This window comes from Aestuariimicrobium ganziense, assembly GCF_015352975.1.
Classification (GTDB): domain Bacteria; phylum Actinomycetota; class Actinomycetes; order Propionibacteriales; family Propionibacteriaceae; genus Aestuariimicrobium; species Aestuariimicrobium ganziense.
Window position 1 is genome coordinate 229,061 of sequence record NZ_JACYIZ010000002.1, and the last position, 113,235, is coordinate 342,295.

A 113,235-nucleotide genomic window follows, 5' to 3' on the forward strand; every position below is an offset into this window, starting at 1 on the left:
CGTCGACGTCGCTGAGCAGGACGAGTGCGTCGGCGCGCACCAGTTGGGCGACCAGGGCGGCCAGTCGGTCGTTGTCGCCGAAACGAATCTCGTGGGTGGCGACGGCGTCGTTCTCGTTGACGATCGGCACCACGCGCAGTTGCAGCAGCCGCCCCAGCGAACGCACCGCGTTGCGGTAGCTGGACTGGCGGGTCATGTCGTCGACGGTGAGCAGCACCTGCCCGACCAGGTGGCCGTGCATGGCGAACTGCTCGGTGTAGGTGGTCATCAGCAGGCCCTGGCCGACCGAGGCGGCGGCCTGCTGGTTGGCCAGGTCGCGGGGACGCCGGCTCATGCCCAGCGGGGCAAGACCGGCCGCGATCGCGCCCGAACTGACCAGCACGACCTGCTTGCCCGAGGCCCGGACGTCGACGATGGCCTTGACGAGGCGGGCGACCCGTTCGGGGTCGATGCCCCCCTCAGCGCTGGTCAGCGAGGACGACCCGATCTTGACGACGATCCGCCCGGCCTTGTGCAGCGCGCTGCGTTCGGAGGCTGCCCCGGATGCGCTGGCTTCAGTCACGCTCGTCATTGTCGCCGACGTCGTCGGAGAAGTCCTCGTCGAAGTCGCCGAAGTCCAGAGCGTGGGAAGCCTGGTGGGCGGGCTCGGGTTGGTCGAGGCCTTCGATGGCGGCGTGGACGCTGCGCCAGGCCTGGCCGCGCGGGTCTCGTCCGACCACGCCGTGCTCGGCACGGGCCGCGTGGTAGGCGGCGTCCTCGGCGCGCCGGCGGGTGGCCGAGGGGCGCTCGGTCTCGAGGCGCTGGTCCTCGCCACGGCGGGCGAGCAACTCGGCTCCGGTCTCGATCTGCGGGGCGAAGTCGAACACCACCGCGTCCTCGCCACCGACGGCGACGGCCTCGCCGGGTTCGGCACCCAGCTTGGCCAGTTCCTCCTCGACGCCGAGCCGGTTGAGCCGGTCGGCCAGGTAGCCGACGGCCTCGGCGTTGGAGAAGTCGGTCTGGCGGATCCAACGCTCGGGCTTGGCGCCGCGCACCCGCCACAGGAAGCCACCCTCACCGTCGCCCTGGCGCTTGATGGTGAACTCGGGCCCGCCACTACCCCTGACCGGCACGGGGCGGACCACCACCCGCGGTGCGGCCGGCGGTGGCAGGGTGTCGCGGCGCTCCTGCACCACCCTGGCCATGGCGTGGACGAGCTGGTTGAGTCCAGCGCCCGACATGGCCGAGACCTTGAACACCGAAAGACCACGGGCTTCGATGTCAGCAGCCACCATGTCGGCGATCTCGGCACCATCAGGCACGTCGACCTTGTTGAGCGCCACCAGACGGGGACGATCCTCCAGCCCGCCGTGGGCGGCCAGTTCGGCCTCGATGATGTCGAGGTCGGCCAGCGGGTCACGCCCGGGTTCGAAGGTAGCGGTGTCGATCACGTGCACCAGTGCCTGGCAGCGCTCGATGTGGCGCAGGAAGTCGTGGCCGAGGCCTCGTCCCTCAGAAGCCCCCTCGATCAGGCCGGGCACGTCGGCCACGGTGAAGGTGATCTCGCCGGCGACCACCACGCCCAGGTTGGGGACCAGGGTGGTGAACGGGTAGTCGGCGATCTTGGGCCGCGCCCTGCTGATCGCGGCGATCAGCGACGACTTGCCGGCGCTGGGAAAGCCGACCAGGCCGACGTCGGCGACCACCTTGAGTTCGAGTTGGACGAGTCGGGTCTCCCCCTCCTCGCCGAGCAGCGCGAAACCGGGGGCCTTGCGGGTGGACGAGGCCAAGGCTGCGTTACCGAGCCCACCGCGTCCGCCCTGGGCGATGACCAGCTCGGCACCGTCACCAGTCAGGTCGGCCAGCACCTCGCCGCTGTCGGCGTCACTGACCACCGTGCCCTCGGGCACGGCCAGCACCACATCGGTGCCGGCGCCACCGTTCTGGTGGTCGCCCTTGCCGGGCTCACCGTTGGGCGCCTTGCGCACCGACTGGCGGTGGTAGTCGACCAGGGTGGTGAGCTGGCGATCGACGCGCAGGATGATCGAGCCACCATCACCGCCGTTGCCGCCGTCGGGACCGCCGAGTGGCTTGAACTTCTCACGGTGCACCGAGGCGCAGCCGTGCCCGCCCTTGCCCGCGCGCCCCTCGAGGGTGACGCGGTCGACGAAGCTGGGGATGGCCATGGGGTCTCGTTCCGGTGAGGGGCTCAGATCGGGCGATCCGGGCGATCACCTCCGGGTGATTCTACCCGGGGTGCGTGGGGGGCGGGTTGGGGCGAAATGCCGATCGGGGGCCGCCCTGGTGGGCGACCCCCGGTCGGGATGCTCGGGGTGCAGCTGCTGGGCTCAGGCCTCGGGCTGCACGTTGACGACCTTGCGGCCGCGCTTGGTGCGGAACTCCACGTTGCCCTCACGCAGGGCGAACAGGGTGTCGTCGCCACCACGTCCCACGCCCTCACCGGGGTGGAAGTGGGTGCCACGCTGGCGGACGATGATCTCGCCCGCGTTGACGAGCTCGCCGCCGAAGCGCTTCACGCCGAGGCGCTGCGAGTTCGAGTCACGACCGTTCTTGGACGACGAGGCGCCCTTCTTGTGTGCCATGGGTCAGCTCCTTCAGCTCTCGATCCCGGTAACCTTGACCTGGGTGTACCGCTGGCGGTGACCCTGGCGCTTCTTGTAGCCGGTCTTGTTCTTGTACTTGAGGATCCGGATCTTGGGACCCTTGGTCTCGGCCAGCACCTCGGCGGTCACCGAGGCCTTGTCGAGCGCACCCTTGTCGGAGGTGACGGTGTCACCGTCGACCAGGAGCAGCGGCTGCAGCTTGACGCTGCTGCCGACCTCGTCGCCGACCTTGTCGATCTCGACGACATCGCCCACTGCAACCTTGTGCTGGCGGCCGCCACTGCGCACGATCGCGTACACGCTGACCTCTTCCATTCGAAACTGTGTGTGGTCGCGCCGACTGGCGCCAGACCCGTTCGCTGATGTGCACCGCCCGGACGAACCGTGGCCACACGACGAACACCGAGGGTCAAGACTACGTGTTCTGCCTCCGCAGGGTCAAACCGACCGGCCCTCCCCTGTGGCGACCGGTTCAGTCGTCCTGACCCGCCTGGGTGGCGTGGTTGGACGAGCCGTTCCCGTCACTGCCGTTGTCGCCGCCCTGGCCGTTGCCGGAGCTGTCGCCTCGACGACCACGACGAGACCTCGACGAGCCCGATCCGCCTCCGTTGGACGATCGCGACGAGCCCGAGGACGACCGCGACGACCCGTTGCCGCCACGACCCCCACCCGAGCGGCGGTCACCGCCGTCGGAGGGCGCCTGTGACTCCACCGGCTCCTCGGAGCGGTGGTAACCGCGGCCACCACAGTGCTCACAGGTCTCGGTGAACGCCTCGGCCAGACCGGTGCCGATCTTCTTGCGGGTCATCTGCACCAGGCCCAGACTCGAGACCTCGGCCACCTGGTGGCGGGTGCGGTCTCGTCCCAGGCACTCCACCAAGCGGCGGATCAGCAGCTCACGGTTGCTGGGCAGCACCATGTCGATGAAGTCAACGACGATGATGCCGCCGATGTCGCGAAGCCTGAGCTGGCGCACGACCTCTTCGGCCGCCTCCAGGTTGTTGCTGGTGACGGTCGCCTCGAGGTTGCCAGCGGTGCCGGTGAAGCGTCCGGTGTTGACGTCGATGACGGTCATCGCCTCGGTGCGGTCGATCACCAGCGAACCACCCGACGGCAGGAACACCTTGCGCTCCAGCGCCTTGGCGATCTGCTCGTCCAGCTTGTGGCTGGCGAAGATGTCACCGGAGCTGTCGTCCCAGCGCTTGAGCCGCTCGGCCAGGTGCGGGGCGACGTGGTCGACATAGCCCTTGATGGCGTCGTGCACGTCTTCGGGGCCACCGTTGCCCTGCACCACGAGCTCGGTGAAGTCCTCGGTGAACAGGTCACGCACGATCCGCACGGTCAGGTCGGGCTCGCCGTACAGCAACTGCGGCGCCGAACCCTGCTTGACCTTCTTCTCGATGACCTCCCACTGGGCCTTCAGGCGGTTCACGTCGCGGACGAGTTCGTCCTCGGACGCCCCTTCGGCCGCGGTGCGCACGATCACCGACGCCTTCTCGTCGATCAGTCCGCCCAGGATGTCCTTGAGCCGGTTGCGCTCGGTGTCGGCCAGCTTGCGGCTGATGCCGGACAGGTGGCCACCCGGTGAGTAGACGACGTAGCGGCCGGGGATGGCGACGTGGCTGGTCAGACGGGCACCCTTGGCGCCGACCGGGTCCTTCGAGACCTGGACGAGCACGGTCTGGCCCGACTTGAGCACCTGCTCGACCTTGCGCTGCTCGCCGGTGACACCGAAGGCGTCCCAGTCGACCTCGCCGGCGTAGAGCACGGCGTTGCGGCCGCGACCGATGTCGATGAAGGCGGCCTCCATGCTGGGCAGCACGTTCTGCACGCGGCCCAGGTAGACGTTGCCGATCATCGAGGCCGAGGCCTTGCGGTCGACGTAGTGCTCGACCAGGATCCCGTCCTCGAGCACGGCCAGCTGGGTGTAGTCGTCCTTCTGGCGAATGACCATGCGGCGCTCGACGCTCTCGCGACGGGCCAGGAACTCCGACTCCGACAGGATCGGCGAACGCCTGCGGCCGGCGGCGCGTCCCTCACGGCGACGCTGACGCTTGGCCTCCATGCGGGTCGAGCCCTCGATGCCGGTCACCTCGTCCGAGGACGAACTGCGGCTGCTGCGGCGCGGCTCACGGACGCGGACGACGACCTCGCTCGGGTCGTCCTCGGCGCCGCTGGTGTCCTCGCCACGGCGGCGACGACGGCGGCGACGCCTGCGCGACGAGGTGCCGGAGTCGGAGCCGTCAGCGTCGTCGGAGTCATCGCCGTCGCTGTCGTCGGCGTCGTCGGAGGAGTCCTCGGAGTCGCTGTCGTCGCTGGACTCGGAGTCAGTGCTGGACTCGGAGTCGTCGGAGTCACCGCTGCCCCCGCGACGACGGCGGCGTCCGCCACGGCGGCGGCGACGCCGGCGGGACGAGCCGGACGACCCGCTGTCGTCGGAGTCCCCGTCCTCGCTGTCATCGGAGTCATCGTCAGCGGAGTCGTCATCCTCGCTGTCGGAGGTGTCCTGCTCCTCGGCGGAATCCTCGGCCTGGTCGTCGGTGTCGGCCTCGTCGGTCTCGACCTCGTCCTCGGAGTCGACCTGCTCGGCCTCCTCCTCGTCCAGTGCGGCCTCAGGCTGCTCGGGAGCGACGCCTGCGATCGAGGCTGCCAGCGACTGCAGCACGTCGTCGGTGTTGACCTCGGCGGGCGGCTGGAAGGGGTTGGCCACCGACGACGCCACCCGACGGCGACGCGCAGGCCGGGTGGCGGCCTCGGCCTCGGCGGCGGCGAGCAGGGTCTGGACCTCGTCGGCGCCCTGGGTCGACGACTCCTCGGGTGCGGTCTGCTCGGAAGCGACCTGCTCGGCCTTCGCCTTGGCAGTGCTGCGGCGGCTGCGGGTGCGCTTGGGCTTCTCGTCGGCAGCCGGCTCGGCCTGGGCTGGCTCGGTCTGCGTGGGCTCGGCCTGGGCGGGCTCGGCCTGGGCGGGCTCGGCCTGGGCGGGCACGGGCTGGGCGGGCTCGACCGCGGGCGCCTCCCCTGGGGTGGGCGCGGCCTGGCCGCGGGTGGCACGGCGGCGGGTGGCACGCTTGGGGGCCTGTTCGGCCGCTGCTTCGGTCGGGGACTCGGCGACCGGCTGGAGCGCCTGCTCCACCGGCGCGGGCTCGGCCGGTGCCGGTGCGGCCTGGGTCACCTCGGGAGCGGGCGGGGGGCTCACTGGGGCGGGCGGACCAGCGGGCCTCGAGACAGCGCGACGCCCGCGCGGGGCCTTGGCGGTGGGCTGGTCGGGGTTGGACTGGTCGGCAGTCTGCGAGGTCGACTCCGAGCCGCTGGTTGACGATTCGACGATGTCGTCACTGAGCATGTGCTCTCCTGGCACCATGAAGGTGCGGTTGTCAGCAGCACCCGCAGGTGCCACAGAAGTTGGCGGGGGGCAGTGGTGGACCCCTGCGGCCCCCGCGGTCGATCCCTCGTCGCGGTGAGGCCATGCGGATCCATCTCCACCTGGCAGGACACCCATGGGTGGTGCCCAATCCCTAGGGTCAGTATGGCACAGCCGTCACCGGCGCCGCCGGATCACCAGGGTGCGGTCGGCTCCTGGCTGAACGGGTCGAGCAGCACCCCTGTGGCAGCGGTCCCCTCGTCCCCGTCGACCACGCGTCCCTGCAGCAGTCGCGTCAACATCGCCGGACGAGTCGAAGCCAGGGCCGGTTCGGCGGCACGCAGCGCAGAGACCACGTCGTCCGGACGCACCAACGGCGTGCCCTGCAGCGACACCAACCTCAGCTGCCCGGGACCCGACACCTGCAGCAGCACCACGGCGTGTCGCACGTCGAAGGTGCGAAGGCCCGACTTGGTCATCCGCTGCACCTCCCACGACTGCGAGCCGAGCAGCTGCCCCACGGCCTTCTCGAGGGCCGACTGGTCGACCTCGCCGGCTTCTGGGTCGCCGAGGTCGACGATCCACGCCGAGGCCGGCAGGGCGTCAGCGATGCTCGCGGTCTGGTCCTCGACCACCTCGAGCATCTGCATGCCCGGGGGCAGGACCTCGTTGAGTGTCGCCATCACCTTGGCGGGGTCGCAGACCTCGCTCAAGCCGATCTCCAAGTACTCCGCCTCGGTCGCCGCCGACGTCGGCGAGGCGTTCGCGTACGAGATGCGCGGGTGCGGCGAGAAGCCCGAGGAGTAGGCCATCGGCACCTCGGCACGCCGCAGCGCCCGCTCGAAGGCCCGGGTGAAGTCGCGGTGGCTGGTGAAGCGAGCAGCTCCGCGCTTGGCGTAGCGCAGCCGCAACCGCTGCACGGGCGGGGCCTGCTGGATGGGTTGGCGACGGCTGCTCGACACGCAGCAGAGCGTACCGGTTCGCCACCGCCCACTAAGCTGCGGTGATCGTGAGCACCCCGCACACCCCCTCGACCGACCACGGCCGCCCCACCACCCACTGGTGGCAGGGCGGCACCTTCATGCTGGTCGCCATCGGCCTGCTCGCCTTCAACCTGCGACCGGTCGCCATCGAGGTCGGGCCTGTGCTGCCCGACCTGCAGCGCGACCTCGGCCTCACCGGCCTCACCGCAGGCCTGCTCACCTCGCTGCCCACGATCTGCTTCGGCGCCTTCGGGGCGGTGGCCGCCGGGCTCGCCGGACGACTCGGCACCCACCGCACGGTCACGCTCGCCCTGGTCGCGGTGCTGGTGGGCAGCGTGCTGCGCACCCAGACGAGCAACTCGTGGCTGTTCCTGGCCGCCTCGACCTTGGCCCTGGCCGGCATGGCGGTCGGCAACGTGCTGATTCCCAGCGTCGTCCGCCAGCACTTCGCCGGACACATCGGGTTGGTCACCGCGGTCTACTCGCTGAGCCTGTCGATCGGGGTGACCCTGGCCAGCGTGGTCACCGTGCCGGTGGCCCAGGCCCTGGGTGGCTGGCCTCCCAGCTTCCTGGTCAACGCGTCGGTGGTGGTGCTCGCGCTGCTGCCCTGGCTGGTGGCCCTGCGCCACGACCGCGGCCACACCACCGAGAACCGTCCGCGAGCCATCTCGCTGGCCCGAGTGGCACGCACCCGGTTGGGCTGGATGATGGCGATCTTCTTCGGCTTCCAGTCAGCCCAGGCCTACTCGGTGTTCGGCTGGCTGCCCTCGATCTACCAGGACGCCGGACTGAGCGCCGAGCGGGCGGGACTGATGCTGGGCATCGCCACAGGCCTGGGCATCCCGTTGGCCTTCCTGTGGCCGGCGTGGATGATGCGCAGGCCTCGTCCGGTCGGACTGCTGCTGGTGGTCACCGCAGCCGCCTGGGTCGGGTACACCGGGCTGCTGGTCGCGCCCGGACGATGGCCCTGGCTGTGGGCGGCGGTGATCGCGCTGGGCACCTCAGCGTTCCCGATGATCCTGGCCATGTTCGGCATGCGCGCCCGCACCAGTGAGGGCACCGCGGCGCTCAGTGGATTCGCCCAGAGCGTCGGTTACGCGATCGCGTTGGCCGGGCCGTTCCTGATGGGTGCCCTGCACGAGGCCACCGGCGGCTGGACCTGGTCGATCGTGCTGCTGCTGTCGATGACGGTGCCGATGGTGGTCAGTGGGGTGGTCAGTGCCCGCGCGGGCTGGATCGAGGACGAACTGCACTGAAGCCGACGGTGGGAACAGAACCCTCGTCCGGTGTGTTGCAGCCCGGTACACCCCACCACTGAAGGAAGTCGACGTGTTCACCCTGCTGACCCTCGAGATGGCGATCCATGCCTTCGAGAACAAGGACTACAAGGCTGCGGTCGAGCGCTTCGAGCAGGTGCTCGAGGCCGATCCGACACACCGCAACGCCCGCGAGTACCTGGCCAGGGCTCACTTCCACCGCGCCTCGCTGGGCAAGGCCGAGCAGGAGCTGCGCCGGATCCTGGCCGACGACCCCACCAACGACTACTGCCTGTTGCTGCTGGCCCGCACGCTCGAGCGCCAGAGCCGCGGGGACGATGCTGCCGGCGTGCGACGTCAGTTGGCCGCACTCACCGGGGACGAGTCACACCTGCGTTCGCAGTCGCACCGCCGCCAGGACGACGCACAGAGCCGAGAGGACGACGCACAGAACTGACGCCGGTCCCGAACGCCTCAGCGAGCCAGGTCGCGTCCGACCACGGTCAACGGCAACAGCGACCGTCCGGTCGGACCGATCTGGATCTCGGTGTCGAGCTGCGGGCACACCCCGCAGTCGTAGCACGGCGTCCAGCGGCAGTCGTCGACCTCGTTCTCGTCGAGGGCGTCCTGCCAGTCCTCCCACAGCCAGTCACGATCAAGACCGGCGTCCAGGTGGTCCCAGGGCAGCACCTCGTCGTAGCCGCGTTCGCGGGTGGTGTACCAGGCCAGGTCGACACCGGTGCCCTGGAGCGCGGCCGCAGCAGCCTCGACCCAGCGCTCGTAGGAGAAGTGCTCGCTCCACCCGTCGAACTTGCCACCCCGACGCCAGACCTCTTCGATCACCGAGCCCACCCGTCGGTCTCCGCGTGACAACAGGCCCTCGACCTGACCCGGCTTGCCGTCGTGGTAGCGCAGCCCGATCGCCTTGCCGTACTGGCGGTTGGCCCGGATCTTGTCGCGCAGCGCCATCAGGCGTCGGTCGATGGTCTCGGGATCAGCCTGGGCGGCCCACTGGAACGGGGTGTGCGCCTTAGGCACGAACCCGCCGATGCTGACGGTGCAACGGATGTCTCGGGTGCCGGCGGCCTTACGGCCGGTCTCGATCACCCGGGCGGCCATGTCGGCGATCGCCAGCACGTCGTCGTCGGTCTCGGTGGGCAGCCCGCACATGAAGTAGAGCTTGACCTGGCGCCAGCCGTTGCCGAAGGCGGTGGCGACGGTTTCGATCAGGTCGTCCTCGCTGACCATCTTGTTGATCACCTTGCGCATCCGCTCCGAGCCGCCCTCGGGAGCGAAGGTGAGCCCGGAGCGTCGTCCGTTGCGGCTCAACTCGTTGGCCAGGTCGATGTTGAACGCGTCGACCCGGGTGCTGGGCAACGACAACGAGACGTTGGTGCCCTCGTAGCGGTCGGCCAACTGCTTGGTGACGTCACCGATCTCGGAGTGGTCGGCGCTCGACAAGCTGAGCAGGCCGACCTCCTCCAACCCGGTGTTGCGCAGGCCCTCGGCGACCATGGTGCCGATGGTCTCGATCGAGCGTTCGCGCACCGGGCGGGTGATCATGCCGGCCTGGCAGAACCGGCAGCCACGCGTGCATCCCCGGAAGATCTCGACCGAGTACCGCTCGTGCACGGTCTCGGCCAGCGGCACCAGCGGCTTCTTCGGGTAGGGCCACTGGTCGAGGTCCATCAGGGTGTGCTTGTGCACCTGGAAGGGCACCTCGGCCCGGTTGGGCGCGACCCGCTGGATGCGTCCGTCGGGCAGGTAGGTCACGTCGTAGAACTTCGGCACGTAGACCCCACCGGTGGCAGCCAGCGCGACCAGCAGTCCGTCGCGACCCCCCGGACGACCGTTGGCCTTCCAGTCGCGGATCGTGTCTGAGATGGTGAGCGCGGCCTGCTCGCCGTCACCGATCACGGCGGCGTCGATGAAGTCGGCGATCGGCTCGGGGTTGAACGCGGCGTGCCCGCCTGCCAGCACCAACGGGTGGTCGTCGCCGCGGTCGCCTGCGTGCAGCGGCAACCCGGCCAGGTCGATCGCGTTGAGCATGTTGGTGTAGCCGAGTTCGGTCGAGAAGCTGATGCCGAACACGTCGAAGGCGGCCACCGGACGATGGCTGTCGAGGGTGAACTGCGGCACCTGCTGCTCGCGCATCAGCGCCTCGAGGTCGGGCCACACCGAGTACGTGCGCTCGGCCAGAATCCAGTCACGCTCGTTGAGGATCTCGTAGAGGATCGCCACGCCCTGGTTGGGCTGGCCCACCTCGTAGGCGTCGGGGTACATCAGGCACCAACGCACAGTCTGGCCGTGGTCGGTGTCGCGGCCACAGCCCCAGTCCTTGACGACCGAGTTGTGCTCGCCACCGACGTACTGGATCGGCTTGCTGACCCGGGCCAGCAGTGGTTCCAGCCGGGTGAACAGGGACGCGGGTTCGTGTGTGACGCTCATCACCGCAGGAGTCTACGTGGCCAGACCCTGACGACCCAGCTCAGCGGGCGCGCCGGGAGCAGGTGGCGGTCCCAGGCGAACGGGACGACGCCAGCGGGTGAGCACCTCGACCACGACCACGCCCAGCACCAGGGGTACCAACATCGGCACCACGTCTGTCAGCGCGATCACGCCGGCGCTGCGGTCCATCACCTCGGTGAGGTCGCTGAACGGCAGCGTCGAGGCGCTGGTGAGGTTGTTGACCACGTGCAGGGCGATGGCCGCCTCGAGGCCGCCGGTGCGCCAGGTCATCCAGGCCGCAGCCAGACCGAAGAGCAGGTAGAACAGGTTGAGCCAGGGATCGCCGGCGCTGTGGGCGAGCATGAAGCCCAGCGAGGGAATGATCGCGGCGACCGCCAGCGCGACCCGACTGTTGCGGAAGAAGCTGCCCACACCGCGGGCGAACAGCCCCCGGAACAGGTACTCCTCCCCCGCTGCCTGGAACGGCTGGGTGAGCAGCACCCCAATGGCCAGCACCAGCGTGTCGGGACCGGGGGTGAGGTCGCGCCACGAGCTCGCCAGACCCAGCGCCAGCATCACCAGCCAGATCGGCGCCAGCGCGGCGGCCACGGTCAGCATCCAGCGCCAGCGCAGTCCACCGACCACGCTCGACAACCAGCGCGGCCGTTGCCCGGTGACTGCCCAGGTGAGCAGCATCGTCGCCGGGATCAGCAGGCCCAGGCCGACGTTGTTGGCCAGGAACATCGCCGGCGTCATCCGCAGGGCGCCACCCTCGAGTTGGCCGGTGAGTTCGTCGACGGTGGTCCGTCCGGTGGTGAGGTCGTAGCCCCAGGCCAACAGCAGCGCGATCGTGCTCAGCGCCACCAGGGCGAGCACCCCGGCACCGATCAGGACCACCGACCGCCATGGCTTCCAGCGCGGTGAGCGCAGGAACTGGGTGTGGTCGGTTGGCTCGACCGGCAGCGCGGGCGCCACCGGCGGCGGCATCCAGACCACCGGCCACGGGGGCGGGTAGGACTGGTACGGCTGGGGTGCGGGCCCCTGCTGTGGCTGGGGCGCAGGACCCTGCTGTGGCTGCGTCACGTGCTCGCCCGGGGCGCCACCTCGTCCGGCTGGAACCAGAGCGCGATCTCGCGGGCGGCGTTCTCAGGGGAGTCGGAGGCGTGCACGATGTTGCGCTGGTAGTACAGCGAGTAGTCGCCGCGGATCGTGCCGGGCGCGGCCACACCGGCGTCGGTGGACCCATTCATCAACCGGACGACCTCGATCGCCCGCTCGCCCTCGAGCACGAGCGAGACCACCGGGCCCGAGGTGATGAACTCGACCAAGGTGTCGTAGTAGGGGCGACCGTGGTGCTCCTCGTAGTGCTTGGCAGCCAGGTCGGGGGTGACCATCCGCTGGCGCAGCGCGACGATCCGCAGGCCCTTGGCCTCGTAGCGGGCAAGGATCAGCCCGGTCAGGCCGCGCGAGACGGCATCGGGCTTGAGCAGCACGAGGGTGCGGTCGTCGGTCATGGCTGAAGCGTACTGGGATCGGCTGGGCCACCGAACCACCGGCCTGTCAGCGCACCCTGCCGTTGGGGGAGGTCTCGATCCGGCGTCCGAGCACGAAGCTGCCCAGGAAGATCAGGGCGAACAGGCCTCCGACGGCGTACATCATCGGGGTCAGCAGCCCGAGCAGCACCCCAGCGATCTGGGCCAGCCACGCCACCGGGTAACCCCACGAGCGGCGCAGGCCGGCGATCCCTGCCACGGCCAGCAGGGCGGCCACGCCGACGCTGGCCAGAGCCACCGGGGTGCGCACCTGGTCGACCAGCAGCATGCCGGGTACGGCCAGCCCGAACACGATCACCTCGAAGGCCAGCACCGAGATGATCGCCCGGTTCATCGGGTTGGTCGGTTGCAGCCTCACCAGTCGTCCTCGTCATCGTCCTCGAGGGCGGCGGTGCCCAGGGCGCCCGAGTGCTCGGGGGCCCCGAGGATGTCGCGTGCCTCGCCGGCTGCCATCAGCGAGCCGATCACCAGCACGCCGGCTGCAGGGCCAGCCTCGTCAGCGACCTGCATCGCCCGGTCGAGGGCTTCGGCCATCGTCGCGGCCCGGTCGACCCGCTCGACACCCATCGCTCCCTCGGCGATGTCGGCCAGGTCGTCCACGCTCAACGCCCGCGAGGTGGAGGAGATCGTGGTCACCACCACGTGCGACAGTTGGTCGGCCAGCAGGCCGAACACCTCGTCAACCGCCTTGTCGCCCATCATCGCCACCACCCCGACCAGAGGCTGGAAGGTGAAGGCCTCGTGCACCGCCTCGAGGGTCGCCCGCACCCCGTGCGGGTTGTGGGCGGTGTCGAGCACCACCGTGGGCGAACGGCGAACGACCTCGAGCCGGGCCGGGGCCACCACGTCGGCAAGGCCGTCGCTGATCACCTCCGGCGGCAGGGCTCGTCCACCCAGGAACGACTCGACCGCGGCGACCGCGAGGGCGGCGTTCTCGGCCATGTGGCGTCCGTGCAGCGGCAGGTGCAGGTCACCGATCGGTCCCTCGGCGCCATTGATCCGCAACACCTGCCCGCCCACGGCGAGCTCACGCGACAGCAGGCCGAAGCCCGGGCCCTCGAGCACCGGGTCGGCACCGACCTCGGCGCAGCGGGCGAGCAGCACCTCGGCAGCCTCGCGGGTCTGGCCGGCGATCACCGCGGTGGCACCGGGCTTGATGATGCCGGCCTTCTCGGCGGCGATCTCGGCCACGGTCGATCCGAGGATGTGGGTGTGGTCGAGGTCGATCGGGCAGATCACGGCCACGTCGGCGTCGGCCACGTTGGTGGCGTCCCAGGTGCCGCCGAGTCCGACCTCGAGCACCATCACGTCGACCGGTGCGTCGGCAAAGGCGGCGAAGGCGAGCCCGGTCATCACCTCGAAGAAGGTCATCTGGACACCGTCGATGGCCTGGGCATCGACCAGGTCGATGAACGGCTTGACCTCGTCGTAGAGGTCGGCGAAGGCGGCCCGGCTGATCGGGTGCCCGTCGATGCAGATCCGCTCGGTCAGGTCCTGCAGGTGGGGGCTGGCCACACGGCCGGTGCGCAAGCCCTCCGACCGCAGCAGAGCGTCGATCATCAGCGCCGTGCTGCCCTTGCCGTTGGTGCCGGCCACCTGGATCACCGGGGCGCTGCGCTCGGGGTTGCCGAGCAGGTCGCACAAGGCCTGCACCCGGCCGAGGCTGGGTGCGATCCGGTGCTCGGGCCAGCGGGCCTGCAACTCAGCGACCAGGGTCGCGTGACGGGCGGCGTCGTGGGCGGTGCTGATCGCAGGGGAGTCCATGGTTGGGCCAGAATAGCGAGGTTGGTCGCTCTGGATATGCTGTGGCCCGTGAGCGTGCCCTCGTCCGACAGCCCTGCCCGCGTGGCGTCGTCGTCCCGGGTCAAGGACGTCATCGGCCTGGTGGCGCGCCTGATCCTCGGTGGGGTGCTGCTCTACGCCGGCCTGTCGAAGGTCGGCAACCTCGAGCAGAGCGTGCTCGCCGTCCGCGCCTACCAGTTGCTGCCGTGGGACCTCGCCGCGTGGGTGGGCTACGGCCTGCCGGTCTTCGAGATCATCCTCGGGCTGCTGATCCTGGTCGGACTGTTCACCCGCTGGACCGCGCTGATGGGTGCGCTGGTGATGGTGGCGTTCATCTTCGGTATCTCCTGGGCCTGGGCCAAGGGGCTGTCGATCGACTGCGGCTGCTTCGGCGACGGCGGCACCGTCGATCCCGGGCAGACCCAGTACCCGCAAGACATCGTCCGCGACCTGTTCTTCGTCCTGGCCGGGGCTTGGCTGGTGGTTCGTCCGCGCAGCCTGTTCGCCGCCGACAAGTGGCTGTTCGGCTGGGACGATCCCCTGACCACAGACGGGTTCAACGACCTCGACGAGGACGACGACCTGGCCGCAACGGCCGCCCACGACCATGACGACACGAAGGACCCAGTGCGTTGAGCAAAGCCTCCAACCAGCGTTCCGGCAAGCAGCGGGCGAACTCGCAGCGCGCAGCATCGACCCGGCGTGAGCAACTGCGCGCCCAGCAACTGGCCGAGGCCAAGAAGCGCCAGCGCACGATGCGCATCTTCACCGTTCTCGGTGCGGTCGTGGCCCTGGCCGTGATCGCGATCGTCGCGGTGGTCGTGGTCAACGACCGCAACGCCAAGAAGGAGCAGGCCGCCCAGGAGGCCGCCTCGCAGATCACCCCGCCGAGCGCGCTGGCCGACGGCACCGGCTACGCGTGGAAGGTGGGCAACCCCGCGGCCGACGCGCCGACGATCACCATCTACGAGGACTTCCAGTGCCCGGCGTGCAAGAGCACCGAGGAGTACTTCGGCCCGACCCTGGCCAAGCTCGCCGAGGACGGCAAGATCAAGGTCGAGTACCGGATCCTGACCTTCATGGACACCAACCTGCGCAACGACTCCTCGGAGCGCTCGGCGCGCGCAGCTGCCTGCGCTGACGTGTCGGGCAAGTTCAAGGAGTACCACGACGTCGTCTACAAGAACCAGCCGCAGGGCGAGGGATCTGGCTACACCGACCAGCAGCTGCGCGTGGACTTCCCCGCCGCCGCGGGCATCACCGGAGACGACCTGACCAAGTTCCAGTCCTGCTACGACAGCAAGTCCACCTCGCAGTGGGTGCGCGAGGCGTTCCAGAAGGGCTCGGCAGGGTGGGAGGGCAGCACCCCCCAGATCAACATCAACGGCAAGAACCCCCAGGTCAAGAACTCCCAGGACCAGGACACCGACTGGTGGCGCGTGCTTGAGCCGACCGAGGAGTCGTGGCTGAAGGCGATCGCCGACCACGGGTGAGCTGACACCCGCACCAACGGATGAGGTGAGCAATGGCCAGCGCGAAGAAGTCCCGTCCACAGCAGCCTGCCAAGCAGGGCGGCAGGACCGGACAGAAGCCAAGCAAGCAGCAGCGCTCGGCCGCGGCCGCCACCCGACGTGAGCAACTGCGTGCCCAGCAGGAGGCCGAACGCCGGGCGGCGCAGCGCAAGATGCGGATCATCTACGTGGTCAGCGCCGTCGTGGCGCTCGCCGTGATCGCCGTGATCAGCGTCGTGGTCATCAACGACCGCAACGCCAAGCGCGAACAGGCCGAACGGGAGCGCCTCGCCCAGATCGACCCGCCGAGCGCGACCAGCGCCCGCAACGCCTTCACCTACAACCCGACCAAGGCCAGCGGCGTGCCGACGGTCACGGTCTACGCCGACTTCCAGTGCTCGGCCTGCAAGAGCTTCGACGAGACCCACGGTCGGGTTCTGGGCAAGCTGGCCGACCAGGGCAAGGTCAACCTCGAGTTCCGGGTGTTGACCTTCCTCGACCAGAACTATGGCAACACCTACTCGACCCAGACCGCACAGGCGGCTGCCTGCGCCGACACCGTGGGCAAGTTCAAGGCGTACCACGACAACCTGTTCGCCACCCAGTCCGGTGAGGGCTGGTCGTCCGAGGCACTGCGGGTGAAGCTGCCCGAGCTGTCGGGCATCACCGGTGAGAACCTGACCAAGTTCCAGTCGTGCATCGACCAGAACGCCACCGCCAAGTGGGTGCGCGAGTCGAACCAGAACGCTCGTGCGGGCTGGAAGGGTTCCACCCCGCAGGTCGACATCAACGGCAAGAACCCGCTGGTCGAGGCCGACGGCAAGCAGATCCAGTTCTTCTACCCGATGAAGCCCACCGAGGCTGCGTGGCTGGCTGCCCTCGAGCAGTACGCCTGAGCCGAATCGCGCTCACCCCGGGCTCGTCACTAAGATCGGGCCCCATGAACACCACACCCAGCACCGGCATCCCTGCGACCCAGAACTCCGGGTCCGCGGTACCGGCCAAGCCGGCGCTGGAAGGCCTGGAGGCCAAGTGGGCCGAGCTGTGGAAGCAGCGCGACACCTATGCCTTCGTCCGCCCCGAGTCTCGCGAGCAGGTCTACTCGATCGACACCCCACCGCCCACGGTGTCGGGCTCGCTGCACGTCGGGCACGTGTTCAGCTACTCCCACACCGACCTGGTCGCCCGCTACCAGCGCATGCGCGGCAAACACGTCTTCTACCCGATGGGTTGGGACGACAACGGCCTGCCCACCGAGCGGCGTGTGCAGAACTACTTCGGGGTGCGCTGCGACCCGTCGCTGCCCTACGACCCTGACTACACTCCCCCGGCCAACCCAGACCCCAAGCGTCAGGTGCCGGTGAGCCGGCGCAACTTCGTCGAGTTGTGCGAGCAGTTGGTCGAGGCCGATGAGCAGGTGTTCGAGTCGCTGTGGCGCACGCTCGGCCTCTCGGTGGACTGGGAGCAGAGCTACACCACCATCGGACGCAAGGCCCAGTTGGTCTCGCAGACCGCCTTCCTGCGCAACCTCGCCCGTGGCGAGGCCTACCTGCAGGAAGCGCCGACGCTGTGGGACGTGACCTTCCAGACTGCGGTCGCCCAGGCCGAGCTCGAGGCCCGAGAGTACCCGGGTGCCTACCACCGGGTGGCCTTCCACCGTGACGGCGCCGAGCCGGTCTACATCGAGACCACCCGGCCGGAGCTGATCTGCTCGGTGGTGGCGCTGATCGCCCATCCCGACGACGAGCGCTACCAGCCGCTGTTCGGGACGACGGTCAGCTCGCCGGTGTTCGGGGTCGAGGTGCCGGTGCTGGCGCACCCGGCCGCCGAGCCCGACAAGGGTGCCGGCATCGCCATGTGCTGCACCTTCGGTGACCTTACCGACGTGCAGTGGTGGCGTGAGCTCAACCTGCCGGTGCGCACCGTGATCGGCCGCGACGGCCGCCTGCACCGCGAGGTGCCGGAGTGGATCTCCGGTGGCGAGGGCGAGGGGTTCTGGGACGAGCTGGCCGGCAAGACCACCTTCTCGGCCCGAGAGGCGATCGTGGCCAGGCTGCGTGAGCGCGGTGAACTCGAAGGCGACCCCAAGCCCACCCAGCGGATGGCCAACTTCTACGAGAAGGGTGACAAGCCGCTCGAGATCGTGGCCACCCGGCAGTGGTACCTGAGCAACGGCGGACGCGACGCGGCGACCCGTGAGCAGATGCTCGAACGGGGCGCGGAGTTGAGCTGGATCCCCAGCCACATGAAGCACCGCTACGACAACTGGGTCAACGGCCTCAACGGCGACTGGCTGATCAGCCGCCAGCGGTTCTTCGGCATCCCCTTCCCGGTCTGGTACGCCCTCGACACCGAAGGTGAGCCCGACTACGCCAACCCGCTGCTGCCCAGCGAGGCCCAGCTGCCGGTCGACCCGTCGTCCCAGGCCCCCGAGGGCTACGACGAGACGCAGCGCGGTGAGCCCGGAGGCTTCATCGGCGACCCCGACGTGATGGACACCTGGGCCACCAGTTCGCTCACCCCGCAGTTGGCCGGTGGCTGGCTGACCGACGAGGAGCTGTTCGGGCTCACCTTCCCGATGGACCTGTGCACCCATGCCCACGACATCATTCGCACCTGGCTGTTCAGCCGGGTGGTGCGTGCCCACTTCGAGCAGCACACCGCTCCGTGGCACACCGCGATGATCTCGGGCTTCATCGTCGACCCCGACCGCAAGAAGATGAGCAAGTCGAAGGGCAACGTGGTGGTGCCCAACGAGATCCTCGACAAGTACGGTGCTGACGCGGTGCGCTGGCGCGCAGCGATCGCTCGTCCGGGTCTGGACTCACCGTTCGACGAGTCGCAGATGAAGGTCGGACGACGCCTGGCGATGAAGGTGCTCAACGCCTCGAACTTCGTGCTCGGGTCGCTGGCCGGCGCCGGCGAGGGAGCCACCCCGGATGCGTCGGCGATCACCCACCCGGCCGACCGGGCCATGCTCGCCGGGTTGGCCGAGGTGGTCGAACAGGCCACCGCCGCCTTCGAGCGCTACGACTACACCGGGGCGCTCGAAGCCACCGAAACCTTCTTCTGGAGCTTCTGCGACGACCACGTCGAGCTGGTCAAGGAGCGGGCCTACGGCGCCCAGGGTGCCGAGGCAGCGGCGTCGGCCCACGCGTCGCTGACGCTGGCGCTGTCGGTGATGCTGCGGCTGTTCGCACCGTTCATGCCGTTCGTCACCGAAGAGGTCTGGTCGTGGACCCACGGCGAGGAGTCGATCCACCACCAGTCCTGGCCCAGCGCCGACGAGCTGGCGGGGTCGACCGGTGATGCTGCGCTGGTCGCCGACGTGGCGGCCGCACTGATGGCGGTGCGCGGCGCGAAGTCGAACGCCAAGGTCTCGATGAAGACCGAGGTGCTCCGTGCCGGGTTCATCGGCCCGGAGGCCTCGCTGGAGCGCCTGCGCACCATCGAGGACGACCTGCGCGCCGTCGGCCGGATCACCGGTGAGGTGGCCTGGAGCAGCACCGATGCCCCGATCGGGGTCGAGGTGGAGTTGGCCCATCCCCAGGCCTGAGCCGGCGGGATCCGGGACTTTTCAGGGTTCACGTCGCGCACTGGCCGACCTAGGCTGGCAGCCATGAGCCAGCCGACCGCGCCCTCGAGCCAGAACCCACCCGGCCCAGGCGGGCTGCCCGGGCGCACCGACTACGAATCGGTGCTGGCCACCCGCCAGGAGTTGGGCAGCCAGATGGAGCCGGCCCTGGTCGACTCCTTCGCCAGCCAGGTCACCGACGAGATCCGGCGCCAGTTGGCGGTGCGTCCCGAGGCGCCGACACCTGCCCCGACCAATGCCCTGGGCATGGTGGTGGCCCTGGTGTCGGTGGTGATGCTGATCCCGATCACCGCGATCGTGCTGCACTCCCCCGCGCCGTGGATGATGTGGCTGATCCTGCCCACGATCCTGGGCATCAACGCCGCCTACAACTGGAGCCGCAAGCCGCGCTGAGTCAGCTTCCGACCGGCGGCACACCGATCGGGACGCGGGCACGCACCTCGTCCACCTCACCGAGGTCGATGGCGCGCACCAGCACGCCCGGCTGGTCGTCCAACTCACCCACCACCTCGCCCAGCGGCCCAGTGACCGCACTGTGGCCCACTCCCAGAGGGTCGGCGGTGGGTTGCGGGCCGCCGGACTGGTCGGCCACCACCACGAACGACTGAGCATCCATCGCCCTGGCCCGGGTCAGCACCTGCAACTGCTCGATCTTGCCCGGTCCCACGCCCCAGGCCGTCGGCACACAGACCAGTGCGCAGCCGGCTCGTCCGAACGCAGTGAACTGGTCGGCGAACCGCAGGTCGTAACAGATCGCCAACCCGACCCGCACTCCCCCGGCCAGCGGCAGGTCGGCGTGGACGAGATCGGTACCCGGCTCGACCAGATCGGACTCACGAGCCCCGAAGGCGTCGTAGAGGTGGATCTTGGCGTAGTGGTGCAGGGCGTCACCGTTGGTCAGCACCGCGGTGTTGCGCACCCGATCGCCAGCTGGGACGAACGTGCCCGCCACCAGCCAGGTGCCCAGGTCGGAGGCCAGCTCCCGCAGCCCGGTGACGAAGGGTCCGTCGAGGGGTTGGGCGAGTGCGCGAAGGTCACTGCCGTAGCAGGCCAGCGCCGCTTCGGGAGCGACGGCGATCTGCGCGCCCTGATCGACGGCCACCCTGGCACGCGCGGTGAGTGCGGCCAGGTTGACGGTGGGGTCGTCGGTCGTCCGCCACTGCAGCGCGGCGACGCTCAACGTCCGCGTCACGGGCGCACCAAGCTCTCGGTGACCGCCGGACCCCCGGTCGGATCGATCCGGAAGACCTCACTGCCCGGGTGCAACCGGTCGTCGGTGCGGTACAGCTGGTCGAGTTCGGCCTCGGCGGCCTCGTCCCCAGCGTCGGCGGCCACCAACAGCCGCGCCACCCGGTCGACCAGGTCGTCGGTGTCGGACGATGCGTTCGGACCCTCCATCGCGCCCCATGATTCCCACAGCAGCAGTTCGTCCCCGTAGCGGTGGGCGACCTCGAAGATCACGTACTCGCGGACGAACCAGACCCCACCGACTTCGGGCGCCTCCTTGGCCACCCCGAAGGTCGACAGGTCGAGGCCGTGGTCGCGATGGGCGAGCCAGACCTGGGCCGCAGTCGCGAAACCGATGTCAGTCGCAGGGTCAACGTCCTGGCGCAGATCGAGCGGGTCAGGCACCAGGTCGCCGACGTCGAGCATCGGCTCGAACCTGATCCACCGGGTGCCGTCGTGGTACTCGGGCACGACGTGGTCGTGGTGCCAGGTCGGGTCGAAGTAGTTGGTGAACCCGACCCGGCTGCGAGCGGGCACCATGTGGTGGCGCAGCACTCCCACGGCCAGCAGGGCATGGTCGCGGCAGCAGCCCTGCACCCGATCCGACGGCGCACGCTCGGCATCCAGGGGTCCTGCCTGCCGCTCGACGGCGCGGTCAAGGATCACATCGAGCCAGCGGGAGTGGATGTCGCCGATCGTCTCGCGCGGCAACTCGTCCTCGTGCGCCCGGTAGTGCCCGATCAGGCGCCGGCACAGCTGCGACAGCGCTTCGGGCGACGGGTCGAGCGCGTCGACCAGGCCGGAGTGACGCCCGGGGTCGGAGTAGGCGGAGTGTGCGCGATGGTCCATGACGCAAGCGTGGCCGAATTCCGGCCTCTACGCCAGTAAGGGTGGGTCCTCAGCGCGCGCGAGTAACGTCGACACATGAGACGACTCTCCAGCCTCGCCGCAGCTGCGACCGCCGTCGTACTGGTTGCCTGCTCCGCCCCTGCCGACGACGCGGGCCCCACCGGTGCCGGGAGCGCACCCAGCAGCAGCGCCACCACGGCAGCCAGCAGCGCCGCTCCGGCCACCAGCGCCAGCAGCGACCCCGCCTCGTCGCCTGCCAGTTCGGCCACGTCGGCGGCGCTGCCCACCGGCGACCCCCACTCCAGCGGAGCATTCGCGGTGCGTGAGGTGGCTGAGTTCTCAAGCCCGTGGGCGATGACCTTCCTGCCCGACGGCAAGCTGCTGATCACGCAGAAGTCGGGCGAACTGCTGCTCCGCGACCAGTCCTCGGGCGACGTGGTCGAGGTCGAGGGCGTGCCCGATGTGGTCGACGCAGGTCAGGGCGGACTGGGCGATGTGGTGCTGGCCCCGACCTTCGCCGACGACAACGTGGTCTACCTGAGCTGGGTCGAATCCGGCGACGGCGGCAACGGTGCGGTGATCGGACGAGCGACCCTGGTCGTCGACGGTGGCTCGGCCAGGCTCGACGACCTGAGCGTGATCTGGCGCCAGGACCCCAAGGTCAGCGGCAACGGCCACTTCTCCCACCGGATGGCGTTCAGCCCTGACGGGCAGTACCTGTTCGTCACCTCCGGCGACCGGCAGAAGATGGACCCGGCGCAGGACCTGAACGTGGCCCTGGGCAAGGTGCTCAGGCTCAAGCTCGACGGGACGCCCGCCGACGGCAACCCGTTCGCCGACCGGGGCGGGGTCTCGGCCCAGATCTGGACCTACGGCCACCGCAACCCGCTGGGGATCGCCTTCGACGCCGACGGCAACCTGTGGTCGTCCGAGATGGGCCCCGAGGGTGGGGACGAGGTCAACCTGATCGTCGAGGGCAAGAACTACGGCTGGCCCAAGGCGTCGAACGGCTCCCACTACGGCGGCGCCGAGATCCCTGACCACGCCGACGGTGACGGCTTCGAGGCACCCAAGGTGTGGTGGACGCCCTCGATCTCTCCCGGCGGGCTGACCGTCTACAACGGTGACGTGTTCGCCGACTGGAAGGGCGACGCCTTCATCCCGGCGCTGTCGGGTCAGGCCCTGCTGCGCGTCGACCTCGATGGCACCAACGCCACCAAGGGCGACCAGTGGGACATGGGCACCCGAATCCGCGAGGTCGAGCAGGGGCCCGACGGCACGCTGTGGCTGCTCACCGACGGCGGCAGCGGCAAGTTGCTGCAGATCGTGCCGGCCTGAGGACGACTGCTGACGCTGGTTGGGGCGGCGTGAAGCGCTTGGCGTAGGCTCGTCCATTGTGCGTGCGACCTGGGAGCTGACAGCCGGAGGCTTCCGGCGCCACTCCCGTTACCGCATGGGCATCCTGGCGGCGATGGTCGCCAACATCATGTTCGGCATGATCCGAGCGTCGCTGCTGGTGGCCACCATCGAGGCGGCCGGCGCACCCGTCGCCGGGTACGACCGGCTCACCGCCATCACCTATGTCTGGATCGGCCAGGCCCTGCTCGGCCCGATCGACCTGTGGGGCGGATCCGGGTGGGAGATGAACAACCGGGTCAAGCAGGGTGACCTGGTCACCGACCTGCTGCGCCCGGTGCACCCGCTGCTCCAGTGGACCGCCCAGGAGGTGGGTCGCGCCGCGTCCCAGGTGTTGCCCAGGTTCGTCCCGATGCTGGTCGTCGGAGCCCTGCTGACCGGCCTGCGGCTACCCACCGAGCCGCTGTCGTACCTGCTGTTCCTGTGGGCCCTGCTGGTGGCGGTCGTGCTCAGCCACACCGCGTGGCTGTTGGTCGGGCTGCTCGCCCTGTGGGTGGTCGAGGTGCGCGGGTACCTGGTGGCCATGATGGTGGTGGCCAACCTGTTCTCGGGTTTGCTGATCCCCGTGCAGTGGTTCCCGACCTGGGCCCGAGGCGTGATCGACCACTCCCCCTTCCGGCACATGTTCCAGACCCCGATCGACCTGCTCACCGGGCTGGCCGACGGACGACGGCTCGTCCTGCTCGCCGAGCAACTGGCCTGGGCACTGACCCTGCTGGCGCTGGCGGCGTTGGTGCTTCGCCGAGGCGGACGCAAGCTGGAGGTGCAGGGTGGCTGAACTCGCACAGGACCGTCCGGTGAGCTGGCTTCGGATGATGGCCACCCTGCTGGCGTCCAGGTGGCGCTCGCAGATGGTCTACCGCGGCTCGATGATCGCCGAGATGGCCACCCAGGGGTTCTTGATCCTCACCGAGTTCCTCGAGCTGTGGGTGCTGCTGACCCATGCACCGGCGCTCGGCGGCTTCAGTCTGGCCGAAGTGGCCCTGGTCTACTTCTGCGCCAACCTGGGCTTCGCGATCGCCGACCTCACTGGAGGCTCCCTCGACGCCACCGAGGCACTGGTGCGCGAGGGTCGCCTCGAGGCGCTTCTCGTGCGCCCCACCAGCCTGCTGGTGCAGATGATCACCCAGGAGCTGCAACTGCGGCGGATCGGACGCGTGGTGGTCGGTCTGGTCGGCTACCCGCTCGGTCTGGCACTGGTCGGCATCGACTGGACGGCGGCCAAGGTCCTGCTGGCCGTGCTGGCCCCACTCGGCGGTGCCCTGGTCTACTTCAGCTTCCTGATGGGCGCCGGCGGGTTCCAGATGATCGTGGTCGGCGCGCGGCAGGCGGCCAACGCGATCACCTACGGTGGCAAGTACGCCGGAGGCGTGCCCGGCGGTGCGCTGTTCACCCCGATCCGGGTGTTCTTCACCTTCGTCGCGCCGGCGTTGTTCACCGCCTGGCTGCCGATGGCCTGGATCCTCGGCATCGACACACCGGCAGGGACGCCGTCCTGGCTGGGCTGGTTCGGTGTGCCCGCAGGGCTGCTGGCGCTCGGGGCGGCCACCATCTGGTGGCGCGCCGGCCTTCGTCACTACACCGGGGCAGGAGGCTGACATGGCGTCGAACCACGTTGTCGAGGCCCGCGGACTCAGCCGCGACTACATCGTCCACGAAGGTGGACTGGTGCGTCGTACCCGTCGGGTGGTGCCGGCCCTGGTCGACCTCGACCTGGTGATCACCGCCGGCGAGGCGGTCGGCTACCTGGGCGCCAACGGCTCGGGCAAGTCGACCACGATCAAGATGCTGTCGGGCATCCTGGTGCCGACCCGCGGCTCGGTGCGCGTGCTGGGCCATGACCCGGTGCCCGAGCGGCGCCACCTGACTCGCCGGATCGGGGTGGTGTTCGGGCAGCGGTCACAGCTGTGGTGGGACCTGCCGTTGAAGGAGACCTACCCGATCCTGGCGGCGATGCACCGGCTACCGGGTTCGGTCTGGCGTCCCCGCTGGGACGAACTGGTGGCCGGCCTCGAACTGGAGGGGTTCCTCGACACTCCGGTGCGCCAGCTGTCTCTGGGCCAGCGGATGCGCGGCGAGGTGGCGGCCGCCCTGCTGCACTCGCCTGAGTTGGTGATCCTGGACGAACCGACCATCGGGCTCGACATGATCAGCAAGGAGAACCTGCGCCGCCACCTCGACGAGGAACGCCGAACCCGCGGGACGACCATCCTGCTCACCACCCACGACCTGGGCGACGTGCAGCGGCTGTGCGACCGGATGGTGATCATCGACCACGGCAAGCTCGCCTTCGACGGCACCGAGGCCCAGTTGGCTGAGCTCACCGGGGCCCGGCGGATGATGACCATCGACCTCGACACCCCCGCCGACGGGCTCGTCCTGCCTCGCGGGGTCGAACTGATCGACACCGAGGCAGACGGCCTGCGGCTCAACCTTCGCTTCGAGCGCGGTGTGTCTGCCGCCCAGGTGCTGTCGGCGGTGCAGGCCCGCGCCGAGGTGCGCGACCTGTCGATCGAGGAGCCCGCCATCGAAGACCTGGTGCGCCACATCTACCGACGGGGGTAGAAGCGGCTCGCACTTGGCGACGACCGGCTCGACGCCGCTAACGTCGACTGCATGCCCCTACCCACGCTCCTCGTCGTCATCTGCAGCACCCGCCCCGGCCGTGTCGGTCGGGCCATTGGTGACTGGTTCATCGAGCAGGCCGAGGCCCACGGCAGCTTCAAGGTGGCCGTCGCCGACCTCGCGACGATCAACCTGCCCTTCCTGGACGAGCCCAACCACCCGCGGATGCACAACTACACCAAGGACCACACCAAGCAGTGGAGTGCGACCGTGGCCGCCGCCGACGCTGTCGTGTTCGTCACGCCGGAGTACAACTTCTCTGCGCCGGCGACCCTGATCAACGCCGTCGACTTCCTCTACGTCGAGTGGTCGAAGCTGGCCGTGGGCTGGGTGTCGTACGGCGGCGCCTCGGGTGGCATGCGGTCGGTGCAGCACGCCAAGAACGTCACCTCGACCGTCGGCATGGTCAGCGCGGGTGCAGCGGTGGCCCTGGCCAGTGCCCCGCCGAAGGTGAAGGACGGGGTGTTCGCCAACACCGAGGACAACGACAAGGCGGCCGCAGGGCTGCTGGACGAGTTGGTCACCCTGAGTGAGCTGCTCGCCCCGGCCCGCAAAGAGGCGCTCAAGGAGCTGGACGAGTCCTGAGGCGCCCTCTCGCCCTGCCCGGCCCGGGGCTTCCCCTGCACCACAATCGAGTTCCCGCACCCACGTTGGGTGCGGGAACTCGAATTTGGTGCGGGGGAAGGGCGCGAGAAGGGTTCGAGGGGGCCGATCTCGACACGCGGCTCGTACCTCGCCGCTACTCGATCAACATGGGGCCCCAACGGGCAACTCGCTACTCGATCGACGCCGAAGAGGGCTCAGGCGGAGAGTTCGCCACGCGGGGCCAGCTTCGCCCGGGGCAGGAACTCGGGCTCGTCCTCACCACGGACGACGGCCCCGGTGACCACGACGCCGGCCACATCCTCAAGGCTGGGCACGTCGTACATCACCTCGAGCAGGGTCTCCTCGAGGATGGCGCGCAGGCCACGGGCGCCGGTGCCGCGGGTGAGGGCCCTGTCGGCGACCGCGTCGATGGCGTCGTCGGTGAGCTCCAACTGCACGCCGTCGAGTTCGAACAGCTTGCGGAACTGCTTGACCAACGCGTTGCGCGGCTCGACCAGGATGCGCACCAGGGCGTCCTTGTCGAGCGGGCTGACCGAACTGATCATCGGCAACCGGCCGATGAACTCCGGAATCAGGCCGAACGAGTGCAGGTCTTCGGGGCTGACCTGGGCGAACAGGTCGTCGTTGGTCGACCTGCGCACCGCCTCGTCGTTGTTGAAGCCCAGCGGACGCTTGCCAACCCGCTGGCCGATGATGTGCTCGAGGCCGGCGAAGGCCCCCCCGACGATGAACAGCACGTTGGTGGTGTCGATCTGCAGGAACTCCTGATGGGGGTGCTTGCGCCCACCCTGAGGGGGCACCGAGGCGGTCGTTCCCTCGAGGATCTTCAGCAGCGCCTGCTGCACGCCCTCGCCCGAGACGTCGCGGGTGATCGAGGGGTTCTCACTCTTGCGGGCGACCTTGTCGATCTCGTCGATGTAGATGATGCCGGTCTCGGCCTTCTTGACGTCGAAGTCCGCGGCCTGGATCAACTTCAGCAGGATGTTCTCGACGTCCTCACCGACGTAGCCAGCCTCGGTCAACGCAGTCGCATCAGCCATCGCGAACGGCACGTTGAGCATCTTGGCCAGGGTCTGGGCGAGGTAGGTCTTGCCGCAACCGGTGGGGCCGATCAGCAGGATGTTCGACTTGCCGAGTTCGACCCCGTCGTCCTCGGCGCGCCGGGCCGGGCTGGCCGCCTGGGCCTGCACCCGCTTGTAGTGGTTGTAGACGGCGACCGCGAGGGTCTTCTTGGCCGCCTCCTGGCCGATCACATAGGAGTCGAGGAAGGTGCGGATCTCCCGCGGCTTGGGCAGTTCGTCCAGCAGACCGACGTCGGTGGTCTCCGAGAACTCCTCCTCGATGATCTCGTTGCACAGGTCGATGCACTCGTCACAGATGTAGACGCCCGGGCCGGCGATCAGCTTCTTGACCTGCTTCTGGCTCTTGCCACAGAACGAGCACTTGAACAGGTCGCCGCTCTCTCCGATGCGTGCCATCGCCACCCTCCTCTCCCGGGCGTTCGGACGATGCCTCGTCCGCCATGTATTCGACCCACCCTAGCCCGGCACGGGAGCCAGACAAGGCGCTTACCGGAGTTGCCCCCAGCGTGTCGTCAGTCGAGATCCTTCAGCGAGGTCAGGATGTCGTCGATGATCCCGTACTCCTTGGCCTCCTCGGCCGTGAGGTACTTGTCACGCTCGATGTCCTTGCTGACCTTCTCGAGGTCCTGACCGGTGTTCTCGGCCAGCATCTGCTCCATCAGCGAACGGATCCGCATGATCTCCTTGGCCTGGATCTCCAGGTCGGAGCTCTGCCCGTAGCCGCCCTCGGTGGCCGGCTGGTGGATCAGGATCCGCGAGTTCGGCAGGGCGAGCCGGCGGCCCTTGGTGCCGGCGGCCAGCAGCACCGCGGCAGCCGAGGCGGCCTGGCCCAGGCACACGGTCTGCACGTCGGGCTTGATGTAGCGCATCGTGTCGTAGATCGCGGTCAGCGCGGTGAACGAGCCACCGGGCGAGTTGAGGTAGATCGAGATCGGACGCTCGGGGTCCATCGACTGCAGGCACAGCAGTTGGGCCATCACGGCGTTGGCGATGTCGTCGCTGATCGGGGTGCCCAGGAAGATGATCCGGTCCTCGAACAGCTTGGTGTAGGGATCGACGCGACGCATGCCGTAGCTGGTGCGCTCCTCCCACTGCGGGATGTAGTAGTCCATCGACGGGCTGGCCGGGGCGAGTCCGCCGGGCAGGGCGAAGTTCTGGGTCATCTGGCTCGGCCTCACTGGTTCGGTGCGTCGGTCTTGATCTGGCTGGCGCGCTCGTAGACGTGGTCGATGAACCCGTACTCGAGGGCCTGTTCGGCGGTGAACCAGCGGTCACGGTCGGAGTCGGCCTCGATCTGCTCGATCGACTGGCCGGTGTGCTGGGCGATCAGGCTGGCCATCGTCCGCTTGATGTGCAGCGACTGCTCGGCCTGGATGCGGATGTCGGAGGCGGTGCCACCCAGGCCGCCCGAGGGCTGGTGCATCATGATCCGGCTGTGCGGCAGCGCGAACCGCTTGCCCGGCGTGCCGGCCGACAGCAGGAACTGCCCCATCGAGGCCGCCAGGCCCATCGCCACCGTGGCCACGTCGTTGCTGATCCACTGCATGGTGTCGAAGATCGCCATGCCGGAGTCGACCGAGCCGCCCGGGGAGTTGATGTAGAGGTAGATGTCCTTGTGGGGATCCTCGGCGTTGAGCAGCAGCATCTGGGCGCAGATCGCGTTGGCGTTCTCGTCGCGCACCTCGGAGCCAAGGAAGATGATCCGGTTGGCGAGCAGCGCCTGGTAGACGTTGTCGTTCATGCCCAAGCCGGACGCGCCCGCAGCGGCGCGAATGGTCTGATCGTGGTTCACGCAGTCGAACCTACCAACCCACGAGGTGAAACCGGAGTGGGCCCGCGGTGCGTTCGCTGAGGGACGACAGCCTCAGCGTCTGTCGGGTTCGACCGCGATGGCGTCTGCTGGTCTGGACGAGATCAGCGCGTTCACCCAGCGCGCCCGGGGGTCGGCGTCGATCAGCAAAGCCTTGACGAGCAGCGAGCTGGGCAGCGCCAGCAGCGCACCGAGCGCACCGAGGATCGAGGTCCACAGCAGCAGCGAGATGAACGACAGGGTGGGGCTGAGCCCGACCGCGTCTCCGGCGAACTTCGGCTGGATGATCGACTGCACGACGAAGTTGAGCACCGAGTAGGCCACCAGCACCGCGATCGCGGTCTTGGGGCCCTTCTCGAACAGGGCCAGCAGCGCCGGCGGGATGACACCGATGACGAAGCCGATGTTGGGGATGTAGTTGGTCAGGAAGCTGAACAGCGCCCAGATCAGCGCCAGCGGCACCCCCAGGCCGATCAGCACGGCCAGGTCGAGGATGGCGACGATCAGGCCGAAGATGGTGGTGACCACCCAGTACTTGCGGATGCCGGTGGCAAAGTGCTCCAGGGCGCCGATGAACACACCGTGGCTCGACCGGGCGATCGCCATCCGCTCCTCGAAGCCAGGGGTGTCCATCACCATGAAGATCAGTGCGGTCACCAGCACCAGCAGCAGCGAGGCGATGCCGCGGGTCTCCGACAGCACCGAGGTGAGCACCCCGACCAGGCTCTGCGGGTCGATGCCCTTGAGCCGGTCGAGCAGCATGTCCTCACTGAAGCCCAGCCGGGACAGCGACTCGATGGTGCGCACGTAGAGCGAGGTGAACTGGTCGGTGTAGCGGGGCAGGTAGTTCACCATCGCGGTCACCGAGTACGACAACCCGAGGATGAACCCGGTCAGCACGGCGAACACGATCAGACCGGCGACCGTCGAGGCGATGCCTGCCGGGATGCGCTTGCGGCGAAGCCAGCGGTAGACGGGGTGCACCGTGATCATCAGGTTCAGCCCGAAGAACAGCGGCGCGATCACGCTGGCCAGTTCGCGGATGAAGGTCAGCGACAGTCCCATGGCGGCGATGCCGACCACGACCATCAGGAACCTGGGGGTCATGAACCCCGAGGCCGCTGACGACGGCGGCTGCACGACCGGTGTGTCGGGCGCGACGACCTCAGCGACTTCTGGCTGCTCCTGCTCCGCCACGACGGGCTCGGCCCGGCGCGCGGCTCGGGCGTCGTCGGTCGCGTCCACCAGTTCCGGCGAGACGGACGAGGCCCCCTCCTCGGGCGGTTGGTCGGTGGGGCTGGGGTCTGGTCGTCGTGACCGGATCAGCGCACCGAGCCGCTCGCGCAGGGAGGGGGCCATCGTGTCTGTCTCTCGTGCTCGAGGGGGTTGGCTCAGGCCTCGGCGTCCTCGTCGGACTTCTCGGCAGCCTTCTTCTTGGACGAGCGCTTGGCCTTGGGCTTGGCCTCATCAGCGGGAGCCTCCTCGGCTGCGGGCTCGTCGGCGCCCTCCTCGACCTCCTTGATGGTGCCGTCGGGGTTGATCGCCGACAGGTCGACCGACGCTCCGGCGGTGTCGGTGACCTTGGCGTTCTCGACCAGGGCACCCAGGGCCTTGGTGCGACGCACCTCCTGCATCCACTCGGGCAGGTGGTTGTGCTCCATCATGTGCTGGGCCTCCTGCTCCGGCGAGGTGCCGGCCTGGGCGGCCTTGCGGACGATCAGCTGCGACAGCTCGGCCTGCTCGACGCCGATGTCGTTCTCGTCGGCGTACTTGTCCAGCAGCAGCTGGGCCTTGAGCGCGTCGAAGGTCCGGTTCTCGATGTCGGCCCAGAAGCCCTCTTCGTCATCGGTCTCCTCGTCGGAGTCGGCCAGGTACTGCTCCAGGGTCAGGCCGGCCTGGGCGAGCTGGGCGTTCACCTGCGAGCGGCGGGCGTCGAGCTCGGCTGCGGCGAGGGCCTCGGGCAGCGGGATCTCGGTCTTGGCGATGATCGCCTCGAGCACCTTGTCGCGGGCGCTGGTGGCCTGGTCGAGCCGGGCCATCCGGGTCAGGCCGTCACGCAGGTCGGCGCGCATCTGGTCGACGGTGTCGAACTCCGAGACCATCTGGGCGAACTCGTCGTCGACCTCGGGCAGTTCCTGCTCCGAGACCTTCTGCAGGGTGACCTCGATGTCGCACTCGGTGCCCTTGAGCGCGCCGCCCACCAGGGTGGAACGGAACTGCTTCGACTCCCCTGACTTGAGGCCGACGACGGCCTCGTCCAGACCGTCGAGCATGCCGCCGTTGCCGATCTGGTAGGTGATGCCCTCGGCGGTGGCGTCCTCCAGCGGCTCGCCGTCGAGGCTGCCCTTGAGGTCGACGACGACGACGTCGCCATCGGCGGCCGCACGGTCGACCTCGTTGGTGGTGGCGAAGCGCTGCCGCAGCAGGTTGACCCGCTCCTCGACCTGCTCGTCGTTGACCTCGACCGGGTCGACCTCGACCGCGATGTCGGAGGTGTCGGGCAGGTCGAACTCGGGACGCACGTCAACCTCGGCGGTGAACTCGACCACGTCGCCGTCCTCGAGCTTGGTGACCTCGACCTCGGGCTGACCCAGCACGCTGATCTGGTGCTCATTGAGGGCCCGCTGGTAGGCGTCAGGCAGGGCGGCGTTGATCGCCTCCTGCAGGACGACTCCGCGTCCGAACCGGACGTCGATCACGTTCGGGGGCACCTTGCCCTTGCGGAAGCCGGGGATGGTCACCTGCTCGGCGATGCTCTTGTACGCCTGGTCCAGATGCGGCTGGAGGGTGTGGAACGGGATCTCGACGGTCAGCTTGGCCCGAGTGGGGCTGAGCTTCTCAACGGTGCTGGGCACGAGTTTCTTCTCCTGGGTCACGGGAACTGGTGCGCACCGGCTTGGGCCGCAGCGCACACGCTCGGCAATCCTAGCGGGGCGGGGCGCCGCCCCACCAACACAGAGCGGATGACGGGAATCGAACCCGCGTAGCTAGTTTGGAAGACTAGGGCTCTACCATTGAGCTACATCCGCGTGGAGCCACCTCGGCATTGGCCGTGGTCAGCGCGCACCAGCATAGCGGCGCGGTCGCCACGGGAACGAATCACACGTCGACTCCCTGTCGGCCCAGGCGTGGACCGAGCCCTACAATCAGTTCGTGCACAAGCGTCTGGGGAGGCCACTGCGCGTGGCCCTGGTCAATGACCACGAGCTCGTGGTCAAGGGCCTTGCTGCCATGTTCGTCCACTACGCCCAACAGGTGCGCGTGGTCGACCTGCAGGATCAGCCGACGGTCGACACCGAGGTCGACATTGCGCTCTACGACTCGTTCGGGCCGCTGGCTCCCCCACCGGACGCGATCGCTGCCCTGTGCCGCAACCGCCTGATCGGCAAGGTCGCCGTCTACACCTGGCGGATGAGTACCGAGGCGGTGCAGACCGCTGCAGCGCTCGGCGTGTCGGGCTACCTGTCGAAGGGCCTGCCCGCCCGTGACCTGGTCGATGCGCTGGTGCGCATCCACCGCGGCGAGAAGGTGCTCGCCCCCCACACCGACGACGAGATCGAGCAGGTCGGCGGTGACTGGCCCGGCCGGGTCGAGGGTCTGTCGAACCGCGAGGCCGAACTGCTGGCCCTGGTGGTCGCCGGCCACACCAACAAGGAGATCTCGGAGCGGCTCTACCTCAGCGGCAACTCGATCAAGTCCTACATTCGCTCGACCTACGCCAAGATCGGCGTGACCCGACGCAGCCAGGCCGTGAAGTGGGGCATCGAGCACGGCTTCGCCAAGGCCGCCGAGCGCTGAGCTTCACGCCCACCCGGCCGGGCGACTGACGCTCAGTGCGACCATGGTCGGGCACTGCTCGCCGATCGCCTTGACCAATTCGCCCCGGCTCTGCACGAACAGCGACAACTCGCCACCGCCGGTCTCGAACGCGGCGAGGTGCCCGCCGTCCCAGTCGGTAGGCAGCCCCCGACACGTCGCGGGTAGAAGGGAGCCATCCGCTACATGTCGCCGGCGTAGATGCACACCCCGGCGAGGACTCACCCTGACAGCGGCGTGTCCCGGCCCGTCAGGTCGCAGGACTGACGGGCCGTCCGTCCTGGGCGGCGGAGGCCTTGACCATGTCCCACAGGTGGGCCATCCGCAGGCCGAGTTCGGCCGGTGAGGGGTTGGGCAGCAGGCCGTCGCGCACGTCGAGCACGATGTCCCAGGGCCCGGCCGACTTCGGCACGTCGACCTCGGTCGGTGCCACCTTGGGGTCGGTCTGCATCAGCAACCGCTCACCCCACACCCCGGTGACCAGCAGTCCCTTCGTCCCGAAGACCTTGACGTCTGACTCACAGGTGCGGATGGTGTCACCACAGCCGGCCAGCGTGACCATCGTCCCGGCGGTGGTGCGGGCGCTGATCGAGCCGAGCACGTCGACCGGCAGGCCCGACTCCTCGAGCCAGGCACTGACCTTGGTGAAGTCCGCTCCCGCCAGGTCGCAGACGGTGTTGAGCAGGTGGGCGCCGGTGTCGAACATGAACCCGCCGCCGGACTGCACCGGGTCGGTGCGCCAGGTTCCCGTCTGCTCGGTCTTCCAGCCCTGCCAGACCGAGGCGTGGATCGCGGTCACCTCTCCGATCGCGCCGGAGTCGATGATCTCGCGGGCCTTGCGAACGCGGGGCGACAGCGAGCCGTTGAACGACACGATCAGCAGTCGTCCGGTCTCGTCGCGCACCTTGATCAGGTCCTCGGCCTCGGTGACGCTGCACACCATCGGCTTCTCGAGCCACACGTCGATGCCGGCGCGCAGGCAGTCGACGGCCAACGGGTGGTGCAGGTTGTGCGGGGTGGCGATCAGGGTCAGCTCGACGTCGAGATCGTCGTCAGCCAGCGCCTCGGACAGGTCGCGGTAGCACGTCGGAGCGGGCAGACCGGCCTTGGCGAAGATCGCGAGGCCCTTGTCGAGCGAGTCCTGGGCGGGGTCGACGAAGACCACCCGGCCGAGCTGGCGTTCCGGACTGGTCTGGCCCACCTTCACCATGGTCTCGAGGTGGTGGCGGGCCATGCCGCCGACGCCGACGATCATCAGGTTGGGTGCGGTCACGACGGGCTCCTTCGTGAGGGTGGACGATCGGCGGCTGGTCCGCTGCTTGGCTGCGCGCACCATTGTGGCGCCTGCAGTGACCCAACGGGTGCAGACGCACACCTTGGGCCGCCGGCAGCTCGGGGCTCTGCTGCACAGGCACCATGCAGACCTACTCCTTGGCAATGACACCGTCGGTCGCACCGACGTCTTCCGCATCGGGCTCGGCCTGATGACCTGGACCCAGACCGACGAGGTTCCCCGCGACCAGTTGGAGGCCACGGTCAGGGCCGCCCTCGACGCCGGGGTCAACCTGTTCGACACCGCCGACGCCTACGGCGCAGCCCACCGCAACGGCGCGAAGGCCGCAGATCGCCCTGTGGCAGCACCATCGACCCGACCCGAAGGTGCCCTACAGCGAGGTCATCGGCACCCTGAAGCAGATCGCCGACTCGGGCAAGGTGCGCATGGTCGGGCTCTCGAACGCTGATCCCGGGGGCGAAGCGACCCGAGTCGATCATCGACTCGGCAGCCGCAGCGTCGCTGGAGCTCACTGCGGATGAACTGGACGCGCTCAACCGCGACTGACTGCCAGCGGAGGAGGAGCGCGAGGTCCACCCGGCCATGGCTGCCCTCGGCCTGGCCGCGATGCCATGGAGCCCGCTGGCACGCGGCAAGCTCACCCGTGCCTGGGATGCCGAGACCACCCGATCGGGCACCGACGAGATGCAGGGCGGGCTGTACGACGAGTCGTCCGACAAGGCGATCGTCGAGGCGGTCGCCGCCATCGCCGACGCGCGTGGCGTCAGCCGGGCGCAGGTGGCGTTGGCCTGGGTGATGAAGAACCCGGTGGTCGTCGCCCCGCTGGTCGGCATGACCAAGCCCCACCACCTGACCGATGCGGTCGCCGCGCTCGACCTCGAACTCACAGAGGACGAGATCACCCGGCTCGAGTCCCCCTACAGCCCCAGGGCCCACCTGATGAGCCAGATGTGACCCTCGGACGAGGTGGGGGCGACCTCGCGACGCCAGGTCGGCCCCCGCCTCATCGGTCACGATGGCGCGTGGGACGATCGGGGCGTGACCAACCCTGAACGTCCCTGGCTTCGCCACTACCAACCCGGCGTCCCCGCCGACATCGTCGCCCCCACCGACTCACTGGTGCACATGTTCGAAGGGTCGGTGATCGCTGCCGGTGACGGCGTCGCCACCGACTTCTTCGGACGCACGACCAGCTACACCGACCTCGGCCGGCAGGTCGAGCGGGCCGCCGAGGGCCTGCGCCGTCTGGGGGTGCACGCCGGTGACCGGGTGGCGCTCGTGCTGCCGAACTGCCCCCAGCACCTGGTCGCCTTCTACGCGATCCTGCGGCTGGGTGCGGTGGTGGTCGAGCACAACCCGCTCTACACCTCGCGTGAACTGCGCCACCTGTTCGAGAGCCACGGCGCCCGGGTCGCGATCTGCTGGGACTCCGCGGTCGAGAAGCTGCAGGCCTTCCCCGCAGACGTGGCCGTGCAGACCATCGTCGCGGTCAACCTGCTCGACGAGTTCCCGCTGGTCAAGCGGCTCGCGCTGTCGCTGCCGGTGCCCAAGCTGCGCAGGACGAAGGCGGCGCTGACCACGCCCACCACCGGCACCATGGCTTGGAGGCAGTTGCTGGCGGCGCCGGCGATCGCCGCCGACCACCCTCGTCCCGAGCTCGACGACCTGGCCGCGATCCAGTACACCTCGGGCACCACCGGGCAGGCCAAGGGCGCGATGCTCACCCACCGCAACCTGCTCTCCAACGCGCTGCAGGGCGAGGCCTGGATGCACGGCGCCGAGTACGGCAAGGAGGTGTTCTACGCGATCCTGCCGATGTTCCACGCCTTCGGGCTGACGCTCTACGTCACCTACGGCATCCTCAAGCAGGCCCGGCTGGTGATCTTCCCCCGCTTCGACGTCGACATGGTGCTCGACGCGGCGAAGAAGACCCCACCCACGATCTACTGCGCGGTGCCGCCGATCTACGAGTCGACCGCCAAGCGCGCCAAGGAGCGCGGCATCGACCTGTCGAGCGCCAAGTACTGCATCTCGGGAGCGATGAACCTGCCTGACGAGACCGTCGAGTTGTGGGAGTCGGTCTCGGGTGGGCTGCTGGTCGAGGGCTACGGCATGACCGAGTCGTCACCGGTGGCACTGGGCAACCCGTTCCACCCGAGCCGACGCACCGGCACGATCGGCATCCCCTTCCCCTCCACCTACATGCGGGTGGTCGACCCCGACGACCCCACTCGCGACGTCGAACAGGGCCAGCCGGGTGAACTGCTGCTCAAGGGGCCGCAGGTGTTCGCCGGCTACTGGCACAACGACGACGAGACCGAGCGCACGCTGCTGCCCGGCGGGTGGCTGCGTACGGGCGACGTGGTGGTGGTCGATGCCGACGGCTTCACCTCGATCGTCGACCGGCTCAAGGAGTTGGTGATCACCGGCGGCTTCAACGTCTCACCGTCTGAGGTCGAGGCGATGCTCACCACCCACCCCGACGTGGTCGAGGCCGCGGTGGTGGGACGACCCTCGCCCCAGGGCGGTGAGGACGTGGTGGCCGCGGTGGTGTTGCGCGAAGGGGTCGAGTTGGACGAGGCCGCGCTGCGCGAGTTCTGTCGTGGTGGGCTGGCCCGCTACAAGGTGCCGCGTCAGGTGGTGGCCGTGGAGTCGCTGCCGAAGTCGATGCTGGGCAAGGTGCTGCGCGCCCAGGTGCGGGCAACGGTGAGCCACGCTCAGTAGGTCACGCCGTAGTCGGGCACCTCGACGGCCTCTCCCCCACGCAGCGCGGACTCGTGGGCGCAGATGCCCGGGGCGGTCCAGGTGGCCGTGGTCACCGATCCGGTCGGGGCTGAGTTCGGCCGAGCCGGTGCAGCGCACCTCGGAGTCGGCCAGGGTGGTGCCCATCGGCACCGCCGAGGCGCAGTGGCGCCCGGAGTTCAGCACCGCCAACACCTGGTCGTGGTGGAACCTGACCGGGCTGACCACGTGGACGGCCTGCCAGGCGGTGCCCTGGAGCGCCTCGTCGAGGGTTTCGTAGCGCTCGGTGATGCCGAACTGGGCGCCCACCTCGTCCAGCAGTTGTCGATCCGGTTCGACCACGCCCACCCGCCCGACCTCAGGATGGGCCTGGTGGATCGGGACGAAATCTCGTCCGAACCCCAGCCCGACCACCAGGACGTCGAGGTCGCCGCTCACCTGCCCCTCCTTGCCTGCTCAGACCACGGGGACGACGTAGGGACCCTCGGGGATCACCGCCACCGCGGGGTCGCCGCTGCGCTCGATGCTGGCAGCGATGGCCACGGCGAGGTCGTCGATGACTTCGACACAGGCCAGCTGTTGTTGGTCAGGGGCGATCCTTGCCCCGAACAGTTGGATGCGGGCGCGCAGCATCGCCTGAGCCAGCATCTGGGTCTGCCACTCGTCGATGTCGGCGAGCCGCTTCGGGGTGATCTGTTCGAGGAAGGGCTTCGGTCCCAGCGCCGCCAGGCGGGCCTGCGACTCCGCGAACTCCGGCGAGCCGAGGCCTTCCTCGCACTCCGACACCATGATCAGCGTGCCGCCGGGTTCGAGGATGTCGAGTGGGGTCACCATGCCCTTGACGGTCTGGTAGTAGGTCTTGTCGAGCGGGTAGCCGGCCGACGAGGTGACCACGGTGTGGAAGCGTCGTGCGACCGCAACCTCGCACAGTCCAGCGGCGAAGTCGACCGCCACCTGGTGTGAAGCGATCACGTCGCCGAAGGTGACCTGCAGCAGGCGACGCTGTTCGTCGATCACCGTGCTCAAGGCGTAGATCTCCCCCACCGCGGCCACGATCTGGAGTTGCTCCTCGTGCAGCGGGTTGCCGGCGAGGTTGCACTGGATGGCCAGCGGGTCGGCCATGAACCGGTGGGAGTGGAAGGTGCGGATGGTCTCGTGGCCGGCGACACCGGGGGCCACCACCTTGCGACCGCCCGACCAACCGGCCATGAAGTGCGGCTCGATCAGGCCGGTGACGATCCTGAGGTCGGCCTCGACGAAGAGCCGGTTGAGGTGGATCGGGGTGCCCCGGGTCGACGTGCGACCCAGGTCGACGAGCATGGCCTCGTCCCTGGCGAAGTGGTTCCCGATCCGGACATTCGCCACCACCCACGGGTCGCCGACCAGCTCGTCAAGCTCAGGGCCGAGGTTGGGCCGGTGGAGACCGGTGGCGACCAGGATGGTGATCGCCTCCAGCGGAATGCCTGCTTCGACCAGGGTCTCGACCATGGGGCGCAGGAACAGGTGGTTGGGCACCGGGCGGGTGATGTCACAGATCACGATGCAGGCACTGGCTCGGCCTTGGGCCAGTTCTGCCAGGGGCCGGCTGCCGATCGGGTTCTCGAGCACGTTCCGCACTGCCGCGGACGGGTCGGTGAGCGGAGTGGCCGGCGGCTTGGCGATCGACGTGAACACCGCGCCCGGCACGTCGGGCACGAGCACGTCGCCACGCCCGTGCAGCACGTGTGAGGTCATCGGTCACGCCTTTCGTGGACTCGGGTCAGCAGTCGGTCAGGCCTCAGGCTAGTCGCTGTCAAGGCTGCCAACCTCAGGTGGACCCTGCGCGTGACAGGTTCAGGGAGTCGACCCCAAGGGCAGGTGTGTGATGGAGCGCAGGACGATGCTGCAACTGTCAATGGTGGCTGCCCTGGCGTCGTGCTCAGGCGAGGTGCCACCTCGTCCGTCGGCACCGCCGGCAACGGCTGGTACGGGCGTGAGCGCGGCCAGATCGACCGCTTCGGCCACGCCGTCGACTGCCTCCACGACCCCCTCCGGGCTGGTGGAACAGGCGCGGCGGCTGTCGTCCATGTACGACTACGACGCAGCGCTGACCATGCTCGAGACCGACGACTCGCCCGAGGCCACGCAGACACGTGACGAGGTCGAGGCGGCGAAGAAGTCAGCGGTGGTCTGGGCGGACAACTCCACGGTCTCGCACATCTTCTACCACTCGCTGATCGTCGACCCGGCCCGGGCGTTCGCCGCCAGCAACCCGACCCGTCAGGGCTACGCCGAGTACATGGTGACCCAGCGCGAGTTCGAGGCCCAGCTGCGCCAGATGCATGAGCGAGGCTTCGTCCTGGTGCACCCACAGCGGCTGGTCGCGCCCGACGCTGCGGGCGTGATGCGCTACCAGCCGGTGCTGCTGCCCCCCGGCCGCACGCCGCTGGTGTTGTCGGTCGACGACGTGTCGTACTACGAGTACATGGCCGGTGCGGGCTTCGCGAGCAACCTGACCATCCGCGACGGTCGGGTGACCAACACCTACGTCGACGCCCGGGGCCAGGCCCACCACGGCGCCTACGACGTCTCGACCGTGGTGGACGACTTCGTTCGCGACCATCCCGAGTTCAGCTACCGCGGTGACAAGGGGACGATTGGCCTCACCGGCTACAACGGTGTGCTCGGCTACCGCACCTCGGTGCGCCAGTACGGCAACACTGCGGCGACTCGCGAGCAGCAACGACTGGCCAAGGCCGTGGCGGATGCCATGAAGGCTGATGGCTGGCACTTCGCCTCGCACACCTGGGGCCACATCAACCTGTGGAAGTCGTCCGCGGGCAATGTGGCCTGGGACATCGAGCACTGGGCGAGTGAGGTGCGCCCGATCATCGGCCCCACCGAGGAGTTCATCTTCCCCTTCGGGGTGGACGGTTATGGTTCGGTGGCCTTTGAGCGCCCGGGATCGAAGTACCCGCAACTGCTCGAGGCCGGGTTCCGCCACTTCTTCCCGATCGACTCGACCAGGTCGTCGTGGACGCAGCTGACCCCCGAACTGTGGCGACAGATGCGGATCGCCGTCGACGGCACCTCGATGAGCTGGGCGCTGGGGAACCCCAAGAACCCCCTGCACCAGTTCTTCGACGTGAAGTCGACGATCGACCCGGCACGACCCGCGTAGGAGCGCTTCAGCTGGGCGCAGACTCCAGCAGCAGCCGATTGAGTCGTTGCTGCCAGCCGACGTTGCCCCAACCGGGATGGTGCGGTGCCGAGTTCGACCCCAGCACGACTCCCCAATATCCGAGGTCGATCGCACGATCAACGGCGAACTCGGCGATGGCCGATCCCAACGGACCGTCCTCGTAGTCGCTGTGCAGGGGGGTGTAGCCGATCCAGCCCTCGCCGATCACTGCGGGGATGCCGTGGCTCGCGGCGAAGCGTGCGACCGCGTCCAGCTTGTCGGCGATGGCCCAACGCATCGCTTCGGCGTAGAGGTGGTGGTGCTCGTACAACCAGCGATCCCACAACCGCGGATCCACCTGGTCGTAGGAGTAGAACATCGCCGGGGACACCCCGGTCGCGTCGTAGCGCCACTGGGGCACGTGACCGGTCGACTCAGGGCCGAAGGCGGGTGCGTCCTCACGCAGCAACGAGCAGAGGTTGGCGGTCGGGTACTCCGGCGGGAGCGACCGCACACCCGCCCACCGTTCGAGGGCCCCCAAGGTGCCGTAGACGTAGATGTGGAAGTGGGCCACGTCACCGTTCGTGGCCGCACTGTCCATGTCCAGGTACGGAGTGATGCCGTAGCAGGTGGTCACCATCACCCCCGGCAGTTGCTCACGCAACCATTCGATGGCGGCCTCGTTGTGGGGCTTCTGGGACCAGTAGGGGTCCTGGTCACCGCCGGTCACGTCGCGCAGCCGCGACAGGTCGACCTCGTTGTGCAGTTCGACGTAGGCGATCTGGTCGCCCAGGCCGTGCTCGGTCAGGTGCTCGACGAGGCGTACCAGGCTGCGGGCCAGGGCGAGGTGCCGCTCCTGCGGCGGCACGGCCATCAGGCTGCGGTACCAGGCGTCGTCGGCCGAGAAGGCGGGCGACTGCTGGTACTCCCACGACGAGATGATGACGACGACTCCATGGCGTCGAGCCGCCTCGAACAGGTTGCGCAGGCGTTCGCGTCCGTCGAGCTCGACCCCTCCGGCCACGTTGTACCACCGCGTGCCGTGCCCCACACCCGGCCCCATCTGGCTGACTCGCAGACGCGACCATTCGAGCTGGTCGTCACCGAAGAGCAGGTGCGGCATGGCACAGATGCGCACCGTGTTGTAGCCACGCTCCACCGCCTGGGCCATGGCCTCGTCCAAGTCGTGGAAGGGCTCGCCCGGCCCCGCCTGGGTGAACCAACTGAAGTCCCACAAGGTGATGGTCAACCTCGACGGCAGGCGCTCCGGTCGCTGGGTGGTCGTGCCCGTCATGCCCTGAATCCCGTCAGGCCCGGATGAGTCCCCATGGCTGTCAGCGTAGGAGCGCCGGGCCTGGTCGCCCAGCCTCGAGCAGCGCAATCGTATGGACGAATCGATCACCGCTGGGGCACCACTGGTCGGGGCGACAGGACTCGAACAGTGCGACGGCCGGGGCGTGCTCCGCTGCTGACTACCAGTTCTTCCAGCAGGGATCGTGCGTATTCAGGGGTCGTGGCTCTTGCGTGTCTCCGGTTACGGATGGGTCAGAGTCTACGACCCTGTTCGCAATGATCTATCCCGCGCAACGCCTCAGTCCAAGATCTCACGCGCGCTCAGGATGCCGGGCCCCAAGCCCCAGACTCTCCAAGTTCCATCCGGCACACGCACCAGAGTCAGGAAAGTCACGCTTGTGCGGAATGCCGCGAAGGCTTGTGCGACCGCGGACGGTTCCGGAACAAACCTCATGACGGCGACCTGTTCGGGAGCGTCGACGAGTGGGATCACCCGCGAGGCCGGAGCCCTGCCCTCCAGGTGCTCGCGCGCCCACTCGTAGTCACCCCACGCGGACGGATCGTACGTGAGGTGGTGCACCGCAGGGTCCCGCTCAAGAAGCGCCAGCCACCACAACAACGTCACTTGCGCCGGGTTTGTGATGTCGCCGGGGACACCGTAGGCGGCGAGCGCGTCATCCTCGTCTGCTGCCACAAGTGCCGGGACTGGCGATTCGTCCTCGTCGCCTAAGCTCGCGGCGTCGTTCGCGAGCGTTGCGAAGGTGGGGACTGTTGCGGCCAGACCCGCGAAGTACTCGGCCACCGTCGTGGGCGGGCGCCGGTTCCGGAGTGCATCCTCGCGCAGCACTTCAAGCACTCTGTCGCGCTGCTCAACCAAGAGACTAGCCAAGAACGAATCAGGATGCTCCACTGACAGCGCGAACGATTCCGTGGACTCCGGAGGGAAGTCCTTCACGTTGAAGGTCAGCAGGACGTCTGCGCCGCCGTGGACCGCAGCAGCCAGGACGTGCCGATCCTTCGGGTCGCAGGACAGGCGAGGAATCAACTCCTGGTAGCCATCCACGGAGGCCTCGTCGTCGAAAGCCTCGCGCATTGCTGCCACCCGCTGCGTGGCCCTCTCGTGGGTCATGCCTTTGAGCTTTGGGAGATTCCGCTCGACTTCGTCCAGGATCTCGTCCGACCACAGCGGGGCGATCAGCCCCGCCTCGGCTAGGGACAACAGGCATGAGGTGAGCCGGATCGGCACCAAGGTGCACGCATCGAGCAGCACGACAGGCGCGCTCATCGGGTGCGAATCACCTCATCGGCGGCGGTGTCAGCATCAATGTCTTGAGCCAGCTCTGCGATTGCCCCACGCCGTTTGGCGGCCCGCTCCACCAGGTAGCGCTCCACTTCGGACGCCCGTACCTTGCGATGTACTCCCACGCCAGCGGACTCAAGGATCCCCCGGTCGATGAGCCTGACCACAGTCATGCGGCTGACGCCCAGGTGGTCTGCCACGGCCTGAGTACTCAACAACGCGTCCGCCGGCAGGATGACCACCTCGGGTGACGTCTCCAGCACTTCCAGCAGCCGCAGGAAGGGTTCGCGCGCAGCATCGTCTGCTACGGCATTCAAGGCGTCGTGGAGTTGCCGCGCCGCATCGTCGGCCAATACACCACTCATGACACGGATGGTACCCGAAACACCCAAAACGCACACCTGCCTTCAAGCCCGACGCCGCACAACCGGCCTCGCGGATGCGATGCCTTGCAGGGCGCTCCATCTCACCGGGCCGGTGATCGGCACACCGAGGAAGCCGACTGCTAGTCGCATCTCCTGGGACGCCACAGCGGGCCGGCTTCTTCCTGGTCCACCTCGTCGGACCCGACTCCGGCGACCAGCCCGGGCGAATCAGGCTGGACTCTTACGGGCTCCAAACGTGACACCGCCTATCGAGACCTATGGATCGCCAACGCTTGGAAGTCGCCGCACCGCCAGCCCCGGGGATGTCACGCAGCAGTCCCGGGACGAGCTGGATTGAGACTGGATCTGGCTGCACCAAGCTGGCTGTCCCACGCGGCGATTCGCGGCCAGGTCTTGGCCATTAGGTGGGGCTCGTCCTGACGTGCGGCCCCCACCGAGCCTCACACGACGATTTGCTGTCCGCTTGCCAGGGACGCCCGCCGCGCCGGACACCACCCGGCACCCCGGTCCCTCAGCGTTCGTCCATCGGTCTCCGTTCCGCTCATCCCATTCGGTCGTCAAGTCTGACGCTCCTCGCCAGCGTCTCCACGGACGGTGCCACCGCGTCCGAAGTGCCTCGACATCTGACCCCGTCAGCGAGGCGTCCACGGCGTCCGATACCGGCCTCGTTGTCCCACAGCAGCCGTTTCGGGACGCCACCGAAACGCTGCAACAACAACCACATCCCCGCCAACAGATCACCGGTACGACGGCTGGGGACCATCACCGCCTCGATCCGGCGGGAATGCGCCGCGACCATCACCAACACCGGCACCCGACCCCGCAACCTGGGCCCGAGACCAACGTCCACGGGCGGGAACCACAAGTCGCACTGGACCTGCTCCCCCGGGCGGTGGACGAGCCGATCCGCCGGATCAACCCTGCGGACCCGCCGACGTGTCTCCGCGACGTTCTCACGGAACCAGGTGATCGACCCGTCCCAACCGACCCGCTGCGCCAACACCGTCGCCGGCATGTCCGGGAACTCACTCAGCAACACTCGCACTGCCGGTTCGACCCGGGCCCAGGCTGACTCGACCGGCGGGCGAGCCTTGTAAACAGGCGGACCATCCGAGGCCAACGCCTTCGCGACCGTCTTGCGAGCCACCCCCAACCGCTTCGCGATCGCCCTACCCGACAAGCCCTCACTGGCATGCAGATACCGAATCTCGGCCCACACATCCACGCTGATCATCCCTCCATCGTGATCGCGTGGCCCCCTTTTCAACCGTCGTTACTGGCTCCCTTTTCGACCGTCGTCGACACTGGGTCCTCCTGGCGCATAGGCTCGCACTATGGCGCGTGTGAGGGTGCTCGGGGCAGGTGTCGTTGGATCGGTCTACGCGGCGCTGCTGGCCGACGCCGGTCACGAGGTCACCCTGATCGCACGAGGATCGAGACTCGTCGACCTGCGCCGCCATGGACTGCTCGTGGGCCTCGACGGCCGGATCCTTGCGCCCGACGTGGCCGTGACGAAGTCACCGGAAGTGACAGACTCCGACGTCCTGCTGGTCGCCGTTCGCGGTGACCAGTTGGCTGCGGCCCTGGACGACATCGCAGCCAGCCCGGCTGGGTGGGTCTGGATGTTCACCAACCCCCTCGAGCTGCGCAGTGACGTGGAGGCTCGCCTGGGCCGCGACCGGCTGGTCTGGTGCTTCTCCGGTGTGGGCGGCGGCGTGAAGGACGGGCAGGTGACCGCCCACCGGGTGGGGCAGCAGCCCACCGTGGTCGAGGGCGGGGCAGCCGGCTCCAAGTTCGCGTCGCAGCTGCTCGGCGCGATCGACCCCCACCTGCGGACCGAGCCGGACATGCACGCCTGGTTGGACACCCACACGGTGTTCGTGGCCGCCATGGCCGCCCTGGTCCTGGAGCAGCCCTTGGAGACGCGATCACAGCGAGTGCGCGGCGCTGTCCTGCTGGTTCGGGCCATGCGACAGGCCTTCGACTCCCTCGAAGCGCAGGGGGCTCGCATCACACCGCGCAACCTGCGGATGATCTTCGGCCGGGTGCCCCTGCCGATCGCCGCCCTGTACTGGGCTGCGCAGCTGTCACGACCCGTCGTGCAGGTGTCCATGCTCCCCCATGCCACCGCGACCCGAACCACCGAACAGCGGGCCGTGGCCGCTCACGCCCTGGACCTCGCGGGCCACGGCCGCGGCCTCTACCGCCAGCTGCTCGCTCCTTTGGTCGGCACCTGAGCGGGTGCTCGGAACGCACTACTTTGCCGCGATGGGACGCTCAGGCAGATGCACCTAGGGAGAGGGCTTTCGCCATCCGCTCGACGCCTTCCCGGATGGTGGCGGCATCATTGGTCACGAAGGAGAGGCGCATCGTCGCGGGGTTCGGATCGACAGAATGGAAGGCGGCGCCAGGCACCCCAGCGACACCGGTGTCGACGGCCTTGGGAAGCAGCGCGGCAGTGTCGGCGTTGGAGTGCAGATCGAGCCAGCAGAACATGCCCCCCCTCGGGCCTGGGGAGCGTCGCTCCTGTCGGTAGCACATCGGTGAGGGCATCGACCATCACGTCGCGGCGCTCGCGATAGGCCTCGGTGACAATCTCGAGGTGACGATCCAAATCACAGCACTCGAAGTACCGCGCGATGGCGAGTTGGTCGGGCACCGGGGACTGCAGGCCGATGGCCTGCTTGGCGACCGACAGGGTGCGCAGGATCGGGCCTTCGGCTCGGATCCAGCCGACGCGGGCGCCGGGGGCGATGATCTTCGAGGCGGAGTTCAGCAGGATCGTCGGGCTGCCATGCCACCGAGTGTCGCGATGGGGGGCATGGGTTGCCCGCTGTAGCGCAGCGCGCTGTACGGGTCGTCCTCGACGAGCGGGGTCTTGGTGTGCTGGAGGACTTCTGCCACGGACTGGCGCCGAGGCAGCGTCATGGTGCGGCCGGTCGGGTTCTGGAAGGTCGGGATGAGGTAGATGAACTTGGGTGGTGGAGCTCGATCTCGGCGGCGAGATCTTCGGGGTCGATGCCGTCGTCGTCGGTGTCGACTGGCACCAGGTGTGCGCCGGCCAGGGTGAAGGCCTGGATCGCGGCGAGGTAGGTGGGCTGCTCGACGAGGACGACGTCGCCGGGGTCGAGCAGGGCTTGGGCCGTGAGGAAGATGCCCTCCTGGCTGCCGGAGGTCACCTGCACCTGGTCGGGCGTCGTCGGGAGGTCCTGGAAGAGTCGGAGCGCTGCCTGCTCGCGCAGTTCGGGCTCACCTTCGGTGGCTGCGTACTGCATTGCGCGCCGGCCCTGGTGGGAAAGGACATAGTCGTAGCTGGCAGCGATGTCGTCCAGCTCGAACAGGGTGGGATCGGGGATGCCTCCGGCGAAGGAAATCAGTCGCCGCGGGACAGGATCGCCAGCAGCTCGCGGACCGGGGATGACGTGACCGTCGCGAAGCGGTTGGCCAGAGGGAACTCGAATATGGTCCATGCGTACCAGAGGGGTACTGGGCCGCGGTTGTCATCCCATCCAGCCGGCCATGAAGTGGCGCCCTTTCGCTGCGGGCTGCGGGGCGTACCTGCTCAACTTTCGGGCGTCGATTTCAGCTCAGGTTTCGGCCGCCGTGGACAGAGGCTGACCCATGAGCTTCCGAACGCCGTTTCGTCGCGCCGCCATCTCCTGTTGGTGGGGTGTCTCGTCATCGAGGGAGGCGGGCACCCAGCGAGGGGGCCGCTCGACTCCAGATCACGTGAAGCGCCGGGCCGGGCGCCATTTGCTGTCGGCGCCCGGCCCACTCGTCACCATACGAGGTCGACCCGATCCCGGTGGGCCTGCTGCATGCGCTCGGTGAGGTCATTCACGGCGAGGGTGCGTTTGATACCGTCCCGGCCGTCGGTGGCCTGCACCATGGCTTGCGCGGCCTCGCGCTCACCAATGACGACCACGACGCTGGCGCGCACGGTGCGAGCCTCGCGAATGCGACTACCCAGACTCCCCTCGCGGCGCACCTCGACCCGAAGCCCATGTCGCCGCAGTACCCGGGCAGCCTCGTCGGCCGCTACGTCCTGGGCCTCGCTGACAGGCAGGACGACAGCTTGGACGGGCGCCAACCACAACGGCAGGCGGCCTTGGTAGCGCTCCATGAGTGAGGCGACGACGCGTTCCATGGCTCCGACGGTTCCACGGTGGATCATCACGCACCGCTGTTTGGAGCCGTCCGCGTCGACGTAGGTGAGGTCGAAACGTTCGGACTGGTTGAAGTCGAGCTGGGCGGTGGCGATGGTCTCCTCGTGCCCACGGCCATCGCGGACCTGCACGTCGAGCTTGGGACCGTAGAAGGCGGCCTCCCCATCGGCTTCGACCAGGTCGATCCCATGGTCGGCGAGCACCTCGAGGGCGGCGGCGCGCAGCGCGTCCTGGTGATGGTCCCATTGTTCGGCGGAGCCGAGCCACGCGTCGGAGTCGTCGCGCTTGGACAGCCGGACATAGTCGACGGGGAGGCCGAGGATCCGCTGGGCCCTGAGCGCGGAGCGCAGAGCCGCGGCGACCTCGGTCTGGACCTGGTCGGGGCGGCAGAAGACGTGGGTGTCGTCGAGGCTGATCTGGCGCACACGCTGGAGGCCGGACACGACGCCGGAGCGTTCGGCGCGGAACATCGGCGCGAGTTCGTTGAGACGGATCGGCAAGTCACGGTACGAGCGCTGGTCGCACGCGTAGACGAGAGCGTGGTGGGGGCAGTTCGCGGGGCGCAGCACGACCTCATCCTCACCAAGCCTCATGGGCGGGAACATGTCCTTGCTGAACTTGGTCCAGTGACCGGAGCGCTCGAACAAGGCACGTTTGCCCAGGATTGGGGTGCGGACATCGAGACAGCCATCGTCGTGGGCGATGTCCTTCGCAAGGCGTTCGAGTTCCTCCCGGATGGCTGCCCCGGCCGGCAGCCACAGAGGCAGACCGGATCCCGCCAAGGGATCGGTGGCGAAGACGTGCAGGTCGTGGTTGAGCTCGCGGTGATCGAACAGGTCATCATGTTGGGACATGGAGGGTCTTCCTTCGGGTCGTGACCACGAAGTGCCCCTACAGCCCCCAGACATGACGAAGGCCCCGGATCACTCCGGGGCCTGGTGGATGCTGCGTTGTGTCAGGACAACGCGTCCGCCGGGTCCAGGCGCAGCATCCGTGGGCCAAGTCGGTACGCCGGAAGCCTCCCGTCAGAGATCATCCGACGCACCGTCTTGGGGCACACCCCGAGACGCCGCGCAGCCGACTGCACGGTCTCGACCTCAATCTCTCGCCGTGGATGCTCCATGCCCGCCCAAGCCGCCACGCGCTCTCTCGTGATCGACACCTACTCGGATGCGCCATCGCCACCGCGGGCCAACTCGGCCAATCGCTCCGCCAGGAGTTGTTCGCGCTGCCGGCTGGCGTGCTGGTAGCGCATCGCCATCTGGGCCGTCGTGTGCCCCATGCGCGCAATCAACTCGGCGGTCGTGGCGCCATTCTGGGCGGCCATCGTGGCAGCAGTGTGACGCAGGTCATGGAACGTGAGATCGTGCCGATCCATCACGTCACGTGCCTGGTCAAAGGCATACCGCAGCGCCTTCTCACTCATCGGCAGCTCACCGCGTCCAGGGAAGAAGTACGCAGAGCGCGCCCTCCGCTCCCCCAGACCTGCACGCCACTCACGAAGCGGCGACAGCAGGTGCGGCGGGATTCCGACATCCCGGATCGCCGCAGGTGTCTTGGGCGGGCCAACGATCACCTGCCCCTTGATCCGCGTCACGCCCTGACGAACGTGGATCCACCCGGTCGCGGTGTCGACGTCCCTAACCCGAAGCGCGCGCACCTCCCCAGAACGAAGCCCACACCACGCGGCCAACAGCACGGGAAGCGCCTGCCCCGGCGGCAACCGATCGGCCACACGGTTGAGCTCGGCCACCGTCGCCGGCTGCATCGCCCTGGTGGTCTTGCGCCGGCCCGCCGAACGGATGCGGCAGGGATTGGCGACAATCAACTCCTCGTCCACACACACCGCCAGCAAGGACTTGAGCAGCGCGTACGCGTGGCTTCGTTGCACGGCCCGTTCCGGCCCCATCCTGTCGAACCACGCGCGAACCTGTTTCGGCGTGATCGACGCCACCGCCTGATCCCCAAACTCGGGAAGGATCAGCCGATCCAACAGGCTCTCGTATAGAGCCCTCGTCCTCGGTGTCAGATCACGTCGGGCCACCTCGTCGCGGGCCAGGTCTCCAAACACGACCTCCACCGGAGCCTCCTCCTTCACCAGCGCGGGCTGGGGAGCCACCAGAGCCTGCCACTCACCCCGGCTGATCGACCGCTCCACGTCGACGAGCCAACCTTCGGCGTCGATCTTGGCCACGAAGGTGTGATCTGCCGAGTGCACCTGACCATCTGGCCCTAGGTACCGAGCACGCCACTTCCCAGAGGGAAGCTTGTCCAACCGTCCGAAGCCCCGTTTGGAGCGCCCGCGGCGCGTGGAGCGTTTCCCTTGGGGGGAACGCAAGTCACTGGCGTTTCCCGCATCGCTGGTCGGAGATGAGGTTGTCCGCTTCGTCGTCATGTCGAGCCTCTCGTCGTGGGAGATACGTGGGAGATGAATGTCCCCACAAGTCCCTCGGAGGCCCCTTGGTGCTCATCGGACCGACACATGGAACAAGGCGTTCCCCCTAGTCAACTTGGAGAAACGCCTTGTCAGATGAAGCTCTTGAATTGGTCGGGGCGACAGGACTCGAACCTGCGGTCTCCTGCTCCCAAAGCAGGCGCGCTAGCCACTACGCTACGCCCCGGTCGCCGATGGACGAGGTCCGCTCGGCTCGTCCACTGTAGTGGACCCGGTGACGACAGCGACAGCGAGCACCGCGCGGGGGATGTCCTGCCGCCCAGGCCAGCCCTTCCCCCGCCCGACAATAGAGTTCCCCCACCAACGTTGGTGCGGGACCTCGATTTTCGTGCGGGGGAACGTGTTTCAGCGGTTGCGTCCCCGACGACCACCCTGACGACCACCCGGGGTGGCGCCCTGACCGGGGTTGACCGGCTCGCCGGGCATGTCACAGATGCCGTCGCGGTTGGCGTCGGCGCGGGGCTGTCCGGTTCCGCGCTGTCCCATGCCGCCAGGCTTGCCCTGTCCCATGCCGCCGGGTCGATCGTCGGGTCCGTTGCCGGGGCCCTGGCCGCTGCCGGGCTCGGGCAGGGACTTGCCCACGGCGACGGTGGTGAATGCCTGCAGGTGCTGCTCGGAGGCCTTCAGCAGCCGGCCCAGCACATCCTTGACCAACTGCTCCGAGACCTCGGCGATGGTCTTCTAGAGGTCGGCGATGTCACGGTTCTCGAGCTCGATCGACCCCGACCGGATGGCCCAAGTGGTCACCAACCTGGTCGGCAACGCCATCCGGGCCACCGACCCGGGCGGATCGATCACCGTGCTGTGCCGACCGGACGGCAGGGGAACCCTGCTGTCGGTGACCGACACCGGGGTGGGGCTCGACGCAGACGAGTTCGAGAAGGTGTTCGAACGCTTCCATCGGGCCGAGGGCTCACGCAGGGGTGACGGCTCAGGCGTCGGGCTGACCATCGCCCGAGGCATCGTCGAGGCCCACGGCGGCACGATCACGGCCTCGTCCGAGGGACGAGGCCTGGGCTCGACCTTCACCGTCCGGCTGCCCGCACCGAATCGCGGTCTCAGCACCCCGCGCTGAAGAGCACCCAGCCTCTGTCGGCGACCTGGGCCGCGACGGCGCAGGCGCTGGATGCTCCCGCAACCGCGTGCACGGGTGCCCCGCTGGCCAGGATGGTCGAGGTGCGGTCGGGCGACGGCTGGCTCACCACGCCGTTGGACGACGCGATCTCGGGGATGCTGCACCACACGGTGAACAGCAGGGGCCCAACCGCCTGAGGAGATTCCTCGGTGGCCTGGTAGTCGCGGCCCTGCCATCGCACCATGGCTCCGAAGTCCTCGGCGACGCCCCCGGCGACCGGAACGAGGTGCGGGCACTCACCGGGCAGCGTCGTGCTCGGGACGACGCCGGGGCTTGGCCCTGGACTCGTCGTCCGTGAGCCGACCAGCTGCGTACCGATGGCCAGACTCACAGCCATGACCAGCGTGACGGCCGCAATCAGTGGCCCGCTGCGGCGGGAGTGGCCTGGCCCGAACGACATGGCACCCACGCTACGCGCGCTCGCCCGGCCGTTCCCCGCCTTCCCCCGCACTCCAGCGGCGCACCGCCCTGGTGGACGGTGCGCCGCTGGTGATGTCGCTGGCGACGACTACCGGGTGTCGCTGTGCGCTGCCTCGTTGGCTGCACGACCCGCCTCGAGCCGGGCGACCGGCACGCGGAACGGGCTGCACGACACGTAGTCGAGGCCGACCTCGTGGAAGAAGTGCACCGAAGCGGGATCGCCACCGTGCTCACCACAGACACCCAGGTGGATGTCGCGACGAGCAGCGCGGCCCTCGCGCACGGCGACCTTGACCAGGCGGCCGACACCGTCGATGTCGAGCGACTCGAACGGCGAGACCCGGAAGATGCCCCGGTCGAGGTACTCGCTGAAGAACTCCGCCTCGACGTCGTCGCGGCTGAAGCCCCACGTGGTCTGGGTCAGGTCGTTGGTGCCGAAGCTGAAGAACTCGGCGACCTCAGCGATCTGGCCAGCGGTCAGGGCTGCACGCGGCAGCTCGATCATGGTGCCGATCAGGTGGTGCACGTCGACGCCGGACTCCTCGGCGACCTTGGTGGCCACCTCGTCGATCTCGACCTTGATGCTCTCCAACTCCTGCACCGCACCGACCAGCGGGATCATGATCTCGGGACGAGGATCGCCGCCGGCCTTGATCCGCTCGGCCGCAGCCTCGAGCACCGCACGGGCCTGCATCGCGAACAGACCCTTGGTGACCAGGCCGAGGCGCACACCACGCAGGCCCAGCATCGGGTTCTGCTCGTGCAGGCGACGGACGGCGGCCAGCAGGCTCTCGTCCTCCTCGGTCTCCTTGTGGTCGTGCTCGTCGACGGCCACCTTGACGCTCAGCTCGACCAGGTCGGGCAGGAACTCGTGCAGCGGCGGGTCGAGCAGGCGGATGGTGACCGGCAGCCCGTCCATGGCCTCGAAGATCTCGATGAAGTCGCCACGCTGCAGCGGACGAAGCTCTTCGAGCACCGCACGGCGCTGCTCCGACCCCGGGGCCAGGATCAGCCGCTCGACCAGCTCACGCCGGTCGCCGAGGAACATGTGCTCGGTGCGGCACAGACCCACGCCCTGGGCGCCGAAGCGGCGGGCACGAGCGGCGTCGGGGCCGTTGTCGGCGTTGGCGCGAACCTTGAGCCGGGCCTGCTTGTCGGCAGTCTTCATGATCCGGTCGACAGCAGCCACGAGCTCGTCGCTGCTGGGGTCGAGGGTGCCCTCGAAGTACTGCACGACCAGGCTCGGGGCCACCGGCACATCGCCGGCGTAGACGTCACCGCTGGTGCCGTCGATCGAGACCACGTCACCCTCGACCAGCACCGTGCCGTCGGGGCAGGTCATCTGGTTGCGCTTGGTGTCGACGTCGAGCTGCTCGGCGCCACAGACACAGGTCTTGCCCATGCCGCGGGCGACCACGGCAGCGTGGCTGGTCTTGCCGCCACGGCTGGTCAGGATGCCGACCGAGGCGATCATGCCGTTGAGGTCGTCGGGGTTGGTCTCTCGGCGAACCAGGATGACCTTCTTGCCCTTCTTGGCCCACTCGACGGCAGCCTCGGACGAGAACACGATCTGACCAACAGCCGCACCCGGGGAGGCGTTCATGCCCTTGGCGATCCGGTTCTTCGGAGCGTCGTCGTCGAAGCTGGGGAACATCAGGTGCACCAGCTGGTCACCGGTGACGCGGTTGAGCGCCTCGTCCTCGCTGATCAGGCCCTCGTCCACCAACTGGGTGGCGATCCGGAAGGCGGCCTGAGCCGTGCGCTTGCCGACGCGGGTCTGCAGCATCCACAGCTTGCCGCGCTCGACGGTGAACTCGATGTCGCACAGGTCGAGGTAGTGCTCCTCGAGCTGGTGCATGATCTCGAGCAGACGGGCGTGCGCGGCCGGGTTGAGCTCCTGCAGTGCCGACAGCGGCATGGTGTTGCGGATGCCGGCCACGACGTCCTCGCCCTGTGCGTTCTGCAGGTAGTCGCCGTAGACGCCGGGGTGGCCGGTGGCGGGGTCGCGGGTGAAGGCGACGCCGGTGCCGGAGTCGTCACCGAGGTTGCCGAAGACCATGGTGCACACGTTGACGGCGGTCCCGAGGTCTTCGGGGATGCGCTCCTGGCGACGGTAGATGATGGCGCGCTCGCCGTTCCACGACCGGAAGACTGCCTCGGTGGCGGCGTCGAGCTGGTTGCGCGGATCCTGCGGGAAGTCGGCGCCAGTGGTGTCCTTGACGATCTGCTTGAACTGCTCGACCAGGGCCTTGAGGTCGTCGGCGGTCAGGTCGGTGTCGAGCGTGACGCCCTTGCGCTCCTTGGCGTCGGCCAGGGCGTCCTCGAACAGGTCGCCGGGCACCTCCATGACCGTCTTGCCGTACATCTGGATCAGGCGGCGGTAGGAGTCCCAGGCAAAGCGCTCGTCCTCGGAGATCTTGGCCAGGCCGTTGACCGACTGGTCGTTGAGGCCGATGTTGAGGACGGTCTCCATCATGCCGGGCATCGAGAACTTCGCGCCCGAGCGCACCGACACCAGCAACGGGTCGTCGGGGTCACCCAAGGTGCGACCCAGCGCCTGCTCGACGCGGGTCAGGTGGTCAGTGACCTGGGCATCCATCTCCGCGGGTACGGCACCCTCGGCCAAGTAGGCCTTGCAGGCCTCGGTGGTGATGGTGAAGCCGGGGGGCACCGGAAGACCCATGTTGGTCATCTCGGCAAGGTTTGCACCCTTGCCACCCAGCAGGTCCTTCTGGTCGCGGTTGCCCTCGGAGAAGGAGTACACATATTGCGTCATGTCGACCTCGTTGTCGGGTTGTGAACTTGGCCCCTACCCTAGGCAGATCGATTTTCCGGGGTGCCCCCGGGGTGCGGACTTTCATTGGACGGGCGGTGGTGCCCGCGGGGCTCGTCAACCGACCGCACGTCCAGCCGTAGCGGCGCGCCGTCGCCAACCATGCGGTGATCGCCTCAGGCCAGTGTTCACGAGGCCCCAGCGGGTCACCGGCGGCCAGGCAGACACCGGACTGCACACGCCCCGCGATGGCTGCGGACCGCGTGGGTGAGGTGATCAGGGTCTTGTCGCGCCGGGTGGCGAGATAGCCCAGGGAGTCCTCGGAGTTCTGCTGCACCAGCGTGCGCACGGTCAGTTCGTCGGACGGGGGCAGCTGTGCGCGAGCCCGCTGCGAGCGCATCAGCGTGAGCAGTGCGGCCCGCAGGCTGATCGCCGCGAGGGTGCCCACGGCCATGGCGACCCAGTGCGGCGTGGGCAGCGGGCCGCCAGTCGAACCAGTGACCAGACGCCGGATCAGCCTGGCCAGGCGCGAGCGCGGACGACCGGCCCCGCCGGCAAGGTAGGTCAACAGCCAGCCGACCGACCAGGTCACGGCCAGGCCTGCCAACAGCACGAGCAGGGCGGCGCGCCGGTTGCCGGCGACGGTGTGGGCGCTGAAGTCGCGCCGCCGAACGATGAGCAGGCGAACCTGCTCTGGGCGAGCTTCCCCTGAACGAACTTCCCCTCAACGAACTTCCCCTGGGCGAGCCTCTGTGGGGGGCGTGCACCGGTCACGGCCTCAACTGTTGCACCGTCAGGGGCTCGCCCCAAGAGCGTGGTCGCATGTGTTGACAGTGTTGGTCACCACAGCCAGGCGGATGCCTCGTGATCTGGGTGCTCGGCGAGCAGTCGGGTGCGCACGGCCTCGACCTGGGCGGGCATCGGCAGCAGGGATCCATCGCCCAGGTCCCAGTGTTCGGGAGCGTGCTCGAGCACGGCCAGGAAGGGGGCCACCAGGTCGGGATCGAGGGTCTCGACGGGCAGACCTCGCCCGGTCAGGCCCCACATCCGCCACACATCTCCGGTCGGGTGATCGGCGCCGCTCAGGACGGCGAGTTCGGCGCGTCGACAGGTCGGCGCCGGGCGGTGGTCAGCCGCCGCGGGTGCGGGTGGGGGTGGGGGCGGGCTCGGCTGTGCACCGTGGACGAGCAACGCCGTCCACGCCCGGGCGTGGGCCAGCACGGCGCCCGCCTCGGGCGACATCCTCACCAGGGCCTCCTCGACCAGGGCGGCATGCTCCGGTCTCGCACTGGCCGCCAACAGGTTGGCCGAGAGCGCCACGACCAGTGGGGGCACCGTCCCGGGGCGGTGGAGCACCTCCTCCAGGTGTTGCTCTGCCCCCTCGAGGTCGCCCGCCCGCAGTGCGTTGGCCACCGCTAGCGCAGTCCCAGCGGCCGGCTCGTCGTGGTCAACGGCGTCCGCGCGTCCCCACACCAGCACTCGGCTGCTGGTGGCGGCTTGGTGGACGTCGATGGTGTGGGCGCCGGACAGCAGGGTCACCACTGCGGCGTCCTCGTCCTGCACGACGGTCAGGGTGCGGCTGTCGATGCCGGCAGCGGGCAGCGGGAGGACGATCTCGCTCCCCGGGTCGCCGCTGGTGTGGGGTGGGTACCAGGCGGGCAGCAGGCCGGCCAGGTCGGCCGGGGTGCGCACCCAGCGCGCGGTCCAGGTCAGTCGCCGGGTGATCCGGCTGCCGCGCAGGTTGATCGGTATGCCGTCGAGTGGGTGGCCCCAGTCGCCGACGCGCGGTTGGGCGGCCAGCACAACGGCTGACCCGTCGTCGCGCCCGGGTTCGAGGACGAGGCCACAGTGGCGCACGTCGACCCGGTAGTGCTGCGTGGGCCACTCGCCCTCGACCACCAGCCTCGGCCCGGGGACCGTCAGGTCGTCCGTGCTGCGCAGGTCGAGCAGCAAGGCCCACTGGTCGTCCTCGACCAGCCACTCGACGCTGACCGTGGCGCTCCCCCACCGCCAGGTGCCCGGCCCCACGGGTTGCCAGGGCGCGTCGAACTCGACACCGATCCGGTCGGCGAGCACAAGTCCGCTGTGCTGGTCGAGCACCGGACCGAGGTCGGCACCGAGCGGGTGCAGCGCGATGCCCTGCCAGACCAGCGGCTCGTCGAGTGTCCGTTGACTCAGTGGCGGCGTTGGCATCGTCCGCACCAGTACAGGTTGCGCCCCTCGAGCAGGCGGGTGCGCACCCGTGACCCGCAGACCCAGCAGGGCAGGTCGGCACGTCGGTAGACGTACACCTCCCCGCCATGGCGGTCGACGCGGGCGTCTCGTCCCATCGCCTCGGGGGTGTGTTCGTCGGTGACGGTGTCGATCCGGCCGTCCTGCACCCCCAGCGCCATCAGGGCCACCAGGTCGGCCCAGATCAGTTCCCAACTCGAGCGCTTGAGCTTGTTGCCCGGGCAGGCGGGATCGATCCGGTGCCGAAACAGCACCTCAGCGCGGTAGATGTTGCCCACCCCGGCGGTGATCCTCTGGTCCATCAGCAGGGCGGCGATCGGCTTCGACGAGCGGTGGATCCGCTGCCAGGCGACCTCGGGGTCGGCGTCCGCGCGCAGCGGGTCGGGCCCGAGCGGTGCCACCACGGCGTCGACCTCTGCGGGTGACTGCAGCACGCAGGTCTGGGGACCGCGCAGGTCGGCGGCGGTGTCACCGTCGGTGATCCGCAGCCGGACGAGGCCCTTGACCGGTTCGATCGGGCCGACCCGCAGCTTGCCGATCAGGCCGAGGTGGATCTGGATCGTGGCCGTGTCGACCGGCGCGTCGAAGTCGATGAACAGGTGCTTGCCCCAGGCCTGGGCCCCGCTGAGCACGTGGCCGTCGAGCAGCACCGCGGAGTCGGCGAATCTGCCCTGGGGTGAGGTGACCTGCACCGTCCGGCCGGCGAACGCGGCGTTGACGGCGTGGGCGAGCCGGTGGATGACGTGGCCTTCGGGCATGCGGGTCAGCCTAGTCTGGGGCCATGGGTTCCGACCGCCGGGCGAGCGCCCCCGAACCGCGCGAACTGCCGCGCGAGTTCGGCCACGACGGCATCACCGGCCTGGTCGGGTGGGACACCGGGGTGCGCACCCGCGAGGTCAGTCGTCCCAGCGAGGACGACCATGCCGCTGCCGCGGCTGTGCTGGAGCAGCTGTTGGCCAGAGCTCAGGGGCGACGTCCCCGCTGAGCGCCGGTCAGCTCATGAGGCGTCGAGCGAGCCGGTCTGCTCGTAGCGGGTGAGCAGGTCGATCCGGCGGGCGTGGCGCTCCTCGTCCGGCCACCGAGTCTGGAGGAAGGTCTGGACGATGGCCAGCGACTCCTCGGGGCTGGCCATGCGACCGCCGAGGGCGATCACGTTGGCGTTGTTGTGCTGGCGGCCCAGCCGAGCGGTGTCGGTGTTGTAGGCGAGGATCGAGCGGATGCCCTTGACCTTGTTGGCGGCGATGTTCTCACCGTTGCCCGAGCCGCCCAGCACGATGCCCAATGATTCGGGATCAGCAGCCACGGCCTCGGCGGTGGGGATGATGAAGACTGGGTAGTCATCGGCGTCGTCGTACTCCAGCGCCCCGTGGTCGACGACCTCGTGGCCGAGCTTGCGCAGCTCGGTGACGAGGTGGTTCTTGAGTTCGAAGGCGGCGTGGTCGGTGCCGATGTGGACTCGCATGGCGCCCAGTGTGTCAGGTCAGGGCCCTTGTTCGCCTTTCCAGCTCCTGCTCGGTCTGGGGGCCTGCATCCAGCGGCGACTAGTGTCGAGTCTCGTGGACTCCGTCAACGACTACGAACTGCGCACCCTCGAGATCGGTGAGGCGCTCGACGACCCGATGCGCGAGTGGATGCAGGCCGTGCTGCTCGGCTTCAACGCCAAGTCGGCCAGCGAGACCAAGATGCAGGCCTGGTTCCGGGACTTCGTGGCGGTGCCGACCAGGCTGACCGGCATGTACGGAGGTGCCCTCCCGGGCAGCCTGCCAGGACCGGCGGCGACCTTCCTGTCGTTCGACGGTGTGCTCAACACCGGCGCCACGCTCGCCCAGGTCGACCTGATCACCGACGTCACGGTTCGTCAGTCGCACATCCGACGCGGCCTGATGCGAGCGCTGATGCTGCACGACCTGCGCCAGGCCCAGCAGCGTGGCCAGGTGTTCGCCTCGTTGACCTGCACCGACACCACGATCTACGGCCGGTTCGTTTCGGGCCGGCCACCCACCACACCCGGATCGAACTCGACACCTCCCCCGGTTTCGCGCTCAGGGTGCCCGCCTCGACCAGGCTCGACGTGGTCGACCCCAAGCACGTGGACGTCAAGGCTGCGGTGGCCCGCCTCAGTCGCGAGTTCCTCGAGACCAGCCGCGGCGCCCACGAACGGGGCCCCTACTACGCCGGACTGCTCAGCGGCGAGTTCGAGTGGGAGTCGGGTGAGCCCAATCCCAAGGTGCGCTCGGCCGTCCACACCGGCGACGACGGCGAGATCGACGGCGTGCTCGTCTACGAGATCAACCGCGACGACGACACCATCGAGGTCGAGGACCTGATGGCTGCCAACCCGACTGCCGAGGTCGCGTTGTGGAACTACCTCGGCCGCCACGAACTGTGCACCAAGGTGACCGCCCACTGCGTCGACCCGGACGGGCCGCTGCGCTGGGTGCTGGCCGACCCGCGCCGGCTCAAGACCACCCGCGTCTCCGACCACGCCTGGCTGCGGGTGCTCGATGTGGCCGAGGCGCTGCGGATCCGCGGCTGGGAACAGCGCGGCAGCGCCTGCCTCGAGGTGGTCGACCCGCTCGGCCTGAGCGCCGGCACCTGGACGGTGACCGTCGGTGCCGACGGCGTCGAGGTGGCCGAGGGCGGTGACGACCCGGCGATGCTCGACGTCGCCACGCTGGGCTCGCTCTACTTCGGTGACGTGCGGGTTCGCCGCCTGGCCGACGTCGGCCTTGTCACGGGCAGCGACGAGGCCGTCAACCGCCTGGACGCCCTGTTCGCGGTGCAGCGTCGTCCGCTCAACAAGGCGCACTGGTGAGCACCGTCCAGCCCGAACTCGTCGTCCTGGACGAACGCCATGCCGACGAGGCCGTGGCGCTGTGGACGGCCTGCGGGCTGACCCGGCCGTGGAACCCGCCGGTGGACGACTTCCTGCGCGCAGTGCGCGGGCCCTCGTCGCAGGTGCTCGGCCTGGTCGAGGACGAGCGCCTGCTGGCCACTGCGCTCGTCGGCCACGAGGGCCATCGGGCCTGGGTCTACTACCTGGCCGTCGCACCGGACCTGCAGGGTTCCGGGCTGGGCCGGCGGATGATGGACGCCTGCGAGCAGTGGGCCCACGAGCACGGCATGCCGAAGATCCAGCTGATGGTGCGCGACGACAACGAAGCGGTCCGCGCCTTCTACGACGCGCTCGGATACGAACTGCAGCCGGTGGTCGTCTACGGACGACGATTCGGCTGAGTGCCGCTCACAGGGCTGAGGGCCCTCCCTCGAGCAGTTGGACGAACCCCGCCTCGTTCAGGATCGGACGCCCCAACTCCTCGGCCCGGGTCGCCTTGGAGCCAGCGTTCTCGCCCACCACCACGAAGTCGGTGTTCTTGCTCACCGAGCCCGACGCCTTGCCACCGCGGCTGATGATGGCCTCCTTGACCTCGTCACGGGTGAACCCGGCCAGAGACCCGGTCACCACGATGGTCAGGCCCTCCAGCGTGCGGGGCGTCGACTCGTCGCGTTCGTCAGCCATTCGCACCCCGGCGGCTGCCCAACGCTCGACCAGTTCGCGGTGCCAGTCGACCTCGAACCAGTCGCGCACCGACTCGGCGATCACCTGGCCGACCCCGTCGGTGTCGGCCAACTGCTCGACCGAGGCGGCCCGGATCGCCTCCATCGACTCGAACCTGGTCGCCAGCGCGCGGGCAGCGGTCGGGCCGACGTGGCGGATCGAGAGTGCCACCAGCACCCGCCACAGCGGCTGCTGCTTGGCGCGTTCGAGGTTGTCGACCAACTTGAGGCCCTGGGCCGAGACCACCCGGCCGTCGACGACACCACCCGGCACCGTCTCGGGGTCGGCCGCCTCGGCCTTCTTGGCCGCCCGGGTGTAGAGGCTGGTGCGGTGCAGGTCGTCCAGCGTCAGGTCGAACAACCCGGCCTCCGACTCGAGCACCCCCGAACTGAGCAGGGCGTTGGCTGCCTCGAAGCCGAGCACCTCGATGTCGAGGGCGCCGCGCGAGGCCAGGCCGAACAGGCGTTCGCGCAACTGAGACGGGCACGACCGGGAGTTCGGGCAACGAATGTCCTTGTCGCCCTCCTTCTCAGGGCGAAGCTCCGTGCCGCACGACGGGCAGTGGGTGGGCATGACGAACGCCCGCTCGTTGCCGTCGCGCAGGTCGACCACCGGCCCGAGCACCTCGGGGATCACGTCGCCGGCCTTGCGCAGCACCACCATGTCGCCGATCAGCACGCCCTTGCGCTCCACCTCGTGGGCGTTGTGCAGGGTGGCCATCGCCACGGTCGAGCCGGCCACCAGCACCGGCTCCATCACCGCGAACGGGGTGACGCGTCCAGTTCGTCCGACATTGACCTGGATGTCGAGCAGTCGGGTGTTGACCTCTTCAGGTGGGTACTTGAAGGCGACCGCCCACCGCGGCGCACGCGACGTGGAACCCAGTGCACGCTGCTGGCTGATCTGGTCGACCTTGACCACGACACCGTCGATCTCGTGCTGGTCGTCGGGGTCGCCGCGCAGGTCGTGGCGGTGCTCGCCGTGGTGGGTGACGTAGGCCTTGACCTCGTCGGCGGTGTCGACCACCCGCACGTGGGGCGAGGTGGGCAGTCCCCAGGCCTTGAGCCGGTCGTAGGCCTCAGACTGCCGCTCGGGGTCGAAGCCGGTGCGGGCACCGATGCCGTGCACCAGCATCCGCAGCGGGCGGGTGGCGGTGACCCGGGGATCCTTCTGGCGCAGCGAGCCGGCGGCGGCGTTGCGCGGGTTGGCGAACGGTGCCTTGCCGGCCTCGACCAGCGAGGCGTTCAGTTCCTCGAACCGGGCCAGCGGGAAGAAGATCTCGCCGCGCACCTCGAGCAACTCGGGCACGTCGTCGCCCACCAGTTGGTGCGGCACGCCGGTGATGGTGCGCACATTGCCGGTGACGTCCTCCCCCACCCGACCGTCGCCCCGGGTGGCGGCGCTGACCAGCCGCCCGCGCTCGTAGGTGAGGTTGATCGCCAGCCCGTCGATCTTGAGCTCGCACAGGTACTGCACCGTTGCACCGTCCAGGGCTCGGTCAGTGCGAGCCAGCCACTCGTCCAACTCGTCGTCTGAGAAGGCGTTGTCGAGCGACTCCATCCGCTGCCGGTGCTCGACCGGGGCGAAGTCGGTGAACTGGGCGGCTCCCACCTTCTGGGTGGGGCTGTCGGGGGTTCGCAGCGCAGGCCACTGGTCCTCGAGCGCCTCGAGCTCGCGCAGCCAACCGTCATAGGTGGCGTCGTTGACCACCGGAGCATCCTGGCCGTAGTACGACTGCTGGGCCTCGGTGATCCGCTCGGCCAGGTCGGTCCAGGCATGGCGCACCTCGGGGGTCGGCTCGGCCACCCCCGAAGTGTCAGCACCGGCCTGCGGCGCCTGAGGCTCAGTCAAAGATCGGGCCCACCGTCCGGGTGCGCTTCAGCTCGAAGAAGCCGGGGTAGGCGGTCACCTTGGCGAACCCGTCGAACAGGTTGCCGGCCTCCTCACCCTTGGGTGCGGGCGAGATCACCCGTCCGAACAGGGCCATGCCGTTGATGTGGATCACCGGGGTGCCCACCTCGTCTCCGACGGGGTCCATGCCCTCATGGTGGCTGGCCACCAGCAGTTCGTCCCACTCGTCGGTCTGGGCGCGGTCGGCGATGGTCTCGTCCATGTCGCACTCGCGCAGGGCGGCCTTGATGGTCTCGATGTCACGGTCCTGCTCGCCGAGGTGGAAGCGGGTGCCGATGGCGGTGTAGAAGTCGCGCACCCGCTCGTCCCCGTAGGTCTCGCGGACGCCGATGGCGGCCCTGACCGGGGCCTTGGCGGTCGCCAGGAAGGCGAGGTAGTCGGGGTCGAGGTCGCGGCCCTCGTTGAGCACCGACAGGCTCATCACGTGGAAGACGGTGTGCACGTCGCGCACCTTCTCGACCTCCAGCATCCAGCGGGAGGTCATCCAGGCCCAGGGGCAGGTGGGGTCGAACCAGAAGTCAACTCGCGTCGTCATGGGGGCCAGCCTAGACGCCTCGACCGACACCTCGATGCCGCTAGGCTCGTCGCAGCCCCGGGACGCCCGCGGCCACCCCCTGACCCTGTGGAGACCACACCATGAATCCGGCCAACCTGACCCGCGCCGAAGCAGCCGACCGCGCATGCCTGGTGACCAGCGAGTCCTACCGTGTGCACGTCGACCTGACCGGTCGCGATCTCGCCGATGCTGACACCTTCGTCTCGTCGACCACGGTCACGTTCAGCTCCGGGGCCGGGACGACCTGGATCGACCTGATCGCTGATCGGGTGCTGTCGGCCGAGTTGGACGGTGCTGCCCTCGACGCCGAGGCGTTCACCGGCCACCGGATGCCGCTGGAACTCTCCGAGGGCGACCACGAACTGACCATCGTCGCGCTGTGCCGCTACTCCCACACCGGCGAGGGCCTGCACCGGTTCGTCGACCCCGCAGACCAGTTGGTCTACCTCTACACCCAGTTCGAGATCGCCGACGCCCGGCGGATGTTCGCCTGCTTCGACCAGCCCGACCTGAAGGCCACGTTCACGCTGTCGGTGCTCGCCCCGGCCCACTGGACCGTCGTGTCGAACGCCCCGGCCGTCGATCCCGAGCCGACCGACGACGACGCCGCACTGTGGAGCTTCGAGCCCACCCCGCCGATGTCGACCTACATCACCGCGCTGGTCGCCGGTGACTACCACGTGGTGCGCGACACGCTCACCTCGACCACCGGCGAGGTGCCTGCCTCGGTGATGTGCCGCCAGAGCGTGGTCGAGCACCTCGATGCCGAGCGGATCCTCACCACCACCCAGCGCGGGTTCACCGTGTTCGAGGAGGCCTTCGGCGTCGGCTACCCGTTCGGCACCTACGACCAAGTGTTCGTGCCCGAGTTCAACGCCGGCGCGATGGAGAACGCGGGCTGCGTCACCATCCGAGACGAGTACCTGTTCCGGTCGCGGGTGACCGCTGCGGCCCACGAGGCGCGCGACAACACGATCCTGCACGAACTCGCGCACATGTGGTTCGGCGACCTGGTCACCATGACCTGGTGGGACGACCTGTGGCTCAACGAGTCGTTCGCCGAGTGGGCCTCGCACTACTGCCAGGCCAAGATCGTCGACGAGCACGGTGGGGTCGACCCCTGGGTGTCGTTCGCCAACGCGCGCAAGGGCTGGGCCTACGTCCAGGACCAGATGCCCACCACCCACCCGATCGCCGCCGACATGGTCGACCTCGAAGCGGTCGAGCAGAACTTCGACGGCATCACCTACGCCAAGGGCGCCTCGGTGCTCAAGCAGCTGGTCTCGCTGGTCGGCGAGGAGCAGTTCCTGACCGGTGTGCGCGCCTACTTCGACGAGCACGCCTGGGGCAACACCCAGCTCACCGACCTGCTCGGTGCCCTGGAGACCTCCAGCGGACGAGAGCTCGGCTGGTTCAGCGGCGAGTGGCTCGAGAAGGCCGGCGTCAACACTCTGGTGCCCGAGGTCGTCGTCAACGCCGGGGCCATTGAGTCGTTCACCATCGTCCAGACCGCCGACGCCGGCTGGCCCACGCTGCGCACCCATTCGATGGCGATCGGACTGTTCGACCTGGTCGACGGCCGTCTGGTGCGCCGCACCTCGCTGCCAGTCGAGGTCAGTGGCGAGCGCACCGAGGTGCCCGAACTGGTGGGTGAGTCGGCCGCCGACCTCGTCCTGCTCAACGACCACGACCTGACCTACGCCAAGGTGCGGTTGGACGAGTCGTCCCTGCAGACCGCCGTCGCCCACATCGACGGTCTGGACGAGCCGCTGGGCCGGGCGATCCTGTGGGGGGCGGCCTGGGACATGTGTCGCGACGCCGAGATGGCCTCGGGCGACTACGTCGACCTGGTGCTGCGCGGCGTGGGTGGCGAGAGCGACCTGACCGCTGTCGGCACGTTGCTGCGGCAGGCTCAACTGGCCGCCACCGGCTACACCGCCCGCGACAAGCGGGCTGCGGTGCGCGAGCGCCTGGTGGCCGGTGCGGCCGGGCTGCTCAAGGGCGCCGAGCCCGGCTCCGACCACCAGTTGGCGTTCACCAACGCGCTGGTCGCCTCGGTGCACACCCCGGCCGGGGCGGAGTTGATCCGCGGCTGGCTGGCCGGTGAGGAGGTGCCCGAGGGGCTCACCATCGACACCGACATGCGCTGGCGGATCATGACCGCGCTGGCGCGAATGGGTGAGGTCGGACCCGAGCAGATCGATGCCCTGCTGGCCGAGGACACCACCATCCAGGGCGCGGAGTCCGCCGCCGGGGCACGGGCCGCGCTGCCCGGGGCCGAGGCGAAGGCCACCGCGTGGGGGCTGGCCACGTCCGACACCTCGGTGCCCAACGGCACCCAGCGCCAGATCGCGATGAACTTCTGGCAGTACGACCAGTCCGAGGTGCTCAGCGACTACGTCGACCGCTACCTGTCAGTGGCCGATGAGATCTCACGCGGCGAGCAGGGCTGGCCGACCCGCGGGCACGCGGTCGTCCAGAACGTGCTGACCTGGCTGTTCCCCGGTGACGGGGACGAGGCTGTGCTGGCCAGGGTGGATGCGTGGCTCACCGCCAACGATCCCTCCGACCAGGTGAAGCGCACGGTGACCGAGCGCCGGGACGCGCTGGCGCGGGCGCTGCGCTGCCAGGCGGTCAGCTGAGGCTGGTCCCTTCCGGGCGAGCCGCGGTGGGGCTCAGGCGCTACGTCGAGCCTGGCCCTCGGCGGGCAGGGCGAGGTCGTCGGCGACACCGTCGCCATCAAGCTCGACCATGCCGACCGCCCGGGCGTCCTCACGGCCGCGGGCACGCCACTCGGGCGCCTTGAAGATCGCGACGACGATCGCACCGACCCCCAGCGGCACCACCACGGTGAGCATCAGCAGGAACAGGCCCGACACGGGCTCAGGCTGGGGCCAGCCGGGGAACACCTTCAGCGGGAGCAGCACGAGCTCAGTCATGGGGCACACAGTAGCCAAACCGGACCCCCACTGTCGCCCAGTGGCGCTGTGCTAAGTTCCGAGCGTTCCGCCACTGCCCCTCGGAGGCGCCCGTGTCGCACGTCCAGTCCGCTCCCCACCACGGGGACCACCTGCCCCCCTTCGAGACCGGACGGCACCTGTTGTCGGTGCAGCAGTTCGATCGCTCGCGGCTGCACGAACTGTTCGCCCTGGCCGACGTGGTCACCCCCATCGCCCAACGGCGCGGAGTCTGCACGGTGCTCGACGGTGCGGTGCTCGGCAGCCTGTTCTTCGAACCCTCGACCCGCACCCGGTTGTCGTTCGAGTCGGCCTTCCTGCGGCTGGGCGGTGAGGTGACCACCACCACCGGCTTCACCTTCTCGTCGATGGCCAAGGGTGAGTCGATCGCCGACACCTCCCGGGTGGTCAGCGGCTACTCCGACGTGCTGGTCGTCCGCCATCCCGACGAGGGGTCGGTGGCCGAGTTCGCCGCCCACAGCGTCGTCCCGGTGATCAACGGAGGTGACGGCGCCGGTGAGCACCCGTCGCAGGCACTGCTAGACACCTACACCCTCAAGCGCGAACTCGAGGCCCGCGGCACCGGCATCGACCACGCGACGGTCGCGGTCGTGGGCGACCTGAAGTACGGACGAACCGTGCACTCGTTGATCAAGTTGCTGGCCGTCTACGAGGGCCTGCACTTCCAGGTGTTCAGCCCACCCAGCCTGGAACTGCCGCCCGAGATCGCCCACTACGCCACGCTGCGCGGGCACCGGGTCACCGAGTACGACACAGTGGTCGAGGCGATCTGCGGAGCTGACGTGGTCTACGCCACCCGGGTGCAGCGCGAGCGGATGACCGAGGAGGTCGCCGCCTCGGGGGCGCTGCAGGGCAACCTGATCGACCGCCGGGTGCTGATGGAGGCCGACGCGCTCGACATCATCATCATGCACCCGCTGCCGCGCGACTCCCGCGCCGATGCCTTCGACCTGTCCAACGACGTGGACGACCTGCCCGGGCTGTCGATCTTCACCCAGACCGACAACGGCCTGGTCGTGCGGATGGCGATCTTCCTGACCGCCCTGGGCTGCTCGCCCGACACCGTGCGGGCCACCACCAAGCAGCGTCCCTGGGACGCCACCCTGCGCTGGGAGTGACATGGACGACCTGACCATCGTCGGTGCCCAACTGGCCGACGGCACCCGCACCGACCTGCACGTCGCCGGTGGACGCTTCGTCGCCGAGTCACCGTCAGGGGCCCGCCGAATCGATGCCGACGGCCTGATCGCCCTGCCCGGCCTGGTCGACCTGCACACCCACCTGCGCGAGCCCGGCCGCGAGGAGTCCGAGACCGTCGCCACCGGAACCGCCGCCGCGGCCCGCGGTGGCTTCACCGCGGTCTTCGCGATGGCCAACACCACCCCGGTCACCGACACCGCCGAGGCGGTCGCCACCCAGCACCGACTCGCCGAGGGCGCCTCGGCCGAGGTGGTCCCGATCGGGTCGGTGACCCGTGGGTTGGCCGGGCAGGAACTGTCCGACATCGCCGGCATGCACGCCGCCGGGGTGACCGTGTTCTCCGACGACGGCTTCTCGGTGCCCACGGCCGGCCTGGTGCGGGCGGCGATGGAGCAGATGCTGCCCTTCGACGGGGTGCTCGCCGAGCACTGCCAGGACGCGACGTTGGCCGGGCCGAGCGCCTGCTGCCACGAGGGTGAGGTCTCGCGTGAGCTCGGCCACGAGGGCTGGCCGACGATGGCCGAGTCGGTGATCATCGCCCGCGACGTGCAGGTCGCCAAGGAGTTGGGGGCCCGGCTGCACATCTGCCACGTCTCGACTGCCGAGGGCGTCGAGGTGCTGCGCTGGGCCAAGGGACGAGGCGTGCGGGTGACCGCCGAGGTGATGCCTCACCACCTGCTGCTCACCCATGAGTTGCTGCGCAGCGGCGACACCACCTTCAAGGTGAACCCACCGCTTCGTCCGGCCGAGGACGTCGAGGCGGTGAGGGCCGCGCTCGAGGACGGCACGATCGACATCGTCGCCACCGACCACGCCCCGCACCGGGCCGCCGACAAGGACAAGCCGTTCGCCGACGCCTCACCCGGGTTGGTGGCGCTGGAACAGGTACTGGCCGTGGTGGTCGAGACCATGGTGCTGCCCGGCCGCATCGACTGGGCCGGGCTCGCGACGCGGATGAGCCATCGTCCTGCTGCCATCGGATCGCTGCCCCACCAGGGACGACCGATCGCTGCTGGCGAGCCGGCGAACCTGGTGCTGGTCGATCCCGCCGCCAGGGCGGTCATCGACCCTGAGCAGACCTCGTCCAAGGCCCGCAACAACCCCTACCGGGGGCTCGACCTGCCGGCGCCGGTGGTGGCGACCTACTGGCAGGGCCGTCAGACCTGGGGCGGGTGAACGACCGGCCCTGTGCTCGTCTGCGAAGGGCTGGGCTTGACCGGCCGTCGGCTGCGATGGATCAGCCAGAGCAGGGCGGCCACGCTGACGACCACCACGCCCACGTGCATGCCTGAGGCCACACCCAGGGCGGTGCCGGCCCTGACGTCGCGTGCGCGGGTCGAGAGCAGCAGGACCGCGACCGGGACGATCAGCTTCGAGGCCTCTTCGATCAAACCGACCCCTGGCATCGGCGCCACCGACAGTTGGCGCAGCGTGTCGTACTCCAGCACCCCGGCCACCACGGTGCCGACCAAGCCTCCCGCGGCCGCCGCCACGACGACGGTCGACAGGTCGACGACCTGGTCGCGGCCGCCGACAGTGGCGAAGACCAGCACCGCCAGCGGCACGGTCGCGGCACCGATCAGCACGGCGAGCCAAGCCAGCCGACGCCACCACTGGGTTCGCGGTTCAGGTGCCACGGTCTGCATGGACGACACGTTGGCCCCGGGCGCAAGGACGCCGCGATAGGACCTTCGGCTGATCGGAGCGAGCCCTGAGGTGGATGTGCGTCGGGGTGCCCGGTGACCACAGTGGTGGGCATGGATGGCGCAGAACAACGACGGGCCGTGGTGCTCGTCCAGGCCATGGTCGCCGGGGTGGTGTTCGGCGGAATCAGCATGAAGTTGCTCGACCACTGGTCACCCAAGGTTTCGGGTGCCAGTGACGCCACCCCCTGGGAGCGCCTCGTCGACCTGTTGGTGACGTTGACCAGCGGAACGTGGGCGTGGGCGGTGCTCGTGGTGGTGGGGACAGCCGTGCTCACCCGTTCGGCTGGCGCCGACAGGCCCGGCGAGGTGGGACCCCCTGGGCAGCGGGTGGACCGATGGCTGTGGGGCTGGGCGGTGGCCACGGTGATGCTCTCGGCCATCTCGATCACCTGGTACGGCGTGGCCGACCTCAGCGGGGGCGGTGACGGTGACGACTGGTTGACGCGGGTGGCGCTGCTGGTGCCGTTGTGCGCGGTGATCGCGGCGGCCCTGGCCGTGGTCGGCGTGTTCTGGCGCGACCGGGACTGGTTCGGGCTGGCCGCGAGGTTGGCGCTGCCGGCGGGGTTGGCGCTGGTGTTGGTGGCCGCTCCCCCACCTTCGCTTGCCTACGGGGGCATGGCCGCCATCGACCGGGCTGTCTGGTGGACCCAGCACGCGCTCGGGGCGCTGTGGGCCGGTGGCGTCCTCGTCCACGCCCTGGTCGAGCGCCACGGACGAACTGACCAGGCGGTGGTCAGCGTCGGGTCAGCTTGATCCGCCAGGCCTCGGGCCCCTGCTCGAGGTAGCTGGCCTCGACGGCGTCGCCGTGCAACTGACCGATCTGGGCCAGCAGCGGCTTCGGGTCGTGTGGTGCCACCAGCACCATCGCCTCGCCGGGGTGCAGGCTGCCGAGGGCCCCGAGGATCGCCCCGTGGCGAATGCGGTGCGGGATCGCCCGGGCGTCGATCTCGGGCAGGTCGTGGTCGTGTCCGCCGCAGCCGCAGCTTTGTTTCTCGGCGAGGGGCTTGTCGGTGAGGGGCTTGTCGGTGAGGGGCAGTTCGGTCATGGTTCCTCCTTCCGCCATCCTTGCACAAGTTTCTCGTGTCAATTCAGGTCGTGTGTTCACCTTCATTTGAACTGATCAATTCTTTGATAGGGTGGGGCCATGCCCGACCGACTGCTCAGCGCCGACAGCCCTGCGGCTGCTGAGGCTCTGCGACAGGCAGGTCTGCGCATCACCCGGCAGCGGCTGGCGGTGATCGATGCCATCCGGACGCACCCCCATGCCAGTGTCGACGAGATCCTCGAGCAGCTCGGCGCGGGTGCGAGCATCACCCGGCAGGCGATCTACCTGATCGTCGCTGACCTCAGCCAGGCCGGCATCGTCCGTCGCCTCGACCTGCCCGGCCATGCGTCCCGCTACGAACTGGACGAGCACGACAACCACCACCACGCGGTCTGCGACAGCTGTGGGCTGGTGCTCGACGTGCCCTGCCACACCGGGTCGGCCCCCTGTCTGGAGGCGCCGGTCCCCCTCGCCCTCGACGTCCGCGTCGCCGACGTCGTCTACCGCGGCCTGTGCCGCGACTGCACCACCACCGAGCTTCCCGCAGCCTCGTCCAGAACCGGGCGAGGACGAACGCACGAAGGAGAATGATGACCAACCCGTCCCAGCCCAACCCGGCGAGCACCGGCTCGACCACGCAGGCCGGCATCCCGGCCGTCAGTGACCGCAACTCCCTCACCGTCGGCCCGAACGGACCGATCGTCCTGCACGACCACCACCTGGTCGAGACCCTGGCGCACTTCAACCGGATGAACGTGCCCGAGCGTCGTCCGCACGCCAAGGGCGCCGGCGCATTCGGCACCTTCGAGACCACCGAGGACATCAGCCAGTACACCAAGGCCGCCCTGTTCCAGCCCGGCGTGAGCACCCGCACCCTGCTGCGCTTCTCGACCGTGGCCGGCGAGCTGGGTTCGCCCGACACCTGGCGCGACGTGCGTGGTTTCGCGCTGAAGTTCTACACCACCGAGGGCAACTTCGACCTGGTCGGCAACAACACCCCGGTCTTCTTCGTGCGTGATCCGATGAAGTTCCCGCACTTCATCCGTTCGCAGAAGCGCCTGCCCGACACCGGCCTGCGCGACGCCACCATGCAGTGGGACTTCTGGACGCAGAACCCTGAGACCGCCCACCAGGTCACCTACCTGATGGGTGATCGTGGCCTGCCCAAGAGCTGGCGGACGATGAACGGCTACGGCTCGCACACCTACATGTGGGTCAACGCCGCCGGTGAGAAGTTCTGGGTGAAGTACCACTTCATCAGCCAGCTGGGGGTCGAGAACTTCACCGCCGACGACGCCGAGGCCATGGCCGGCGCGGACGCCGACCACCACCGTCGTGACCTCAACGAGGCCATCGCCCGCGGTGAGTTCCCCCAGTGGGACCTCTACGTGCAGGTGATGCCGTACTCCGAGGCGAACGACTACCGGTTCAACCCGTTCGACCTGACCAAGACCTGGTCGAAGAAGGACTACCCGCGCATCAAGGTCGGCACGCTGACCCTGAACGAGAACCCGGCCAACTTCTTCGCCGAGATCGAGCAGGCCGCGTTCAGCCCCGGCAACATGGTTCCGGGCATGGGCATGAGCCCCGACAAGATGCTGCTCGGCCGCAACTTGTCCTACGCCGACGCCCAGCGCTACCGCATCGGGACGAACTTCCAGCAGCTGCCGGTCAACAAGCCGGTGACGCAGGTGCACTCGTACAACTTCGAGGGCAACATGACCTACGAGCACCGCGGCAACGACCGGGTCTACGCCCCGAACTCGTTCGGTGACTCCTGGTCAGACCAGGAGGGCCCGGTCGACAACTCGTGGGAGTCCGACGGCGAACTCGTCCGCCAGGCCTACACCCTGCACGCCGAGGACGACGACTTCGGCCAGCCGGGCACGCTGTACCGCGAGGTGTTCGACGATGCCGCCCGTGCGCGCTTCCTCGAGACCCTGACCGGTCAGGGCAAGGCGATCAACGTCGACGTGGTTCGTGAGAACTTCTTCCAGTACTGGACGAACGTCGACGCCAACCTGGGAGCCCAGCTGCGCGCTGCCGTCGCCGGCTGAGGCCGCTGAGCCCCACATGATTCGTGGCGCGGAACGCACTGAACTCAGTGCGTTTCGCGCCACAGATCATTTCGGGACGAGGCGCACGTGGGCGAGCGGGCCGGGGCCACCACTGCTTCCCCCGCACGAAGATCGAGTTCCCGCACCAACGGTGGTGCGGGAACTCGATTTAGCTGCGGGGGAAGGGGCGTCACCGCTGGACGCGTGAGTTGCCCTCCCAGATCGTCCAGACCTGGGCCTCGTCGGCCGGGGCCCCGTAGTCGTTGATCGAGGTGGCCGCCAGGGCACCGGTGGCCCAGCCGAACTGCATGCACTTCTCGGCCGGCCAGCCCTGCAGGATGCCGTAGAGCATGCCGCCGACCGATCCGTCGCCGCCGCCGATGCGGTCGAAGACACCGATCTCACGGGGCTCGGCGACATGGAACTCGCCATCGCCCCACACGACCATGCCCCACAGGTGACGGTTGACCGAGATCACCTCGCGCAGGGTGGTGGCGATGAACTGCGCGCGCGGGTAGGCCTCGCGGATGCGTTCGATCATCTCCTTGAACGAGCCGATCTCGTCGTGCAGGTCCTCTCCCCCGGCCTCGGGGCCCTCGATGCCCAGGCAGAGCTGGAAGTCCTCCTCGTTGCCGATCAGGATGTCGCAGACGCTGGCGATCTCGGTGAAGGCAGCACGCAACTCGTCCTCGCGGCCCTTCCAGAACGACGCGCGGTGGTTCATGTCCATCGAGACCAGGCAGCCGTTCTCGCTGGCCTTGCGGGCCACGTCGAGGCAGAACTGGGTGGTCTTGGACGACAGCGCCGCCACCAGCCCGGACAGGTGCAGGATCTTCACGCCCTCGACTGCGAACAACTGGTCGAGGTCGAAGTCGGCGGCATCCAGGTCGAGACCCACCTCACCGGCGCGGTCGTTCCACACCCGGGGGGCGCGGTTGCCGTAGCCGGAGTCGGCGATGTTGAACTGGTGGCGATAACCCCAGGCACCGCCCTGGTCCTTGTCAGGGCCGCGGAAGGTCATGCCGCGCGAGCGCAGGCTCGACTTGATGAAGGCCGAGATCGGTGAGTCCTTGACGAAGTTGGTGAGCACCATCGTCGGCAGCCCCAGGTACGACGCCACGCTGGCCACGTTCGACTCGGCCGAGGTGGCCTGCATGTGGAACCGGTCGGAGGTGTGCACGGCCTGGTGGTTGTCGGGGGTGATCCGCACGCCCATCGACGTGGCGATGCACAGCGCCCACTGGGCATCGTTTCGCAGGGTGACCATGGCTCAGTTCTCCTTCTCGTCGTCGTTGGTGGCATCGGTGTCGGCGGTGATCTCGTCGGCGGCGTTGACCACCGCGGCGACCACCTGCTCGTCGGTGATGCCGAGTTCAGCCAGCAGCGCCCGGGCGGCCTCGGGCAGGTCACCCTCGACCAAGGCGCTGAGTTCGTCCCCGCGGGGGTCGGTGACCGGGGCCCCGAGCCCACGCAGGTGCAGCAGCCACGCGGCCAGCGCACGCGAGCCGCCGACCGAGACCTCACCGCGTTCGAGCAGGGCGTTGACCACGCCGACGATCCGGATCGGCACCTTCTGCGAGCCGTCGGCGGCGATCTGGGCCAGCAGGTGGCGAATCCGCGGGTTGCGGTAGCGCTCGAGCAGGGCGGCCCGGTAGCCATCGAGGTCGGCATGCGGCAGGTCGATGGTCGAGGTCGCCTCGTCCCACCACTGGTTGACCCACGACTCGACCACCGGGTCGTTGATCGCCTCGTAGACCGTCTCGTGGCCACGTACCGAGGCGCCGTAGGCCATCAGCGAGTGCGAGCCGTTGAGCAGCAGCAACTTGCGCCGCTCGAACAGCGCGACGTCGTCGACGATCTGCGCACCGGCCTGCTCCCACTGCGGACGAGGCGTGGCGAAGGTGTCCGACAGCACCCACTCCGAGAACGGCTCGGTGACGACCAACGCCGGGTCGCTCCAGCCGGACTCGGTGGCGACGCTCGTCCGGTCATCGTCGGTGGCGCGAGGGGTGATCCGGTCGACCATGGTGGTCACCACCCCGACGTTCTGCTCGATCCACTCGACCAGGCCGGGGTCGATCCCCAGTTCCTCGAGTCGGGCTGCGCCCTGGGCCAGGATCCGGGCCACCATCGGCCCGTTGTGGGGCACGTTGTCACACGGGACGAAGGTGATCGGCCCGGCGTCGGCGTTGCGGCGGGCCAGCAGCCCGGCCAGGAACCGTCCCGCAGCGGTGGTCACCTCGGCATCAGGATCCTGGGAGAGCAGGGCGAGGTCGTCGGCCACGGCCGGGTCGGCCAGGTCGAGGTCGCCGTTGCCGTCGCGCCGGTAGCCCGCCTCGGTGATGGTCGAGGTGACCAGGCTGAGCGCGCGATCGGTGAAGTAGCCGCGCCACGCGTCGAGGTCATCGGCAGGATGCACAGCTGACAGGCTCGAGATCACCTCGACCTGGTCACCCTCGGGGCCCTGCACGACCAACTGGTAGACCCCGTCGGAGGCTGACAGTTGCTCGGCGATCGCGGGCGAGCGGCCGGTGAAGGCTGCGATGCCCCACTTGTCGGCGTCGGGTGCGTGCTCGGTGTACCAGGCCTGGTGGGCGCGGGCGAAGTTGCCGATGCCCAGGTGCACGATCCTGATCGGCGCCTTGGGACGACCAGCGTGGTCGCGATGCAGTGGACGGGTCACAGCTTGAACACCTTCTTGGGCAGGTCGACCACCAACTGGCGGGCGATGTCGCAGGCCTCGTCCTCGTCGAGGCGGTGCTCGACGACGAGGTCGGCCAGGTGCACGCAGTCGAGCCGGCGCGACATGTCGTGGCGGGCAGGGATCGACAGGAACGCGCGGGTGTCGTCGATGAAGCCCGAGCCCCGGGTGAAGCCAGCCGACTCGGTCGCGGCCTTGCGGAACCGCTTGATGGCGTCCGGTGCGTCGATGAACCACCACGGCACACCCACGTGCACCGACGGATAGAAGCCCGACAGCGGGGCCAGTTCGCGGCTGAACACGGTCTCGTCCAAGGTGAACAGCACGACGGTGAAGTTGGGGTTGGTGCCGTAGGCGTCGAGCATCGGCTGCACGGCGCGGGTGACCTCGACGCTGATCGGGATGTCGGCACCGACGTCGGCACCGAACTTCTCGAAGGTCGGGGTGTGGTGGTTGCGGTACACCGCCGGGTGCAGCGTCATGGTCAGGCCGTCGTCGCTGGCCATCCGGGCCATGTCGTTGACGAAGTGGCGGCGCAGGGCGTGGGCCTGCTCGACCTCGATCGTCCCGGCGCGCGCGGCCTCGTACAGGCGGGCCGCCTCGGCGTCGTCCAGTCGCTGGGTGCCCAGATCGATGTGGCTGTGGTCGGTCGAGACCGCCCCGTTGGCCTTGAAGAAGGCGCGCCGGTTCTCCATCGCCTCGACCCAACCGGCATAGCTGGAGGTGTCGACGCCGCTGACCTCGCCGAGCCGGTCGATGTCGTCGTTCCAGGTTGCCTTGGCCGGCTCGAGGTACTTGTCGGGGCGGAAGGTGGGCACCACGGTGCGGGTGAACGACTCGTCCGCAGCGATCTTGGCGTGGTGCGACAGGTCGTCACAGGGATCGTCGGTGGTGGCCATGAAGGCGATGTCGAACCGGTCCATCAGGGCACGCGGACGGAAGTCTGGTTCGGCGATCTTGGCGGCGATCGTGTCGTAGATCTGGTCGGCGGTCTCACTCGAGGGGGTGACGTCGACGCCGAAGATGTCGACCAGCTCGTCGGTCATCCAGTAGCGCACCGGGGTGCCCGAGTACTTGTCCCAGTGGCTGCAGAAGATCCGGAAGGCGTTGCGGGCCTGGTCTGCGCTGAAGTCGGCCTGTGCGACCCCGAGGTCGGCCAGGTCGACGCCGCTGGCGTGCATCATCCGGGTGACGTAGTGGTCGGGGGTGATCAGCAACGACGTCGGGTCGTTGAACGGCACGTCGTCGGCGATCCACCCCGGGGGCACGTGGCCGTGGGGGCTGATGATCGGCAGGTCCTTGACCTGGTCGTAGAGCCGCCGGGCGACCTGTCTGGTCTGCGCGTCGCTGGGGAAGAGCCGGTCTGGGTGCAGGGTCAGTGTGCGCGCCATGCTCCTCACTCTCTCGTGCATGCCCCGACCCGGCAACCGGTTGCCAATCATTGCCCCACTTGGCTCCCCCTGTTTGCCAGCGGCTGTCTGCCGTGGCTCACTGGACTCATGGCATCCGTGGTGGCGACCTCACAGACCCCGATCGGCCCCGTGGACTGCGAACTGATCGGCGGCGCCCACCAGCACGTGGACCAGGCCCAGGTCGAGGAGTTCCTGGGCCGCAAGCTGGCAGCCCTCGACCTCGACGGACGCAATGTGGTGCTGGTCGTCCCCGACGGCACCCGGTCGATGCCACTGCCGATGGTCGCCTCGATCCTGCACCGCCACCTCATCGACCGGGTCGGCTCGCTGACCGCGGTGATCGCGCTGGGCACCCACTCCTACATGGAACCGGACGAGATCGAGCAGATGTTCGGCGTGGGCCCGGGCGAACTCGGGCAGCGCTACCCGGGCATGCGGATCGTGAACCACGAGTGGGCCGAGCCCGACATGCTGGTCAAGGTCGGTGAGATCACCGGCGAGAGGATCGCCGAGTTGTCCCAGGGGCGCCTCGACGTGGGCGCCGACATCGTCCTCAACCGCCATGTGGTCGAGGCAGACGTCAACATCGTGGTCGGCCCGGTCTTTCCCCACGAGGTGGTCGGCATCTCGGGTGGCAACAAGTACTTCATCCCCGGGGTGGCCAGCCAGGAGTTCATCGACATGACCCACTGGGTGGGTGCGCTGATCACCTCAGCAGAGATCATCGGCACCACCGGCATCACCCCGGTGCGGGCGATGATCAACGAGGGTGCCCGGATGCTCACCGGCGCCCGGCTGGCCTGCAAGCTGGTGGTCGAGTCCGGCACCGGTGAGGTCGAGGCGGTCGCGTTCGGCGAGGTCGAGGACGCCTGGGCCGCAGCGGCCGCCATCGCCGCACAGTCCCACGTCACCTACGTCGACGAACCGTTCCAGCGCGTGGTCAGCTGCATGATGCCTCGCTACGAAGACATCTGGACCGCCGCCAAGGGCTTCTACAAGCTCGAGCCGGCCGTGGCCGACGGCGGCGAGGTGATCATCTACGCCCCGCACGTCACCGAGGTGTCCGAGACCCACCACGAGATCCACGAGGTGGGCTACCACTGCCGCGACTACTTCGTGAAGCAGTGGGACCAGTTCTCCCACGTGCACTGGGGGGTGCTGGCTCACTCCACCCACCTGCGCGGTGCCGGCAGCTACGACGCCGAGACCGGTGAGGAGAAGCTGCGGGTCAAGGTCACCCTGGCCACCCAGATCCCCCGTGAGGTGTGCGAGTCGATCAACCTGGGCTACCTCGACCCCGACACGATCGACCTCGAGGCCATGGCCGAAGAGCCGGGCACCGTGGTCATCGAGAACGCCGGAGAGGTGCTCTACCGGTTGCGCGAGGGCTGATCGCGTTCGAGAGGACGAGCCGTCGAGCCCCGCTCGATCAACTGGGTCGGCAGCACCATCGGCGCGGTCGAGAGCTTGTGGTCGTGCTCGATCATCCCGATCAACGAACTGGTCGCAGCCTGCCCGATCCGTCCCAGGGGCGCCGCCACCGTGGTCAGGCCGGGGCTGACCAGGTCTGAGGCGAAGGTGTTGTCGAAGCCGACCACCGACATCTCCTGGGGCACCCTGACCCCGAGTCCAGACAGGGTCCGCATCACACCTATCGCCATCAGGTCGTTGAAGCAGATCGCGGCGGTCACACCCGCTTCCAGGAGCTTCGCGCCCAGAGCCTGGCCGCCTCGCACGGTGGGGGCACCCGGGCCGATCCTCGAGTCGATGAGTTCGAGCTCGTAGCAGCCCTCGCGAAAGGCCCGGTAGCGCACGCCGTTGGCCCAGGAAGCATCCGGCCCAGCCACGTAGGCGATCCGCCGATGACCGAGCTCGGCCACGTGCTCGAGTGCCCGACGGGTGCCGCGAGCGTGGTCGGGCACCACACAGGGCAGCCCGGTCACCACCCGGTTGAGCAGGATGGTGGGCACCTTGCGCGCAGCCGCCCGCAGCGCGGTGTCAGACATCCGCGAACTCGCCACCAGCAACCCATCGACCACCGGAAGAGTGCGCTCGAACAACTGGCGCTCCTTCTCGGGGGATTCCTGGGCATCGGCCACGACCAGCGAGTACCCCCGGTTGCTGCACTCCTCCTCAGCGCCGCGGATGATGCTGAAGAAGAACGGGTTGGTCACGTCACTCAGGGCCAGGGCGATCATGCTGGTGCGCTTGGTGCGCGGCAGACGGAACACGCTCCGGGAGCGGTAACCCAGCTCAGCGGCGACGGCGTGGATGTGGACGGCCGTGCGGTCGCTCACCCGACCCGGACGCGAGAAGGCGCGCGAGACCGTCGACGGGTTGACCCCTGCGGCGGCGGCCACGTCGTAGATCGTGGGCGGCTTGTCACAGGACGCGTCCCGCTCAGGCTGTGGCGTCTCTGTCACAGGCCGAACCTACAACACGCAGGCGCGCACTGACGAGGGGTTCGACGGCCGCCCCGAGATCGGCAAGTTGTGGCAACCTGAGGCAACAGTGGTGGCCATCGGCTTGCATGGACACCACACGCAGACACCTCGACGAAGGACGCACACGATGACTGAAGCCCACGACACGGTCCAGCAGCAGGAGTTGGCCCAGGTCGGTGTGATCGGCATGGCCGTCATGGGATCAAACCTGGCCCGCAACATGGCCCGCAACGGCTACCGCACCGCGGTCTGGAACCGCACCGGGTCGAAGACCGACGCCATGATCGCTGCCCACGGCCACGAGGGCGCCTTTGTCCCCAGCCAGGACCTCGCCGACTTCGTCGCGAGCCTGGAGCGTCCCCGCCGCATCGTGATCATGGTGCAGGCCGGACGAGGTACCGACGCCACCATCGACGCGCTCATCCCGCTACTCGAAGCCGGTGACATCGTCGTCGACGGTGGCAACGCCCACTACGAGGACACCCGTCGTCGCGAGAAGAAGCTGCGTGAGCTCGGCTTCCACTTCGTCGGTGCCGGCATCTCCGGTGGCGAGGTGGGCGCCCTCGAGGGTCCCTCGATCATGCCCGGCGGCTCCCCCGAGTCGTACGCCGCGCTCGGCCCGATCCTCGAGTCGATCTCGGCCAAGGTCGACGGCGAGCCCTGCTGCACCTACATCGGCACCGACGGCGCCGGGCACTTCGTGAAGATGGTGCACAACGGCATCGAGTACGCCGACATGCAGTTCATCGGTGAGGCCTACGAGATGCTCAAGGCGGCCGGGTTCTCCGCGGCCGAGGCCGCGGATGTGTTCGCCACCTGGAACACCGGTGACCTCGACTCCTACCTGATCGAGATCACCTCCGAGGTGCTGCGCCAGGTCGACGCCCGCACCGGCCAGCCGCTGGTCGACGTGGTGGTCGACGCGGCCGGCATGAAGGGCACCGGCACCTGGACTGTCCAGGCTGCACTCAACCTCGGCGTCGGCGTCAACGCCATCGCCGAGGCCGTGTTCGCGCGCGCCACCTCGTCCGACGCCGAACTGCGCAAGGCCGCCCAGGGTGCGCTCAGCGGTCCCGACGGCAAGGTCGCCATCGACGACTCCGACCCGATCAACCGCGAGCACTTCGTCAATGACATCCGCGACGCGCTGTGGTCGGCCAAGGTCGTCGCCTACGCCCAGGGCCTCGACCTGATTCGCTACGCCGCCCAGGAGTACGGCTGGCAGATCGACATCGCCGAGGTCGCCAAGATCTGGCGTGCCGGCTGCATCATCCGGGCCAAGCTGCTCGAGCGCATCCGCAGCGAGTACGCCGCCAACAACCTGGTCACCCTGCTCGAGGCCCCCTCGATCAAGGCCGAGTTGGCCCGCACCCAGGATGCGTGGCGCAGGGTCGTGGCCGGCGCGGTCAGGTCCGGCGTTCCCGTGCCGGGGTTCGCCTCGGCGCTCAGCTACTACGACCAGGCGCGGGCCCCCCGGGTCAATGCCGCCCTCACCCAGGGCCTGCGCGACTACTTCGGCGCCCACACCTACCGTCGCATCGACATGCCGGGCAGCTTCCACACCCTGTGGTCGACCGACCGCACCGAGGTCGAGGACGTCGACAGCCACTGAACAACGTGAACGACCGGGCCCGGGGGTGTGCACCCCCGGGCCCGGTCATGTCATGGGTGTGGTGAGGTCAGTCGGCTCGTCCGCTCGACTCGCCCACCCGGCGGACGAACGCGGTGATCTGCTCGGCCTCGTCGACCCGGCTCGACTCCCCCACGTAGGGCATGTGGCCGGTCTCGAACCAGGCGTGCTCGATCCGGTCCAGCGCCTGCCGGGGCAGGTCGAGGTGGTCGACCATCTCGCGTGCCGCACCGACCGGCGTGGCCAGGTCGTAGTGGCCGTACTCGATGCGCACCTGCAGGTGGGGGTTGGCCCGCATCACGCGCTCGAGCTTGTCGACCACCGAGATCGGACGACCCTCGAACTCCTTGTACGACCAGTGCTCGATGGCGTCGGCGAACACCGCGTAGGGCAGGTCGAGTTCTGATCGCAGTTCGTGGCGCAGGTAGTGGTGCACCGCAGCCGAGTAGGGACCCATCAGGGCATCGATCGACGGATCGGCATCCATCCGCTCGGCGATGCCGGACTGCAGCACGCCGGTGATCCGGCCATCGATGCGTCCGACGGTCTGACCGCGGTCACGCAGCAGCTCGGTGCAGAACCGCCAGTGCTCGGGACGCAGGTTGCAGCCCAGCAGGTAGTCCTTCGACAACCCCGTGATCCGCGACAGGTCGCCGGCCACCTCGTCCCGTTCCTCGTCGGTCAGCCGGTTGCCGCGGGCCAGGGCCCAGCGGTAGCGGTCCTCGACGTAGTTGTTGGCCTCGTCGACGACCTCGTGCAGGGACGATCCCTCGCGCAGCCCGTGGTAGTGGGCGATCGCGGCGTAGGTGGGCAGGTAGCTCAGGCAGGCCTGGTCGTGGCGCAGGTAGCGGAAGTCCTGGCTGGCGAAGTCGAGCACGCTCGAGATCAGCACCAGGCCGTTGAGTTGCATGCCGAAGCGGCTGAACAGGTGCTCGGCCACCGACACCGCGCGCGTGGTGCCGTAGGACTCACCGCACAGGAACTTGGGGCTCATCCAGCGGTCCTCGCGGGTGCACCACAGCCGGATCACCTCACCGACCTGCTCCACGTCGCGCTTCCAGCCGTGGTAGTCCTTGGCCTTGCCGCCCTCGACCGCACGCGACCAGCCGGTCGACATGGGGTCGATGAAGACCAGGTCGGACGCCCGCAGCAGTGTTTCAGGGTTGTCGAGCAGCCGGTAGGGCGGCGGGGTGAGCTCGTTGGGCTCACCGAAGTCGACGATCCTGGGGCCGAGCAGACCCAGGTGCAGCCAGACCGAGCTCGACCCGGGGCCGCCGTTGAAGACGAAGGTGATCGGCCGGGTGGTGACGTCGCCGCCCTCGAGGGTGTAGGCGGTCACTGCGATCTCGCCGCGAGGCTTCCAGCCGTCGAAGACGTCGTCGGTCACCTGTTCCTCGCGCACCACGATCCGGCCGGTCCGGGCGGTGTAGCTCAACGGTCCGTCGGCGGTCTGCAACACGTGCTGGGTCTCGACCAGCAGGTCGGTGGGGTCGGGCTTGTCGGCCGGGGTCGGCTTCTCAGGTGTCGTGGTCACGATCGTGACCCTACTCGGCGGCGCTTCTCAGGCGACGGGCGGGGCGACCAGCCACGCGCCCAGCCGGGCGCGGTGGTCGTCGTCCAACGGCTTGGGACGACCCGAGCCGTCAGCGCAGACCAGCACCGTACGAGCACGGCAGAGCACCGGCAGCGACGCCTGCAGCGGGTCGACCAGTTCGGCGTTGAGGGTGACCGAGCTTCGTCCCAGCGAGACCACCGAGGTGACCAGGTGGTAGGGCTCGAGCCGGTAGCCGACCTGGTCGAGGTAGTCCACGTCCTGGCGGGCCACCAGCCAGGCGGTGTCGGGGTCGGCCATGGCGTGGTCGGCGCCGGTGGTCCCCTGACGCGCCATCGTCGGGTCGGCGGTGGTGGTCATCGCGATCCGGGCTTCCTGCACGTAGTCGAAGATCCGCACGTTGTTGACGTGGTGGAAACGGTCGACGTCCGACCAGCGCGGTCTCACCGGGTGCACGTGGCCTCGTCCGCGCAGGTCGACCTGGGCGAGCGGCGAGAACGCTTCGGCCTCGACCAATTGGGCGTCGAACCACTCCTGCTCGGCGGCGGTCAGGCGTCGGACGCGCTGGTGGGCGAGGTCGAAGGGGCACAGTGTCGTGCGCGCCCTGGCCACCACGACTCCGGCCTGGCTGAGCTGGTAGGCCAGCCGGAACCTGGACGCGCCCCGTTCGACCACCGACAGCTCGGCGACCACCGGGGCGATGCCGAAGGTGATCGGCGCCCGGTACTCGACCTGGTGGCCGACCACGACCACGCCGGTGTCGAGCATGGTCGATCGTCCACCGGCGAGCAGGAACTCGACGCGTGCCTCCTGCAGGTAGTCAGCGACCAGGGCGTTGTTGACGTGGCCCTGGGCGTCGAGGTCACCCCAGCGGACGTCGATCTCGACGACGTGGGGACCGCTCACAGTTCGCCGCCGGCTGGCCACCGGTCACAGTTCAACGGAGTCCTCGTCGTCGTACAGCCCGGCGATGATGTCGGCGTACCGGTCCTGGACGGCCTTGCGGCGAATCTTCATGTTGGGGGTGACGCCGCCTTCGTCCACGCTGAGCTCGTGGTCGAGGATCGCGAACTGCTTGACCGTCTCCCAGCGCTCCAGCTGGTGGTTGGCGCGCTCCATGAATCGAGCAATCGAGGCCTTGATCTCAGGCAGCTGGGTCAGCTCGGCGTAGGACAGGTCGCCACGCCCGCGCCGGTCGGCCCAGGTCTGCAGGTGCACCGGGTCGAGGGTGACCAGCGCCGAGATGTACTTCTTGCCGTCGCCGACGCAGACCGCTTGGCTGACGTAGGGGATGTTGGCGGTGATCGCGCCCTCGACCTTCTGCGGGGCGACGTACTTGCCGCCCGAGGTCTTCATCAGGTCCTTCTTGCGGTCGGTGATCCGCAGGTAGCCCTCGGAGTCGAGCTCGCCGATGTCGCCGGTGTGGAACCAGCCGTCGACGATCGACTCCTCGGTGGCCTCGGGCATGTTGCGGTAGCCGCGCATCACGATCGGACCGCGGAACAACACCTCGCCGTCGTCGGCGATCTTCAGTTCCACACCCGGGGTGGCTGGGCCGACGGTGCCGAAGCGCGGGGTCTGCGGGGCGTTGACGCAGGCGATGGCGGCGGTCTCGGTGAGGCCGTAGCCCTCGACCACGGTGATGCCGGCCGAGTAGAACCAGGCCTGCACCTGCTCGGAGAGCTTGGCCGCGCCGGAGACGAAGAACTGGATGCGCCCACCCATGCGGGCCTTGAGCTTGCTGAACACCAGCTTGTCGGCGACCTTGTACTGCACGGCCAGCGACTTCGGCAGCGGGCGTCCCTCGAGCCGGTAGGTGCGCGACCGGCGGCCGACGTGGAAGGCCCAGCGGGCGATCCGGTCGGCGACGGTGCCCTCACGGCTCTTGGTGAGCACGGCGGCCCGGACCTTCTCGTAGATGCGCGGGGCGCCACACATGAAGTGCGGACGAACCTCGCCCAGGCCCTGGACGATGCGGTCGATGCGACCGTCGACCGCGGTGGTGAACCCGATCCTCACCCCGACCGAGAGCAGGCACTTGCCGAACACGTGCGACAGCGGCAGCCACAGGTAGTGCACCCAGGTGTGGTCGGGGATCAGGTGCAGGCTCTCGATGGCCTCGGCCTCGTAGGTCCAGGTGCGGTGGGTCAGCTCGACGCCCTTGGGCAGGCCGGTGGTGCCTGAGGTGTAGATCAGGGTCGACAAGGCGTCGGGGTCGATGCCGTCGATGGTGCGGTTGACCAGTTCGGGATCGTCGGCGAGCTGCTGGCGTCCGCGCTCGGCGAGTTCGTCCAGGGTGATCACCCGCGAGTCACCCTCGCGGGTGGCGGCGTCGTCCTCGACCAGGACGATGGTGCGCACCACGTCGTCCAGCGCGTCCTGGCCGGCGATCTTGGCGACCTGGTCGGCGTTCTCGGCGATCACGATCGTCGAGTCGGAGTCGGACAGGATGTGCACCACGTCGCCGACCTGGGTGTTGGGGTAGATCGTGGTGGTGGCGCCGCCGGCGCAGGCGATCGCGAGGTCGGCGTAGACCCACTCGATGCGGGTGGTCGAGGCGATGGCGACGCGGCCCTCGGGCTCCAGTCCCAGGCTGAGCAGGCCGGCGGCGTACTCGTGGACGATCTGCTCGGCGCGACGCCAACTGATCTCTGCCCACTCGTTGGGGCCCTCCGGCTTGCGGTCGGGCACCAGGAAGGCTGCGTGCTCGGGGGTGGCCTGTACTCGTTCGCGGAGCAAGGTGCCGATGTTCTTCGAGGCCTTCGCCCTGATCTCTTCGCGTACCGCGAGCTCGTTGCCCTGTGCCACGTTGGTTCCGTCCGTCGTTGGGTGGTTCCGACAGAGTCTAGCGAGCGAGCCCGCGCGAGGGAGCAGACGCAATCACCGGCCTGAATTCATTCCGCTGAGCTCACAAGACTCCCGGACGCCTTGGCAGCACCCCGGGGGTCGGGTGCGCGGACCCCACTCACCTAGGATGAGGGCCATGGTTGCGCCCTCCGGTCAGCGGTCCACGGTGACTGATGCCCCCTCGTTCGCCCCCGACGCCTCGTTGTGGTTGAGCGTCGAGCAGCAGCAGGTCTGGCGTTCCTGGCTGGGTGCGGTCGCCAGGATCAACTCCTACCTGGACGCCCAGTTGCGCGACTGCGGCCTCGACCTGGCCGACTACGAGGTGCTGGTGGGCCTCAGCGAGAGCCCGACGCGTGAGGCGCGGATGTCGGACCTGGCCGACATCGTGCACCAGTCACGCAGCCGGTTGTCCCACACCGTCACGCGCATGGAGAAGGCCGGGTTGGTCACCAGACGGGCCTCCGACACCGACCGCCGTGGCGTGTACGCCCAGTTGACCGACAAGGGCCAGCGACTGCTCGAGCAGGCAGCACCCGGGCACGTCCAGGCTGTGCGCAAGATCCTGGTCGACGCTGCCGACCCGGCGGACTTCACCGCGATGGGACGGGTGATGGCCGCGGTGCTCGCGGTGGAAGACTGAATCGGTGCCCACCGCCACTCTGCCCGAAGCCGCCCTCCCCGAGGCCTTGGCCGGGCATGATTGTGTCGACACCTCGACGCTGGTCAGGGCGCTCTACTCCAGTGACGCCTCGCTCTACCGGGTGCCACCGTTGGGTGTGGCCTTCCCCCGCAGCGTGGACGAACTCGTCGACGTGGCCAGGGCAGCCTTCGCGGCGGGCATCGCCGTCACCACCCGCGGGGCGGGCACCTCGTGTGCCGGCAACGCCGTCGGCCCCGGGCTGGTCATCGACGTGTCACGGCACCTGACCAAGGTGCTCGACATCGACGTCGAGGCGCGCACGGCCACGGTCGAGCCGGGTGTGGTGCAGGCGTCACTACAGCGGGCCACTCGTCCGCACGGTCTGCGCTTCGGGCCCGACCCCTCGACCCACACCCGCTGCACCATCGGCGGGATGATCGGCAACAACGCCTGCGGACCCCGGGCGCTGGGCTACGGCCGAAGCTCCGACAACGTGGTCGAACTCGAGGTGTTGACCGGCACCGGCGAGATCGTCACCGTGCGCAGTGGCGAGCCCTCGTCGTCGAGCAGGGAACGGGGCCCGCTCGGCGGGCTGCACGACCTGGTCAGCGCGAACCTGGGCACCATCCGCACCGAGTTCGGAAGGTTCTCTCGCCAGGTGTCGGGCTATTCGATGGAGCACCTGCTGCCCGAGAAGGGCTTCGACGTGGCCCGCTTCATGGCCGGCACCGAGGGCACGCTGGGGATCATCCTCAAGGCCACGGTGCGGTTGGTGCACGATGCCCCCCACCAGATGATGGTGGCGCTGGGCTACCCGACGATGGCCGATGCCGCTGATGCCATGCCACGCATGCTGCCGCACCGACCGGTGGCCGCCGAGGGTATGGACCGCCGGATCGTCGACGTCGTGCTGCGGCGTCGCGGCCCCGGCTCGGTGCCGCTGCTGCCGGCCGGCGACGGCTGGGTGTTCGTCGAGCTGGTCGGCGACGACCCGGACGAGGTGCGCGTCCGCGCCGAGGCTCTGATCGCCGACGCCGGCGCCCTCGAGGGCTGGGTGGTGGACGACCCGGTGCGGGCGCTGGCGCTGTGGGCGATCCGCGAGGACGGTGCCGGTCTGGCCGGAGTCAGCCTGGACAACCCCGCCCACCCCGGGTGGGAGGACGCAGCCGTACCACCGGCGGCCCTGGGCGACTACCTGCGCGACTTCGACGCGCTGCTGGCCGAGTTCGACCTGCAGGGCCTGCCCTATGGCCACTTCGGTGAGGGCTGCGTGCACGTGCGGATCGACTTCCCACTCGACCGCGAGGGCGGCACCGACCACTACCGGCGCTTCGTCGAACGGGCAGCCAAGTTGGTCGCCTCGTACGGTGGCTCGATGTCGGGCGAGCACGGCGACGGCCGCGCCCGGTCGGCGCTGCTCCCGGCGATGTACTCCGCCGAGGCCCTGGCGCTGTTCGGCCAGATCAAGGGGTTGTTCGACCCGGACAACCTGCTCAACCCGGGTGTGCTGGTCGACCCCCGTCCGGTCGACGCCGACATCCGCGTGGCCGCCACGGTGAATTCGCCGCTTCGCACCAGCGAACCTGAGTTCGTCACCGCGGTGCACCAGTGCACCGGGGTGGGCAAGTGCCTGGCGGGTGGGGTGATTCCGGGAGCAGTGATGTGCCCGAGCTTCACCGCCACCCGCGACGAGAAGGACTCCACCAGAGGGCGCGCTCGTGCCCTGCAGGAGATGGTCAACGGGTCACTGATCACCGAGTCGTGGCGCTCGCCGGAGGTGCACGAGGCGCTCGACCTGTGCCTGTCGTGCAAGGGGTGTCGTCGCGACTGCCCCACCGGCATCGACATGGCCGCCTACAAGGCTCGGGTGCTGCACGAGAGCTACCGGGGACGGCTTCGTCCGCGCAACCACTACGCGCTGGGCCAGCTGCCGCGCTGGACCAGGTTGGTCACCGCGGTGCCCGGACTGGGTGTTGTCGCCAACACCGCGCTGCGGGTGCCGGGGATCTCACATCTGGCCAAGTGGGTGGCCGGGGTCGACCAGCGTCGCCCGTTGCCACGCTTCCGCACCCGGGGACGCGCGGTGCGCAGCCACGCCAAGGTGTCGGTGCCGCAGGCCACCGCAGCGGCAGCCGACTCACCCAAGGTCGTGCTGTGGGTGGACTCGTTCACCGACGGCTTCGAGGGCGGCCAACTCACTGCGTTGGTGGTGCTGCTCGGCCGCCTCGGTGTCGAGGTCGAGGTGCTGCAGGAGTCGGCCTGCTGTGGGCTTACCTGGATCTCGACCGGCCAGCTGGACGGGGCTCGTCGCCAGCTCAGGAACGCCCTCGACGTACTGACCCCGATCGCCGAGAGCGGCGTGCCGATCATCGGCGTGGAGCCCAGTTGCCTGGCGGTGTGGCGTTCCGACGCCGAGGAACTGCTGGCCGACCCCAGGGTGGCAGTGGTGAAGGATGCCGTAGTCACCCTGGCCGAGTACCTGGCCACGCTCGACTGGACTCCCCCGGACCTGACCGGGCACCGGATCATCGCCCAGCCGCACTGTCACCACGCCTCAGTGCTGGGCTGGCGGGCCGATGCCGCGCTGCTCACCGCCACCGGTGCGACGGTGACCACCCTGGGCGGCTGCTGCGGCCTGGCCGGCAACTTCGGCGTCGAGCGGGGTCACCACGACGTGTCGGTGCAGGTGGCCGAGACCGCACTGCTGCCCGAACTGCGCAAGCACCCGGACGCGATCGTGCTGGCCGACGGGTTCTCGTGCCGCAAGCAGGTCTCGGACCTGAGTGAACAGCGGGCGATGACCTTGGCAGAGTTGCTGGTCACCCACCTGTGAGTGGGCGCTTGTCTCGCAGGCGCTGGGGTCAGCCCTCGAGCACCTCTGTGAGCCAGGCCAACGACGTCGTCCGTACCAGTTGTGACCCGGCGTACCCGTTGATCAGGCCGCCGTCGATCATGTGACCGGCGAACGGCACCTCGACCACCGTGATCTGGGCGCCGACCTCGCGGGCCCTGGCCTGCAGCGTGGTCACCCCGTCGGCCGGAGCGAAGGTGTCCTGGTCACCGACGAAGACCAGGGTGGGTGGGGCCTGCGCGTCGACCTGTTCGGCAGGCGACAGGGCCTGGAGTTCCAAGGTGCGCTGGTCGGGGGCACCACCGAGCAACCGCGAGGCGGTAGATCGTCCAGATGTAGGTGTGGAAGCGCACCCCGGCATCGGGCAGGTCGATCACGACCAGATCGACCTCGTGCGCCGCGAGTGCGTCCGCGAGGGCGGCAGGATCGAGCCCGTAGGTGTCGACCATGGGCACCCCAGTACGGGGGTCTCGGCTGTCCGCCTCGGCGAAGCCGGCCTGGGCGCTGCCACGGAAGCCGTGCTCGGGTCCGAGCAGGGCCACCAGGTGCACACCGGCGGCCACCATCGCGTCGACCCCGTGGGTCAGGTCACCCGAGAGCACTCCGCCGGGGTGCGAACACAGCGCAACCCGGGCTCCTCGCAGCAGGCCGAAACCCTCGGCGGCGCAGCGGTCGAGCCCGGTGAGCACGTCAGTCCCGGCGCAGGCGGCGGTGCTTGCTGGCGTGCGGCCGGGCGGCCTCGGCACCCAGGCGCTCGACCTTGTTGGCTTCGTAGTCGGCGAAGTTGCCCTCGAACCAGAACCACTTGGCCTCGGACTCGTCGTCACCCTCCCAGGCCAGGATGTGGGTGGCGACCCGGTCGAGGAACCAGCGGTCGTGAGAGATCACGACGGCGCATCCGGGGAAGTCGAGCAGGGCGTCCTCGAGCGAGCTGAGGGTCTCGACGTCGAGGTCGTTGGTCGGCTCGTCGAGCAGCAGCAGGTTGCCGCCCATCTTCAGGGTCAGGGCCAAGTTCAGCCGGTTGCGCTCACCACCGGAGAGCACCCCGGTGGGCTTCTGCTGGTCGGGGCCCTTGAACCCGAAGCTGGCCACGTAGGCCCGGCTGGCCATCTCGAAGTTGCCGACCTTGATGAAGTCGAGGCCCTCCGAGACCACCTGCCACACGTTCTTGGCCGGGTCCAGACCCGAGCGGCCCTGGTCGACGTAGGAGATCTTGACGGTGCTGCCCACCTTGAGCTCACCCGAGTCGGGCTGCTCCTCGCCGACGATCATCCGGAACAGGGTGGACTTGCCCACGCCGTTGGGGCCGATGACGCCGACGATGCCAGCACGCGGCAGGGTGAAGTCGAGGTCGTCGATCAGCACCCGGTCGCCGAAGCCCTTGGTCAGGTCGATGGCCTTGAGCACGTCGTTGCCCAGACGCGGACCCGAGGGGATGTTGATCTCGGCGGTGTCGATCTTGCGGTTGCGCTCGGCCTCGGCCGCCAGTTCCTCGTAGCGGGCCAGACGGGCCTTGTTCTTGGCCTGGCGGGCCTTGGGGGACGAGCGCACCCACTCGAGCTCACGCTCGAGCACCTTGGCACGCTTGGCGTCCTTCTGGCCCTCGATCTGCAGCCGCTTGCGCTTGGTCTCGAGGTAGGTGGAGTAGTTGCCCTCGTAGGGGTGCAGCCGGCCGCGGTCGACCTCACAGATCCAGCCGGCGACGTTGTCGAGGAAGTAGCGGTCGTGGGTGACGGCCAGGATCGCGCCCGGGTAGCTCTTGAGGTGGCCCTCGAGCCAGTTCACGCTCTCGGCGTCGAGGTGGTTGGTGGGCTCGTCGAGCAGCAGCAGGTCGGGCTGCTGCAGCAGCAGCTTGCACAGGGCGACGCGGCGACGCTCGCCACCGGACAGCACGTCGACGGGCGAGTCGCCGGGCGGGCAGCCCAGCGCCTCCATGGCCTGCTCGAGCTGGGCGTCGATGTCCCAGGCGTTGCGGTGGTCGAGTTCGGTCTGCAGCTCACCCATCTCGGCCATCAGGGCGTCGAAGTCGGCATCGGGGTCGCCGAAGGAGTTGGAGATCTCCTCGAAGCGGGCCAGCATCGTCTTGGTCTCGTGCACGGCCTCCTCGATGTTGCCCCAGACCGTCTTGTCCTCGGTGAGCGGCGGCTCCTGCAGCAGGATGCCGACGGTGGCGCCCTTGGCCAGGTTGGCCTCGCCGTTGTTGGCGGTCTCGAGCCCGGCCATCAACTTGAGCAGGGTCGACTTGCCCGCCCCGTTGGGCCCGACCACACCGATCTTGGCGCCCGGGTAGAACGAGAGCGTGACGTTGTCGAGGATCACCTTGTCACCGACGGCCTTGCGGACGTTGTGCATGGTGTAGATGAATTCGGCCATGGGCAGGCTGACTTCCTTCGCGGGGCGCTGTGGGTCCGGACGGTTGGGCCGGCAGGGCCGGCGGGTGGGCCCGGGCGGCGCGCGGGAACCACTCGCCGGCCAATCAGGCCAGCGTCCAGTATGCCAGTCCGGCACCGCAGGTGCGAAGCCGTTGACTGCCGCTCAGACCGCGACGGGCTCGGCGAGCACCTCTCCAGTGACCGGGTCGTAGCGCTCGTCGCCGAGGTCGGTGGGAATGTCGTCGGTCGCGGCACCGTCGCTCTGACCATGGTCGACGATCGGACCGTCGTGCACCGTGTTCGGGTTGACCCGCTCGGGCTTGCTGAACACCGTGGTCCCGCGGGAGAGGTCATGGCCGATCGCGGTCGCCTCAACCACCAGCCGGTCCTGCTTGTTCTGGTCCTGGTCGGTCCAGGTGTGGGTGCGCAGCTTGCCCATCACCACCACCGGATCGCCCTTGTGGATGCTGGCGGCGACGTGTTCGGCGAGTCGGTTGGTGGCTCGCACCGAGATCCAGGTGGTCTCACCGTCGACCCAGGTGTCGCCTCGACGGAAGCGTGGGGTGCTGGCCATCCGGAAGCGGGAGATCTGCCAACCCTCGCCGGTGAAGGTCTCCACCTCGGTGCCGACGTGGCCGGTCAGGGTGATCGTTGCGTCCATGCTCGTCCCTCTCTGTGGGTGGCCCGTGCCGGGCCATCGGTCGTCCTCACTGTGGGGACGCACCACCCTCAGGACGTCAGCGAGTTGGTCACCTGTGGACAACGCTTCGAGCGACCAGGGACCTGTGGACGAGGAGCAGGGCCTCGACGATCAGGCGGCGCGCTCGATCGCCTCGACGGCCCCCCGGAACCGGCTCAGTTCCTGTTCGACCGGTTCGACCACCAGCCGGTCACCCACTTCGGCCACCGAGCGGTGCAGCACCGACTCGGCCCGGCGGGCCTTGCCACGTGCGGCGACCTCGACGAAGACCCGGCTGACCGCAGCCAGCAGCAGTCCGGCGACGACACCGCCGATCACGGCCCAGGTCTGGTACGGAACGCCGCGCCAGCGATAGACCGGGAGCGCGGGCAGCTGGAAGTAGGCCAGCGCGACATCGACCCCCAGCCAAAGCAGACCCAGCACCACCGCGGTGATCAGGATCCACTGCAGCACCTGGAAGATCTTCCACCAGCCCAGTCCACGGTCCATGGCCAGGTCGGTGGTGGAGACCGCGCGGTCGAGTTCGTCGGGCAGCACGGACTCGTTGCGGCGTGACGCGGCCCGCACGGCATCGGCCCAGCCGGCCGGCAGGTTCTGTGACGCCTCGTCGGCCAACGTGCGCACCGCGGAGTCGACTCGGGCCCTGGGCACACCCTGCCCGCTGGGCAGGGCCGAGCGCTGCACGCGTGAGGGTTCCAGCGCCTTGCGCCCCTTGCCCACCGGCAGCGCCGACAGGTGCAGGCGGCGCAGCGGGTCGGGGCGCAGTGAGGCGATCCACGACAGCGCCGGCCACCCGGTGGCCAGGGTGCCGCGGCGCCGGGTCGCCCCGAGCACGGCCTCGACGACCACCTCGGTGCTAGCTGCCCGGGCCAGGGCCGAGGTGAGCTGGCGCCGGCTCGCGGCCGACACCTCTCCCCCACTGCCGGCCACGGCGTCGCGCATCTGGGCGGCCAGGGTGGTGACGTCGGCACCGAGCCGTTCGGCCGCGGTGGTCTTGGACTTCACCCGCTCGAGCAACTGCTTGCGCAACTCGACCACGCCCTGGCCGGTCATCGCCGACACGGCCACGATGCTGGTCTTCGACAGGCCCTCAGCATCGAGCAGGCGACGCAGGTCGGCGACGCAGGCCTTGACCTGTTCGGGGGTGAGCCGGTCGATCTGGTTGAGCACGACCATGGTCACCTCGGCATGGTCGGCCAACGGCCTGAGGTAGCGGTCGTGCAGGGCGGCGTCGGCGTACTTCTGGGGGTCGACCACCCAGATCAGCAGGTCAACCAGTTGCACCAGGCGGTCGACCTCCATCCGGTGCGACGCCTCGGTCGAGTCGTGGTCGGGCAGGTCGAGCAGCACCAGTCCCTGCTGGGCGCTCGAGGTGGCCTCAACGACGTGCCGGCGCGGCACCTCGAGCCAGTCGAGCAGTTCTGACGGCGCCTCACCCCAGGCCGCCGCCATGGCTCGCGAGGTGGTGGGACGACGGATGCCCGGCTCAGCCAGTTCGGTGCCTGACAACGCGTTGAAAAGCGAGGACTTGCCCGAGCCGGTCGACCCGGCCAGGGCGACGACGGTGTGGTCGCCGGAGAAGGCCAGTCGCTGGTCGACCCGCCCGACCACGGTCGAGACCCGGTCGACCAGGTCGTCGTCCAGTCGGCCACGCGACAGCTCGGCGGCCTCTCCGAGCGCGGCGACCCGCTCGGGCAAGGGGCGTCGGCGTGCCATCAGCGCTGCTCCTGGTCGAGGTGACGGGGGGCGGGGTGGTCGACCAGTTCGGCCTCGTGCACCTCGTCGGCCGGAGACAGCGCCACCCCGGCGAAGCCTCGCGCACCCCCGGCCTCGAGCTCGGGGAGCGCGGAACCGATGGCGGGTCGTCCGGGGTCACCGTGCACCGACAGCACCTCGGCGGTCGTGCCCAGCTGGGCGCGCGGCGGGCGGTCGGCGTAGCCCTCGGCGCGGGCGCGCTCGGTCGCCTCGACCGCGTCGCGGACCCGCTCGGCCTGCTGCCGGTCAGTCTCCAGCCCGGCCAGGGCAGCCTCGAACCGTCCGAGTTCTGAGGCCATCAGCGCCTCGACCCGCTGGTCGAGCGCGGCCTTGGCCTGGTTGGCCAGGGCGCGCACCGCGTCGTCCCCGATCAGCGCCTCGAGCAGGCGCTGGGCGACCACCGAGGTGCCACCGGCGATACCGATCTCTGCACCCGACACACCTCCGGTGTGGGCGAAGATCACCACCATCAGGGCGACGGCGGCGCCGTTGATGCCGAAGGCCAACAGCCTCGCCTTCGAGCGCTTGTCCATGCCCTCGCCGGCGACCAGTTCCATGACGTCGCCCTGCCACTCCCTGATGGCTCGGGCCACCTGGGTGGGGAACTCCGCCGAGGGTCGGGCCAGGTCGGTGGTGTTGGTCAGCACAGCGCGTCCGGCCGGGGACGAACGCCAGGCCTGCTCGGCGCGCTCGGCCGCGGCGGCGCCCTCCTCACGAATCAACGCCTCCAGCCCGCTCTCGACGGCCACCTTGACCTTGTCGGCCTCAGGCGGCTTGCCGGCCAGGGTGCTCCAGACCCGGTCGCGCAGCCACGACAGCTTCTGCTCCATGGCCCGCATGAACTCGCCGGTGCCGATGAAGTCGTGCCAGCGGGTGAGCACCTCACCTCGCAGCAGGGTGCCGTCCGACGACTGCACCGAGACCGCCCGCGCTGCCTCGGCGAACGACTTGGCGGCGTCCTCGCGCAGTTGGTCGAGAGCCTCGGCCTGCTCGTCCACCGCGTCGGCAATGGCCGGTGCCCGGTGGACGAGGTTGGCGACTGCCCCGTCGAGGGTCTGCAGAACGACCTCGGTGCGACTGACCTGGTCGGCGGCCAGCGTGGCCAGCCAGGTACGCACCGGCGAGACGGCCGAGTCGGGCAGCATCCCCTCGGCGTCGGTGGTGGTCTCGGGCACGGCGAACAGGGGCGATTCGGCGAGTCCGCGCTGGGTCATCAGCTGGCCCAGGTGGGTGGGCACGTCGGCCATCGCCGCAGGTGGCACCCGGTTGAGAACGACGGCCACCGCGGCCCGGCGATCGACGGCGAGCTTGAGGAAGTCCCACGGCACGGCGTCGGCGTAGCGGGCGGCCGAGGTGACGAACAGCCACAGGTCGGCTGCCTGCAGCAGTTGGGCGGCCAGAAGCCGGTTCTGCTCGACCACCGAGTCGATGTCTGGCGCGTCCAGGATCGCCAGACCGGTCGGCAGGGAGGGTTCTGGCACCAACTGCAGCGAGCGCTGGTCGTCCGATGAGACCTTCGAGCGAATCAGCCCGGGCAGGATGCGGTCGTCGTTGAACCAGTGCTCGTCATCGGGATGGTGGATCAGCACGGGAGACTTGGTGGTCGGTCGAATCACCCCGGGGGTGGTGACGGTTCGTCCGATCAGGGTGTTGACCAGGGTCGACTTGCCGGCGCCGGTCGATCCGCCGACGACCGCCAGCAGGGGTGCGTCGATGGTGGCAAGACGGGGCAGCACGTAGTCGTCGAGCTGGGTCTGCATGTCACGGGCTGCGGTCGCCTGCTCGACGGCTCCGGGTAGCGGCAGCGGCAGCCTTACCGGGGCCAGCGACTCACGCAACTGCAGCAGCGCCTGCGACAGGGATGCAGAACTCATGCTCGTCACTGTGGCATGAATCGAGGTGTCACCGAGTGAGGACGCGGGGCTCTTTCACCCTCAGCACAGCCTGTTCACCCTCGGCCGATCAGCGGCCGGGACCCCATTGCCCACTTTGGGGTGGGCCCCAGGCCTGTCCGGTCGAGGGCGGTGCCCACTGACCGGGGGCGGCGTAGCCACCGGCCAGGCTGGGCTGGCGTCGACGGAACCAGCGCCGGGGATCGGGCAGGACGACCCGCTCACCGGCGGTGTTGCTGACCGCCAGCGGACGCAGTCGGCGGATCTCGACCAGCAACTCCCGTGCTCGCACGTAGCCGACGTCGTCGATCAGGCCGCGCGTCATCGAGTCACGCAGGTAGGCCAGTTCGGTCATCGCCCGCATCATCAGCACGGTCGGCACCAGGCGGCGCGGCTGGCTGATCGCGATGACGACCATCCAGACCCGCTTCCACAGCGTGGAGTAGACCTTGGGGTCGTCCGGCAGCAGCCATCCCATCCGTGCGAGGTCGGTGAGCCGGTTGCGAATCCGGTTGCGCTCGCGGAACAGCTGTCCGACCAGGAAGCCGATCAGAATGGCGACCAGGCCGAGACCCATGAACCAGAGCATCTTGGCCTGGCGGCCCGACCCGACGGTGCTGGCGACGCCGTTGAAGGCCATGTGGCCCAGAGCTGACAGCGTGAAGCCGACCAGGGGGGCGAGAACGCGGACGAGCTTGCTGCGGTGTCGCAGGCCGATGGCCAGTCCGACGCCGGTCATGAAGGTGAACAGCGGGTGGCCGAACGAGGTGTAGACACCGCGCAGCAGCACGAGTTCCTTCATCGCCTCCACCGGGTCGCCGGCCTGGATGGTGCGGGTGGCGAAGTCGTGGGCGCGGGCGTAGTAGAGGATGTTCTCGGTGAAGGCGAAGCCGATCGCCGAGAGCCCTGCCAAGGTGACGCTCTGCAGGATCGACACGATCCGGTAGCGCACCAGCACGGCCAGCAGGAACAGGATGATCGCCTTGGCCGCCTCCTCGACGAAGGGGGCGACGAAGATGGCGGGACGGGCACCGGCGGCCGGGTCACCGTCACCGCGGATGTTGATCAGCTCGGCCATCCAGCTGTTGACGTAGATGCTGATCCAGGTCGAGATCGCCGCGCCCCAGAGGAAGGCGAGCAGCCACATCACCATGCGTTGCTTGCGCAGCCGGTCGAGCCAGATGAACATCAGCGACCAGACCGCAGCCGTGGGCCAGGCGTACTTGGCGGCCAGGATGATCGACTCGTTGGTGATGCCCGGGATGGTGCCGCCGGGCACCTGGCGGTCCCAGCTGACCAGCGCGTACATGTCCCACAGCGCGAAGAACCCGACGACCAGCAGCGCGACCGTCGCCCACAGGAAGGGGCTGCGCAGGATGTTCTGCCACCAGGTGCGCGAGGGGTCGCCGGGACGAGGGATGCCCGACAGCATGCGGGCACGTCTCTCCAGTCGCGGCGTCCAGGACATGCCTCCCACAGTAGCGCCCGCCGGTGGCCAGCCCCGTGACGCTGGTTGAGGAGCTACCACGGACGACCAGCGCCGCGGGATGGCTGCCGCCCCTGTGGCCCGGATAAGCTCGTTCCCGGGTTCGCCCGGCCCCAGTAGCTCAGCGGATAGAGCAGCAGCCTTCTAATCTGTCGCGCGCAGGTTCGATTCCTGCCTGGGGCGCCAGTTCGTCCACCCAGCCGTTCTCAGGTCAGCGTGAGCCGCAGCTCGTCCCCAGCCGAGGCGATCGTCCCCTTCGCCGGCACCTGCGAGGCGACCCCCGCCGACGCGGCCGGGTCGGCGACCCCCGTGCCAGCTGCGTCGACCACCACGACCGTGAGGTCCAGGGCCGCGGCCTGCTCTCGTGCGGCAGCCACGGTGGCGCCGACCAGGTCGGGGACGAGGCGCAGGTCCTCGACTCCCGCGGGTGGTGGGATCGGGACGATCCGGAAGCTGACCGTGGCCGACACGTCGGCGGAGTAGCCGAAGGAGTTGGCATAGCCGGCGTCCACCGGGGTGGCGTACAGCTTGCCCACCGGAGCGTTCAGTCCCAGCCGGGCGGGGTTGATCGACACCGCCCCCGACGACAAGGCCGTCGAGGACAGGGCCGACAGCGCTGTCAGACCGGCTGTCGAGCGCACTGCTGGCACCGCCGACGCCCCGGGCACCCCGGCAGCCCCAGAACCCAGCTTCAGCGCGACCTTCACCTCGCCGGTGGTCTCGGGCAGGGCGTAGAAGGTGGGTCGGTAGCCGATCGCCTGCAGCAGCTTGAGCTTGTCGTCCTCGCTGCTGGTGACCAGGGCCAGGGTGGCAGCCAGGGAGGCCTCGTCCAGTGCCTGCTGGGCATCGGCCACCCCGTGGCCGACCGCCGCGATCACGCTCCCCAGCGGGGTCGCCACCGTGTCGGTCACCAGTCGTCCCAGGTCAGTCATCGTCCTGCCTCCTCACCGCGAACACCACCAGCACACTCGTGCCGAAGTCGGCCTGGGCCCCGGCCACGGGGTGTTGCATGATCGCCTGACCCGGCGTGGCGCCACCGTCGCCCACCACCTGGGTGGCGGCATCGAGCTTGAAGCCGACCGAGCGCAGCACCCGCTGGGCCGCCGACTCGGTCAACCCGACCACACTCGGCACGCCCTGGGTCACCCTGGCCGACGAGGGTGCGTCAATCACCAGCTCGGCCTTGACGCCACCAGCTCCCTGGCCATCGAGGGCGATGGTGTCGCCCGAGGCCCCCAGGGTGCCGCGCAGGTCGAGGGTGGCTCGCTCGAGCCGGAACGGGATCGGTTGGGCGGCCAGCACCTGGTTGGTGGCGGCCAGTTGGGCGCCGATGCCGCCGATCACGTCGACCACCGGGGCCGGGTTGCCCAGCGACTGGCGCAACTCGACCAGCTCGGTGGCTGTCGCCGACACTTCTTGTCGGGCCTGGGCCAACTCCTGCGCGCGGCTGGCCAGCAGCTTGGTGAGCCGGGCCACCTCGGCACTGTCCGGTTGTGGCCCGGCGTCGTCGCCAGCGAGTTCGTCGGGCACGGCGGCGACCAGCACCCCGTCGTGGGTCAGGTCGTGGAGGCCGGGCACCTTGACCGGTTCGCGCAGCATCCGCAGCCGTCCGAAGTCGACCACCCCCTCGCGGTCGTCGACCAACCTGACCATGGGTGCTGCCGAGAGCACTGCGACCTCACCGAACTCGGGCGTCACCAGGCGCAGCGCCGGCAGGGTCGGACCGGGGCGTCCCTTCATCACCAGCCGCTCCACCTCGGACCTGGCCACCAGCAGCCCACCGACCTCGGTGTGCGCCGCTCCCACCACCTGCCAGCCGTTCATTCCGACGTTGGCCTCCAGCACGAACTCGCCACCCTCGTAGGGCTTCCCATCGAACCTGAGCACCATCCCGGTGATCTCGATCGCCATCTCAGGCCCCCTTGCCCGTCGTGATCCGGGCCATGGTCGAGCCGACCTCGGCGGTCACCACGACCACCGCCGACACCCGTAGCTGGGCTCCCAGGGTCACCGTGGCCTGCGCTCGTCCGGTGGCATCGGTGGTGACCACGGCACGGTCGAAGGTGACGTTGCCTGCGATCCTGGGGTCGGTCACCCCGGCCGCTGCTGACAAGGCGTTCGAAGCCTCGAGATCGACGTTGAGCTGCACCGGGGCATGGGCCAGCAACTCCCCGGCCGAGTTGGCCGCGACCACCGACAGGGTCTGCGTGGCCCCGGTGCCATTCACGGTGAGTTGCAGCAGGGGCAGGGGCAGGCCCTCGCCCGGCGGGACGGCGACGAACCGTCCCGAGATCTTCGAGGTGACCTCGTTGGTGGACGACGACGAGGTCGCTGGTGCGAAGAACAGCAACGCCCTGCGGCCCGACGAGGTCGACTGGGTCTGCAACCGGAACCCGATCTCGAAGTCGAGGTAGGGAATGCGGTACTGGGTGGTCGGTCGTCCGAAGCTGTCCAGCGGTGGGATCCGCGACAACTCGTCGGCAGCCTCGGTCAGGGTGTCGGCCATGCCGGCGATCACCGACTGCAGCGTGTCGGCGATGAACGAACCCTCAGTCATCGTCGCCTCCCCTCCGGCGGCGTTCGCGCCGCTCGTCTCGTCGTTGCAGGTGGTCGTCGTCGCCAGCGCCCTCGGCAGGTGGTCGAGGACGGGAGCGAGGGCGGGGACGTTCGACCTCGCGGTCGGCCCGGGCGGCATCACGGCGGGCGAACACGTCACCCGACCCTCCGGTGTCGATGCCGAGGCGCTCGTCACGCCAGCGGCTGTAGGTCGAGGCGGTGTCCATCGGCTCACGGACGATCCGCTCGACCTCGCGCCAACGCTCGGTCGCCCCCGAGAACCGGTCGACGGCACTGGTGAACGGCTCGAACAGCCGCGACCTCAGCGGTGCGGTGCGGTCGGCCACCATGGCCAAGGCGTCGTCCTCCCCCGGACGAGCGCCTCGTCCGGGTACGACCGGCTCGCGCCCGCTGGCCAGGGCCTCACGCCGGCGCAGCCACTCCGCGGCCTCGGCCCGGCGCTGGGCGAAGGTCGCGACCGGGTACCGTGCGGCCAGCGCCGGGTCGAGCGCCCCCTGCCCGGTCACGGCCGCCATCTGGGCCTCGAGGTGGCGACGCTGCTCCAGCAGCCCGGCCAGGGGTGAGCCCTCCATCCCGTCGGGCAGCCCTGGCGGCCGGTCGGGCGCAGGTGGCCGCACCGCCTGGTGCAGGGCGTCCGGGCCCTCACCACCCGTCGTCGGGGACGACGGGCTCAGGTCACGCCAACTGCGTCGAGGCATCCGACACCTGCCCGGTCACGGGGTCGGCGGAGCCGGCTTGGTCGACTCGGTGATCATCGCCCGGATCCGTTCCTCGAGGATCGCGGGCGCGGGCACCGGCACGAGCTTGGTACGCATCAACGACGAGCCCTCGGCGGAGTACTGGTACTTGGCCGAGTAGCTGGCCGACACCGCCGAGCAGTTCATCGAGGCCGAGGCCGAGAAGAAGCCCACCTTGCCCTTGACGTTGGCGCTCACGTGCGTGGCCGAGCGGGAGTAGTTCGACTCCCGCGACATCGAGATCGACAACTTGAGCTCGATCAGGGTGTCGACGAACTGGTAGAAGGTCGGCACGAACCCCAGCTCGAGCAGGGAGTAACCCTCGGTGTTGCCGTCCCCGAGCTTGACCAGCATCGTCCGTTCCGGGTTGGCCGGAGGCGCCGGATCGGGTTGACCCGGCTCCCCCTCCGGGTCGGGAGCGTAGCCAGCCATCAGCCGGGCGATCTTCAGCGAGACCAGGTCGAGCTCGTACTGCGCCTCGGCGATACCCGTTCCCAGCATCCGTACCATCTGCGGGAACGGGGTGTTCAGCATCTCGGTGGCGACGCTCATGTCAGGCCACCGGACCGGGCTTCAGCTTGTCGAGCTCGAGCTGGCGGCGTTGCTCCTCCGACTCCATGAACGACTGGATCCGCTGCTCCAGCGCGGCCGGAACCGGCACCGGCACCAGCTTGGTGGGCAGGATCGAGGCACCCTCGGCCGAGTAGGAGTACTTGCTGGAGTAGGTGGCGTCGACCTGGCTGGTCGACACCGTGGCGCCGGTGTTGGTGCTGAACAGCCACCAACCCTTCGACTTCTGGGTGGTGTCGTTGAAGGTTCGCTTCGTGGTGTGGGTGTAGCTCGACTCCCGGGTGATCTTGATCGCGATCTTCACCTCGATGATGGTGTCGACGAACTGGTAGAACGTCGGCGCGAAGCCCAACTCCATCATCGAGTGGCGGGTCGGCACCCTGATGCTGATCTTCTTCTGGGCGTCGGACAGGTTGGCCAGGTCGACGCCGGGGTGCAGGTCTGCCACCACCTGGGCCAGCACCTCGGAGAGCTTGATCACGTCGTCGCCCATGGTGCCGGTGAGGGCATCGTCGACGGCGGCGTAGGCGACGGCCTCGGGCAGGGTCATGTACTCGTAGCCGAAGAAAACCCGGCTGTCGTCGAAGGCGACCTTGCCGTCGTCGTCGTAGACCGTCTTCAGCCCGCCCATCATCTCGGCGGTGCGGATCGAGCTCTCGTCCAAGGCGTACTGACCGTCGGCGATCGCGAACGCCATCTGCCGGATCATGTCGCCCATCGGGACGTTGAGCAGTTCTTGTCCAATGGCCATGTGGGTGTGTCCTGTTCTGTGCTGTCAGGGTTGGGGGGACGAGGTGTGGGCACGGAGGATCTCGAGCAACCCGTCGGGTGGTGGCAGCGAGACGAGGCGGGCCGCCAGCGATGACTGGCCCTCCGACGAGACCGAGAACTTGCGGGCGTAGCTGACGCTCACCGAGGCGGCGACCATCACCACCCCGTAGTTGACCCGGCCCTGAACGCCGACGTCGATGCCGAACTCGGTGGTCTCCTGCATCGAGAAGCTGAGCTTGGCCTCGACGGTGGCTTCGGTGAAGGCGTAGAAGCTGGGGACGAACCCCAGCGTGAGCAGGCTGTACTCCTGGTCGCCCACCTCGACGGTGGTGTCAGCCAGTTCCTTGGCCAGGGCCACCGAGTTCTGGTCGAGGGCGAACTGGGCGCGGGCGATCGAGACCCCCAACTGCTCGACGATGGTGGGCAGCGGGGCCTGCAGCAACTGGGTGGTGACCGAGACGGTTTCAGACATCAGTCAGCCGATCACGGATTGGGGTTCGGGGTGGGCGTCAGGAAGTCCTTGATCGCCTCGAGGAACTGCGGCGGCGCCGGGATCGAGACCAGCCGGGCGGTGATCGCGGAGTTGCCGGTGACGGTGGTGTCGAACTGGCGTGAGTAGCGCACGTCGACGGTCGCCCCGATCGCCACGGCCTGGTTGTTGGTCGACTGGTTCGACGAACTGGACGACTGGGTGCGGGTGAACTGGCGGGTGACCGTCACCCCCTCGCTGCCGGTGATGGTCATGTCGCGGGTCTCGGTGGTGAACAACTGCACCTGGAAGGGCGACGACTTCTTGTAGAGGGTGACCACTGGCCCGTCGGACGAGGCGGTGAAGTCGACTCCTGCCTGGGCGTTGACCGCGGTCATCAGGTTGAACGCATGCGCCCGGGCACTGCCCGCCGCTCCCCCGCCGCCGGCTGATCCGCTGACGCCGAAACCGGTGCCGTCGACGGTGACCGTGGTGCCCGACAGTGACCCGCTCTGGGGGCGGTAGAGATAGACGAAGGCGTTGGACGAGGTCATCGGCGGGGTCAGGTTGGCCGGGGTCACCCCTTCGAGGGTGGTGGCGTTGGCCGCCGACGTGGTGCGCACCCGCAGCAGGTGGGCTGGCTGCTCCAGGGAGATCTCGGCGGTGCGGAAGGTGACATCGTCGACCGGCTGTCCACCGGCGGCCCGGGCCGCCGCTGCCCCGGTCGAGGGGGTGACGGTGATGTTCGCAGCCGGAGCACCGCAGGCGATCAGCAGGTCACGTACCTCGGCGGCCCGCCGGTCGCCCAGGGCCCGGTTGGCGGTGTCGGAGGCAGCGGCACCACCGGGATAGGGCTGGGTGTCGGTGTAGCCCTGCACCCGCAGCCTCGTCCCGGTGTCGCGGCTGAACCCAGCCAGCACCATCAGGTTGAAGTGCGCCGAGGTGTTGCGTTCGCTGCCCTGCGCCGTGAACACCTCGAGGTTGTGTCGTCCGGTCTTGAAGTAGACCCGGCTGACCGGTTCGTTCGGTGCGGCCATGGCGGTGTCGAAGCCGGCCGCGGCGACCTGGGCGGCGACGTGGTCGGCGTAGGCGTTCAGGTCGGCCTGGGCGGTGGTGGTGACCGTGCTCGCCGGGTTCATCACGAAGTCGGTGGCCTGGTTCTGGCTGATCCTGATCAACGCCGCCCCGAACGAGGTGTCGAGGAAGGTCACCGTGCGGCTGGTGGTGACGATCCGCGGCGTCGGCGGTGCCACGGTGATGGTGAACGAGTCGGTCGGTGGCGTGTAGAGCGCCAACGGCACCCCACCCTGGGCGTCCCCGGTCAGGGCCTGCTGCAGGGCGCGCACCCGGGTGAGCGGGTCGTCCCCGGTGAGCGCGAACTGGCGCCCGCCCACGGTGACCGCCCCGGTGGCGGTCGAGCGCACGGTGAGCGTCGCAGTCCGTTCGCTGGTCGACGACGACGTGCCCGACTCGGTGCTCGACGAGGACGAGCTCCCGCTCTGGCTGCCGGTGCTGCCCGTGGAGTAGGAGCCATTGAGACCCAGGTCGAAGCCCGTGCTTCGCTGGACCCGCATCGACAACTGCAGGGAGCACGACAGGTCGGCGTGCTGGTAGTGGTAGAAGGCCGGGCTCAGCCCCAGGTCGAGCAGGGTCTTGTTGCCCATCGCGGGAATCGGTTGGGTGAAGTGGGGAATCTGGGCGACGGAGTTCTCGTCCAAGGCACGTTGGGCCTCGGCGATCGACAACCCCAGGGCGCCGATGAAGTCGGCGACGCTGGCATCGGCGAGAACCTGCCCCGGTGTCATCTCTTCGAGATCGGGCATCTTGTTGCTCCTCGGGAGCGCTGGTTGGTCAGGCTGGGGGCAGGGAGTCCGGCAGCGTGGTGGCGCGTGCCGGGTCGACCTGGTCGGGCCGCACCGAGAAGTAGTGGTGGCGGTCTTGGAGTGCAACGATGCGCCGGGTGTCGACCCGGAGCGCGCGGCGCAGCCAGCCGAGCAGGGCCTCGGCCACGGGGAGAGGTGACCCAGCCACCGCGACGGCGCGCTCCAGGCTCGCGCGCGCGTCCGTGGTCGACCCGGCCTTGAGTTGACACACCCCGAGCCGCTCGAGGGTCGCTCCGTGGTCGCGACGCTGCAAGCGGGTCAGGAAACCTCGGCTGTTCTCGAGTTCGGCGTAGTGGGAGTCGGCTCGTTGGCAGTACTCGATCACCTCGGGGTAGCTGCCGCTGCGCTCGAGGCTCTCCAGCACGCACTGGGTGTAGTGGCGGAAGAACACCTCCGGGGCTGCCTGGCTGACGGCCAGCCGCAGGGCCTCGCGGTAGTGGCGCAGGGCCTCGTCGTGGTGTCCGGCCAGGGCCTCGACCTTGCCGGCCTCGGCGATGCCCAGGTGGTCGAGCAGGCTGGCGGTGCTCACCGGGTGACCAGCTCGGCGTCGACCAGTTCGACCAGGGCACCCTGCTGGACGAGGCGCTGGCGCGCCACCCGGGCGGTCAGCTCGGGCCAGGGTCCCAGCACCTGCGGGGGGTGGCCGGGCTGGGTGACCTCGAGGCCCAGGTGCAGGAAGGTGGTCAGTTCGGCATGCGCCGCGACACCGGCGGCGTCGAGGGTGGCGATGTGGGCCAGGGCCTGGTCAGCGGACAGGTCGTCGGCGATGGTGATCGGCGCCTGGGCGATCGCCTGGTCGAGCACCTCGGCGGGCAGGCCCACCTGTTCGAGGGCTCGGCGGGCTGCGGGATCGGTGGCGTCGGCGGAGTCGAGCACCACCTCGAAGCGGTAGAAGTCCTGGTTGGCGACCCGCAGCACGCCGCTGCGACGGTGCACCTCCCAGATCGCGTCGGCGGTGGGCTTGTCGAGGTCGCGGGCCAGCCACGGACCCTCGTCCAGCACGACCACACCCCGCGTGCGCAGGTCGGCGAGCAGGCGTTCGCGCTGGGCCGGCGGGCAAGGGCTGAGCAGCAGGTCGAACCTGGCCCGGCTGGGTTGGCTGGTGAGCACGGTCGCTCCCGGGCCCAGCAGGGTTTGCAGTGCGGTGACCGTGGGTTCAGTGACGCCACCCAGCACCAGGGCCGGGGTGGCCAGCAGCATCTGCTCGGCCACGTCGGTGCTGCAGCCCACGAAGCTGGCCACAGCGGCGACCATGGCGTCGAACTGGCTCTCGTCGACCACGTGCACCGCCACGTCGAACAGGGTGCCCCGGGCTGGCGGTTCTTCGTCGCAGGGTTCGGCGTGGGCCTGACACCCCAAGTCAGCGAGCAGTGCGGCCAGTTCGGCGGCGCGCGGCTGGTCGAGGTCATCGACCAGAACCGATGGTGCCCGGTAGAACGCAGTCACCATCTGAGGAACCGGAACTCCCAGTCCCAGGCCGACCTGGGCAGCCACGTGAGGGGTGGCCGACCCGATCGACTGCAGCACGACCCGATGTGGCAGCATGGGCTGATTGGACCATGTCACTAGTGAGAATCACTAGTGACATTCGTCACCCTTCTGGGTGGAGGACTGCTCGACTGGTGGGTCACACTGAACCGGTGCACACGCTGCCGCAGTTGTTGCTCACGATCGCCCCGCTGGTGGTGTTCGCCTCGATCAGCCCGGTGCTGTTCCTCAACGCGGGCACCGCCGTGAGCCGGGGCGGGGTCAAGGGTGGCTGGCAGTTCATCGCCGGCTGTGCCGCGGTGATCATCGTCCTCGGTACCGCCAGCGTCGGGGTGCTGGGCACCGTGGCCAGCGACTTCGCCGAGCGCCAGATCGCGTCGAAGGCAGTCGACCGGGTGCTGGGCGTGGCGCTGTTCGGCTACGGCTGCTGGCTGGCCTTCAGCCACTGGCGCAGTCACGTGGGCACCGCGGACGAGTCGTCAGACGAGAAGCCGGCCAGCGACAACAGCCTGTGGCTGTGGGGTGTGATCTCGATGGCCACCAACTTCACCACGCTGCCGGTGTTCGTCTCGCTGAGCCAGCGGATCGGCGCCTCGGGTCTCGACTGGGCGGTGAAGATCATCGTCCTGGTGGTCTGCAGCCTCTGCGTGCTGACCCCGGCGTGGTTCCCCACCGCGGTGGCGCACCTGTTTCCCGGACGAGCCGACGTCAACCCCACGCTGGGTCGCCGGATCCGGCTCTGGAGCGGTCTCGCCTCGACCCTGGCCTGCCTGGCCGGTGGGGTGGTGCTGGTGATCACCTCGCTGTGAGGTGCGCCTGATAACGTCGGACACCGTGGCGCAACAGAACGAGATGATGGTCTGGATCGACTGCGAGATGACCGGACTTGACCTCGTCACCGATGGGCTGGTCGAGGTCGCAGCACTGGTCACCGATGGTGAGTTGAACGTGGTCGGCGAGGGTGTCGACGTGCTGATCAAGCCGACCGACCAGGCGTTGGAGGCGATGAGCGACTTCGTCCGCGACATGCACACCACCTCGGGCCTGCTCGACGCCCTGGCCGCCGGGGTCAGCCTGCGCGAGGCGGAGGAACGAGTGCTCGACTACGTGCGCGAACACGTCCCGGTGGCCCGCAAGGCGCCGCTGGCCGGCAACACCATCGGCACCGACCGGATGTTCCTGGCCCGTGACATGCCCGAGTTGGAGTCGTGGGTGCACTACCGCAACGTCGACGTCTCGTCGATCAAGGAACTGGCCCGCCGTTGGTACCCCAAGGCCTACTACCAGTCGCCGGCCAAGACCGGGAACCACCGGGCGCTGGCCGACATCCAGGAGTCGATCGAGGAGTTGCGCTACTACCGCGAGGCCGTCTTCGTCGAGGCGCCCGGACCGACCACGGCGATGGCCAAGCAGATCGCCAGCCGCCACCAGGGTGCCCTCACCGGAGCCGGGACGAACCCCCCGCCCGATTCGCCAGAAGCCAACCCGGCGCGCTAGTCTTCTCTGGCTGCCCAGCGCGTTATCGCACCGGGCGCGTGGTGGGTGTAGCTCAGTTGGTAGAGCACCTGGTTGTGGTCCAGGTGGCCGCGGGTTCAAGTCCCGTCATCCACCCCAAACGGGTCAGGTGTGAACTTGCGACCAAGGGTCCGCCCTTGGTCGCGGTTCGCGCCTGGCCCATCTTCTTTGCCTCGGCGGACCAACTCAGTGCGTCGGCATGGAGGCCGGGGATGCTCAGCCCGTCGTACGGGTTGCGGTAGCCGACGCGCACGTCGTTGTCCTCGTCGATGTAGATCGTCTTGAACAGCGCCTGGTTGAGGACCGCACCGGGCTACCTCGTAGAAGGCGCCACCACCCAAGGCTGGAAGGCTGCCCTCGGCGCCCTCCTCATCGCCTTCCCCGACCGACTCGACAACCACATCAACTGAGAGTGAACCGACCCACTCACACACAGACAACTTGACAGGCTCCGCCGTTGAGGCCGCGGGCCTTCAGGCTGGTGAGGAACCCACGCCAGAACACCTCGTCCTCACTGTCACCCACGTCCACCCCGAGGATTTCGCGGCGGCCGTCGGCGGCCACCGCGGTCGCCACCACGACGGCCTTGCTGGTGACCAGGTGATCGGTGCGGACGTGGAGGTAGGTGGCATCCAGGAACACGTACGGGTACTCGACAGCGTCGAGCCGCCGGGTCCGGAACCGGCCCACCTCCTCATCGAGTTGCCCGCAAAGGGACTCACACTGTGTCGGAGGTTCGAATCCTCCCGGGGCCGCCACCTGAATATCCGCTTCGGCTACAGGATTCACCGGATGAGGCCAACACCGACCGGGCGAAGACGCGGGGCTCACGTCGACGAGGGCGGCTTTCGACGGAGATGCTCGATCTCGCGGCGTAGTTCGAGGTTCTCGGCACGCAGCAACAGCACTTGCGCGACCCCTGCGAGGTTGAGCCCAGCAGCGAGCAGGCTCGCGATCTCGCCAATCCGCTCCAGTTCCCGGGTGCTGTAACGACGAGTTCCACCCTCGGTGCGATGGGGCTCGAGCAAGCCCTTCTGCTCGTAGATGCGAAGCATTTGAGGGTTCACCCCGGTCACTTCCGCGGCGACGGAGATCGAGTACAGGGCCCGGTCGGTGTTCAGATCCACCATGGCGCACCTCCGAGTCCGAGACGCCTGTCTCCTGCTACCGGCGTGATCCGGACCGGGCCAGGCACGATGGGGTGCTGTTCGAGGCTCCAGGGCGGCGGGGGGATCCTGGCCGCCAGCCGCGGGGACCGGCACAAGAGCCGGGGTGATTCGCGCTTGGCCGCGTCGGAGCACTTCGACACGTCGGGATGGTTTTCCCGAGCCAGCCGTCGATAGGACGCTCCGGCAGTCCGCCGGTCACTGCCCGGAAGGACACCCAGCAACCGCAGCGCCTCCGCTCGCTTCCCCTCCATGACTCCCCGATCCGACCTTCCCCGACTTCTTCGACGTGATGCTTGACATCGTTGCACAGGCCAACCAAAATCTGAAGTATCCAGTTCAGATAATCTGAAGAGCACCGGCGCAGTGCTCTTCAGATCGCACGGTTAGGAGGAAGAACCCATGTTGATGCGCACCGATCCGTTCCGGGACTTCGACCGTCTGGCCGAGGCCATGTTGGGCACGCGCGCCCGCCCGGCCGCCGTGCCCATGACGGCCTACCGGGACGATGACTCGTTCGTGGTCGACCTCGACCTGCCAGGGGTCTCGGCCGACTCGATCGACCTGATGGTGGAGCAGAACGTGCTCACTGTTCACGCGGAGCGCAGGCCCCCCGCCGGTGACACCGAGCGCATCGTGGACGAGCGCAGCTACGGGGTGTTCAGCCGTCAGCTCTTCCTGGGCGAGACGCTGGACGCCGATCGGCTCTCCGCCAACTACGACGCAGGCGTGCTCACGATCCGGATTCCCATCGCCGAGAAGGCCAAGCCACGCAAGGTCGAGATCACGTCCGGCGATTCCGCCAAGGAGATCAGCGCCTGAACGGACGCCGCATTCTGGAGTCCTCAGGGGGTCGGGATGTGTCCCGACCCCCTGAAGTCGACCAATGCCCCACAGGAAGGGGAGAAATGTACCCGTCCAAGGAAGCTCGTGAACTTGCGATCCTCCTCCGCATCAGCCGCGAGCTCGACATCGTCGGAGACGTCACCGCCACCGTCGAGTCACCCTCAGAGCTCCTCGCTTGGACGCTCATCCTCCACAAACCCCAGGTTCTAGCCTGGCGCGCCACCCACTCGGGCCACCGCTACATCCAAGTGACGGCGCACCGCTCCAAGGCGCCCGTCCGCGGCCACATCACCGCCATCCTCCACTGCGAACGTCACCCGGAGTTCTGGGAGGCGCTCTCCTTGGCGAGTCTCAACCCGGGGGAACGCCGTGAGCTCGCCCCCGGGACGCTCTCTGAGGGATGGGCCATCATGCCACTCACCCCGGAAGCCTCCGGACAAGAGGCGCCACCCCAACCCCCTCAGCCCTGAACTCGGCTGGCGGCCAGCCGGCCCAACGCCTCGGCGCGCTCGACACGCAGGTCGACCAGCGGGTCGGGGTAGTCGCCGCGCGCCTGGGCGGGGAGCTTCCACGGCTGGTGGACGGCCGACCCCGGGATGCCGCGCAGTTCGGGGACCCAGCGGCGCACGTAGTCACCCTCGGGGTCGAAGCGCTCGCCCTGCAGCGTGGGGTTGAACACCCGGAAGTAGGGGGCCGCGTCGGTGCCGGTGCCGGCGACCCATTGCCAGCCGTGCTGGTTGGAGGCCAGGTCGGCGAGGGAGTGGTTGAGGTCGTCCGTCGCCGAAGCCGGGTGGTGGTGCAGCACGTCGGTATAGAACTCGCGCCACGCCAGCTCGATCCGGAAACGATCCGCCCCCCGGCCGCCGTGCGCCTGGAGGTCGGCGAGCAACGTGCGGGGGTGGATCGCCCCGACCGACAGGTGGGGCGACAGGCGTGAGGTGCCGTCGAGGTCCGGTCGGTTGCGGTCGGCGTCGTAGGTGCCCAGCGGTCCAGCGAGGAACCGGTGCCACGCGTCGAGGGCAACCTCCTCCCCGGCGTCGGGGAGCGCCACGTCCCGTGCCGCGGCGGCGCGCTCGACCTCGGCCCAGGCGTCCGGGTCGCTGCGGTCGGCAGCCAGCCGCAGTCCGGCCGGCTCCTCGGCCGGTGGCCTCCAGCCGTGCTCGAACCACGCCGCGCTGAACGGGGTGAAGACCCGGTAGGGCGAGACATCCTTGCGGCGCACACGTCCGGGGGTGACTGCATACGGGCTGCCGGTGCGGACCAGCGACACCCCCGACGCCGCGAGGGCGGCCTCCACCCTCGCGTCGCGGGCAGCCATCGGTCACCGGTTCAGGCGGGCTAGTTCAGCCGACAGCGCCGTCGCGAACCCGCACCAGGCGGCGTAGAGCCCCAGCCCCACCGCCTTGCCGGCCCCTGTCGTGGCGGCACGGCGGGCAAGATCGGCGGACGAGGCGGCCAGCGCTGCGGCACCCAGGGTCGCGGCGGGCAGGTTGCGCGATCGGAAGAAGATCCCGCTCCAGGCAGCATTGAGCGGAAGGTTCACCGCCAACGACCGGCGGAGGCCCGCGGCCTCTTCGACGTCGCCGGCCTCCTCGGCTTCGGTGATCGCGGCGGTGGTCGCCACCGCGATGATCGCGTAGAGACCGGTCCACACGATCGGGAACGCGCTGGCCGGAGGCTGCCACGTTGGCTTGCGCAGCGACCGGTACCAAGCGCTGTCCGGGTCGGTGAGCAGGGAACCGGCCACAGCGGTCGCCGCGACTCCTGCTGACACGGTTGCCAGCGTCCTGCCCCAGCGGTGGGGGTCGATGTCCCGGGTTGCCAGGGCGATGGCGTCCTCGAACCCCTTCAGGCCCCCTTCGGGGTCACCGAGGAGGGTGGCGGCGTCGTCCTCGGACTTGACCGCATCGTTGATGAGACTGCCCACCAACGGCCGGGCGATACCGGCCGGGACGGGGGTGACGAGTCCGACCCACAGCGACGCCAGGCGGGGCGTCAACACCGGCACCGTCCCCACCAGGCGGGGTCCCAGCCCCGTCGCAGCGGCGTAGCGGCGCATCATCTCGAGGTAGGTCAACTGCTCGGGCATGCCGACGTCGATCGTCCGGTTCACGCCCGGATCCAGGTCGGCCGCGCGCACGAGGTAGTGGACGACGTCGCTCACCGCGATGGGCTGGATGCGGTTGCGCAGCCACTTGGGTCCGAACGAGACGGGAAGACGCTCGGTGAGGTGGCGCAGCATGTCGAAGGACGCCGACCCCTCACCGAGGACCACCCCCGCCTGCAGAACAGCCGTCGGGACACCGGACTCCAAGAGGATCTCCCCCACCTCGACGCGGGAGGCGAGGTGGTCGGACAGCCTGCCCTGGGGGTGTAATCCCGACAGATAAACGATGCGGCCCACCTCGGCGGCGAGGGCGCTGTCGGCGAACTGGCGGGCCAGCCGGCGGTCCCGGTCACGATAGTCACCCTTGCCGTCCATCGAGTGCAGCAGGTAGTACGCCACCCGGCAGCCCGCCAGTGCCTCAGCCAGCGCGTCCGGATCGGTCGCGTCGCCCTGCACGACGTCCACTCGGTCGCGCCACGCCTGCGCGAGTCCTCCGGGGTTGCGCGCCAGGACCCGGACGGTCCATCCCTGTTCCAGGAGGGCGGGCACGAGTTGGGATCCGACGTAGCCGGATGCCCCCGTGACGAGGGCGGTGCGATCAGACATATCAGCCTCCCAGGGCGAAGACGGGTGGAAGTAGGAAGAGCATCCCCATCGACCAGGTCAGGTGCGAGGCGATGGGGCCCAGCACGCCACCGGTCACGCGCCGCTGGGCTGCGGTCAGCAACCCGAGGCAGATGGCGGCGAAGGTGAGCAGCAGCACCCCCGAGAACAAGGTGGACGCCGCGTAGAGGGCGGTGCTGCCCAAGGCGTTCATGCGCGGGGGCAACGCGGCGTAGGCGGCACCGCGGAAGAACAGTTCCTCGGCGATCCCGTTGACCGCCGTGACCAGGGCCACGACCCACAGTGCGCCGTAGCGGGCGTGGCCCAGCAACCCCTCGACGGGTCCCCGCAGGATCGGCACCTGCGCGACGACCAGAGCCCCGACCAGGAAGACGGCCAGCAGCAGGAGCCCCAGCAGGAACCCTTGCAGCAGACCGAGGCTCGTGTCCCCGCTGCGGGTCCGCGCCGCGCCGAGATGGAGGGGGCCGGACACGATCGCACCGGCGATCCACAACAGGGCGACGCCGAGCGAGGCCAGGTAGAACAGCGGGTCGCCGGGCCGGACGGCCAGGGCCAGCCCGAGGCCGACCGCGCCCAAGACGACGGTGACGCCCACCACGACCCGACGACGGCGCCGAGCTGACACACTCTCGGTGCGGGTGCGCTCGACCGGGGTGACCAACGACGCCGCCAGGAAGGCGCGGAACTCCGCGATCGCCGCCATCTCAGCAGCCCTGCCGCGGTGTCTGGGTGCGGGGCGCCATGGTCATGTCCCCACACTAGGCGTGATCGGCATCGCGACCCAACCACCTTGGACATGACGCGGGGCTAGGGTGACCGGGTGTTCGATGTCGCGATCGTGGGCCTGGGCCCGGCAGGCAGGGCCCTCGCGTCGGCCTGCGCCAGCGCGGGCCTGCAGGTGCTCGCGGTGGATCCCCACCCCGATGCCGTGTGGGCTCCCACGTTCGGAATGTGGGCGGACGAGTTGGGCGACCTCCCCACGACCGTGGTGAGAGCGCGCGTGGATCACCCCGAGATCCGGGGGCGAGCGGCACACGACCTGACGCGCACGTACGTGATCCTGGACAACCCAGCCCTCCAGGCGGCCCTCCCCCTGACCGGCGTCGAGATCGAGCGATCGAGGCTGGACGACGACGAAGTGAAGGCCCTGTCGGGGCGCGCACGCGTCGTCGTTGACGCGCGGGGTGCCCGGCCGGACGGCAGGGTTCGGGACGACCTCAGCCCCCACCAGACGGCATACGGCGTCGTCCTCCCGAGCGCTCTGGCCGCCCCCGCCCTGGGCCACGCCGAGGGGTTCCTGATGGACTTCACCCCGGACTGGGCGGCCGACCCCGATCGCCCCGAGGATCCTGCGTCGTTCCTGTACGCGCTGCCGTTGGGCGACGGTCAGGTGCTGCTGGAGGAGACCTGTCTCGCCGCTGCCCCGGGCGTCCCGATCGACACGCTGAAGGTTCGGCTGGGGCGACGGCTCGAGCGTCGCGGCGTCGACCCCGCAGCGATCGCCACCCCGTTGGGCCGCGAGGTCGTGCGCATCCCCATGCTGGGCCGCGGCGCCCCTCCCCCGCCGGGGGTGGTCGCGATCGGCACGGCGGGGCGCGGAGGCCATCCGGTCAGCGGGTACTCGGTCGCGCACGCGCTGGCCAGCGCCCCACGCCTGGCCTCCGCCATCGCTGCCGGTCGCACTCCTGTTCCGGATCCCACGCGCGCCGGCGACCACGTGCGGTCCCTCGCGTTGCGGGCGCTGCTCCGTCTGGATTCCGACACCACCATCGAGCTCTTCGACGCCTTCGGACGGCTACGTCCCGGCCAGCAACGTGCGTTTCTGTCCCGCCAGAGCAGCGCACTCAGCGTCCTGGGGGCCATGTGGGGCATCTTCCGGCGCATGCCCGGGAAGGCCCAACGTCGGTTGGTGGCGGCGACGTTCGGGCGGTGAATCGTCGCGCTCCACCCGCTCGCACCCGTGCCGGGCTTCACCGCACCTGGAGTTCGAAGTCGCGCAGTGTGTACCCCTCGATCAGGTCATCCCAATCGATCGAAGGTTCCCTCACGATCCGGACCTCGCGCGCCAAGAGACGCACGAGCAGGGCATCGGCCTCCAGCAACGCGAGCGGTTGGCCAGGACACTTGTGGGCCCCGTCGCCGAACGTCATCCCGGCCGGGTCGACGCCGCGGGCCCTCAGTCGATCCGGACACACGTTCAACGGCTGGTCGCCGACCGCGTCGAGGTCGGTGTTGGTGCTGCGGACGTGGACGTCGACGAGGTCCCCGGGCTCCAGCGCCACCTGGGTGTCCCGGTCGCGGATGGTGAAACCCTCGTGGACACGGCGGTACAGGTGGCCGACGACGGGCTCCAGCCGGATGACCTCGTTCAGGATCGCAAGCCTTTCCTCCTGCTCGCCCTCGAGGAACCGGCCCCGAAGGGAGTCATTGGTCAGGAGGTGCCAAGCAGCCATGCAGATGAACTCGCGCGTGGTGACCATGCCTGCGGTCCCGTAAGTCACGGACTCGACAAGGATGTCGGTGTCGGTGTAACCCTCAGCGATGAGGTGGCTGATGACGTCGTTGGCAGGCTCGCGGCGGCGGGCCCGGACGGCGGGCCGGACGTCGGCGACGTAGAAGCGGACCAGCGGCACGAGACCGTTGACCGCCGCCTGCATCCACTGCAGGCGGGTACGCCCCAGGCCCGGTTGGTCGAGGTCGAAGGGTGGCTGGTTGAAGAACGTCACGAGGCGACGCGCCATCGAGCGCACGTCGGAGCCGGTCAGCCCGACGACCTGGGCAGTGACCTCCACGGAGTAGAACAGGGCGAGGTCGTCGAGTCGGCACCGAGGTGAGGACACGGCCTCTGCGACGATCCGCTCGGCGCACGACTCCATCAGGCCGGTGTACCGCTCGCGCACCACGGAGGGGGCGAAGAAGCGGGCCACCTTCGTGCGCTGCTGGTCGTGGAGCGGACCGTCCGACATCAGGATGGGATGGTGCTTCAGGACGCCCTGCGGGATGGACTCGGCGGTGAACCCAGCTTGGGTCGTGTGCTGACGCGCCCGCAGCACCTGTCTGGCGGCCTCGAGCGATCGGACGCGAACGGTACGGCCCCGGCGCTCGATCCGGGGCCCGGCGTTCTCTCCGGGGCGGTGCGCCTTGCGGTGGCCAGGGTCCGGCTCCATCACACTCCTCCGTGGGTGTCCCCGCCACTCTAGGTGATCTGCCCCCAGACCCAGCCGCACCCGAGCGGCGTCGGCGATCCTTCTTTGGAGGGGTTATTTCCTTCATTGTCTGAACTAGAGTGGCGACGAGGGCGAAGTGGAC

The 113,235-nt window shown here is 69.0% G+C and carries 107 protein-coding genes, 4 tRNA genes and 5 pseudogenes (1 of these 116 running past the window's edge); 41 read left to right on the forward strand and 75 right to left on the reverse strand.

The window, feature by feature from the left end:
- From proB to IE660_RS04745, 6 genes are all read right to left on the reverse strand, one after another.
- Window positions 1–571, reverse strand: partial view of a glutamate 5-kinase gene (gene proB / locus IE660_RS04720; RefSeq protein WP_203567186.1) — the start only. 590 nt of this gene lie to the left of the window's left edge; only the first 571 of its 1,161 coding nucleotides appear in the window; its start codon is at window positions 569–571; its stop codon lies off the left edge, out of view.
- Complete coding sequence (gene obgE, locus IE660_RS04725) at window positions 555–2,165, reverse strand: GTPase ObgE (protein ID WP_203567187.1); 1,611 nt, start codon at window positions 2,163–2,165, stop codon at window positions 555–557. Before obgE ends, proB begins: the two co-directional genes overlap by 17 nt.
- 162 nt (window positions 2,166–2,327) lie before the next feature.
- Window positions 2,328–2,582 carry a 50S ribosomal protein L27 gene (gene rpmA / locus IE660_RS04730; protein ID WP_203567188.1) on the reverse strand — a complete coding sequence of 85 codons (255 nt, stop codon included), beginning with the start codon at window positions 2,580–2,582 and terminating at the stop codon, window positions 2,328–2,330.
- Between the two features lie 12 nt (window positions 2,583–2,594).
- Complete coding sequence (rplU, locus tag IE660_RS04735; protein ID WP_203567399.1) at window positions 2,595–2,903, reverse strand: 50S ribosomal protein L21; 309 nt, start codon at window positions 2,901–2,903, stop codon at window positions 2,595–2,597.
- 172 nt (window positions 2,904–3,075) lie between these two features.
- Window positions 3,076–5,946 carry an Rne/Rng family ribonuclease gene (locus IE660_RS04740; RefSeq protein WP_203567189.1) on the reverse strand — a complete coding sequence of 957 codons (2,871 nt, stop codon included), beginning with the start codon at window positions 5,944–5,946 and terminating at the stop codon, window positions 3,076–3,078.
- A gap of 212 nt (window positions 5,947–6,158) precedes the next feature.
- The gene (locus IE660_RS04745) at window positions 6,159–6,926 is read right to left on the reverse strand and encodes a TIGR03936 family radical SAM-associated protein (RefSeq protein WP_328701840.1); all 768 of its coding nucleotides are present in this window, start codon (window positions 6,924–6,926) and stop codon (window positions 6,159–6,161) included.
- A gap of 47 nt (window positions 6,927–6,973) precedes the next feature.
- On the opposite strand from IE660_RS04745, the gene IE660_RS04750 reads away from it, so the two are divergent.
- Both IE660_RS04750 and IE660_RS04755 read left to right on the forward strand, forming a co-directional pair.
- Complete coding sequence (locus IE660_RS04750) at window positions 6,974–8,203, forward strand: CynX/NimT family MFS transporter (protein ID WP_203567190.1); 1,230 nt, start codon at window positions 6,974–6,976, stop codon at window positions 8,201–8,203.
- A 73-nt stretch (window positions 8,204–8,276) separates the two neighbouring features.
- A complete protein-coding gene (locus IE660_RS04755; protein ID WP_203567191.1) occupies window positions 8,277–8,660 on the forward strand; it encodes a tetratricopeptide repeat protein in 384 nt (127 codons plus the stop codon).
- 17 nt (window positions 8,661–8,677) lie between these two features.
- Here the strand turns inward: IE660_RS04755 and IE660_RS04760 are convergent, their stop codons facing one another.
- From IE660_RS04760 to IE660_RS04780, 5 genes are read right to left on the reverse strand one after another with little or no spacing between them, the layout of a single operon-like run.
- Window positions 8,678–10,651, reverse strand: a complete 1,974-nt coding sequence (locus tag IE660_RS04760; RefSeq protein ID WP_203567192.1) for a TIGR03960 family B12-binding radical SAM protein — start codon at window positions 10,649–10,651, stop codon at window positions 8,678–8,680.
- A gap of 12 nt (window positions 10,652–10,663) precedes the next feature.
- A complete protein-coding gene (locus IE660_RS16335) occupies window positions 10,664–11,734 on the reverse strand; it encodes a CPBP family intramembrane glutamic endopeptidase (RefSeq protein WP_203567193.1) in 1,071 nt (356 codons plus the stop codon).
- Complete coding sequence (ndk, locus tag IE660_RS04770; RefSeq protein WP_203567194.1) at window positions 11,731–12,165, reverse strand: nucleoside-diphosphate kinase; 435 nt, start codon at window positions 12,163–12,165, stop codon at window positions 11,731–11,733. The genes IE660_RS16335 and ndk overlap by 4 nt, the downstream gene beginning before the upstream one ends.
- Before the next feature lie 46 nt (window positions 12,166–12,211).
- Window positions 12,212–12,562: a DUF4233 domain-containing protein gene (locus tag IE660_RS04775; RefSeq protein ID WP_328701841.1), complete on the reverse strand. Its 351-nt coding sequence runs from the start codon at window positions 12,560–12,562 to the stop codon at window positions 12,212–12,214.
- On the reverse strand, window positions 12,559–13,968 hold the full coding sequence (locus IE660_RS04780) for a bifunctional folylpolyglutamate synthase/dihydrofolate synthase (RefSeq protein WP_203567195.1): 1,410 nt from the start codon (window positions 13,966–13,968) through the stop codon (window positions 12,559–12,561). The genes IE660_RS04775 and IE660_RS04780 overlap by 4 nt, the downstream gene beginning before the upstream one ends.
- Before the next feature lie 48 nt (window positions 13,969–14,016).
- On the opposite strand from IE660_RS04780, the gene IE660_RS04785 reads away from it, so the two are divergent.
- The 5 genes from IE660_RS04785 to IE660_RS04805 all read left to right on the forward strand — a co-directional run bounded on the left by IE660_RS04785 (window position 14,017) and on the right by IE660_RS04805 (window position 19,485).
- Window positions 14,017–14,622 (forward strand): DoxX family protein, encoded by a 606-nt coding sequence (locus IE660_RS04785; protein WP_328701842.1) that lies wholly within the window; start codon window positions 14,017–14,019, stop codon window positions 14,620–14,622.
- The gene (locus tag IE660_RS04790; RefSeq protein ID WP_235997033.1) at window positions 14,619–15,479 is read left to right on the forward strand and encodes a DsbA family protein; all 861 of its coding nucleotides are present in this window, start codon (window positions 14,619–14,621) and stop codon (window positions 15,477–15,479) included. The genes IE660_RS04785 and IE660_RS04790 overlap by 4 nt, the downstream gene beginning before the upstream one ends.
- A gap of 32 nt (window positions 15,480–15,511) precedes the next feature.
- Window positions 15,512–16,393, forward strand: coding sequence for a DsbA family protein (locus IE660_RS04795; RefSeq protein WP_203567196.1), 882 nt, complete (start codon window positions 15,512–15,514; stop codon window positions 16,391–16,393).
- A gap of 44 nt (window positions 16,394–16,437) precedes the next feature.
- Window positions 16,438–19,053 (forward strand): valine--tRNA ligase, encoded by a 2,616-nt coding sequence (gene valS / locus IE660_RS04800; protein ID WP_203567197.1) that lies wholly within the window; start codon window positions 16,438–16,440, stop codon window positions 19,051–19,053.
- 63 nt (window positions 19,054–19,116) lie between these two features.
- On the forward strand, window positions 19,117–19,485 hold the full coding sequence (locus tag IE660_RS04805; RefSeq protein ID WP_203567198.1) for a hypothetical protein: 369 nt from the start codon (window positions 19,117–19,119) through the stop codon (window positions 19,483–19,485).
- Between the two features lies 1 nt (window position 19,486).
- Here IE660_RS04805 and IE660_RS04810 read toward each other — a convergent pair whose 3' ends face one another.
- Window positions 19,487–20,284, reverse strand: a complete 798-nt coding sequence (locus tag IE660_RS04810; RefSeq protein ID WP_203567199.1) for a nitrilase-related carbon-nitrogen hydrolase — start codon at window positions 20,282–20,284, stop codon at window positions 19,487–19,489.
- A complete protein-coding gene (locus IE660_RS04815; protein ID WP_203567200.1) occupies window positions 20,281–21,168 on the reverse strand; it encodes a transglutaminase-like domain-containing protein in 888 nt (295 codons plus the stop codon). Before IE660_RS04815 ends, IE660_RS04810 begins: the two co-directional genes overlap by 4 nt.
- A 75-nt stretch (window positions 21,169–21,243) precedes the next feature.
- Between IE660_RS04815 and IE660_RS04820 the strand changes: the two genes are divergently transcribed.
- Genes IE660_RS04820 through IE660_RS04840 form a run of 5 tightly spaced genes read left to right on the forward strand, consistent with a single transcriptional unit; the run spans window position 21,244 to window position 25,794 of the window.
- Window positions 21,244–22,506 (forward strand): PQQ-dependent sugar dehydrogenase, encoded by a 1,263-nt coding sequence (locus tag IE660_RS04820; protein ID WP_203567201.1) that lies wholly within the window; start codon window positions 21,244–21,246, stop codon window positions 22,504–22,506.
- Window positions 22,507–22,564: 58 nt separating this feature from the next.
- Window positions 22,565–23,362 carry an ABC transporter permease gene (locus IE660_RS04825; protein WP_203567202.1) on the forward strand — a complete coding sequence of 266 codons (798 nt, stop codon included), beginning with the start codon at window positions 22,565–22,567 and terminating at the stop codon, window positions 23,360–23,362.
- Window positions 23,355–24,182, forward strand: coding sequence for an ABC transporter permease (locus tag IE660_RS04830; protein WP_203567203.1), 828 nt, complete (start codon window positions 23,355–23,357; stop codon window positions 24,180–24,182). Before IE660_RS04825 ends, IE660_RS04830 begins: the two co-directional genes overlap by 8 nt.
- Window position 24,183: 1 nt before the next feature.
- Entirely contained in the window at window positions 24,184–25,149 is a 966-nt protein-coding gene (locus tag IE660_RS04835; RefSeq protein ID WP_203567204.1) for an ABC transporter ATP-binding protein, read from the forward strand.
- A gap of 51 nt (window positions 25,150–25,200) precedes the next feature.
- Window positions 25,201–25,794: an NADPH-dependent FMN reductase gene (locus tag IE660_RS04840; RefSeq protein ID WP_203567205.1), complete on the forward strand. Its 594-nt coding sequence runs from the start codon at window positions 25,201–25,203 to the stop codon at window positions 25,792–25,794.
- A gap of 215 nt (window positions 25,795–26,009) precedes the next feature.
- Here IE660_RS04840 and clpX read toward each other — a convergent pair whose 3' ends face one another.
- The 6 genes from clpX to IE660_RS04870 form a co-directional block, all read right to left on the reverse strand.
- Window positions 26,010–27,293, reverse strand: a complete 1,284-nt coding sequence (gene clpX / locus IE660_RS04845; protein ID WP_203567206.1) for an ATP-dependent Clp protease ATP-binding subunit ClpX — start codon at window positions 27,291–27,293, stop codon at window positions 26,010–26,012.
- A gap of 116 nt (window positions 27,294–27,409) precedes the next feature.
- The gene (locus tag IE660_RS04850) at window positions 27,410–28,060 is read right to left on the reverse strand and encodes an ATP-dependent Clp protease proteolytic subunit (protein WP_235997034.1); all 651 of its coding nucleotides are present in this window, start codon (window positions 28,058–28,060) and stop codon (window positions 27,410–27,412) included.
- An 11-nt stretch (window positions 28,061–28,071) separates the two neighbouring features.
- Window positions 28,072–28,638 (reverse strand): ATP-dependent Clp protease proteolytic subunit, encoded by a 567-nt coding sequence (locus IE660_RS04855; protein WP_203567405.1) that lies wholly within the window; start codon window positions 28,636–28,638, stop codon window positions 28,072–28,074.
- A gap of 123 nt (window positions 28,639–28,761) precedes the next feature.
- Window positions 28,762–30,066, reverse strand: a complete 1,305-nt coding sequence (locus IE660_RS04860) for an AI-2E family transporter (RefSeq protein WP_203567207.1) — start codon at window positions 30,064–30,066, stop codon at window positions 28,762–28,764.
- Between the two features lie 32 nt (window positions 30,067–30,098).
- Complete coding sequence (gene tig / locus IE660_RS04865; protein ID WP_203567208.1) at window positions 30,099–31,562, reverse strand: trigger factor; 1,464 nt, start codon at window positions 31,560–31,562, stop codon at window positions 30,099–30,101.
- Window positions 31,563–31,665: 103 nt separating this feature from the next.
- Window positions 31,666–31,736: transfer RNA gene (locus tag IE660_RS04870), tRNA-Gly, on the reverse strand.
- A gap of 124 nt (window positions 31,737–31,860) precedes the next feature.
- On the opposite strand from IE660_RS04870, the gene IE660_RS16340 reads away from it, so the two are divergent.
- A complete protein-coding gene (locus IE660_RS16340; RefSeq protein WP_203567209.1) occupies window positions 31,861–32,505 on the forward strand; it encodes a helix-turn-helix transcriptional regulator in 645 nt (214 codons plus the stop codon).
- Window positions 32,506–32,773: 268 nt separating this feature from the next.
- On the opposite strand, the gene IE660_RS04880 is transcribed toward IE660_RS16340, so the two are convergent.
- Window positions 32,774–33,796, reverse strand: a complete 1,023-nt coding sequence (locus tag IE660_RS04880; protein WP_203567210.1) for a Gfo/Idh/MocA family protein — start codon at window positions 33,794–33,796, stop codon at window positions 32,774–32,776.
- Window positions 33,797–33,872: 76 nt separating this feature from the next.
- Between IE660_RS04880 and IE660_RS04885 the strand changes: the two genes are divergently transcribed.
- The 4 genes from IE660_RS04885 to IE660_RS04895 all read left to right on the forward strand — a co-directional run bounded on the left by IE660_RS04885 (window position 33,873) and on the right by IE660_RS04895 (window position 36,541).
- Complete coding sequence (locus IE660_RS04885) at window positions 33,873–34,265, forward strand: aldo/keto reductase (RefSeq protein WP_203567211.1); 393 nt, start codon at window positions 33,873–33,875, stop codon at window positions 34,263–34,265.
- Complete coding sequence (locus tag IE660_RS16535; RefSeq protein ID WP_407928997.1) at window positions 34,201–34,338, forward strand: hypothetical protein; 138 nt, start codon at window positions 34,201–34,203, stop codon at window positions 34,336–34,338. The genes IE660_RS04885 and IE660_RS16535 overlap by 65 nt, the downstream gene beginning before the upstream one ends.
- Before the next feature lie 61 nt (window positions 34,339–34,399).
- Window positions 34,400–34,771, forward strand: a complete 372-nt coding sequence (locus IE660_RS16120; RefSeq protein WP_203567212.1) for an aldo/keto reductase — start codon at window positions 34,400–34,402, stop codon at window positions 34,769–34,771.
- A gap of 84 nt (window positions 34,772–34,855) precedes the next feature.
- Complete coding sequence (locus tag IE660_RS04895; RefSeq protein ID WP_203567213.1) at window positions 34,856–36,541, forward strand: long-chain-fatty-acid--CoA ligase; 1,686 nt, start codon at window positions 34,856–34,858, stop codon at window positions 36,539–36,541.
- Between the two features lie 201 nt (window positions 36,542–36,742).
- Here IE660_RS04895 and IE660_RS16540 read toward each other — a convergent pair.
- Together IE660_RS16540 and IE660_RS04905 are read right to left on the reverse strand one after the other, a co-directional pair.
- Window positions 36,743–36,997 (reverse strand): annotated as a pseudogene (locus tag IE660_RS16540) (Gfo/Idh/MocA family oxidoreductase); the annotation flags it as partial.
- Window positions 36,998–37,015: 18 nt separating this feature from the next.
- The gene (locus IE660_RS04905; protein ID WP_203567214.1) at window positions 37,016–38,293 is read right to left on the reverse strand and encodes a nickel-dependent lactate racemase family protein; all 1,278 of its coding nucleotides are present in this window, start codon (window positions 38,291–38,293) and stop codon (window positions 37,016–37,018) included.
- Window positions 38,294–38,624: 331 nt separating this feature from the next.
- On the opposite strand from IE660_RS04905, the gene IE660_RS04910 reads away from it, so the two are divergent.
- On the forward strand, window positions 38,625–39,719 hold the full coding sequence (locus tag IE660_RS04910; RefSeq protein WP_203567215.1) for a polysaccharide deacetylase family protein: 1,095 nt from the start codon (window positions 38,625–38,627) through the stop codon (window positions 39,717–39,719).
- A gap of 7 nt (window positions 39,720–39,726) precedes the next feature.
- Here IE660_RS04910 and IE660_RS04915 read toward each other — a convergent pair whose 3' ends face one another.
- The 4 genes and pseudogenes from IE660_RS04915 to IE660_RS04930 form a co-directional block, all read right to left on the reverse strand.
- Window positions 39,727–41,013, reverse strand: coding sequence for a cellulase-like family protein (locus IE660_RS04915; RefSeq protein ID WP_203567216.1), 1,287 nt, complete (start codon window positions 41,011–41,013; stop codon window positions 39,727–39,729).
- Window positions 41,014–41,310: 297 nt separating this feature from the next.
- On the reverse strand, window positions 41,311–42,297 hold the full coding sequence (locus IE660_RS04920) for a PIN domain-containing protein (RefSeq protein ID WP_203567217.1): 987 nt from the start codon (window positions 42,295–42,297) through the stop codon (window positions 41,311–41,313).
- On the reverse strand, window positions 42,294–42,677 hold the full coding sequence (locus IE660_RS04925) for a helix-turn-helix domain-containing protein (protein WP_203567218.1): 384 nt from the start codon (window positions 42,675–42,677) through the stop codon (window positions 42,294–42,296). The genes IE660_RS04920 and IE660_RS04925 overlap by 4 nt, the downstream gene beginning before the upstream one ends.
- A gap of 646 nt (window positions 42,678–43,323) precedes the next feature.
- Window positions 43,324–43,923 (reverse strand): annotated as a pseudogene (locus IE660_RS04930) (DDE-type integrase/transposase/recombinase); the annotation flags it as partial.
- Window positions 43,924–44,032: 109 nt separating this feature from the next.
- Here IE660_RS04930 and IE660_RS04935 point away from each other — a divergent pair.
- Complete coding sequence (locus tag IE660_RS04935) at window positions 44,033–44,935, forward strand: ketopantoate reductase family protein (protein ID WP_203567220.1); 903 nt, start codon at window positions 44,033–44,035, stop codon at window positions 44,933–44,935.
- Window positions 44,936–44,975: 40 nt separating this feature from the next.
- On the opposite strand, the gene IE660_RS04940 is transcribed toward IE660_RS04935, so the two are convergent.
- The 7 genes from IE660_RS04940 to IE660_RS04970 form a co-directional block, all read right to left on the reverse strand.
- The gene (locus tag IE660_RS04940) at window positions 44,976–45,194 is read right to left on the reverse strand and encodes a hypothetical protein (RefSeq protein WP_203567221.1); all 219 of its coding nucleotides are present in this window, start codon (window positions 45,192–45,194) and stop codon (window positions 44,976–44,978) included.
- A gap of 428 nt (window positions 45,195–45,622) precedes the next feature.
- Window positions 45,623–46,168, reverse strand: coding sequence for an aminotransferase class I/II-fold pyridoxal phosphate-dependent enzyme (locus IE660_RS04945; RefSeq protein ID WP_203567222.1), 546 nt, complete (start codon window positions 46,166–46,168; stop codon window positions 45,623–45,625).
- A 308-nt stretch (window positions 46,169–46,476) separates the two neighbouring features.
- Entirely contained in the window at window positions 46,477–47,718 is a 1,242-nt protein-coding gene (gene thrS, locus IE660_RS04950; RefSeq protein WP_203567406.1) for a threonine--tRNA ligase, read from the reverse strand.
- Window positions 47,719–47,819: 101 nt separating this feature from the next.
- Window positions 47,820–47,987 (reverse strand): helix-turn-helix domain-containing protein, encoded by a 168-nt coding sequence (locus tag IE660_RS16545; protein WP_407928998.1) that lies wholly within the window; start codon window positions 47,985–47,987, stop codon window positions 47,820–47,822.
- Between the two features lie 39 nt (window positions 47,988–48,026).
- Window positions 48,027–49,058 carry a tyrosine-type recombinase/integrase gene (locus IE660_RS04960; RefSeq protein ID WP_203567224.1) on the reverse strand — a complete coding sequence of 344 codons (1,032 nt, stop codon included), beginning with the start codon at window positions 49,056–49,058 and terminating at the stop codon, window positions 48,027–48,029.
- A 351-nt stretch (window positions 49,059–49,409) separates the two neighbouring features.
- Window positions 49,410–49,485, reverse strand: a tRNA-Pro gene (locus IE660_RS04965).
- Between the two features lie 179 nt (window positions 49,486–49,664).
- Entirely contained in the window at window positions 49,665–49,973 is a 309-nt protein-coding gene (locus IE660_RS04970; protein WP_203567225.1) for a hypothetical protein, read from the reverse strand.
- A 40-nt stretch (window positions 49,974–50,013) separates the two neighbouring features.
- Between IE660_RS04970 and IE660_RS04975 the strand changes: the two genes are divergently transcribed.
- Window positions 50,014–50,394 carry a sensor histidine kinase gene (locus IE660_RS04975; protein WP_203567226.1) on the forward strand — a complete coding sequence of 127 codons (381 nt, stop codon included), beginning with the start codon at window positions 50,014–50,016 and terminating at the stop codon, window positions 50,392–50,394.
- On the opposite strand, the gene IE660_RS04980 is transcribed toward IE660_RS04975, so the two are convergent.
- The 5 genes and pseudogenes from IE660_RS04980 to IE660_RS05000 all read right to left on the reverse strand — a co-directional run bounded on the left by IE660_RS04980 (window position 50,378) and on the right by IE660_RS05000 (window position 56,637).
- Window positions 50,378–50,854, reverse strand: a complete 477-nt coding sequence (locus IE660_RS04980; protein WP_203567227.1) for a hypothetical protein — start codon at window positions 50,852–50,854, stop codon at window positions 50,378–50,380. The two genes, IE660_RS04975 and IE660_RS04980, sit on opposite strands and share 17 nt — an antisense overlap.
- A 108-nt stretch (window positions 50,855–50,962) precedes the next feature.
- Complete coding sequence (gene ppdK, locus IE660_RS04985; protein ID WP_203567228.1) at window positions 50,963–53,650, reverse strand: pyruvate, phosphate dikinase; 2,688 nt, start codon at window positions 53,648–53,650, stop codon at window positions 50,963–50,965.
- 136 nt (window positions 53,651–53,786) lie between these two features.
- Window positions 53,787–54,329: pseudogene (locus IE660_RS16550) on the reverse strand (phosphatidylglycerol lysyltransferase domain-containing protein); the annotation flags it as partial.
- 158 nt (window positions 54,330–54,487) lie between these two features.
- Complete coding sequence (locus IE660_RS04995) at window positions 54,488–55,840, reverse strand: hypothetical protein (RefSeq protein ID WP_203567229.1); 1,353 nt, start codon at window positions 55,838–55,840, stop codon at window positions 54,488–54,490.
- Window positions 55,822–56,637, reverse strand: coding sequence for an Fpg/Nei family DNA glycosylase (locus IE660_RS05000; protein ID WP_203567230.1), 816 nt, complete (start codon window positions 56,635–56,637; stop codon window positions 55,822–55,824). Before IE660_RS05000 ends, IE660_RS04995 begins: the two co-directional genes overlap by 19 nt.
- 23 nt (window positions 56,638–56,660) lie before the next feature.
- On the opposite strand from IE660_RS05000, the gene IE660_RS05005 reads away from it, so the two are divergent.
- On the forward strand, window positions 56,661–56,864 hold the full coding sequence (locus tag IE660_RS05005) for a hypothetical protein (RefSeq protein ID WP_203567231.1): 204 nt from the start codon (window positions 56,661–56,663) through the stop codon (window positions 56,862–56,864).
- Between the two features lie 12 nt (window positions 56,865–56,876).
- Here IE660_RS05005 and IE660_RS05010 read toward each other — a convergent pair whose 3' ends face one another.
- Complete coding sequence (locus IE660_RS05010) at window positions 56,877–57,341, reverse strand: ribose-5-phosphate isomerase (RefSeq protein ID WP_203567232.1); 465 nt, start codon at window positions 57,339–57,341, stop codon at window positions 56,877–56,879.
- A gap of 111 nt (window positions 57,342–57,452) precedes the next feature.
- On the reverse strand, window positions 57,453–57,614 hold the full coding sequence (locus IE660_RS15700) for a hypothetical protein (RefSeq protein WP_235997037.1): 162 nt from the start codon (window positions 57,612–57,614) through the stop codon (window positions 57,453–57,455).
- Between IE660_RS15700 and IE660_RS16555 the strand changes: the two are divergent.
- The 3 genes and pseudogenes from IE660_RS16555 to IE660_RS05025 all read left to right on the forward strand — a co-directional run.
- Window positions 57,613–57,849: pseudogene (locus IE660_RS16555) on the forward strand (GNAT family N-acetyltransferase); the annotation flags it as partial. The gene IE660_RS15700 and the pseudogene IE660_RS16555 overlap by 2 nt on opposite strands.
- A gap of 77 nt (window positions 57,850–57,926) precedes the next feature.
- Window positions 57,927–58,694: a sterol carrier protein domain-containing protein gene (locus tag IE660_RS05020; RefSeq protein ID WP_328701843.1), complete on the forward strand. Its 768-nt coding sequence runs from the start codon at window positions 57,927–57,929 to the stop codon at window positions 58,692–58,694.
- Window positions 58,691–59,116: a GNAT family acetyltransferase gene (locus IE660_RS05025; RefSeq protein ID WP_203567235.1), complete on the forward strand. Its 426-nt coding sequence runs from the start codon at window positions 58,691–58,693 to the stop codon at window positions 59,114–59,116. The genes IE660_RS05020 and IE660_RS05025 overlap by 4 nt, the downstream gene beginning before the upstream one ends.
- Before the next feature lie 7 nt (window positions 59,117–59,123).
- On the opposite strand, the gene ligA is transcribed toward IE660_RS05025, so the two are convergent.
- Both ligA and IE660_RS05035 read right to left on the reverse strand, forming a co-directional pair.
- Window positions 59,124–61,244: an NAD-dependent DNA ligase LigA gene (gene ligA / locus IE660_RS05030; protein WP_203567236.1), complete on the reverse strand. Its 2,121-nt coding sequence runs from the start codon at window positions 61,242–61,244 to the stop codon at window positions 59,124–59,126.
- Window positions 61,245–61,281: 37 nt separating this feature from the next.
- Window positions 61,282–61,884 (reverse strand): mycothiol-dependent nitroreductase Rv2466c family protein, encoded by a 603-nt coding sequence (locus tag IE660_RS05035; protein ID WP_203567237.1) that lies wholly within the window; start codon window positions 61,882–61,884, stop codon window positions 61,282–61,284.
- 101 nt (window positions 61,885–61,985) lie between these two features.
- Here IE660_RS05035 and pepN point away from each other — a divergent pair, with 101 nt between their 5' ends.
- Entirely contained in the window at window positions 61,986–64,547 is a 2,562-nt protein-coding gene (pepN, locus tag IE660_RS05040; protein ID WP_203567238.1) for an aminopeptidase N, read from the forward strand.
- A 33-nt stretch (window positions 64,548–64,580) separates the two neighbouring features.
- Here the strand turns inward: pepN and IE660_RS05045 are convergent, their stop codons facing one another.
- Window positions 64,581–64,844, reverse strand: coding sequence for a hypothetical protein (locus IE660_RS05045; protein ID WP_203567239.1), 264 nt, complete (start codon window positions 64,842–64,844; stop codon window positions 64,581–64,583).
- Between the two features lie 92 nt (window positions 64,845–64,936).
- Between IE660_RS05045 and pyrB the strand changes: the two genes are divergently transcribed.
- Together pyrB and IE660_RS05055 are read left to right on the forward strand one after the other, a co-directional pair.
- Window positions 64,937–66,001, forward strand: a complete 1,065-nt coding sequence (gene pyrB / locus IE660_RS05050; RefSeq protein ID WP_203567240.1) for an aspartate carbamoyltransferase — start codon at window positions 64,937–64,939, stop codon at window positions 65,999–66,001.
- Window position 66,002: 1 nt separating this feature from the next.
- Window positions 66,003–67,259 carry a dihydroorotase gene (locus IE660_RS05055; protein WP_203567241.1) on the forward strand — a complete coding sequence of 419 codons (1,257 nt, stop codon included), beginning with the start codon at window positions 66,003–66,005 and terminating at the stop codon, window positions 67,257–67,259.
- Here IE660_RS05055 and IE660_RS05060 read toward each other — a convergent pair.
- Window positions 67,241–67,729 (reverse strand): hypothetical protein, encoded by a 489-nt coding sequence (locus IE660_RS05060; protein WP_203567242.1) that lies wholly within the window; start codon window positions 67,727–67,729, stop codon window positions 67,241–67,243. The genes IE660_RS05055 and IE660_RS05060 overlap by 19 nt on opposite strands.
- Window positions 67,730–67,840: 111 nt before the next feature.
- On the opposite strand from IE660_RS05060, the gene IE660_RS05065 reads away from it, so the two are divergent.
- Complete coding sequence (locus IE660_RS05065) at window positions 67,841–68,542, forward strand: hypothetical protein (RefSeq protein ID WP_203567243.1); 702 nt, start codon at window positions 67,841–67,843, stop codon at window positions 68,540–68,542.
- Here IE660_RS05065 and IE660_RS05070 read toward each other — a convergent pair.
- Window positions 68,523–68,834, reverse strand: a complete 312-nt coding sequence (locus tag IE660_RS05070) for a DUF2249 domain-containing protein (protein WP_203567244.1) — start codon at window positions 68,832–68,834, stop codon at window positions 68,523–68,525. The genes IE660_RS05065 and IE660_RS05070 overlap by 20 nt on opposite strands.
- A gap of 99 nt (window positions 68,835–68,933) precedes the next feature.
- On the opposite strand from IE660_RS05070, the gene IE660_RS05075 reads away from it, so the two are divergent.
- Together IE660_RS05075 and IE660_RS05080 are read left to right on the forward strand one after the other, a co-directional pair.
- Window positions 68,934–69,425, forward strand: coding sequence for a Fur family transcriptional regulator (locus tag IE660_RS05075; RefSeq protein WP_203567245.1), 492 nt, complete (start codon window positions 68,934–68,936; stop codon window positions 69,423–69,425).
- Window positions 69,422–70,891 (forward strand): catalase, encoded by a 1,470-nt coding sequence (locus IE660_RS05080; protein ID WP_203567246.1) that lies wholly within the window; start codon window positions 69,422–69,424, stop codon window positions 70,889–70,891. Before IE660_RS05075 ends, IE660_RS05080 begins: the two co-directional genes overlap by 4 nt.
- Window positions 70,892–71,081: 190 nt before the next feature.
- On the opposite strand, the gene IE660_RS05085 is transcribed toward IE660_RS05080, so the two are convergent.
- Genes IE660_RS05085 through uxaC form a run of 3 tightly spaced genes read right to left on the reverse strand, consistent with a single transcriptional unit; the run spans window position 71,082 to window position 74,983 of the window.
- On the reverse strand, window positions 71,082–72,158 hold the full coding sequence (locus IE660_RS05085) for a PfkB family carbohydrate kinase (protein WP_203567247.1): 1,077 nt from the start codon (window positions 72,156–72,158) through the stop codon (window positions 71,082–71,084).
- A gap of 3 nt (window positions 72,159–72,161) precedes the next feature.
- The gene (locus IE660_RS05090) at window positions 72,162–73,574 is read right to left on the reverse strand and encodes a mannitol dehydrogenase family protein (protein WP_328701844.1); all 1,413 of its coding nucleotides are present in this window, start codon (window positions 73,572–73,574) and stop codon (window positions 72,162–72,164) included.
- Window positions 73,571–74,983 (reverse strand): glucuronate isomerase, encoded by a 1,413-nt coding sequence (uxaC, locus tag IE660_RS05095; RefSeq protein WP_203567248.1) that lies wholly within the window; start codon window positions 74,981–74,983, stop codon window positions 73,571–73,573. Before uxaC ends, IE660_RS05090 begins: the two co-directional genes overlap by 4 nt.
- Window positions 74,984–75,091: 108 nt before the next feature.
- Here uxaC and IE660_RS05100 point away from each other — a divergent pair, with 108 nt between their 5' ends.
- A complete protein-coding gene (locus IE660_RS05100; RefSeq protein ID WP_203567249.1) occupies window positions 75,092–76,396 on the forward strand; it encodes a lactate racemase domain-containing protein in 1,305 nt (434 codons plus the stop codon).
- Here the strand turns inward: IE660_RS05100 and IE660_RS05105 are convergent.
- Entirely contained in the window at window positions 76,375–77,427 is a 1,053-nt protein-coding gene (locus IE660_RS05105; protein ID WP_203567250.1) for a LacI family DNA-binding transcriptional regulator, read from the reverse strand. The two genes, IE660_RS05100 and IE660_RS05105, sit on opposite strands and share 22 nt — an antisense overlap.
- Before the next feature lie 148 nt (window positions 77,428–77,575).
- Here IE660_RS05105 and gndA point away from each other — a divergent pair, with 148 nt between their 5' ends.
- Window positions 77,576–79,060, forward strand: coding sequence for an NADP-dependent phosphogluconate dehydrogenase (gndA, locus tag IE660_RS05110; protein WP_203567251.1), 1,485 nt, complete (start codon window positions 77,576–77,578; stop codon window positions 79,058–79,060).
- A 67-nt stretch (window positions 79,061–79,127) separates the two neighbouring features.
- Here gndA and IE660_RS05115 read toward each other — a convergent pair whose 3' ends face one another.
- The 3 genes from IE660_RS05115 to IE660_RS05125 are packed head-to-tail and all read right to left on the reverse strand — an operon-like array spanning window position 79,128 to window position 83,438.
- Window positions 79,128–80,612 carry a S10 family peptidase gene (locus IE660_RS05115; RefSeq protein WP_328701845.1) on the reverse strand — a complete coding sequence of 495 codons (1,485 nt, stop codon included), beginning with the start codon at window positions 80,610–80,612 and terminating at the stop codon, window positions 79,128–79,130.
- A gap of 27 nt (window positions 80,613–80,639) precedes the next feature.
- A complete protein-coding gene (locus tag IE660_RS16345; RefSeq protein WP_203567252.1) occupies window positions 80,640–81,536 on the reverse strand; it encodes an acyl-CoA thioesterase in 897 nt (298 codons plus the stop codon).
- A gap of 24 nt (window positions 81,537–81,560) precedes the next feature.
- Entirely contained in the window at window positions 81,561–83,438 is a 1,878-nt protein-coding gene (locus IE660_RS05125; RefSeq protein WP_328701846.1) for an AMP-dependent synthetase/ligase, read from the reverse strand.
- Between the two features lie 175 nt (window positions 83,439–83,613).
- Between IE660_RS05125 and IE660_RS05130 the strand changes: the two genes are divergently transcribed.
- Together IE660_RS05130 and IE660_RS05135 are read left to right on the forward strand one after the other, a co-directional pair.
- Complete coding sequence (locus tag IE660_RS05130) at window positions 83,614–84,117, forward strand: MarR family winged helix-turn-helix transcriptional regulator (RefSeq protein ID WP_203567253.1); 504 nt, start codon at window positions 83,614–83,616, stop codon at window positions 84,115–84,117.
- A gap of 4 nt (window positions 84,118–84,121) precedes the next feature.
- Window positions 84,122–86,950, forward strand: a complete 2,829-nt coding sequence (locus tag IE660_RS05135; protein WP_203567254.1) for an FAD-binding and (Fe-S)-binding domain-containing protein — start codon at window positions 84,122–84,124, stop codon at window positions 86,948–86,950.
- 28 nt (window positions 86,951–86,978) lie between these two features.
- Here the strand turns inward: IE660_RS05135 and IE660_RS05140 are convergent, their stop codons facing one another.
- The 7 genes from IE660_RS05140 to IE660_RS05170 all read right to left on the reverse strand — a co-directional run bounded on the left by IE660_RS05140 (window position 86,979) and on the right by IE660_RS05170 (window position 95,155).
- Entirely contained in the window at window positions 86,979–87,248 is a 270-nt protein-coding gene (locus IE660_RS05140; protein ID WP_203567255.1) for an alpha/beta hydrolase family protein, read from the reverse strand.
- Window positions 87,175–87,714, reverse strand: coding sequence for an exo-beta-N-acetylmuramidase NamZ domain-containing protein (locus tag IE660_RS05145; protein WP_328701847.1), 540 nt, complete (start codon window positions 87,712–87,714; stop codon window positions 87,175–87,177). The genes IE660_RS05140 and IE660_RS05145 overlap by 74 nt, the downstream gene beginning before the upstream one ends.
- Window positions 87,659–89,341, reverse strand: coding sequence for an energy-dependent translational throttle protein EttA (ettA, locus tag IE660_RS05150; RefSeq protein WP_203567257.1), 1,683 nt, complete (start codon window positions 89,339–89,341; stop codon window positions 87,659–87,661). Before ettA ends, IE660_RS05145 begins: the two co-directional genes overlap by 56 nt.
- Before the next feature lie 162 nt (window positions 89,342–89,503).
- Window positions 89,504–90,001, reverse strand: a complete 498-nt coding sequence (locus IE660_RS05155) for a single-stranded DNA-binding protein (RefSeq protein ID WP_203567258.1) — start codon at window positions 89,999–90,001, stop codon at window positions 89,504–89,506.
- A 150-nt stretch (window positions 90,002–90,151) separates the two neighbouring features.
- Window positions 90,152–91,756 carry a GTPase gene (locus IE660_RS05160; protein WP_203567259.1) on the reverse strand — a complete coding sequence of 535 codons (1,605 nt, stop codon included), beginning with the start codon at window positions 91,754–91,756 and terminating at the stop codon, window positions 90,152–90,154.
- Window positions 91,756–93,669 carry a GTPase family protein gene (locus IE660_RS05165; RefSeq protein ID WP_203567260.1) on the reverse strand — a complete coding sequence of 638 codons (1,914 nt, stop codon included), beginning with the start codon at window positions 93,667–93,669 and terminating at the stop codon, window positions 91,756–91,758. Before IE660_RS05165 ends, IE660_RS05160 begins: the two co-directional genes overlap by 1 nt.
- 88 nt (window positions 93,670–93,757) lie before the next feature.
- Entirely contained in the window at window positions 93,758–95,155 is a 1,398-nt protein-coding gene (locus tag IE660_RS05170; protein WP_203567261.1) for a PrsW family intramembrane metalloprotease, read from the reverse strand.
- Window positions 95,156–95,283: 128 nt separating this feature from the next.
- Between IE660_RS05170 and IE660_RS05175 the strand changes: the two genes are divergently transcribed.
- A tRNA-Arg gene (locus IE660_RS05175) sits at window positions 95,284–95,359 on the forward strand.
- A gap of 20 nt (window positions 95,360–95,379) precedes the next feature.
- Here IE660_RS05175 and IE660_RS05180 read toward each other — a convergent pair.
- The 10 genes from IE660_RS05180 to IE660_RS05225 are packed head-to-tail and all read right to left on the reverse strand — an operon-like array spanning window position 95,380 to window position 103,725.
- Complete coding sequence (locus tag IE660_RS05180; protein ID WP_203567262.1) at window positions 95,380–96,105, reverse strand: PASTA domain-containing protein; 726 nt, start codon at window positions 96,103–96,105, stop codon at window positions 95,380–95,382.
- Window positions 96,098–97,084 (reverse strand): PASTA domain-containing protein, encoded by a 987-nt coding sequence (locus IE660_RS05185; RefSeq protein WP_203567263.1) that lies wholly within the window; start codon window positions 97,082–97,084, stop codon window positions 96,098–96,100. Before IE660_RS05185 ends, IE660_RS05180 begins: the two co-directional genes overlap by 8 nt.
- A 1-nt stretch (window position 97,085) precedes the next feature.
- Window positions 97,086–97,730 carry a hypothetical protein gene (locus IE660_RS05190; protein WP_203567264.1) on the reverse strand — a complete coding sequence of 215 codons (645 nt, stop codon included), beginning with the start codon at window positions 97,728–97,730 and terminating at the stop codon, window positions 97,086–97,088.
- Window positions 97,723–98,448 carry a hypothetical protein gene (locus tag IE660_RS05195; RefSeq protein ID WP_203567265.1) on the reverse strand — a complete coding sequence of 242 codons (726 nt, stop codon included), beginning with the start codon at window positions 98,446–98,448 and terminating at the stop codon, window positions 97,723–97,725. Before IE660_RS05195 ends, IE660_RS05190 begins: the two co-directional genes overlap by 8 nt.
- A 15-nt stretch (window positions 98,449–98,463) precedes the next feature.
- Window positions 98,464–99,039, reverse strand: a complete 576-nt coding sequence (locus IE660_RS05200; protein ID WP_203567266.1) for a hypothetical protein — start codon at window positions 99,037–99,039, stop codon at window positions 98,464–98,466.
- A gap of 1 nt (window position 99,040) precedes the next feature.
- The gene (locus IE660_RS05205; protein ID WP_203567267.1) at window positions 99,041–99,808 is read right to left on the reverse strand and encodes a hypothetical protein; all 768 of its coding nucleotides are present in this window, start codon (window positions 99,806–99,808) and stop codon (window positions 99,041–99,043) included.
- A 24-nt stretch (window positions 99,809–99,832) separates the two neighbouring features.
- Entirely contained in the window at window positions 99,833–100,300 is a 468-nt protein-coding gene (locus IE660_RS05210; RefSeq protein ID WP_203567268.1) for a hypothetical protein, read from the reverse strand.
- An 11-nt stretch (window positions 100,301–100,311) separates the two neighbouring features.
- Entirely contained in the window at window positions 100,312–102,120 is a 1,809-nt protein-coding gene (locus tag IE660_RS05215; RefSeq protein ID WP_203567269.1) for an OmpA family protein, read from the reverse strand.
- Between the two features lie 28 nt (window positions 102,121–102,148).
- Entirely contained in the window at window positions 102,149–102,709 is a 561-nt protein-coding gene (locus IE660_RS05220) for a hypothetical protein (protein WP_203567270.1), read from the reverse strand.
- Window positions 102,706–103,725 (reverse strand): hypothetical protein, encoded by a 1,020-nt coding sequence (locus tag IE660_RS05225; protein ID WP_203567271.1) that lies wholly within the window; start codon window positions 103,723–103,725, stop codon window positions 102,706–102,708. The genes IE660_RS05220 and IE660_RS05225 overlap by 4 nt, the downstream gene beginning before the upstream one ends.
- Window positions 103,726–103,820: 95 nt before the next feature.
- Here IE660_RS05225 and IE660_RS05230 point away from each other — a divergent pair, with 95 nt between their 5' ends.
- The 3 genes from IE660_RS05230 to IE660_RS05240 all read left to right on the forward strand — a co-directional run bounded on the left by IE660_RS05230 (window position 103,821) and on the right by IE660_RS05240 (window position 105,282).
- Window positions 103,821–104,477 (forward strand): hypothetical protein, encoded by a 657-nt coding sequence (locus IE660_RS05230; protein WP_203567272.1) that lies wholly within the window; start codon window positions 103,821–103,823, stop codon window positions 104,475–104,477.
- Between the two features lie 25 nt (window positions 104,478–104,502).
- Window positions 104,503–105,165, forward strand: a complete 663-nt coding sequence (gene orn / locus IE660_RS05235; RefSeq protein ID WP_328701848.1) for an oligoribonuclease — start codon at window positions 104,503–104,505, stop codon at window positions 105,163–105,165.
- A gap of 41 nt (window positions 105,166–105,206) precedes the next feature.
- Window positions 105,207–105,282, forward strand: a tRNA-His gene (locus tag IE660_RS05240).
- A 354-nt stretch (window positions 105,283–105,636) separates the two neighbouring features.
- On the opposite strand, the pseudogene IE660_RS05245 reads toward IE660_RS05240, so the two are convergent.
- Together IE660_RS05245 and IE660_RS05250 are read right to left on the reverse strand one after the other, a co-directional pair.
- A pseudogene (locus tag IE660_RS05245) lies at window positions 105,637–105,894 on the reverse strand (transposase); the annotation flags it as partial.
- A gap of 116 nt (window positions 105,895–106,010) precedes the next feature.
- Window positions 106,011–106,310 carry a MerR family transcriptional regulator gene (locus tag IE660_RS05250; protein ID WP_328701849.1) on the reverse strand — a complete coding sequence of 100 codons (300 nt, stop codon included), beginning with the start codon at window positions 106,308–106,310 and terminating at the stop codon, window positions 106,011–106,013.
- Between the two features lie 441 nt (window positions 106,311–106,751).
- Between IE660_RS05250 and IE660_RS05255 the strand changes: the two genes are divergently transcribed.
- Window positions 106,752–107,171, forward strand: coding sequence for an Hsp20/alpha crystallin family protein (locus IE660_RS05255; RefSeq protein ID WP_203567274.1), 420 nt, complete (start codon window positions 106,752–106,754; stop codon window positions 107,169–107,171).
- Window positions 107,172–107,257: 86 nt separating this feature from the next.
- On the forward strand, window positions 107,258–107,665 hold the full coding sequence (locus IE660_RS05260) for a hypothetical protein (RefSeq protein ID WP_203567275.1): 408 nt from the start codon (window positions 107,258–107,260) through the stop codon (window positions 107,663–107,665).
- On the opposite strand, the gene IE660_RS05265 is transcribed toward IE660_RS05260, so the two are convergent.
- The 3 genes from IE660_RS05265 to IE660_RS05275 are packed head-to-tail and all read right to left on the reverse strand — an operon-like array spanning window position 107,656 to window position 110,629.
- A complete protein-coding gene (locus tag IE660_RS05265; protein ID WP_203567276.1) occupies window positions 107,656–108,513 on the reverse strand; it encodes an FAD-binding domain-containing protein in 858 nt (285 codons plus the stop codon). The genes IE660_RS05260 and IE660_RS05265 overlap by 10 nt on opposite strands.
- Window positions 108,514–108,516: 3 nt before the next feature.
- Window positions 108,517–109,908, reverse strand: a complete 1,392-nt coding sequence (locus IE660_RS05270; protein ID WP_203567277.1) for a tryptophan-rich sensory protein — start codon at window positions 109,906–109,908, stop codon at window positions 108,517–108,519.
- A gap of 1 nt (window position 109,909) precedes the next feature.
- Window positions 109,910–110,629, reverse strand: coding sequence for a CPBP family intramembrane glutamic endopeptidase (locus tag IE660_RS05275; protein ID WP_203567278.1), 720 nt, complete (start codon window positions 110,627–110,629; stop codon window positions 109,910–109,912).
- 117 nt (window positions 110,630–110,746) lie between these two features.
- On the opposite strand from IE660_RS05275, the gene IE660_RS05280 reads away from it, so the two are divergent.
- Window positions 110,747–111,859 carry a lycopene cyclase family protein gene (locus IE660_RS05280; RefSeq protein ID WP_203567279.1) on the forward strand — a complete coding sequence of 371 codons (1,113 nt, stop codon included), beginning with the start codon at window positions 110,747–110,749 and terminating at the stop codon, window positions 111,857–111,859.
- Between the two features lie 37 nt (window positions 111,860–111,896).
- Here the strand turns inward: IE660_RS05280 and IE660_RS05285 are convergent, their stop codons facing one another.
- Window positions 111,897–113,153 (reverse strand): cytochrome P450, encoded by a 1,257-nt coding sequence (locus tag IE660_RS05285; protein WP_328701850.1) that lies wholly within the window; start codon window positions 113,151–113,153, stop codon window positions 111,897–111,899.
- Between the last annotated feature and the right edge of the window lie 82 nt (window positions 113,154–113,235).

Coding starts and splice junctions, on each gene's coding strand:
- IE660_RS05180 (WP_203567262.1), bottom strand. CDS start 96,105: ATGACTGACCTGGGACGACTGGTGACCGACACGGTGGCGACCCCGCTG.
- IE660_RS04920 (WP_203567217.1), bottom strand. CDS start 42,297: ATGAGCGCGCCTGTCGTGCTGCTCGATGCGTGCACCTTGGTGCCGATC.
- ettA (WP_203567257.1), bottom strand. CDS start 89,341: ATGGCCGAATTCATCTACACCATGCACAACGTCCGCAAGGCCGTCGGT.
- gndA (WP_203567251.1), top strand. CDS start 77,576: ATGACTGAAGCCCACGACACGGTCCAGCAGCAGGAGTTGGCCCAGGTC.
- IE660_RS05260 (WP_203567275.1), top strand. CDS start 107,258: ATGTACCCGTCCAAGGAAGCTCGTGAACTTGCGATCCTCCTCCGCATC.
- IE660_RS05155 (WP_203567258.1), bottom strand. CDS start 90,001: ATGGACGCAACGATCACCCTGACCGGCCACGTCGGCACCGAGGTGGAG.
- IE660_RS05275 (WP_203567278.1), bottom strand. CDS start 110,629: ATGGCGGCGATCGCGGAGTTCCGCGCCTTCCTGGCGGCGTCGTTGGTC.
- IE660_RS05170 (WP_203567261.1), bottom strand. CDS start 95,155: ATGTCCTGGACGCCGCGACTGGAGAGACGTGCCCGCATGCTGTCGGGC.
- clpX (WP_203567206.1), bottom strand. CDS start 27,293: ATGGCACGCATCGGAGAGAGCGGCGACCTGTTCAAGTGCTCGTTCTGT.
- IE660_RS05085 (WP_203567247.1), bottom strand. CDS start 72,158: ATGGTCACCCTGCGAAACGATGCCCAGTGGGCGCTGTGCATCGCCACG.
- IE660_RS05005 (WP_203567231.1), top strand. CDS start 56,661: ATGGGTTCCGACCGCCGGGCGAGCGCCCCCGAACCGCGCGAACTGCCG.
- IE660_RS16120 (WP_203567212.1), top strand. CDS start 34,400: ATGGCTGCCCTCGGCCTGGCCGCGATGCCATGGAGCCCGCTGGCACGC.
- IE660_RS05130 (WP_203567253.1), top strand. CDS start 83,614: ATGGTTGCGCCCTCCGGTCAGCGGTCCACGGTGACTGATGCCCCCTCG.
- IE660_RS04975 (WP_203567226.1), top strand. CDS start 50,014: ATGTCACGGTTCTCGAGCTCGATCGACCCCGACCGGATGGCCCAAGTG.
- IE660_RS04935 (WP_203567220.1), top strand. CDS start 44,033: ATGGCGCGTGTGAGGGTGCTCGGGGCAGGTGTCGTTGGATCGGTCTAC.
- IE660_RS05265 (WP_203567276.1), bottom strand. CDS start 108,513: ATGGCTGCCCGCGACGCGAGGGTGGAGGCCGCCCTCGCGGCGTCGGGG.
- IE660_RS05255 (WP_203567274.1), top strand. CDS start 106,752: ATGTTGATGCGCACCGATCCGTTCCGGGACTTCGACCGTCTGGCCGAG.
- IE660_RS05210 (WP_203567268.1), bottom strand. CDS start 100,300: ATGTCTGAAACCGTCTCGGTCACCACCCAGTTGCTGCAGGCCCCGCTG.
- IE660_RS05065 (WP_203567243.1), top strand. CDS start 67,841: ATGGATGGCGCAGAACAACGACGGGCCGTGGTGCTCGTCCAGGCCATG.
- IE660_RS04855 (WP_203567405.1), bottom strand. CDS start 28,638: ATGAACGACAACGTCTACCAGGCGCTGCTCGCCAACCGGATCATCTTC.
- IE660_RS04760 (WP_203567192.1), bottom strand. CDS start 10,651: ATGAGCGTCACACACGAACCCGCGTCCCTGTTCACCCGGCTGGAACCA.
- IE660_RS04840 (WP_203567205.1), top strand. CDS start 25,201: ATGCCCCTACCCACGCTCCTCGTCGTCATCTGCAGCACCCGCCCCGGC.
- IE660_RS05010 (WP_203567232.1), bottom strand. CDS start 57,341: ATGCGAGTCCACATCGGCACCGACCACGCCGCCTTCGAACTCAAGAAC.
- IE660_RS04795 (WP_203567196.1), top strand. CDS start 15,512: ATGGCCAGCGCGAAGAAGTCCCGTCCACAGCAGCCTGCCAAGCAGGGC.
- IE660_RS04835 (WP_203567204.1), top strand. CDS start 24,184: ATGGCGTCGAACCACGTTGTCGAGGCCCGCGGACTCAGCCGCGACTAC.
- IE660_RS04815 (WP_203567200.1), bottom strand. CDS start 21,168: ATGGACCATCGCGCACACTCCGCCTACTCCGACCCCGGGCGTCACTCC.
- uxaC (WP_203567248.1), bottom strand. CDS start 74,983: ATGGCGCGCACACTGACCCTGCACCCAGACCGGCTCTTCCCCAGCGAC.
- IE660_RS05160 (WP_203567259.1), bottom strand. CDS start 91,756: ATGGCACGCCGACGCCCCTTGCCCGAGCGGGTCGCCGCGCTCGGAGAG.
- IE660_RS05045 (WP_203567239.1), bottom strand. CDS start 64,844: ATGACTGAGCTCGTGCTGCTCCCGCTGAAGGTGTTCCCCGGCTGGCCC.
- IE660_RS04995 (WP_203567229.1), bottom strand. CDS start 55,840: ATGCCAACGCCGCCACTGAGTCAACGGACACTCGACGAGCCGCTGGTC.
- IE660_RS05190 (WP_203567264.1), bottom strand. CDS start 97,730: ATGACTGAGGGTTCGTTCATCGCCGACACGCTGCAGTCGGTGATCGCC.
- IE660_RS04860 (WP_203567207.1), bottom strand. CDS start 30,066: ATGGCCCCCTCCCTGCGCGAGCGGCTCGGTGCGCTGATCCGGTCACGA.
- IE660_RS04925 (WP_203567218.1), bottom strand. CDS start 42,677: ATGAGTGGTGTATTGGCCGACGATGCGGCGCGGCAACTCCACGACGCC.
- IE660_RS05165 (WP_203567260.1), bottom strand. CDS start 93,669: ATGAGTTCTGCATCCCTGTCGCAGGCGCTGCTGCAGTTGCGTGAGTCG.
- IE660_RS05070 (WP_203567244.1), bottom strand. CDS start 68,834: ATGACCGAACTGCCCCTCACCGACAAGCCCCTCACCGACAAGCCCCTC.
- IE660_RS04820 (WP_203567201.1), top strand. CDS start 21,244: ATGAGACGACTCTCCAGCCTCGCCGCAGCTGCGACCGCCGTCGTACTG.
- ppdK (WP_203567228.1), bottom strand. CDS start 53,650: ATGACGCAATATGTGTACTCCTTCTCCGAGGGCAACCGCGACCAGAAG.
- IE660_RS04915 (WP_203567216.1), bottom strand. CDS start 41,013: ATGACGGGCACGACCACCCAGCGACCGGAGCGCCTGCCGTCGAGGTTG.
- IE660_RS05055 (WP_203567241.1), top strand. CDS start 66,003: ATGGACGACCTGACCATCGTCGGTGCCCAACTGGCCGACGGCACCCGC.
- rpmA (WP_203567188.1), bottom strand. CDS start 2,582: ATGGCACACAAGAAGGGCGCCTCGTCGTCCAAGAACGGTCGTGACTCG.
- IE660_RS04940 (WP_203567221.1), bottom strand. CDS start 45,194: ATGTTCTGCTGGCTCGATCTGCACTCCAACGCCGACACTGCCGCGCTG.
- IE660_RS05200 (WP_203567266.1), bottom strand. CDS start 99,039: ATGAGCGTCGCCACCGAGATGCTGAACACCCCGTTCCCGCAGATGGTA.
- IE660_RS04805 (WP_203567198.1), top strand. CDS start 19,117: ATGAGCCAGCCGACCGCGCCCTCGAGCCAGAACCCACCCGGCCCAGGC.
- IE660_RS05225 (WP_203567271.1), bottom strand. CDS start 103,725: ATGCTGCCACATCGGGTCGTGCTGCAGTCGATCGGGTCGGCCACCCCT.
- IE660_RS05215 (WP_203567269.1), bottom strand. CDS start 102,120: ATGCCCGATCTCGAAGAGATGACACCGGGGCAGGTTCTCGCCGATGCC.
- IE660_RS05185 (WP_203567263.1), bottom strand. CDS start 97,084: ATGGCGATCGAGATCACCGGGATGGTGCTCAGGTTCGATGGGAAGCCC.
- IE660_RS04740 (WP_203567189.1), bottom strand. CDS start 5,946: ATGCTCAGTGACGACATCGTCGAATCGTCAACCAGCGGCTCGGAGTCG.
- IE660_RS05075 (WP_203567245.1), top strand. CDS start 68,934: ATGCCCGACCGACTGCTCAGCGCCGACAGCCCTGCGGCTGCTGAGGCT.
- IE660_RS05000 (WP_203567230.1), bottom strand. CDS start 56,637: ATGCCCGAAGGCCACGTCATCCACCGGCTCGCCCACGCCGTCAACGCC.
- valS (WP_203567197.1), top strand. CDS start 16,438: ATGAACACCACACCCAGCACCGGCATCCCTGCGACCCAGAACTCCGGG.
- IE660_RS05205 (WP_203567267.1), bottom strand. CDS start 99,808: ATGGCCATTGGACAAGAACTGCTCAACGTCCCGATGGGCGACATGATC.
- IE660_RS05100 (WP_203567249.1), top strand. CDS start 75,092: ATGGCATCCGTGGTGGCGACCTCACAGACCCCGATCGGCCCCGTGGAC.
- IE660_RS05080 (WP_203567246.1), top strand. CDS start 69,422: ATGATGACCAACCCGTCCCAGCCCAACCCGGCGAGCACCGGCTCGACC.
- IE660_RS15700 (WP_235997037.1), bottom strand. CDS start 57,614: ATGCCGGTCAGCCTGGTCGGCACCGCCACGAAGTCCCGGAACCAGGCC.
- IE660_RS05035 (WP_203567237.1), bottom strand. CDS start 61,884: ATGACGACGCGAGTTGACTTCTGGTTCGACCCCACCTGCCCCTGGGCC.
- IE660_RS05195 (WP_203567265.1), bottom strand. CDS start 98,448: ATGCCTCGACGCAGTTGGCGTGACCTGAGCCCGTCGTCCCCGACGACG.
- IE660_RS04910 (WP_203567215.1), top strand. CDS start 38,625: ATGTACGACTACGACGCAGCGCTGACCATGCTCGAGACCGACGACTCG.
- IE660_RS16545 (WP_407928998.1), bottom strand. CDS start 47,987: ATGGAGCATCCACGGCGAGAGATTGAGGTCGAGACCGTGCAGTCGGCT.
- obgE (WP_203567187.1), bottom strand. CDS start 2,165: ATGGCCATCCCCAGCTTCGTCGACCGCGTCACCCTCGAGGGGCGCGCG.
- pepN (WP_203567238.1), top strand. CDS start 61,986: ATGAATCCGGCCAACCTGACCCGCGCCGAAGCAGCCGACCGCGCATGC.
- IE660_RS04850 (WP_235997034.1), bottom strand. CDS start 28,060: ATGACCCAGAACTTCGCCCTGCCCGGCGGACTCGCCCCGGCCAGCCCG.
- thrS (WP_203567406.1), bottom strand. CDS start 47,718: ATGTCCCAACATGATGACCTGTTCGATCACCGCGAGCTCAACCACGAC.
- IE660_RS04945 (WP_203567222.1), bottom strand. CDS start 46,168: ATGGACCATATTCGAGTTCCCTCTGGCCAACCGCTTCGCGACGGTCAC.
- IE660_RS04980 (WP_203567227.1), bottom strand. CDS start 50,854: ATGTCGTTCGGGCCAGGCCACTCCCGCCGCAGCGGGCCACTGATTGCG.
- IE660_RS04780 (WP_203567195.1), bottom strand. CDS start 13,968: ATGGACTCCCCTGCGATCAGCACCGCCCACGACGCCGCCCGTCACGCG.
- IE660_RS04905 (WP_203567214.1), bottom strand. CDS start 38,293: ATGACCTCACACGTGCTGCACGGGCGTGGCGACGTGCTCGTGCCCGAC.
- IE660_RS05060 (WP_203567242.1), bottom strand. CDS start 67,729: ATGCAGACCGTGGCACCTGAACCGCGAACCCAGTGGTGGCGTCGGCTG.
- IE660_RS05270 (WP_203567277.1), bottom strand. CDS start 109,908: ATGTCTGATCGCACCGCCCTCGTCACGGGGGCATCCGGCTACGTCGGA.
- ndk (WP_203567194.1), bottom strand. CDS start 12,165: ATGACCGACGACCGCACCCTCGTGCTGCTCAAGCCCGATGCCGTCTCG.